This window comes from Brevibacterium sp. K11IcPPYGO002 (assembly GCF_050920635.1).
Lineage (GTDB): Bacteria > Actinomycetota > Actinomycetes > Actinomycetales > Brevibacteriaceae > Brevibacterium.
In genome coordinates this window covers 1,723,096-1,838,438 of the sequence record NZ_CP131929.1, presented here as the reverse complement: position 1 = coordinate 1,838,438, position 115,343 = coordinate 1,723,096, and the positions used below count along the sequence as shown (strand labels likewise).

Genomic DNA, 115,343 nt, shown 5'->3' with positions numbered 1-115,343 from the left:
TCGACATAGGGAACGCGTCCCCTGACCACGGTGATCGCTTCGACGAGCGAGGAGCCGATCACCGCGACGACGATCGTGAAGAAGGCGACCGTGCCGTCGAGCCAGGTCGCATCCTTGATGCGCCAGATGACGATCATGAAGATGAAGGCCTTGAACAGGAATCCGATGCCGAGGAACCCGGCGATCGCGGTCAGTCCCATATTCCGTCCCACGTACATGACGACGAGGGTGATGATGATGAAGACCGCGGCCAGTCCCCCGCCGACGGCTCCGCCGACGAGTCCCGTCATCCCCGAGACCAGCCAGCCGATGCCCATTCCGAGGGCCGCGACGACGAGGACGAGGATGATGCCGCGGATGAGCAGCGTCCTCCACACGCGGGTCCAGGCTGCTTCGACTTCGGTCTCTTGGCGCGGTGTCGGGTCGGTCACGGGATTTCCTCTCTGGCTTTCTGACGCATGCGAAGGGGATAGAAGGTGACGATGAGGGTGACAGCCACCAGTGCGCCGATGACACAGGCGGAGAACAGCCAGCCCTTGAAGAGGAGCAGCACAGATCCGAAGGCGATGAGCGCCGTCCAGGTGTAGAGGATGAGCACCGCACGCGCATGGGAATGTCCCAGACGCAGCATCCGGTGGTGGAGGTGTTTGGCATCGGCGGAGAACGGAGACTGTCCGGCTCGCAGTCGACGCACCACAGCGAGTCCGAGGTCGAGCAGCGGCAGGAACATCACCGCGACCGGCAGGATGATCGGCATGAAGGTGGCGAACGCTCGCTCCTGCCCGATCAGTGCCGGGTCGACCTGACCGGTGACTCGGATCGTCGAAGCGGCCAGCAGCAGGCCGATGAGCATCGACCCGGAGTCGCCCATGAAGATCCGGGCCGGATTGAAGTTGTGCGGCAGGAAGCCGAGACAGGCGCCGACGAGGATCGCGATGATGAGCGAGGCGAGGTTCGCATACGACTCCGGTGAGGCGTCACGAGCCAACCAGTAGGAGTAGATGAAGAAGGCGCTGCCGCCGATGGCGACGACTCCCGCGGCGAGGCCGTCGAGCCCGTCGACGAAGTTCACCGCGTTGATGGTCACGAGGACGACGAGGACTGTGACGATGATCGACATCCGCGGAGAGCCGATGATGACCCCTCCGAAGGGTATGGACAGCAGCGCCACTCCCTTGATCGCCATGAAGCCTGCGGCGAGTGCCTGGCCGGCGAGCTTCGCCATCCAATGCAGGTCCCAGATGTCATCGATGACTCCGAGCAGACACAGCAGGCCGGCGGCTCCGGCGATGCCGACGATCGGTCCCGGTTCGACGAAGATCCGATTGAGGAAGGGCATCTGGGAGGCGAAGATGAGACCGGCCAGCAGCCCGCCGAACATCGCCACTCCGCCCAGCCTCGGCGTCGGAACGGAATGGACGTCGCGAGCACGCAGCGGTGAGAAGATCTTTCCTCGTTCGGCCACCCGTTTGACCATGGGCGTCAGCAGGTACGCCACGAGGGCGGAGACGATGAGGATGAAGAGGTAGGCGCGCACTCAGCCGTCCAGGTCGATGAGCTCGGGGACGATCTCGCGCAGCTCCTCGGCGGTGATCGGCCCACGGCGCAGGATGCGGGGCACGTCACCGCTGAGGTCGATGATGGTCGAGGACATCCCCGATTCCCGCACTCCACCGTCGACATAGATGTCGACGTCGTCGCCGAGCATCTCCTGCGCTTCATCGGCGGTCCGAGCTGCGGGCTGTCCGGAGATATTCGCGCTCGACACGGCCAGCGGTCCGGTGCGGGCGAGCAGAGCCAGGGCCGATTCGTCGTCGGGCATGCGCACGGCCACGGTTCCGTGGGTGTCGCCGAGGTCCCAATCGAGAGAGGGCTGGGCATCGGCGATGATCGTCAGCGGTCCGGGCCAGAACTTCGCCGTCAGCGCCAGCACGGTCTCATCGACCCCATCGACGAGACCGAAGATGGTCTCTGCGCGTGGGACGAGAACCGGAGGTGGCATGTCCCGGCCGCGGCCCTTGGCAGCGAGCAGTGCCGCGACCGCCGAAGCACTGAAGGCATCGGCGGCGATCCCGTAGACGGTATCGGTGGGAATGACGAGCAGGTTGCCCGTGTCGACGACTCGCGCGCACTCGTCGAAGACGAGCTCACGGATTTCGGCTTGGCTGACGTCGAATCGTCTCGACACGAGTTCTCCGTTTCGAATGTTCGGTGTGGTCGCGGTGCAGGGCCGTGCATGACACGGATTCGTCCCCGCGCCTCCTACGCCTGGCGGCGTGCCACGGTATAGCGGTCGCGTCCAGTGTAGTCCTGGAAGGTGGCGGCGTGTCTCAGACTGGCCGTGGCCTCCAGCAGTTCCCGTGCCCCGGCGCCCTGTTCCTCGCTGTGTTCCATGAGAAAGAGCCCACCGGGTCGCAGCAGCTGCTCGGCCTCGCTGATGATGAGCCCCGGTATCTCCAGACCTGTGTCTCCGCCGAAGAGCGCGGCCGCCGGGTCATGGTCGGCCACCTCGGGATCCCGCGGCACCGCTGCATCAGGGACATAGGGTGGGTTCGTCACCACGATGTCGGCACGCCCGCGCAGATCGGGCCGCGCCTGGGTGATCCTCGTCGCGTCTGCGCCGATGAACTCGACTCTCGACTCGCCGAGGCGGCTGTGCTCGAGGTTCGTCAGTGACCAGTCGAGGGCGGCGGATTCGCGTTCGACGCCGAGGACGTCGACGCCATCGAATTCGGTGGCCACGGACAGTGAGATCGCGCCTGACCCGGAGCAGAGATCGATCACGATCGGACGTCGAACCTCCTCGGTCTCGGTCGTCGAGTCAGGCGTGGAGAATTCGGACAGTTCGGCGAGGACGCTGCCGACGAGGAGTTCGGTCTCCGGACGGGGGACGAAGACCCCGGGACCGACCTGCAGCTGCAGGTGACGGAAGTAGGCGATGCCGGTGAGGTGCTGCAGCGGTGTCCGCTGCCGGCGCCGGTCACAGAGTTCGGCGAATCGTGCACTCACGGATCCCGGCACCGGGTCGTCGAAGAGACGGTGGCGGTTCAGCGCTGCCCGGTCGATCTCCCATGCGTGGGCGAGCAGCTCGAGCGCATCGGCGTCGGGACTTGCGATTCCCGCCTCGGTGAAGAGTGTAGTGGCCCCGCGCAGGAGATCGGAGACGATCCTCGGCCTGTCGGTGTCCAGGTCAGTCCCCCAGTGCGTCGAGACGAGCGGCCTTGTCGGCGTCGCGGCAGGACCCGATGACGGGATCGAGTTCGCCTGCCAGCACCTGATCGAGGTTGTAGGCCTTGTATCCGGTGCGATGATCGGTGATCCGGTTCTCCGGAAAGTTATAGGTGCGGATGCGTTCGGAGCGATCGACGGTGCGCACCTGAGACCGACGGATGTCCGCAGCCTCCGCCGCGGCCTCTTCGGCCTGCTTGGCCAGAATCCGGGCCCGAAGCATGCGCATCGCTGCCTCTTTGTTCTGCAGCTGCGACTTCTCGTTCTGACAGCTTGCGGTGATCCCGGTCGGCAGGTGGGTGATGCGCACAGCGGAGTCGGTGGTGTTCACGGACTGGCCGCCGGGGCCGGACGACCGGTAGACGTCGATGCGCAGATCGTGTTCGTCCAGCTGCACCTCTTCGGGCTCGTCGACTTCGGGGAAGACGAGCACGCCGGCTGCGGAGGTGTGGATGCGCCCCTGCGACTCGGTGACCGGGACCCTTTGGACCCGGTGCACTCCGCCTTCGAACTTCACCCAGCCGTAGGCGCCGTCGTTCTTCGCCTTGACTGCCATGGTGACGTCTTTGTATCCGCCGAGATCCGAATGCGTGGCGTCGAGAATCTGGCTCGACCAGCCCCGCGAGTCGATCCACCGCTGATACATCCGCAGCAGATCGCCGGCGAACAGTGCGGATTCGTCTCCGCCTTCGCCGGCTTTGATCTCGATGATCGCGTCTCGGGAGTCGTCAGGGTCGCTGGGAACCAGGAGATCCTTGAGCTCACCCTCGGCCGTGTCCATCTCCGCCGACAGCCGCTTGGCCTCGGAGGCGAAATCGGCGTCGTCCGCGGCCAGTTCCACCGCGGCGGCGTGGTCGGCCTCGAGTTGGGCGAAGTGCCGGGCGGCCGCGGCGACCTTGTCGAGTTCCGCGTACCGCCTGGTCAGCTTCTTGGCCCGGCCGGCGTCAGCGTGGACCGCGGGGTCGGAGAGTTCCTCCTGCACCCGCGCATGCTCATCGAGCAGTGCACTGACGCTGGCCGTGAGGGTGTCGTCGACCATCTCAGCTGTTGTCGGTCGACGACTTCGGCAGCGGAGTCGTCTTCTGCACCTGCATGAGGAACTCGACGTTCGAGCCGGTCTCCTTGAGCTTCGACATGAGCAGCTCGACTGCCTGCTGCTGCTCGAGTCCCGAGAGCAGTCGGCGCAGCTGCCACATGACCTTCGTCTCTTCCGTGGTCATGAGCATCTCTTCGCGGCGCGTGCTCGACGAGTTGACGTCGATGGCCGGGAAGATGCGCTTGTCGGCGAGCTGACGGCTCAGACGCAGCTCCATGTTGCCGGTGCCCTTGAACTCCTCGAAGATGACTTCGTCCATCTTCGAACCGGTCTCGACGAGAGCCGTAGCCAGGATGGTCAGCGAGCCGCCGCCTTCGATGTTGCGTGCGGCACCGAAGAACTTCTTCGGCGGGTAGAGCGCATTGGCGTCGACACCGCCGGAGAGGATCCGACCGGATGCCGGCTGCGCGATGTTGTAGGCACGTCCCAGGCGAGTGATGTTGTCGAGAAGCACGACCACGTCGGAGCCCATCTCGACGAGACGCTTGGCCCGTTCGATGGCGAGCTCGGCGATCGTGGTGTGGTCATCGGCCGGACGGTCGAAGGTCGAGGCGATGACTTCGCCCTTGACCGCGCGCTGCATGTCCGTGACTTCCTCGGGACGTTCGTCGACGAGGACGACCATGAGATGTGCTTCGGGATTGTTCTCGGTGATCGCGTTGGCGATCTGCTGCATGATCGTCGTCTTGCCCGCCTTCGGAGGCGCGACGATGAGTCCGCGCTGTCCCTTGCCGATGGGGGTGATGAGATCGATGAGGCGGGTCGAGTGCAGCTTCGAGGTGGTCTCGAGACGCAGACGCTCCTGCGGGTAGAGCGGAGTCAGCTTCGAGAACTCGACGCGGCTGCGCGCATCGTCGACGGTGAGTCCGTTGACGGAGTCGAGACGGACGAGGGCGTCGAACTTCTCACGCTTGTTGCCCCGCTGTTCGTTCTCACGCGGCTGACGGATCGCGCCGGCGACGGCGTCGCCCTTGCGCAGACCGTTCTTGCGCACCATGGAGGCCGAGAGATAGACGTCGTTCGGCCCCGGCAGGTAGCCGGACGTGCGGAGGAAGGCGTAGTTGTCGTGGACGTCGAGGATGCCGCCGACGGGAATGAGCACATCGTCGTTGCGGATCTCCGGCTCGTCGTTGCCGCGGCCGCGACGCTTCCGGTCCCGACCCCGTCCGCGACGGTTGCCGCCGCGGTCGTCATCGTCGTTGTTGCGGTTGCGACGATCGTTGCGGTCGTTGTTGCCGCCGCGGTCGTTGCGGTTCCCGCGGTCGTTTCCGCCGTCCCGGTCGTTGTTGCCCCGGCCGTTGCCGCCGTTACGGTCGTTGCGGTCGCTGCCGCCTCGATTGTCGTCGGAACGGTCGTTGTTCTTGCTGCGACGTTCGTTGTCGCGTCCTCCGCGGGATTCACGGTCGGAGCGATCCTGGTTCCCGGAACGCTCCTGGTTCCCGGAACGATCCTGGCCGCCGTTGCGGTCGGAGGCGTCCTCGCCGCTGCCGTCGCGCTCTTCGGCGCGGGATTCCGCGGCCTGGGGCTCGGAGCCCCGGGAACGCGAACGGCTCCGGCGCGAGCGCTGACGGTCCTGGTCGCCGTTCGATTCGTCGGAGGATGCTCCCCCGGTCTGCTGCGCACCGGACTCGTTCGCCGACGAGTCGTCGGAGTTCGGTTCGATGATGAGCGCCGGAGCATCCTCGGATGCGGAAGCGGCGGAGCGACGCGAGGAGCGACGGTTCGCCGACTCCTGCTTCTCGGCCTGCTTCTCGGCCTTGGCGGCCGGTTCTGCGGCGGGCTTCTTCTCGGTGGGCTTCTTCTCGGTGGGGGCGGACTTCTGCTCAGCGGATCCGCCCGAGTGGCTGTTAATGGCGTCGATCAGTTCGCTCTTGCGAAGGCGACGGTAACCCTTGATTCCCAGCCCGGCAGCCATTTCCTGGAGCTGAGGCAGCCGCAGCGCTGTGAGGCTGCCGGTGCGCGGGGTGGAATCCTGAGTGGTGGTTTCAGACACGAAGGTCCTTCTCCCTCTTTCGGCCGTGCGGCATGTGCCGTTTGCTCACGGCGACGGAAACACCATTGACGGTGCGTTGTGAAAGAAAACCTGCTAAAGAATGAGCAGGAGATGTTCCAGAATCTATGACATCGGCGACGGATCTGTGAAGAACAGCGGGAAGCCGTGCCCTGTCGGAACACCCACAGTCTACTTGTTCGGAGACGATCTGGCGAATCGTTTCCTCAATTTTCTCGGCTCACCCGATAACCGCCGAGGTCAATCGCGGTGCGCCGAGCGACGATGCCTGCCGGCACGAGGGTGTCGGGCACCGCCTCGGCGAGGACGAGCACCGTCGGCCCGGCTCCGGAGATGACGGCCGGGAATCCCTCGGCACGCAGGGAGTCGACAAGCGCCATCGACTCCGGATAGGCGCTGCGGCGGAATTCCTGATGGAGCTGGTCACGAGTGGCGTCGAAGAGCACCTGTGCGTCGTTGCTCAGTCCGTGGACGAGCAGGCCGGCCCGAGCCGAGTTGTCCGCCGCGATCGCGTGATCGATGCCTGCGGGAATGAGTCCACGGGCGACCTCGGTGTCGAGGCGGGCGGAGGGAACGAGCACGGTGACGTACTCGAGCGTGCGCACGGGCACCTGCCACGACTTGACCGGCGCAGACAGGGAGACGGTGAGACCGCCGTAGATCGCGGGCGCGGCATTGTCCGGATGGCCTTCGATTGCGGTGGCGATCTCGAGGATCCGGTCGCGACTCATCTTCGCTCCGGTCGACCAGGCTCCGAGTTCCGCCGCGAGGCCGATCCCTGCCACGACTGCGGCCGCCGAGGAGCCCATCCCGCGGGAATGAGGGATCCGGTTGACGCACTCGAGCGACAGACGCGGACACAGATCGGCCGCGACGTCGGGGAATTCGGCCTCGAGCACCTCACCGATGATCCGCATGATCAGGTGCGAACGGTCCCGCGGCAGCACCTCGGCGCCCTCCCCCGTCACCTCGACGCAGCGGTCAGCGTCGACCGCTGCGTCTTCGACGGTGAGAGTGAGGGTGTCGACGATGTCGAGCGCCAGCCCGTACGAGTCGTAGCCGGGCCCCAGATTCGCCGAGGTGGCCGGGACCTCGAGTCTCACGCGCACGCTCAGCTGTCCTCGAGTCCCAGCGCGCGTGCGGCGCTGACGGCGTCGACGGAGACCCGCTGGGTCTCGATATCGGATCCGTCTGCGGTGTGCAGGGCCCAGCTGGGGTCCTTGAGACCGTGACCGGTCACGGTCACCGCGATCGTCGCATCAGCAGGGACACGACCGGCGTCGGCCATCTTCAGCAGACCCGCCACCGAGGCGGCCGAACCGGGTTCGACGAAGATGCCCTCTTCGCTGGACAGGATCTTGTGGGCGGCGAGGATCTCGTCGTCGGTGACCGAATCGATGAGACCGCCCGAGTCGTCACGCGCCGTTTCGGCCTGCGTCCAGCTGGCGGGATTGCCGATGCGGATGGCGGTTGCCACCGTGTCCGGTTCGTCGACCGGATGCCCGAGGACCAGCGGTGCGGCACCGGCGGCCTGGAAGCCCCACATCTGCGGAAGCTGCGTGGAGACCCCATGTTCGCGGTATTCGTTGTAGCCCTTCCAGTACGCCGTGATGTTGCCGGCGTTGCCGACGGGCAGAACATGGATGTCGGGGGCGTCGCCGAGGACATCGACGACTTCGAAGGCCGCGGTCTTCTGACCCTCGATGCGATCGGGGTTGACCGAGTTGACGAGGTGGACCGGGTAGGATTCGGACAGCTTGCGGCACAGCGTCAGACAGTCGTCGAAGTTTCCGTCGACTTCGAGCAGAGTCGCTCCATGCGCGATGGCCTGGCTCATCTTCCCAGGCGCGATCTTGCCGGTGGGCACGAGCACAGCACAGGTGAGTCCGGCCTTCGTGGCATAGGCAGCTGCCGAGGCCGAGGTGTTGCCCGTCGACGCGCAGATGACGGCCTTGGCGCCATGGGCGACGGCCTTCGTGATCGCCATCGTCATGCCCCGGTCCTTGAAGGACGCGGTCGGGTTGAGACCTTCGTACTTCACCCATACCTGGGCACCGGTGCGCGCGCTGAGCTTCTCCGCCCGGATCAGCGGGGTCCCGCCTTCGCCGAGGGTGACTGCAGGCGTGTCGGCGGAGATGTCGAGGAGGCTGCGGTATTCCTCGACGACGCCCTGCCACTGGTGTCTGGGGTAGTTCATTGTCACTGTCCTTCTACGCGGATCACGGATTTGACGGTGTGGACGACTGGCAGATCGATGAGGCGATCGACCGTCTTCTGCAGAGTCGAGTCGGTGTTCGAGTGGGTGGCGAGCACGAGCTTCGCGTGCTGGACGCCGTCGTCGTCGATGTCTCCGATCGTCTGTCGCATGAGTTCGATGGATGCCCCTTCGTCGGCGAAGACCTCGGAGACCGCGGCGAGCACACCGGGACGATCGACCACGTCGAGGGTGATGTGGTACCTGGTCGTGATCGCCGAGATCGGCAGGATCGGGTAGTCGTCGTGGAAGGGACGTTCGTACTGTCCGCGTCCGCCGAGCACCTTGCGCCTGGCCACGGACACGAGGTCTCCGAGCACTGCCGACGCCGTCGGCGCTCCGCCGGCTCCCTGCCCGTAGAACATCAGCTCGCCGGCGGCTTCGGCTTCGATGAACACGGCATTGAAAGCACCCCGCACTGATGCCAGGGCGTGGCCCCGGTCGAGCAGTGCCGGGTACACACGTGCAGAGAGACCGGCTCCGGCCGGTGAGGAGGCGACGCGTTCGCACACGGCCAGGAGTTTGATCACGAAGCCCTGGTCCCGGGCTGTCTCGACCATCTCGGCCGTGATGCCTTCAATGCCTTCGACATGGACATCATCGATCGACACCGGGGCGTGGAAGGCCAGGGAGGACAGGATCGCAGCCTTCGCAGCCGCATCGTGTCCGCCGATGTCGGCGGTCGGATCGGCCTCGGCGTATCCGAGCTCCTGTGCGGTGGCCAGCGCGTGGCCGAAGTCCCAGCCTTCGGAGTCCATCTGGTCGAGGATGAAGTTCGTCGTGCCGTTGACGATGCCGATGATGCGTTCGATCCGGTCACCGGCCAGCGAATCGCCGACGGGGCGGATGATCGGAATCGCGCCGGCCACAGCCGCTTCGTGTTCGAGCCGGACGCCGGCGGCATCGGCTGCGGACATGAGTTCGCCGTAGCTGGCGGCCAGCAGCGCCTTGTTCGCGGTCACGACCGACGATCCCTGTCTCAGAGCCGCGGTGATGAGCGAGCGGGCGGGTTCGATCCCGCCCATCAGCTCGACGACGATATCGGCTCCGGCGATGGCCGCCTCGGCGTCGGTCGTCAGCAGCTTCTCATCGATTCCCGGGCGGGACTTCGAGGCATCGCGGACGACGATCGCGCTCAGCTCCAGCGGAGCGCCGATGCGTTCGGCCAGGCCCTCTGCGCGGTTCTGAATCCTCGCGGCGACCTCCGTGCCGACGACTCCGCATCCGAGCATGGCTACCTTCAGTGCCTGCATTTCCTCACCTTTCCGCTCTTGTCTCTCACGCTCATCAGTGTGGCGTTCCTCCCCCGACCATCCCCGGGTCGGTGGCGAACATCTGCGTGTGGTCCTCGGGTGTCACGATCCACTCAACTCTATCGGCCTCGACGCCGAGGACTCCCGGCCGGGGCAGGTGATTGTAGTTGTTGGCCAGCGACCGGCAGTACGCTCCGGTGGTCGGTACTGCGACGAGGTCGCCCGCGGTCACATCGGCGCCCATGTATTCGTCGCGGACGATGATGTCGCCGGATTCGCAGTGCTTGCCGACGACCCGCACGATCGCCGGCTCCGCGGAAGAATTCCGGTTGGCCAGAGTGCATGAGTAATCCGCGTCGTAGAGTGCGGTGCGGATGTTGTCGCTCATGCCCCCGTCGACGGCGACATAGGTGCGGGTGCCGCTGTCGGTGCTCACCTGCTTGACGGTGCCGACCTCGTAGAGCGTGAATACCGCTGGCGAGACGATGGCACGTCCGGGCTCGATGGAGATCCGCGGGACGCTCGTGCCCAGCCCCCGGCATTCCTTGGCCACGACGGAGGCGAGTTCCTCGGCCATCTCCGTGACCGGGATCGGGGTGTCCTGGGAGGTGTAGCGGATGCCGAAGCCGCCGCCGAGGTCGACATCGGGCAGGTCGATGCCGTGTTCGCCCATGATCTCGGCACGGAAGGCGAGCACGCGGGCGGCGGCGACCTGGAATCCGGAGATGTCGAAGATCTGCGAGCCGATATGCGAATGGAGGCCGTCGAGACGCAGGTGGTCGGATTCCGCGACCAGACGCGCGGCCCGGGCAGCGGTGCCGTCAGCGAGAGAGAGCCCGAACTTCTGGTCCTCGTGGGCCGTGGCGATGAAGTCATGGGTGTGCGCTTCGACGCCGACCGTGACCCGCAGCATGACCGGTGCGACGGTTCGTCTGGCCGCAGCGATGGATTCGAGGCGAGCAACCTCATCGAGGCTGTCGACGAAGATCCTGGACACGCCGTAGTCGAGGGCGTATTCGAGTTCGGCCGCGGATTTGTTGTTCCCGTGCAGGCCGACGCGGTCGCCGGGGACACCTGCGGCGCGGGCGATCATCATCTCCCCCAGCGAGCAGGTGTCGAGGCCGAGACCGGCCTCATGCACCCACCGGGCCACGGCCGTGCACAGGAAGGCCTTCCCGGCGTAGAAGACGTCGGCTCCGGCCAGTCCCTTCCCGACGGAGAACGCGTTGGAGAACGTGCTCAGGTAGGCCTCGGCGCGACTGCGGAAGTCAGCGACGTCCATGACGAGGGTGGGGGTGCCGTACTTCTCGGCCAGGTCCGTCACGGTGTGACCGGCGATGGTGAGCACGCCCTCGGCGGTCTTCGTGACATTGTCCGACCACAGACTCGGCAGCAGCGCATTGACGTCGTCGGGATAGGGCAGCCACACCGGGGCCGGGGTCGCGTGCAGTGTCCCTGCGATATGTGCGGGCATCAGATCCTCTCCGGGGCCGAAGCACCCAATTGTCGTAGTCCTGCGGCGAGAACGATGATGACGGCTCTCAGAGCGAGGAGCCTCGAGGTATGGGTGACGGTGATGTCCTCATCGACCGTCGGAGTGGCCGGGCAGCGACGAAGCCACTCCTCGACGGCTGCGCCGAGCTCGAGCAGCGCCGTGAGCAGCGGTTCGGCCTCGCCGAGGCGGCGCGAACGTTCCAGCGCGGACGGCAGCCCCGCCATGATGGTGAGCATCCGGGTCTCGCTCGGCTGCGCAAGCGTCGCCAGGTCGATGTCCGCGGTCGGGATTCCCGCTCTGTGTGCCCGCCGCAGTTCACGGCAGGCCGCGGCATGGCCGCGCTGGAGATCATGCACTGCGACCGGATCGACATCGGTGCCGCGGCCGCCGGCGCGGAGACCCGGTGCGGGCTGCCGGTCGGACGCGGAGACCAGCGTTCGGAACGGCGTCCGGTCCTGTCCCGCTCCGCTGCGGGCGTCGGCTCCCCTGTCTGCGCTGACGATGTCGCAGATCACCCGCGCACGGGCGGCCGCGGTGAGGGTCACGTTGACGAATCCGGGTCCGGCGAAGACGGCGTCAGCCACCTCGGGGTGGGTGCGCAGCTCGGTGCACAGATGTGCCGCGAGTGCGATTCGCTGCTCGGGTTCGGCGGAGGCGCGCAGCGCCACCGGGGTCGTCCAGTCGCCGAGGTCGGGACGGGTCGGGGGCCGAACGTCGATGGCTGCGGCGGATCCCGGTGCCACGAGATCTGCCGGCGCTGTCATCAAGGCGCGCGCGAGTGCAGTCTGCAGGTCTTCCGGGGTCACTCGAACAGAGTACTCGGGGCCGGACGGCGGGGACGAATCCAACGTCATCTTCGCTCTCATGACGAGACGGCTGCCCAGACGGCCTCAGATGGCGCCGGGTCGGCAGGCGGCGTGGCTGACGAAGAATTTGACCACCACTGAGGCCAGCACCACGGCGAATGCCGGCCACATGCTGTCGAAGCTCTGGATGAGAAACGCGAAGATCAGGGGTCCCGTGGCCGCCAGGAGGTAACCGCCGCCCTGGACGAAGCCGGACAGGGAGGCCGCCGCTTCGGCGTCACGGGCGCGCAGAGTGATCAGTGTCAGCGCGAGCGGGAACGTGGAGATGCCGATCCCCAGCAGCACGGTCCACAGGACGGGGGCCGCCGTCGGCAGCAGCCACAGCCCCAGGTAGCCCACGGCCAGGCTGAGGCAGAAGCCGACGACGATGAGATACGCCGATCTCATCCTCTGCGCGAGGGTCGGCAGGACGAAGCCGAGGACGAGCGGGATGGCAGTGACCAGCGCCAGCATCGCTCCGCCGAAGGCAGCATCGAATCCGGAGCGGGTGAGCAGGCTCGGCAGCCAGGTGAAGAGGATGAAGTTGTTGAACGACGTCAGTCCCGTCATCGTCATCAGTGCCCATGCCCGCGGGCTGCGCAGAAGGCGGGAGAGCTCGCTGCCTCCGACGACGGCGGCGGCCACCTCGTCGGCGGGTGCGGGCCTGACGATGGCGATGACGATCCAGGCGATCGCGCCCAGAGCCGCGAATGCGGCCCAGACGAGCAGGGATCCCCTCCATCCGGCACCGGTGGCGAGGGGTACCGCGACCAGCGGCGGGATGAACGTGCCGAATTGGAGCAGCCCGACGTGGACGGTCGACATCAGCGCCACCTTGTCGGGGAAGTACGACTTCACCAGGGGTGGGAGGACGACGTTGCCGATGCCCATCCCCAGCAGGGCGAGCACGCTCAGCGCCAGGAACAGGCCCGGCGATTCGACGAGTGCGCAGATTCCCAGTCCGATCATGACCATGACCATTGCAGCCAGGGTCAGACCGAGCCCGGAGAAGCGGGCGTAGAGCCGCGGTGTGAGGAAACCGCTGAGGCCGTAGAGCAGCGGAGGCAGCATGCCGATGACCGCCAGAAATATCGCGCTCAGTTCGATCTCTTCGCCCATGGCATCGAGCAGCGGTGAGAGCCCGGTGACTCCGGGCCGCAGATTGAAGGCGGCGAAGACGATTCCGAGGACGATCAGAATACGGATGCGCGCGGGGTTCATGAGGTCTTTCCTATCAGACGCCGACATCACAACCGATGGCCGGCCCGCTTCAGAAGTCGAGTTTGAGCCCTTCGACAGGTGAGAGCCGTGACGCCCGCCTGGCCGGTGCCAGAGCGGAGAGGATCCCGGCGATGACCGCCACCCCGAGGATGCCGAGGAAGGACATGACGGAGACGTCGACGATGAGGTCGGTGGAGTAGTCATGAGTGACCAAGCGGGTGCCGACGATGCCCAGGGCGCTGCCGAGGACGAGCCCGAGCAGCGCAGCCACCGATGAGATGAGCACCGCTTCGAGCGCCAGGAGGGTCCGCAGCTGCGAGATGCTCAGGCCCAGCGCGCGCATGAGCGCGTTCTCCCTCTGGCGTTCGATGACGGAGAGACTGACCGTGTTCGAGACGCCGATGAGCGCGATGACCACGGAGACGAAGAGGAGGGCCACGGCACCGGCGAGCATGACGTCGATGAGTTCGGAATAGGTGCCCCGAGCGACGGCGGAGCCGCCGACCTCCTCGCTGGAGACGTCGAGTGCCTCGGCCACGGACTGGCGGATGCGTGCGATCTCGTCGACGTCGACGTCCTCGTCGAGGCGGACGAGCACAGCCGTCGTCGTCGCCGAGATCCCGAGGTCGTTGCCGACCTCGGGAGTGGTGAAGAACGCAAGGCTGGAGAGACCCTCCCTGTGCACGGGCACGCTCATCTCGGTGAGCCCTTTCACCCGCACGGTGGCAGAGCTGTAGTCCTCGGGAACGGTGACCCGTCCGGACACGATGTCGGCCGCCGCGTCGCCGAGCACGGTGTCGGCGCTGTCCGGGTCGAGGACGAAGATCTCCGGACGGGAGCCCTTGAAATCCTCGACCGCCTCGGCGCGGTGGGCGATGACCGCTGTGGACACGCCCGGGATCTCGCGCACCTCGTCGAGCTCATCATCGTCGACGAGGCCGGACAGCGGCACGGAGATGTCGACGGGATAGCGCTGGTCGAGTCCGTGGCTGAGCGTCGCCTTCGTCGACATGCCGCCGACGAGGATCGTCGCCACCAGGGTCACACCGATGATCAGCGCCGTGGCCGTGGCCGCGGTGCGGCGCGGATTGCGCAGCGTGTTCAAGGTCGCCAGCTGCCCGGGCACGCCCCAGGGGCTGAACAGCACCTCCCCCGCCCACGCGACGACCGGCGGGATGATCTTCGCGGAGCTGATGACCAGTCCGGTGACCACGAGGCCCCCGCCCAGCGCACCTCCGAGGATCCAGAACTCGGTGGTCGACACGGCGTAGAGGGAGACGATGGCGAGAAGTGCGCCCAGGCCGATGAGGCCGAAGCCGACGAGGTGGCGGGGTCGGGCGCGAGTTCTCGGCGAGATGGAGACATCGAAGGGCTGGAGTGCTTCGAGCGGTGTCACTGCGATGGCGCTGCGAGCCGGGCGGATGGTGGCCACGATCGTCAGCACGGCACCCACGACGATGCCGCTGATCAGAGCGGAGACGGGGATCGTGAGCGTGTCGTAGGGGAATTCCGCCGGCCAGTACCGCACCGCGGCGGCCATGAGTCCGCGACTGACGAGGATCCCCGCGAGGACACCGAAGATCGATCCGAGCAATCCGACGAAGAGCCCTTCGGCCACGACGGAGGCGTACATCTGCACGCGGGTGGCGCCGAGGCAGCGCAGCAGTGCGAATTCGCGACGACGCCCGGCGACGATGACCGAGAAGGTGTTGGAGACGACGAGGATGGCGACGATGACGGAGATTCCGGCGAATACGAGCAGGAAACCGGTCACGACGACATTGCCGCCGGAGAGCCGATCCGTCTTCGCGCTCACGGCGTCGTCCACGGTGAGCGCCTCGAGACTGCCGTCCAGCTCCGATTCGTCGATGGCCCTCTGCAGCTGTGATCGCACCGTCTCCGGGTCCGCACCGTCTTCAAGGGCGATCTGAATGGCGATGACATCACCCTGCTGGGCGAAGTACTCCTGGTAGCCCGCGGCGGTCGTCAGTGCCCGAGTGGCTCCGGGCAGCGCCGGATCCTGCCTCAGCTCGGCGATGCCGACGACGGAGAAGGTGACGCTGCTCTGGCTCGGCCCCCGATAGACGGGCATGTCATCGTCTCCGCTGTCCACCGGGACGGCGTCGACGGTGAACCGGATCTCATCACCGATGCCGACGTCGAGGTCGCGTGCCGTGCGGGTGTCGAGCACGAGGTCCGTTCTGGCGTCCGGTCGCTGGCCCGAGACCATGTCGAAGGTGTCCAGACGTTCATCGGCAGGCACCGGGGACAGCGCAAAGGAGCTTTCGGAGAATGCAGCGCCTCTGCCGGTCGTCACTGTGCGGGCCGACAGAGACGCAGTGCTCACCCCGTCGACTTCCGACAGGGGTCCCAACAGCGGGGATGCCTCGTCTCCCCCGACGAAGACGTCTCTGTCCGGGATGACGGCGAGGTCGGCGTTCTCGAACGAACGACCGACGGCATGTTCGAGGCTGTCCTGCAGCGAGGAGTTGATGATCAGGGTCGTCGCCACGAATCCTGCGGCCAGGGCGATGCCGAGACCGATTGCGAGGAACCGGGCCCAGTGGATCCGGATCTGCGCGAGAGCGACTGCGATCACAGAGAGCTCAGTTCGCTCAGCGCCGTGACCACGCTCTCCCGCGTCGGCTGTCGGACTTCACCCGTGGCCCGGCCGTCCTTGAGGAGGACGACCCGACCGGCATGGGATGCCGCCACGGGATCGTGGGTGACCATGATGATCGTCTGCCCGTACAGGGTAGTGGCCCGGCCGAGCAGGGACAGGACCTCCGCTCCGGCGTGGGAGTCGAGGTTTCCCGTGGGCTCATCGGCGAAGATGACGTCCGGCCGGGTCAGCAGGGCGCGGGCCACGGCGACTCGCTGCTGCTGACCGCCGGAGAGCTCGTGCGGACGATGCTGGAGGCGATCGCCGAGTTCGAGTCGTTCGACGACTTCGGCTTTCCACTCGCGATCGATCTTCTTCCTGGCCAGTGACACCGGCAGTTCGATGTTCTGTTCTGCGCTCAGCGTCGGGACGAGGTTGAAGGCTTGGAAGATGAAGCCGACGCGGTCGCGACGCAGCTGGGTCAGCTGCCGGTCGTTGAGACGAGTGATGTCTTGGCCGCGCATGATGATCGAGCCCGAATCGACGCGATCGAGACCGGCGAGGACATGCATGAATGTCGACTTTCCCGATCCGGACGGTCCCATGATGGCGGTGAAGCGACCGGATTCGAAGTCGACGCTGATGTCGTCGAGCGCCTCGACCGCCGTATCGCCGCGGCCGAAGCTCTTGCGCAGACTCTGCGCACGGAGGACGATGTCGTCCTCCCCCGTGCTGGTCTCGACGGGCTCATCAGCAGGTTCCGACATCGCATGCCTCACATCACGGTCCGGGTCTCGTCTCCGACTACCTTAGATCCTGTCTGCACCACCGACCGTTCGGACCGCGTATGCAGAACCGCCCACCTCAGCAGTTGAGATGGGCGGTGTTGTGGTGCCCGCGACAGGATTCGAACCTACGACCTTCTGCTCCGGAGGCAGACGCTCTATCCACTGAGCTACGCGGGCAACGGATGCCACTCTATCACCGTTGGGCACCACCTCCCAAAACGACACCGCGTGCAGTCCTACGAGGACTGCACGCGGTGTCGTGGGGCTGTGATCAGCGATATCAGTGCAGATCAGGCGCCCTTCATGGCCTTGCGGCCGGGAACGTATTCCCAGTGCCAGAGTTCATAGGAATTGCGCTTGGCCCAGTCAGGGTTCTCCCACCCGAACTTCTCGGCGTTCGCGACGAGCCATTCGTACTGCTCACCGGTGCCGTTCTGCGTTCCCGCACCGAGGTCGAGGGCCAGGCCCCAACCGTGGTTGGAGGTTCCGGGGCGGGCCGCGAACCCGGGCTTGCGTGCGGCCACGGAGACCTGGGACTCCAGCGACCGGTAGGAATCGGTGACCGCGAGGTCCTTGCCGGTGTCCTTCTTGAAGGCTGCGTTCATCTTCGCAAACGATACGGCGGCATCGGAGCGCAGCTTGTGGTTGCCCACACCGATCTCGCACAGCCACTCGTCGGGCAGTTCGCCGTTGCTCGCGTCGCCCTTCGGCGCGGCTTCGTCGCAGCCGGGCAGAACGGTCTTCGTGATCGCCCTGGACGCGGCGTCGACCTTCGTCTGCTTGGCGCTGGGGGCGCCGATGGTCATCGAAGTCTTGTCGTCCCGGTCGACCTTGATGTCGGCGGAGACCGATTCGGCGTTGATCGCACGCGGCTGGGACTGCGCGGCGGAGTCATCGACCTTGACCTCCTGGCTGCCGCTCATGTTGCCGGCCACCATCACAGCGGCGATGGCGGTGCCGGTCACCGAGACCGTGGCCAGAGCAGAGAAGGTCGTGACCTGGCGACGGCGGACCGAGCGCAGCAGCGAACCGTCGGAACCGCGCCTGCTCAGCTGAGTCGCAGCCAGCGTCGAGGTATGGCCCGCGGGGGTCAGCGGCTGCGCAGCCTCCTTGGCCATCGCAGCACGTCGGGGTGAGCCCGCTGCGGCGCGGGCCTCGGCGGCCATGGCCGCACGACGGGGAGAGAGGGCTGCGGATGCGCTGCTCCGCGACTGCGATGTCACGGAAGGCGAAGAGTTGATCGTCGAAACCTGCGTGGAGGCGTTCTGCTTGCGCAGATCACGTCGGCGGACCGACGGCGCCTCGACGGTCGAGAGCTCACTCGACATAGTGCTCCATACTGTTGGTGAAGATTGTGCGGTGGAGGCCCTCTGCCGGGCACCCGAAAGCTTATGTCACAACACTATAACGACATCGTTACAGAATGTCACCTTCAGTTCATACACAGCGTGTGACCAGGTCATTCGCTGACGATAAGTCATCGCGAACCACTACAGGCGCTCTACTCCAGGTGTCCTGAATCACTGTTTCGTTACGAACCGTTATACAGTCGGTCACGAATGGGACTCCGCGCCGAACGCCTTCTCCGGGACCGTCCGCACCACACGTCGACGGCGGCCTCCGTACTGCCGGAGACCGCCGTCGAGGCGAGTGGTGAAGCGAACCGCTCCGTCGCTGCGGAATGCTCAGCTGCGGAAGTCGGATCGTCCCCGCTGCATCGCGTCCTGGACCTCGCCGACGAGCTCTTCGAGCACGTCCTCGAGGAACAGCAGGCCGAGCACCTGCGCCTGCGCGTCGATGACGCGGGCGACGTGGATTCCCGCCTTCTGCATCTGCGCCAGAGCCTCCTCGACCTCGTCATCGGCCGTGACCGTGAACAGAGGACGGAAGCGCTTGCTCTGCACAGGAGAGTCGAAGGCCTCTTCTGTGTCCGCGTAGAGGACGTCCTTGATGTGGAGGTAGTCCTGCGGATAACCGTCGTCACCGACGACGAAGTACCGAGAGAAGCCGGTCTTTCCGACCAGGGTCACAAGCTCGTTCGGGGTCACCTTGTCCGAGATCGTGATGAGCTCGGACATCGGGACCATGATGTCGGACGCAGTCTTGTCGCTGAACTCGATGGCGCCCTTGAGCAGCCCGGTGTCATCACTGAGCAGTCCCTCGCGCTTCGACTCGGCCACGATCGATTCGACCTGCTCGATCGTGTAGGCCTCATTGACCTCGTCGCGGGCCTCGATCTTGAACAGGTGCAGGACCCCGTTGGCCAGGCCGTTGAGGGGCCGGATGACGAACCCGAAGACTCGGGCCAGGAACACCAGCGGAGTCGCCAGCAGCATCACAGCCTGGCCGGATGCCGCCAGAGCCAAGTTCTTCGGCACCATCTCGCCGATGACCACGTGCAGGTAGGTCACGACTCCGAGTGCCAGAACGAACGAGATCGTCGACGACAGCCCTGCAGGAATGCCCAAGCCTTCGAGCGGACCGGCGAGCAGATGGTGGATGGCCGGTTCGGCCACGTTGCCCAGAAGCAGAGAGCAGACGGTGATCCCGAGCTGGCAGATCGCCAGCATCAATGACACATGCTCCATCGCATAGAGAGCTGTCTTCGCCGCTGCAGAGCCTTCGTCCGCTCGCGGTTCGATCTGTGAGCGTTTGGCCGCGACCACAGCGAATTCCGCGGCGACGAAGAAGGAGTTGCCCAGCAGCAGAAGAACCAGCCAGACCAGTCCGAACCAATCGGCGCTCATCGGGCCTCACCTCCGGTTTCGAATGCTCCTGCGTCGGCGGCGCGCAGCACCACCCGGAGGCGTTCGATGCGTCGACCGTGCATCCTTTCGACAACGATTCGCGCGTCCTCGGTGCGGACCTCGTCACCCGGTTCGGGGATCCGTCCGAGCTCCTTGAGGACGAATCCGGCCAGAGTCTCGTAGTCCGAGTCCTCAGGAATGGTCACACCGATCGTCGACGAGATCTCATCGGGGCGCAGCTGACCGGGCACGATCCAGGAGCCGTCGCGAGCCGGTCGTGCCGCGACGCGCATCCGATCATGCTCATCGGCGACCTCGCCCACGAGTTCTTCGACGACGTCTTCGAGGGTGACGACTCCGGCAGTGCCGCCGAACTCATCGACGACCACGGCCATCTGCAGGCCCGTCGCCCGCAGCTCCAAGAGCAGCGGATCGAGACGCTGAGTCTCCGGAATCTCCCGGACCTCGGTCATCAGCCCTCCTGCATAGGCGTCGTCGCGGTTGCCCGGAGGCACCGCGAAGGCCTGTTTGACATGGACGACGCCGACGATGTGGTCTTTGTCCTCGTCTGCCACGGGGAAGCGGGAGAATCCGGTGTCCCGAGCCTGCTCGATGATCTGTCGGGCCGTGGTGTCCTTGTCCACCGTGGACATGCGTGTGCGCGGGGTCATCACGTCTTCAGCGGTCCGCTCGGAGAAGCTCAGCGTCCTCTCCAGCAGGCCCGCCGTCTGCTCGTCGAGGACGCCCTCTTCGGCGGAGTGACGCACGAGGGAGGTCAGCTCCTCCGGAGAACGACCCACCGACCCCTCTTCCTGCGGCTCGATGCCCATCGACATGAGGATCTTGTTCGCCGTGCCGTTGAGGACCGCGATGACCGGTTTGAAGACGATCGAGAAGACGTACTGCATCGGTGCGGCGATGCGGCCGGTCGCCAGCGGGACGGCGATGGCGAGGTTCTTCGGCACGAGCTCTCCGAAGATCATCGATCCCACGGTGGAGACGATGAGCGCGATGGTCAGCGCCAGCGGTGCCGCGAGTCCGGGACCGACGCCCCAGGCCTCGAACAGCGGCGCCAGCAGCCTGCCCAAGGACGGTTCCATGAGGTAACCGGTGAGCAGGGTGGTGATCGTGATGCCCACCTGCGCCGCCGAGAGCTGGGTGGACAGGTGGGTCATCGAGCGCCGCAGCGTCTTCGCGCCGACGACGCCGTTCTCGACCGCCTGATCGGCCGTATGGCGGTCGAGGGTCAGCAGAGAGAACTCGGCTGCGACGAAGACGCCGGTGCCGAGGATGAGCAGCAGCGCGAGGGCGAGGAGTATCCATTCCATCAGTGACTGTCCCCGCCGTTGACGATCTGCTGAGCAGACCGGAAGAAGTGTGGGACCCTCGCGGGGTGAGGATCGTCATCTGGGGCGCCGGCTTCCCGCCGGCCGGGACTGTCACTGTGCATGAGGAGATCTTACCAACTTCCGGACACAGGTCGGCCCTCTTCGTAACCGGCGGCGCTCTGGACTCCGACCGCGGCCAGACGCGCGAATTCCCGGAGGTCACCGGCCCCGGCGTAGGTGCAGGAGCTGCGCACGCCCGACGTGATTGAGTCGAGCAGGTCCTCGACTCCCGGAGATGCGGGGTCGATGTACATCGTCGACGACGAGATGCCCTCTTCGAACAGCCCCTTCCGCGCCCGAGCGAAGGCCGACTCCGTGCGGGTGCGGTTGGCCACGGCGCGCGCCGAAGCCATTCCGAAGCTCTCCTTGTACTTCCGGCCCTCGCCGTCGACGAGCAGGTCGCCAGGGGATTCGTGGGTGCCGGCGAACCAGGACCCGACCATCACCTGCGAGGCTCCGGCCGCCAGTGCCAGGGCGACGTCGCGGGGGTAGCGGACTCCGCCGTCTGCCCACACATGCGCACCCAACTCGCGAGCCGCCTCGGCGCATTCGAGCACTGCACTGAACTGCGGACGACCGACGGCGGTCATCATCCGGGTTGTGCACATGGCTCCCGGGCCGACCCCGACCTTGATGATGTCGGCACCGGCGGCGACGAGGTCACGGACCCCCTCGGCGGTGACGACGTTGCCGGCCACGATCGGCACCCCGAGCTCGGCATCGGCGATCGCCGACAGCGTGTCGAGCATCTTCACCTGATGGCCGTGTGCGGTGTCGACGACGAGGACATCGGCGCCGGCTTCGACCAGGGCCGCGGCACGTTCGACCGCGGCGCCGTTGACTCCGATGGCCACGGCGATCTTCAGCCGCCCCTGGTCATCGACGTTGGGGGTGTAGATCGAGGAGCGCAGCAGCGACTTCGGAGTGAGGCTGCCGAGCACGGTGTTCTCGTCGTCGACGACAGCGGCGAACTCCGCCCGGGACTCCGTCATCGATTCGAAGAGGGACTCCAGCTGTGCGGAGTCCTCCCAGTCGACTTCGGAGGCGCGGATGACATGGGGTGAGGAGTCCAACAGATCCGACACCGAGGTGAAGCGGTCGACGCCGCGCAGATCCGCGGCATTGATGATGCCTTCGAGCCTGCCCGCGGAGTCGACGACGACGCCGAAGCCGTGCGGACGCTTGGCCAGCACGTGCAGGGCATTGAGGACAGTGTCCTCCGGGGCGAAGCGCAGAGCGGATTCGAAGATCCGGTCACGGCTCTTCACCCAGGCGATGGTCTCCTGCGCAGCGGTCAGCGGAATGTCCTGCGGCAGCACCGCCAGTCCCCCGCGCCGGGCCATCGTCTCCGCCATCCGCCGACCGGACACAGCAGTCATATTCGCTGCGACGAGCGGCGTCGTCGACCCGGTCGGATCGGCTGTCGTGAGGTCGACGTCGAAGCGCGAAGTCAGGGCTGAGGAGTTCGGGACGAGGAACACATCGGAGTAGGTGAGATCGGTGTTCGGGTCATTTGAGATGAAACGCATAACACTATTGTCCCTTAACTGCACATTCGATGGCACATCACGTTAGGCTTGGAGATGTCGTTAAGCAGCAAGTCTTGAATCAGGAAGTAGGCGATCAACGCCGTGTCCGTCAATACTCCGAACCGCACCGTTGAAGACTTCGGGTCGAATGAGTGGCTGGTCGAGGAATTGTATGAGCAGTACAAGTCAGATAAGAATTCGGTCGACCAGTCCTGGTGGCCCTTCTTCGACAAGTACGAGAAGAACGGCGGAGGCGCTCAGTCCGCTGCCGAGCCCGCCGCCAAGCAGGAGGCGAAGCCGGCCGCGAAGAAGTCGGATGCCAAGTCCCCTGCTCCTGCCGCAGCGCCGGCGACATCCCGCGGAGTCACCCCGTCCTCGGCCGAGTCCGAGACGCTGAAGGCCGAGACCAAGTCCGTGCCGCAGGTCACCCCGAAGGAGACTGCACCGAAGCCCGCCCCTGAAGAGACGATCACTCCCCTGCGCGGCCCAGCGAAGCTCATCGCGAAGAACATGGATGAGTCGCTCGAAGTCCCGACCGCCACGTCGGTCAGGGCACTGCCTGCCAAGGCGCTCATCGACAACCGGATCGTCATCAATTCGCACCTCAAGCGGACCCGCGGCGGAAAGGTCTCGTTCACCCACCTCATCGGCTTCGCCGTGATCCGGGCGCTGCAGAACTTCCCCTCGCAGAACGTCTCCTACGATGTCCGCGACGGCAAGCCCGTGATGATCTCCCCCGCTCACATCAACTTCGGCCTCGCCATCGACGTGCCGAAGAAGGACGGGTCTCGCACCCTGCTGGTGCCCAACGTCAAAAAGGCCGAGACGCTGACCTTCCGCCAGTTCGTCGACGCCTACGACGGCCTCGTCGACAAGGCACGCCAGGGCAAGCTCACCGCCGACGACTTCGCCGGCACCACGGTCTCGCTGACCAACCCCGGCGGAATCGGCACCGTCCACTCCGTGCCGCGCCTGACGAAGGGCCAGGGCTGCATCATCGGCGTCGGAGCGCTCGACTACCCCGCCGAATTCCAGGGTGCCAGCCAGCAGACCATCAACTCCCTGGCCGTGTCCAAGGTGCTGACCATGACCTCGACCTACGATCACCGTGTGGTCCAGGGCGCCGGTTCGGGCGAGTTCCTCAAGCTCGTCCACAGCTACCTGCTGGGTGAAGACGGCTTCTACGACGATGTCTTCGAATCCCTGCGCCTGCCCTATGAGCCGGTCCGCTGGGTTCCCGACGTCTCGGCCGAGGACCAGGACGATGTCAACAAGACCGCCCGCGTCATCGAGCTCATCGATGCCTACCGCACGCGCGGACACCTCATGGCCAACATCGATCCCCTGGTCTACCGTCAGCGCTCCCACCCCGACCTCGACATCAATCAGCACGGGCTGACACTGTGGGATCTCGAACGCGAATTCCCCACCGGCGGCTTCGGTGCGAAGCCGATGATGCCCTTCCGCAACATCCTCGGTCTGCTGCGCGAGAGCTACTGCCGGACCACGGGCTTCGAGTACATGCACATCGCCGACCCGGTCCAGCGCCGCTGGTTCCAGTCGAAGATCGAAGTCCCGCATCAGGAGCTCACCCGCTCGGAGCAGGGCCACATCCTCGGTCGCCTCAACGCTGCTGAGGCCTTCGAGACCTTCCTGCAGACGAAGTACATCGGACAGAAGCGCTTCAGCCTCGAAGGCGGAGAGTCCGCGATCGTCCTGCTCGACGAGATCCTCAATCAGTCCGCCGACACCGGCCTCGACGAGGTCGCCATCGGCATGGCTCACCGCGGCCGTCTCAATGTGCTCACGAACATCGCCGGCAAGTCCTATGCGCAGATCTTCCGCGAGTTCGACGGAACCATGTCCCCGGACAGCGTCCAGGGCTCGGGCGATGTGAAGTACCACCTGGGCACCCAGGGTTCGTTCACCTCGCCGGCGGGCAACACCACCGGAGTCTACGTCGCGGCCAACCCCAGCCACCTCGAGACCGTCGATCCGGTCCTCGAAGGAATCGTCCGCGCCAAGCAGGACCTCGTCGACCAGGGTGAGGCGGGCTTCACCGTCCTGCCGGTCCTCGTCCACGGAGATGCCGCATTCGCCGGCCAGGGTGTGGTCACCGAAACGCTCAACCTCTCGGAGCTGCGCGGCTACCGCACCGGCGGAACGGTCCACGTCATCATCAACAACCAGGTCGGGTTCACCACTCCCCCCGCCTCGGCGCGTTCCTCGTTCTACTGCACCGACGTGGCCAAGTCGATCAACGCCCCGATCTTCCACGTCAACGGCGATGACCCCGAGGCCGTCGTCCGGGCCGCACGCCTGGCCTTCGAATACCGCCAGGAATTCAACCGCGACGTCGTCATCGACCTCGTGTGCTACCGCCGTCGCGGCCACAACGAGGGCGACGATCCGTCGATGACCCAGCCGACGATGTACTCGCTCATCGAGAAGAAGGGTTCGGTGCGCAAGCTCTACACCGAATCGCTCGTGGGCAGGAAGTGCATCACCGACGAAGAGGCCGCCGAGGCGCTCAAGGACTACCAGTCGAAGCTGGAATCGGCCTTCGCCGAGACCAAGGAGGCCGAGACCGGGCCTTACGACGGAGAGGCGTTCAACGCTCCCTACGAGCCCAGCGATATCGAGACCTTCAACGATGCCGAGACGGCCATCAGCCCCGAGACGCTCCAGCGCATCGGCGAGGCCTTCACGGAGATCCCCGAGGGCTTCACTGTTCACAAGAAGCTGCGCGCTCTGCTCGAGAAGCGCAAGGAGATGTCGGTCTCGGGCGGAATCGACTGGGGCTTCGCCGAACTGTTGGCCTTCGGCTCACTGCTCATGGACGGTGTGCCGGTGCGCCTGGCCGGCCAGGACTCCCGTCGCGGCACGTTCGTCCAGCGCCACTCCGTGCTCATCGATTCGGTGAACGGCAACGAGTGGACGCCGCTGCAGAACCTCACCGAGGATCAGGCCCGCTTCTGGGTCTACGACTCCCTGCTGAGCGAATATGCGGCCGTCGGCTTCGAATACGGCTACTCCGTCGAACGCAAGGATGCTCTCGTGGCGTGGGAGGCTCAGTTCGGTGACTTCGCACAGGGTGCGCAGACCGTCATCGACGAGTTCATCTCCTCCTCCGAACAGAAGTGGCAGCAGAACTCCGGTGTCGTCATGCTCCTGCCCCACGGCTATGAGGGACAGGGACCTGACCACTCCTCGGGTCGCATCGAGCGTTACCTCCAGCTGTGCGCTGAGAACAATATGACGGTGGCTTACCCGTCTTCGGGCGCCTCGTACTTCCACCTGCTGCGTCGCCACGCCTCGACGACGAACAAGCGTCCGCTCATCGTCTTCACCCCGAAGTCGATGCTGCGCCTCAAGGCTGCGGCGAACTCGCCGGAGGAATTCACCTCGGGCAGGTTCGAGGCCGTCATCGACGATACGGACGTCGATGCCTCGCAGGTCGAGCGCGTCGTCCTCGTCTCCGGCAAGCTCTACTGGGAGCTCAAGGCCAAGCGCGAAAAGGACAACGACCAGAAGATGGCACTCGTCCGCCTCGAGCAGCTCTACCCGCTCGACGAGGCTGCCATCACCGCCGTGCTCGATCGGTTCCCGGCCGGCGCGGAGATCGTCTGGGCTCAGGAAGAACCGGAGAACCAGGGCGCCTGGCCGTTCATGGCACTGCACCTGCCCGAGCTTCTCGGCGGCCGTGAGGTCAAGGTCATCTCCCGTGCGGCCTCGGCGGCCACCTCGACCGGGCTCAAGCACTTCCACGAGGCTCAGCAGAAGGAACTCGTCGACCGGATCTTCAGCCGGTGAGCAGCGACATCACCACAACCATCGCCGTGGTCGGCGGCCCTTTGGTCGCCGGCCACGGCGATGGTCGTGGCCTCGGGTGGGTGGGTCGAGTCACGGCGAGGACTCTGCCGAGCGTGCCGGAGCTCAAGGTGTATCCGCTGGCGGTGCCCACCGAGGATTCGGCCGGTCTCCATGCGCGCACGATCGCCGAGGCGTCTCTGCGTTTCACGCCCGACGGTGACAACCGTCTGGTGCTGGCGCTGGGCTCCGGTGACCTCGACTCGGGTCGTTCGGTGGCCAGGGCTCGCCTCGACGTCGCGAATATCCTCGACGAGGCTCTGGCCCGGAAGGTCTCGACCTTCGTGCTCGGTCCGCCGCCGGAACACGATGGGGATCGCAATCGTCGCATCGCCGAGCTCAACACCAGCTTCTCGGACGTGGCCAAGAGGCGCGGCATCACCTACGTCGACACCTTCACTCCCCTCCTCGGCCATCCTGTATGGCAGCGCGAGGTCGCTTCGTCACGGGACCATCTGCCGGCGCAGGAAGGCTATGGCCTGCTGGCCTGGCTGGTTCTGCATCGCGGCTGGTTCAACTGGCTGGGGGTCCAGGACGTCCTCGGCGACAGCTGAGCCGGCGGACTGTGTGACCTGGCCCGACTTTGCTCTGCTCGGACGATCATGAGACAATTAACCGTCTATCAAAGGAGGGCACAATGAGCAAGCGTGGCCGCAAGCGTCGCGATCGCCGCCGTAAGAAAGCCAACCACGGCAAGCGTCCAAACGCATGATTCGCTGATTCGTTCGGCGAAAGACGAAGGCGGGGAGAGATTCGATTCTCTTCCCGCCTTCGTTGTTCCCGGAGCGCTCAGGCTCTGGTCGAGACTTGAGTCAGGAGTTCTGCTCCAATGCGATCCGCTGGCGGATCTTCTCACGCAGTCCCATCGGGGCTCGGTCGTGGCTGCATGAACGACGCACAAGCTCTTTCAGCAGCGCTTCGATCTCGTACTCGTCGTGACACGACGGGCACTGTTCGAGGTGGATCGAGATCTCACGGATCTCCGTCGTCGTCAGCTCTCCGTCGAGATAATGGTAGATGCGCATCAGAGACTCGGCCCTGACGCTTTCGCAGCATCCCTCGTTGCTCAATTCGCACCTCCCTCATGACTCACGAAACCGCGTTCGGCGGCATAGTCGGCCAGCATCTCCCGCAGCTGTCGGCGCCCGCGGTGGAGCCGCGACATCACTGTGCCGATCGGCGTCTCCATGATCTCGGCGATCTCCTTGTACGGCAGGCCTTCGACATCGGCGTAGTAGACAACCATGCGGAAGTCTTCGGGCAGAGCCGACAGCGCTTCCTTGACGTCTGAGTCGGGAAGGTGGTCGAGGGCTTCGAGTTCGGCCGACCGCCCTCCGGAGGACGAATGGCTGTTCGCCTGCGCGATCTGCCAGTCCTCGATGTCCTCGCTGCCGTGCTCCTGGGGCTGCCGCTGCTTCTTGCGGTAGTTGTTGATGAAGGTGTTCGTCAGGATCCGGTACAGCCAGGCCTTGAGATTGGTGCCCGGTTTGTATTGGTGGAAGGCCGCGTAAGCCTTCGCATAGGCTTCCTGGACGAGATCCTCGGCGTCTGCCGGGTTGCGCGTCATACGCAGGGCGGCAGCGTAGAGCTGGTTGACATATTCCAGAGCATCCCGCTCGAAACGCTCCGACCTCTCGGCGGCGGTTTCGGGGGCATCTTTGACTGATTCGGTCATCGCAGTCAATGGTACGCCCGTTCTCTCCAGGACGGCAGTGGCGCTCATAGACTTCTCCTTCTGCCTGTCGACTTCGCGACGGTCCACCCGTCGAATGGCTTCGCCCTGTACAACATCGGGTCGGCGTCCCACTATTCCCACCTCAGCAGTTATGCTTGCCAGTGAGATGACCGCCACGTAGGAAGGACCACTGTGTCTCCCATTCGCCTGATCGCACGGCCCATGCTGGCCGCCGGCTACATCCTCAACGGCGTCGAGCGACTGCGCAAGCCGGAAGCGGCTGCCGCATCGGTCGGCCCGCTCCTCAACCAGGCCCGCAAGCAGGCCGACGTCCCCGTCGATGCAGTGACTCTCGCACGCGCCACCGGTGTTGCGCAGGTCGCAGCAGGTTCGCTGCTGGCCATCGGGCGATTCCCCCGCCTCAGCGCTTCGATCCTCGTCGGCACCTATCTGCTCGACACCGTCGGTGAACGTCTGTCTGCCGACAAGACGACGTCGAAAGAGGAGAAGAAGGTGCGCAACGAACGCACTCTGCTGCGCACCTCGATGCTCGGCGGCGCTCTGCTCGCCGCAGTCGACACCGCCGGACGACCCGGCCTGTGGTGGCGCACCCAGCACGCGGCCGAAGACCTGTGGTCGAGCGTCGAAGACACCTCGAAGCAGGCCCTGAACGCACTCGGAGTTGACTGACATCTCCACGCACACTCCCCCGGTGACCGGCGACTGGCAGCCGCCGGTCGCCGGTTCCGCCGTCTCTGCCGCTGTCTCCGTTCCCGGTTCCAAGTCTCTGACGAACCGCTATCTCATCCTCGCGGCCCTGGCCCGTTCCGGCTCCGACCTGACAGGATGGCTGCGCAGCCGGGATACGCTGCTGATGGTCGAAGCCCTGCGCCGCCTCGGTGCCGTGATCGACGAAGACGGCGATGAGCTCCACGTCGAGCCGATTCCCTTCGCCGGTTCGGATGCGCACGCGCGCGATGGTGGGCCGGATTCTCCGATCACCATCGACTGCGGTCTCGCCGGAACCGTCATGCGTTTCATCCCTCCGCTCGCGGCGCTGACGGGACGTGACATCGTCCTCGACGGTGACGAGCAGGCCCGGGTGCGGCCGATGTCCGTGACGATCGACTCGCTGCGGGAGCTCGGTGCTTCGATCACCTCCGCCGCCGGCACCCTGCCGATGACGATCCATGCCGACTCGCAGCTGCGCGGCGGCCACCTCGGCATCGATGCCAGCGCTTCGAGCCAGTTCGTCTCCGGTCTGCTGCTCACCGCGCCTGTCATGCCCCTCGGCCTGGAACTGACCAACACTGCTGACACAGTGCCCAGTCGGACGCATGTGGACATGACGATCGAGGTCCTCCGCGATGCCGGCGTCGACATCAGCGAACCCGAACCCGAACGCTGGATCGTCGAACCCGGACTGCCGCGCGGCCTCGACGTCCAGGTCGAACCCGACCTCTCCAATGCCGCCGCCTTCGCCGCTGCAGCCGTCGCCACCGGCGGTTCAGTGACCATCGCCGCATGGCCCGCGCACACGACGCAGGCCGGAGACGGCTTCCGCGAGATCGCCGAAGCCTTCGGTGCGACGGTGCGCCTCGACCGAGACGGACTGCATGTGCAGGGCCCGGAGACTCTCACCGCCGTCGACCTCGACCTGTCGGCGGTCGGCGAGCTCACCCCGGTGGTCTCGGCCCTCGCGGCACTGGCCGAAGGCACGTCGCAGCTGCGCGGGATCGGACATCTGCGCGGACACGAGACCGATCGCCTGGCCGCCCTGACTCGGGAGTACTGTGCCATCGGCGTCGACGTCGTCGAGCACGCCGATTCGCTGACGATCACCGGCACCACGCAGCTGCGCCCAGCACTGTGGCACACCTACCACGACCACCGCATGGTCATGGCCGGCGCCGTCCTCGCCCTGCGCAACGACGGAATGGTCATCGAGAACGCGGGCACTGTGGCAAAGACCCTCCCGGCCTTCACCCAGCTGTGGGAAGCCATGCTCACCGCCGGAGCCTGAGATGGCGAAGATCTTCCGCGATGAGGACTATCGTCCCCGACCGAACCGACGCGGCTCACGCCCCCGGACGAAGAACCGTCCGGATCACAAGGATGCAGTCTCCGGTCTGGTCACTGCCGTCGATCGGGGCAGGTACCGCGTCATCCTCGCTGACGACGACGGGAACTTCCCCTCGGCTCCCCCGTCCCGGAAGAAGGGGAAGCGATCTCGGCGGGTCGCCTCGGTGACGGCCGTGCGCGCCTCCCACCTGCGCAAGCAGGCGATCGTTCCCGGCGACATCGTCCGCCTCGTCGGCGACACCTCGGGGGCCGAGGGAACGCTGGCCAGGCTGGTGGAGGTCACCGAGCGGCAGACCCTGCTGCGCCGCAGCGCCGATGACACCGACCCGACCGAGCGCGTCCTCGTGGCCAATGTCGATGTCATGGGCATCGTCACCGCCACGGTGGACCCGGATCCCTCGTTCGGTCTCATCGATCGCGCGCTCGTCGCGGCCTTCGATGCAGGGATCACTCCCCTGCTCATCGTCACGAAGACCGATCTGCACCCGGCCACGGAACTGAGGCAACGGTTCTCTGCTGCCGGAGTCGACATCGTCGAATCCTCCATCGACCCCGATGCCGCGCCGACCGATGACGCCGTCGCTCGGTCGAGCGCCGAAGATTCGGTTGGGGCCGCGGCCGATCCCCACGCCGAGGTGGCCGAACACCTCCGCGGACGCATCAGCGTCCTCGTCGGCCATTCCGGGGTGGGCAAATCCACCCTGACCAACATCCTCGTGCCCGCCGCCGACCGGGCGACGGGCCATGTCAATGATGTCACCGGACGAGGCAGGCACACCTCGTCGTCGGCCGTGTGCCTGCCGTTGGAACGCGGCGGATGGCTCATCGACACCCCCGGAGTGCGCAGCTTCGGACTGGCCCATGTCGACCGGGAGACCCTGCTCTCCGCGTTCCCGGAACTCGTCGACGCCACGGCCGAATGCCCCCGCGGCTGCACTCACCTCGCCGATTCACCCGGTTGTCGCCTCGATGACTGGGTGGCCGAGGGCAAAGCCGGCCCCGGAGGAGTCTCACGGCTGGAGTCCCTGCGCCGGCTCCTGCCCTCGACTGGATAGGCTGGAGGCATGAACGACCTCGACCTGGCGATCGAACTCGCCGACCTCGCCGATGCCATCAGCCACCCGCACTTCCGGGCACAGGACTTCGCTGTCGAAACCAAACCCGACCTGACTCCGGTCACCGAGTGCGACCGTGCGGTGGAGAAGACGATCATGGACCGCCTCACCGAAGTTCGACCCGCCGACAGCGTACTCGGTGAGGAATTCGGGGCGCACGGGCAGTCATCGCGACGGTGGATCATCGATCCCATCGACGGAACGAAGAACTTCGTGCGCGGAGTGCCCGTGTGGGCCACGCTCATCTCGCTCTACGACGGTGACCAGCCGCTGCTGGGAGTGGTCTCCGCTCCCGCCCTCGGACGCCGGTGGTGGGCGGAAGCGGGCCAGGGTGCCTATGCGACCGAGCTCGGGTCCCCGGCCGAGTGCATCAGCGTGTCTTCGGTCGACTCTCTCGCCGATGCGTCCCTGTCGTATTCGTCGCTGTCGGGCTGGAGGGAACTCGGCATCCTCGATGAGTTCCTCGGCCTCTGCGATTCGCTGTGGCGCACTCGCGGATACGGCGACTTCTACTCCTATATGCTGCTGGCCGAGGGTGCTGTCGACCTCGCCTGCGAACCCGAACTCGCGCTCTACGATATGGGCGCGCTCGTGCCCATCGTCCTCGAGGCCGGAGGCACCTTCACGAACACGGCTGGTGTGCCAGGGCCGTTCGGCGGCAATGCGCTGGCCAGCAATTCTCGCCTCCATGAGGCCGCACTCGATCGGCTCGGGCGTGTCGCCCCGGCTGAGGTGTCGTGATGCCGGACATCATGAGGGCCCCGCTGTGGCATTCGATGGCCGATTCTGCAGGTCTGACGAATCCTGACGGGTCGATCGGTGAGACCATCTACGGCCAGATGACGAAGTTCGCCGCTGAGGTCGGCGCCGTCAATCTCGGGCAGGGCGCTCCGGGCACGGACCCTCCGGAGGCGCTCATCGCCGCCACGGCCGAGGCGATGCGGGCCGGATTCAATCAGTACGCCCCCGGTCAGGGCTTCCCACAGCTGCTCGAGGCGGTGGCCGCTCAGCGCGGTCGTGATTTCGGTCAGCGGGTGGATCCGGGCGAGGTGCTCTACACTGCGGGCGCCACGGAGGGCCTGACCGCTGCGATCCTCGCGCTGTTGCCGCGCGGCGGCTCCCTCGTCGCCTTCGAACCGTTCTACGATTCCTATCCGGCGGCGATCGCTGCCGCCGGTGGAACGCTGCATACGGTGCCGATCCTGCCGGATGGCCATGGCGGGTTCGCCCCTGATTGGGATGTCTTCGATTCCGTCATCGCCGAGGTCGCGCCTGAGATCGTCCTCGTCAACACTCCGCACAACCCCACGGGGTTCATCTTCTCTGCTGCAGATCTCGCCCGGATCGGTCGAGCAGCCGCGGCGGTCGACGCATGGGTGGTCTCCGACGAGGTCTACGAACAGCTCGTCCTCACCGATCAGGGGCATGTTCCTCCCGCCGTTGCCATCGAGGATTCTGCACGGGTCGTCACGGTCTCCTCGGCGGGCAAATCCTGGAACACCACGGGATGGAAGATCGGCTGGGTCATCGCTTCCCCCGAGGTTCGTCAGGCCATCCAGACGGTCAAGCAGTTCCTGTCGTTCACGGCCGGCGGCCCGATGCAGATCGGGATGGCCGACATGCTCACCGGTGATTCGCTGTTCGTCGCCGAGAACCGTGCTTCGCTGCAGGCACGCGCCGAAGTTCTCGTGCCCGCCTGTCGCACCGTGCCGGGTGCCGACGTGTCCATTCCGTGGGCCGGGTATTTCACGGTGGTGGACTTCTCTGCGCTGACGGACCTCGATGCGTTCGAGCTCAACGATCTGCTGGCCAGGGAATACTCCTTGGTCGGGATTCCCGTGCCTGCTCTGTGCAGGCCAGGCAGCCCGGCTTATGAGGCGTATCGGTCATCGATCCGGTATTCCTTCTGCAAGTCCGTCGCAGACGTCGACAAGGGCGCCCAGCTGTTCATCGCCCTCGGCGGGCATCTGCGGGAGCACCCGGAGGCTCTGCGGCAGAGACGATGAGCATCACCCGCTTTCGTGGTCGAGGCAGAATGAGTTCCTGATACGAGGAAGGCACAGGAGTCGCCGCGCCGAAAGACGCCGGAAGGGGCGAACCGCCGACGCGGTTCGCCCCTTCTGTCTCGGGCGGCGGCGCTGCCCGCTGAGTCTTGCTCCGTGTCGGCGCACGCGCCGATCAGCAGCCCAGCTCAGGTCAGATCAGGCCTTCACGAGCTCGAGCTCGAGTTCGATCTTGATCTTGTCGGAGACGAGGAGTTCGCCGCCGCCGAGGACAGCCTCGAAGGACATGCCGAAGTCCTTGCGGTTGACGGTGGCGGTGGCCGAGAGACCGGCGACCTGGTTGCCGTTCGGGTCGGTCGCAACGCCGGCGAACTCGGTGGCGAAGGTGACTTCCTTGGTCACGCCGCGCATCGTCAGTTCACCGACGGTCTCGAACTCATCAGCGGCGCCGGCCTTGATCGCGGTCGACGTGAAGCTCAGCTTCGGGTGTTCTTCGGCCAGGAAGAAGTCGCCGCTCTTGAGGTGACCGTCGCGCTGTTCGTTGCGGGTGTTGATCGAGTCCGCAGAGGCCTCGGCGGAGACGATGCTGTCTTCGAGGGTCTCACCGACATTCACGCTGCCGGCGATCTCTTCGAAGTGGCCGCGGACCTTCGACACGCCTGCGTGGCGAGCAGTGAAGGTGAACTCCGAGTGGATGGGGTCGATGTTCCAGGTTCCGGCGGTGAGTCCCTGAGGCAGAGCAGTCATGATTTCTCCTTTTGGTTGAAATTTGAAGTACGAGAACGACTATAGTTCAACTTTCAATCATATGCAAGCCCCTCGGAATCACCCTCCGGAAGTACTGCAATGCAGCCTCAGGCCTTGCAGGTGAACGGCAAGTGACCATGTGGCGGAGGTCACCTGTCTTCGGTTTGGCCGCCAGGTGACCCCTCGTGTAGAGTTAAGAACACGCCGCGGGGTGGAGCAGTTCGGTAGCTCGCCGGGCTCATAACCCGGAGGTCGGGGGTTCAAATCCCTCCCCCGCCACGATAGCGGCAGAACCCCCAGTCAGTTCTCTGACTGGGGGTTCTTCTCATTCACCGCACGCGTGCCCAGATTCCCCGCCGACCGCTCGACTCAGCATCGACCGCTCACCTCATAACGCGGTACAGCGACGACAACTCGAGCGCTCGGCGATTCGGCAGTCGGGCCCAGCCGATTCTGCTCGTGTGAGAACGACGAACGCCCCTGGGATGTCCCAGGGGCGTTCGTCGCAGAAAGCCCGAACTCGGTCGGCACGGCCTCAAGAAGCCGAACCGGTACTTCTCAGGGTCAGTTGCCCGAGTCGCCGCCTTCGTCAGCCGGCTCCGAGGCGGGAGCGGAGGACCCCTCGCCCGCCGCGTCCTCGGCCAGTGACGGATCAGCGGCCACGGCATCCTCAAGCGCGTTCTTCAGCCGATCCTGAGCCTTTCCGTACTCCGCGAAGTCGCCGTCCTTCAGTGCGGCATCGGAATCCTCCATGGCCTTCTTCGCTTCCTGCAGAGCGTCATTGAGGGCCTTGTCCGGAGAACCGGAGTTCGAATCCGCGTCCTCGCCGCCGGAGGTGGACCCGGATTCGCCGTCTCCGCTGTCCTCGGTGCCGGCATCGCCGGCCGAGGCACCGGAGTCTCCCCCGAACACCTGGTCGAGCGCCTCGTCGAGAGTCGGAGCGAATCCGATGTCCTCGCCGAAGGCCACGAGCACGTGCTGCAGCAGCGGATATGAGGTCTCGCCGGCAGACCGGACATAGACCGGCTGGACATAGAGCAGGCCGCCGCCGATCGGCAGAGTCAGCAGGTTGCCGTTCTCGACTTCGGACTCACCCTGACGCAGCAGGTTGAGGCTGCGCTGCACATCGGGTGCGGTGTTGAAGTTGTTCTGCGCCTGGCCCGGTCCGGGGACTGTCGTGTTGCGCGGAAGCTGCAGCAGTCGCAGCTTGCCGTAGCCTTCGGCGGTCTCACCCTTCTTGTTTCCGGCATCGGCATCGGCCGAGAGGAAGCCGGTGAGGTTGTTCCGCGACTGTCCCTCGGACGAACGAGCAGGAATGTACGAGCTCGTCAGCGAGAACGACGGAGACTGCTGGCCGGGCATCTGCAGGGTCATGTAGAACGGCGGCTGCGTGAGTCCGCTGCTGGCCTTCGTCGTCGGATCCGTCGGCAGAGTCCAGAAGTCCTGACCGGAGTAGAACTCACTGGCGGAGGTGACGTGGTACTTCGTGAGCAGATCGCGCTGGACCTTGAACATGTCCTCCGGATACCGGACGTGGCTCATCAGATCACCGGACATCTCCGAGGAGGACTTGATGAGTCCGGGGAACACCTTCATCCAGGTCTTGAGAACCGGATCGTCCTTGTCCCACTGGTACATGTCGACGGAGCCGTCATAGGCGTCGACGGTGATCTTCACCGAGTTCCTGATGTAGTTGACCTCATCGTCCGGCAGAGTCGCCACTGAATTCGGAGCCGATGCCGTGGTCGAATCCTCGGTGGCCTGCTGAAGCGGCTGCGGTGTCGAATACGGGTAGTCCTCGGCAGTGGTGTAGCCATCGAGGATCCACTTGATCTTCCCGTCCACGACGGCCGGGTACGGATCGCCGTCGACCTTGAGGAAGGGAGCGAGCTTCTCCACGCGTTCACGCGGATGACGGTCGTAGAGGATCTGAGATTCGTCGTTGAGAGCGTCCGAGAGAAGGATCTGCTCGTCCTGGAACTTCAGAGCGTAGGCGAGACGGTTGAACACGTTGCCCACCGACGGTCCGCCGTCTCCGGCGAAGGTGCTGTTCACCTGACCGGAGCCGCTCTTCTCATCGGAGGGATAGTCGAGCTCGCGTGGAGTCGCACCCTTCGGCGCACCGACGATCGAGTAGTCCGGCGACGACTCGCCGAAGTACACACGCGGCTCGTATTCGGGGAAGTCGCCCTTCGGCGGGATGTCCGATTCCATGAACAGCGGTTCGCCGTCCGGGTTGCGCTGGTTGCCGTTGGCCGCGACCACTCCGAAACCGTGGGTGTAGACGATGGCCCGGTTGAACCAGCTCTGGTTGTTCACCGAACTCGGAGCCAGCTCACGCACGGAGATGACGGTATCTCGCATCTCTCCGTCGATGTCGTAGCGGTCGACATCGAGCTTCTGCGGGAACGAATAGTACGGGCGCACCTGCTGCAGCTGGCGGAAGGTGTCGGAGACGAGATTCGGGTCCAGCAGACGGATCGAGGCCGCGGTCTCGGCGTCCTTGCGCAGGTCCCCCTTCTTGCCGCTGGTGCTCGGTTCGTACGGTGTCACATCGATGTCATCGAAGTCGAATGCTTCACGAGTGGCATCGATGTTGTGCTGGATGTACTCCGACTCTTTGCTCTGCTGTGAGGGGTTGACCTGGAACTGCTGGAGCAGCGCCGGGTAGGCGATGATCGAGACGCCGCCGAGCACGATGAGAGTGAGCGTGGCGATGATCGAGATCCGCCAGTTTCCCTTCCACGCGGTGTAGACGAACAGCAGTGCCACCAGGACGGCCGCGATGGCGACGATCGCCATCGCCGGCAGGGCGGCATGGTCGTCGACGTAGGTGACGCCGGGGACGATTCCGCCGGCAGCGGTCATCCTGTCGTAGCGGGAGAGCCACAGCCGACCGGCCTGAACGATGATGAGGACGGCCACGGTGATGCCCAGCTGCCACTGAGCGGCCTTCGTCAGGATGACGCCCTTCTGCTCCCCGGGACGGATTCCGCCGAAGAGGTAGTGGGCGACGAGGGCCGCGATGAGGGCCATGAGCAGAGCCATGCCCAGCTGATTGCCGATGAGTCGCAGCCCGGGCAGGACGAAGACGAAGAACGACTTGTCGAGGCCGAACTGAGCATCCTTCGAACCGAATGACGTCGAGTTGATCCATTCGAGGACCGTGTTCCAGTTCGCCGAGGCGGTGATGCCAGCGAGGACGCCGATGACCGCGGGAATCGCGAGCGTCGCAACCCGACGCAGCGGTTCGATGGCCTCGCGATAACGGTCGAGATTCTCCTGTCGCGGAGTCGTCGGCGCATAGACGGGACGATGCCGGTAGGCCAAGTGCAGGCTGAGCCAGACCGGAACTGCCATGAGGATGAAACCGCCGAGGAACGTCAGCCCGCGGGTGAGCCACATGGTGCGGAAGACCTCCGCAGCGTCGATCTGGCGGAACCACAGCACCTCGGTGTAGACCTGGGTGAAGGCGATGAAGGCGATCAGCAGGATCGCCACAGACACGAGGGTGAGCAGCAGCGGCGAACGTCTTGGCCGATTCGCCGGCATGCGTGCGGAGGTGGGTGAGGACGAGGTGCTCACTACTGCCCTTTCTCATTGTTGTCGGCACCGTCGGCGGGACACTTCGGCAGATCCGAAGCGTTGCCGGCGGCGTACTGCTCCACGGTGGTCTGCGCCTCATCGAGCGTGTCGATGCGCGCCACCGTGATCTTGGATTGGTCTGCGGCGGCCATGACCTCCGCACAGTTGTCGGCCGGTGAGAGGAACAGCGTCGCCCCCTTCGCGGTGGCCGCGGACACCTTCTGCCTGGCACCGCCGATCGGCCCGACCGCGCCGTCGGGGGTGATCTCCCCGGTGCCGGCCACATGCTTGCCGCCGGTCATCGCACCTGGGGTGAGCTCATCGATGATGGCCAGAGCGAACATCGTTCCGGCGGAGGGCCCTCCGACTCCGTCGACATTGAATCTCACGTCGACGGGGAACTCGAAGTCCTGCTTCATCGTGATGCCGATCGCCTTGCGGTCGTCGACCGTTCCGGGAGTCAGACTGATCGTCTTCGTCTTCCCGTCGCGTTCGATGCCGAGCTCGACGGAATCAGATTCCTGTACGGTCCTGCTCATGATCTGCGCAGCTTCGGGGTCGGAGTCCAGCTTCTTTCCGTTGACCGACATGAGTCGGTCTCCCTTGCGCAGCTTGCCCTGCGCCGGAGCATCGGCGACGACCTCATCGACCGACAGATGCACGGTATACGCCTTGCCCATCTGCTCCATCGCGGCTGCGACAGCGACGTCTTGGCTCGAGGACATCTCGACCGCATTCGATTCGGTCACGTCCTCACGCGTGGTGTCCAGCGGGTAATACGCCTCCGTGGGCACCACGGTCTGGTCGTCGCTGATGAGTGCGCCGAGCGCCTGAGAGGCAAAGACGTCACGACCGGGACCGCCGCTGACGGCGACCGTGAGCATGTCGATGCGACCTGCCGTCGGATAGGTCTTGGCTCCCGAGACGCTGATCATCGGATCGCCCTGGTAGTCGCCGAGGGTGTTGAAGACCGGCCCCGGCAGCTGAAGCATATACGGAACCGGAAGGAGCACGGCCAGCGCGATGAAGACGTAGGTCAGGACGCCCGAAGTCGTGGCCAGACGTGGGTTCCGTCGTCGTCTGGTGCCGCGTGTCGGTGCCGGTGACGCCGGCACGGCCCGAGGGGCGTTCTCTGTCATGTAGTCCTTTCGCTGCACCGCCCCACCAGTCTAGTTGAAACCTCAGCATGAGTTTCACAGACTCCTTTCGCCCGGTGCGAACATCCTGCGAAACCTCCCGGAATTGGGAAGCTTCGCACATTCGGAACCGTTAACGTTGATGTCAAACCGATTCTTAGGGGCTGTAGAACAATGACCGATGACAACAACAACGAGCAGAATCCGTTCGAGCAGATCTTCGGAATGCTCTTCGGCGCCAATGGTCCCGGATCCGGTCAGGGAGACGACAAGAACAGCTCGGGCATGCCGCAGGGCTTCTCGATCGATCCGGCGATGATGTCCACGATCATGAGCCAGATGCAGGGGCTCTTCGGCCAGGGCGCCGATCCGCAGGCCCAGGCCGTCTCGATCGCCGAGAAGGCCGTGCCGACCCCCGATCCCTCGATATCCGAAGAAGCCGAGCGGGCGACGACCGATGCGTTCCGTCTGGCTGAACTCTGGCTCGCCGAGGCGACCGACTTCTCCGTCGCCAATCGTTCAGCCCGTCCCCTGCGCCGCACCGATTGGGTCAAGGAGACGATGCCCGGCTGGCAGAAGTTCGTGCTGCCCATCAAGGAGAACATGTCCTCGGCCCTGACCGATACGCTCGAGTCCCAGGTTCCGGCCGAGATGAAGGGCATCCTTGCGGGTGCTTCGTCGATGTTCGGATCGATGAGCGATTCGATGTTCGCCATGCAGATCGGTCAGGCCGTCGGAGCGCTGTCCGAAAGCGTGCTGACCGGCACCGAGGTGGGACTGCCGCTGCTCCCCCACGACACCGCTGTGGTCATCGAGAAGAACGTCGAGTCGTTCGCGTCCGAGATCGACGTCGATGCTTCCGAGGTCCGCATCTACCTTGCGGCTCAGGAGCTCGCCCACCTCGCGCTGTTCGAGCGCGCCCCGTGGCTGAGTGCCCAGGTCGAGACTGCCCTGACCCGTTATGCCCAGGGTCTGAAGGTCGACACTTCGCAGATCGAGGACATGGCGTCGAACATCGACCCGTCGAACATCTCCGACCTCAGCGACAACATCCGCCAGGGACTGTTCAACCCGCCGACGACCGATGACCAGAAGAAGGCCCTGACGTCATTGGAGAATCTCCTCGCCGTCATTGCCGGGTGGGTCGATGTCGTCGTCTATGAGGCCTGCAAGCATCTGCCCGGTCGCGACCAGATCCGCGAGGCTCTGCGCCGTCGCCGGGCGACCGCGGGGCCGGCCGAGAAGACTTTCTCAACCCTTGTGGGCCTCGAGTTCAACCCCCGTCGCCTCCGCGATGCTGCCGCGCTCTTCGCGTACCTCGAGACGCAGGGCGGCGCCGAAGCCCGCGATCGCGTGTTCTCTCATCCGGATCTGCTGCCGACCACGCAGGATCTGGACGACCCACTGGGATATTCCGAACGTCGCCATGCCGAATGGACCAACGAATCGAGCATCGATGAGGCCCTGTCCCGCATCCTTGCCGAGGGACTCGAGGGAACCGGCGGCAATGACGCACAGGCGTCCGAGGGGTCGGAGGATTCGGATTCCGATGCTTCCGAGTCGACCGACGATGATGGTTCCGACGATCCCGACGGTCGCTGAATGATCGACCTCGACACCGCCCGGCAGGAAGTCGATAGTGGGCCTCGGAATTCGTTCGCCGCGGCCTTCACGGAGCTCTTCGACCTGCAGGGCTCCGCGTCCCTGCGCCGTTCCGGCGGTGAGCACCACGTCACAGCCAGCTGCCTGGTCGTCGACCCGACTGCCGAGGCAGTCCTGCTCAACCACCACCGGAAGGCCGGGCTGTGGGGGCAGTTCGGCGGCCATCTCGAGTCCGACGATGCCTCACTCCGTGGTGCTGCGCGCAGGGAAGCGGAAGAGGAGAGCGGTCTGTACCCGCTCGATCGAGTCACGGCCGCACCGATCGATCTGCATGTGCACGACCTGTCGGCCGCATTCGGGGCCTGTACCCGACATTTCGACGTCGTCTATGCGGCCCAGGCGTCGACAGACGATTCGCCACATGTCTCGGACGAGTCCTTCGACGTTGCATGGTTCCCGTTGGGCCGCCTGCCCGAGAACCTCATGCCCGATCTGCCGAAACGACTGCCCGGCCTCTTCCGCTCCGCCGCGGCAGCGCTCATCTCCCGCGGCTGAATCGCTCCCCGTCGCTGAAGCCCTCGAGGTAGAGTTTCGCCTCCGACTGCCGCGGATGCCGATCTGCCAGCTCGTGGAATTCCTTCGAATGCGGGCCGATCTGCAGGTGGACGAGCTCATGGACCACCACGGTCTCCAACACCCAGCGCGGCACCGCCTGCAGTCGATGCGAGACGCGGATGTCACCCGTCGAGGTCGTCGTCGACGCCCATCTGCTGACATTCTGATTTCTCACCCAGCGGATCGACGCCGGCCGCAGTCGGCCGCCGAAATAGCGTCGATTCATCTCATCAGCCAGATCGACGAGGTCGGCATCCGACGAATGGTCGCGAGCGGAGAGGCGATTGAACAGGTCCGTCAGCGACCGGATGTTGTGCTCGACGCTGTAGCGCACGGGAGTGCGCAGAACGTAGGTCTCGATCTCCTTTGAGACGGCGACGGTCTTCTTCCGCCTCGGCGATCGGCGCACTTCGATCTCGCCGCGCGCGATCGCTCGCAACACCTCTTCTTCGCTCCACCGCTGTGCTCTGCTCACTGAACCATCATAGGAAACGTCACTGACACGGTGACAGCGTCGCTGGAATGGCTCTCAACACGGACGAGCTTCCGACCCTCGAGTTTGTGAGTTTCCTGAGTCTGTCGAAATCTCGGGGTCGAATCCCCCGTCCACAGGCGCCTCGGCGATCGCCTGCCCCGCAGAACAGGAGCTGATCCGACCCCGGCGCCTGGTTATCAACAGCTATGCCGGCATTCAAGGCGCCTTTCCTCCACAGACCGCGCGGCGATTCCCACAGCTTATCCACAAGCTGTTGACGTATCTGTGCATGACGATGCATTGACGCGGCGGCGTTTGCGGAATAAATTCTATGCTTGACCCCGGAAAACCCGAGGATGCGTGCGGTAGGGGAAGCCGCACGAGTCCTCGCGAGCGCCTGGGGCACTATGCGGCTGAGGGCACGTCGGGACACGTTTCCCGGCCTGTCCTCAGCCGTTTTTCCACAAGGTTATCCACAACTCGTGCCCTGCCGTGGCTATTCCGTCTCGCGTTCACTACCGTGGAAGTCTCCACGATGCCGAGGCGAAAGGGCCGAGATGTTCAGGATCTTTCCGAGTGTTCCCATCACATGGCGGTCGTCCTCATGCATCCAGTTCGGTGCCGAGGATCCTGTGCTCATCGATGGTCTGCTGCCTGGCGACGCCGGTCTCATCGAAGATCTCCGCCTCGGCATCGGCTCGGCTCAGTTCTATGCGCGCGCTCAAGAGCTCGGGGTCGACCTCAGTCGGGCAAGCTCTCTCATCACGCTGCTCGGTGAGGCGAAGGTGCTCGTCCCCGACGATGCGGACACGGGTTCGGTGCCGAAGGGATCACCGGTGTTCGCCGCTGCGCGTACCTTCGATCTGTCGCCGGATCGCGTCTCACGGGTCCTCGGATCCCGGCCGGTGCTGGTCACCGGTCCACTGCGTTCCCATGTCGACGGTCAGCTGGCCGCACTCGGATTCGCCGTCGCCACGGCCCACCGTGTCGAAGAACTCGACCTCATGACAGCTCCGCTCGTGGTCACGAGTTCGCATCTGGTTCCCGATCTCAATTCCGCTATGTGGCTCAGTGATCGCGAGGTCGATCACTGCCAGGTCGTCCTCGGCGAGCAGTCTGTGGAGATCACGGGACTCATCCGTCCCGGGTCGACGCCGTGCTCGGTCTGCTCCTGCCTGCACAGGAAGGACCGCGATGCCGGTTGGCTCGCTCAGCATCCGCGTCTGCGCGCCCTGCCCGATCGGGAGAGCCTGAGCGATCCCGCAGCCCGGATCCTCGGCGCGGCTCATGTCGTCCAGATGCTTCGTCACGCTCTGCTGCGACCCGAATCGGCACCGATCCGTCGGGTGGTCACCTTGGACATGGGAGAGGTCACAGACACCGGACTGAGCTTCCACGATCGCTGCCAGTGCCGCACACCGGTCCCCGACTTCGGGTCAGTCGCCGAGCAGGCTCAGTAGGGTGGTTCCGTAGAGTTCGAGCTTGGTGGCGCCGATGCCGGGGACTCGAGCAAGTTCGTCGAGATTTCGGGGACGGACCTCCGCGATAACAGACAGCGAGGTGTCCGTGAGCACGAGGTACGGCGGCAGTCCCTGCTCCATCCCGATGCGCACCCTCCACCGGCGCAGACGGTCCAGCAGCTCGAGGTCGATGTCAGCGGGACAGTCGGAGCACCGTCCGACGGCACGATCGATCTGCGAGACCAACGCCCTGTTGCATCCGCGACAGCGGTTGAGCGCCGCCGAGCTCGACGCCGCGCGGCCGTCTCCCAGCGACGGTCCGGTCTGACCGAGTTCGCCGAGGAACCGGGAGGACCTCCGCGGTTTCTGTTTGGAATCGAATCTGGCCAGTGACCAACTCATCCGCAGGTCTGTGCCGGCGCGAGTCAGTGCCACATAGAACAGGCGCCGTTCCTCGGCGATGGCTTTCGGTGTCTGGGCGTAGCTGATCGGCAGCAGACCCTCGCTGAGGCCGACCAGGTGCACGCTGTCCCACTCGAGGCCCTTCGCAGCGTGGAAGGACGCCAGAGTGACCCCTTCGATGTCCGGAGCGAATTGGTGCTCGGCACGGTCCGACAGGTCACTGAGGAAGACCTCCATGGGCACGGGGAGCTCCTGCCCGCGCTGGTGTTCCTCGGCGAGGTCGACGAGGGCTTTGAGCGACTCCCAGCGCTGTCTGCCGGCTCCGGCCGCGGGCGGCTCCCGAGTGAACCCGAGCGAACCGAGAACCTCCATCACGGCCTCGGGCAGACGCTGCCCACTTGAGGTCGCACGTGCGGCTTTGAGCATGAGCACGGCTTCTTTGACCTCTTTGCGTGCGAAGAAGCGTTCTCCGCCACGCAGCACATAGGGAATTCCGGCCGCGGCCAGCGCCTGCTCATAGGCGGGACTCTGACCGTTCGTACGGAAGAGGACCGCAATGTTGCGAGGACGACGTCCGGCTTCGATCTCTGCAGAAATCGATCGCACGACACCGGCGGCCTCGGCTTCGTCGGTGGGATACTCCACCATGCGCGGCTGCCGGCCCATCGGGTTGTCGGTCCGCAGCGTCAGTGCGGTCCGGGAGGTGTGCCGCAGCAGATTGTTCGCCGTGGACACGATGGCCTGGGACGAGCGGTAGTTGCGCACCAGACGAATAGTTCTGGCGTCGGGCATCGCCGTGCTCAGTGTTCCGAGCAGGCTCGCGTCGGCTCCCGCGAAAGTATAGATGGTCTGGGCGGGGTCGCCGACGACACAGAGATTGTCGCGGGGCCCCAACCATCGGGAGAGCACATCGAATTGAAGCGGCGAGACGTCCTGGAACTCATCGACGACGAAGTGCCTGTACTGGTCGCGGATCTCGGCTGCGATCGCCGGGTGCTCTGCCAGGACACCCGAGAGTACGAGGAGCACGTCGTCGAAGTCGAGCAGCCGTCCTCGGGTCTTCGCCTCTCCGTAGGCCTCGAAGATCCGCACCATGTCCTCGACGCCCAGCTGACCAGGGAGTTCGCGGGCCGCCGCCTTCGTCGCATAGTCGTCGACGCCCAACAGGGAAGAAGCTGCGTATTCGATCTCCGAGGCGACGTCTCTGGTCAGTTCCCGACTGGTCTCCATGCCGAGACTCTGCATGACCGAGCCGATGATGCCCGCCTTGTTCTCGATGACCCGCGGAAAGTCTCCTTCGGCGAACCGGTCCCAGAAGAAGCGCAGCTGGCGCAGTGCCGCGGAGTGGAACGTGCGGGCCTGAACCGCGGGGACGCCGAGGCCGCGCAGTCGTGAGCGCATCTCCCCCGCCGCCTTCGCGGTGAAGGTCAGAGCCAGGACGTGGTTGGCCGGAAACACCTCGGACGCGATTCCATAGGCGATCCGGTGAGTCATCGCGCGGGTCTTGCCTGTGCCGGCACCGGCGAGGACGATCACCGGTGAGTCGAAGTGGGTCGCGACTGCGCGCTGTTCGGAATCCAGGGCCTCGAGCAGGGCCGTGGCCGAGGCGTTCATTCGTTGTCCAACCAGCTGTACAGGAGCTGCCCGGCGATGGAGATCGTCGACGGAGCGCGCACTTGACCGTCCGCGATGGCACTGTGCAGCTCCGCTCGAGTGAACCAGCGCAGGGAGGCGATCTCCGCCTGGTCTGCGGCGAAGTCCCGGCGGGGAGCCGCTGCCGAGAACCCGAGCATGAGCGAACACGGAAACGGCCACGGCTGGGAACCCAGATACCGGGGATCGGTGACCTCGAGATGGGCCTCTTCCCAGATCTCCCTGACCACGGCGTGTTCGAGGGTCTCACCGGGTTCGACGAATCCGGCCAAGAGCGAGTACCGGTCGGATTCCCAGGCGGCGTTGTTGCCCAACAGGACGCGTTCGACGCCGTCCTCATCGGTGTTGACGATGACGACGATGACGGCTGGATCGGTGCGGGGGAAGTGTTCGCTTCCGGTCTCCAGGTCCCGGCGGACCCATCCGCCCATGACTGGGCTCGTCGGAGTGCCGGTGCGTGGAGAGAACCGGTGTGCGCGATGCCAGTTTCCGAGACCCACGATCTCGCAGGCCAGGGACACCTGCACATCGTCGAGGGTTTCGGCCAGGTGGCGCAGGGGCAGCCAGATGGGTTCGGAACTGTCGATGCCCTCTCCCGGTGCGGTCAGCTGATCGGTGGCGTCCCGGGCGCGCGAGGCCTCCAGTCGGGCGTCGATATGGCTGCGACCGTCATCGTCCAAGGACACTCCGATATACCGAGTGCCGCGTGGATCACGGCCGAGGTAGACCTCCGTCTGTCCCTCCGGCACCAGTTCCCGATCCGTCAGGAAGAGTCCTCCGCCGGCGACGAGCAGGGTCCCGCGGTGTTCGAAGACGGCTCGGGCTCCCGAGGCCCAGATATCACTGAGATCGCCGTCCTGGCCCCGAGTCAGATGGTCGCGATCGATTCCGTGACGGGCGAGGCTGATCGGCTGCACCGGAGGCAATGGCTTCATATCCTCCACGATATCCCAGCGTCCTGACTCAGCGCCCGCGAGCGCAGGTACCCGACAGGTCGGCGAATGTCGCCTCGACAGACACGCTCGACGGCGAGTCCCGTGTCTCAGCCGAACCCAGGCGGTAGATTGGGGAAGGTGGATACCAAGGCGCTCAAGTTGACTGCGATCGCGGCGACGATGCTCGACGGCTTCGTCCCGACGACATGGACACCCCTGCCGCCGCTCGACGCCGGAGTCAGAGTCCTCCTCGGCGACGACGATCAGCAGCTCGTCGCAGCGGCCCAGACACGACTCGATCGCTCCGCGGACATCGGTTCGGCCGCAGAGGCCGGACGAATCTATGAGACCTTGTATCCGCACGCAGACTTCACCTGGCCGCGCCTGCGGGCCATCACCGAGGTGGACTCCGATTACTTCGACACTGCCACGCCGACGACGGTGACATTGGCCGATCCGCTCCCGGGCGCACCCCTCGGTGATGTTCCCATCGCCGATACGGCACGGGCCAGTTCGTTCGCGCAGGCTCTGGCGACTCTGCATTCGGCCGCGCCCGAGCCCGTCTCCGATGCGGGATTCCCTGTGGAGGATCCCTCGCGGTCGCAGTTCCTCATCCTCGAACGACTCGATCAGGCGGCGAGCACCGGTCGAGTGCCGTCGTCTCTGCTCCAGCATTGGGAGGAGGAGTTCGAAAAGGTCGCACTGTGGCATTTCCTCGCCACACCCATCCACGGCTGTCTCGATGAGACGAGTGTCTACACCGATCAGGAACGGGTGCTCGCTCTTGCTGAGATCGGCCGTCTGCGCGTCGCCGACCCGGCCATCGATCTGGCCGCGGCATCGGCACTGATCGATCCTGCCGCCCTGCCGACCTTCTACGAGGAATACCGCAGCTCCCGGCCCCGCGCCGATGAGCACGTCATCTCCCGTGCCGAGCTGTTGGCCGAATTCGCGGTGCTCGACTGGCTGCTCGAAGCAGTCGACTCCGGGGATGAGACGGCCGTCGAGGACGCCGCAGCGCTCCTCACGTCATTCGATGAAGTCCTGTTCGGCAGCGCATCCGATGGACCCACCTCTGCTCACGGACCTGCCACGGACTCCGCTTCCGGGCCCGTCGACGAAGCAGACGACGCAGCAACTCGCAGTTCGGCATCAGCGACTGCGGCAGCGGGTGCCGATGCCCCTGATGTCGAAGCCGCGATCACGGAGACCGAGTCCGCCGATGTGTTCATTCCACGAGCTCAACCGACGGCCACATCGTCCGAAGATGATTCGGAGTTCGATTCCGAACCGGGCTCGCAGGTGAGGACCGAACCGACTCGGGACTCCGACGACCCGGAAATCGGCGACGACACCGGCAGCAGCCGCTGATCTCAGTCGACGTCGTTGGCTTCGAGCCATTCGACGACGTCGTCCTCATCAGGCAGATCGGTGAACCGCACAACCTCATCACTGCCGACGAAGTAGAACGTTCCCGTCACCTCGGCGATCTCCGGATGGACGCGCAGAATCGCGAACCGGTAGAGCGCGAGCTGCCATTTCATCACCTCGAGCACCGCGGCATCGGGTTTCTTCGAGGTCTTCCAGTCCACGACCTCGGCGTGGTCCCCGGTGATGAAGACAGCATCGATCTTCCCCGGTACCCGGAATCTGCCGAGGACGAGTTCGAAGGACATCTCCACATGATCGGCTCGACGAGTCGCGAACTCGGAGGCTGAGAACGTCGCTTGCAGCCGTTCGACCGTCGCGGCGTCGATCGGTCGCACCGATTCGTCCTCTACGACGTCGATGCTCGACTGACCGAAGTGCTGTTCAACCCAGGAATGGAAGGTCGTTCCGATCTCGGCTGCCCGACTCGGCGGGGTCGGTATCGGGCGCAGGGTCTGCGTCCGGAAGCCCTGCGGGTCTCGTCGCCATGCGACCAGAGCCGTGGCAGACAGGCGGTCGGGCATCGCCGCCGCGGATACGGCTTCGGGGCGGTCACCGATGCGCAGGGCCTGAGCAGCGTAGCGTCCGATCACGCCTGGAACCTCGGCCAAGGACTCCAAGCTGACTTCGGGGCTTGCTTCCACCCAGTCCGCGGCTCGCTGTGCGGCGGCGACCTGCCTCGTGCGCGGTACCGGCCAGGGAGTAGTCTCGATCCGGTCCTCTGCCGATTCGTCTGCAGGTTCCGGAGTCTCCACCTCCTGCCCTGAGGCTTCGATCGCTTCCGTGAGGAAGGGCGACGGGGCATCGGGCACGGTTCGCGAACCCATCAGCTCCGCCCCGAGCCACAGATGCCTCTTCGCACGGGTGAACGCCACATAGGCCAGTCGCCGCTCCTCCCCCACGTGCGCGTCGGCGATCCGAGGCCGAATGAAGTCTCCGATCCACTCGTCCAGCTCCTTCTTCGTCTCGAATTCGGCTTCCCGCAGATCGAAATCGACAAGGTGGGCGCGATCGCCGCGCAGCGGGTACGGCAGCGCAGTGCGGTCCATCCACCCCTCTTTGTCCCGCGGTTCGGTCGGAAAGTCCTTGACCACCAGGGAGGGAACGGCCACGGCGTCGAACTCCAGCCCCTTCGAGGCGTGGACGGTCATGATGTTGATCGCGTCGGCTGCCGTCGTCGGTTCGGCGACGCTCAGCGCATCATGGGATTCCATGAGGCTGAGCCAGGACAGGAAGCCCGAGATCGAGGGCTTGTCATCGGTGGCCGAGTACTGACTGGCAGCGGAGAGGAATGCGTCGACGGAGGCTCGGTGCAGATTGCGCAGCGAGTCGCTGAGTCCCCAGATGTCAGAGTCGATTCCGGTCTCGGACATCGCGGTGCGGATGATCGAGCTGACCGTGCCCGTGCCGGATCGGGTGGCGCGCAGCGCGCGAGCCAGACGGACCAGACGATGCAGCCCCTCGGTGCTCAGACCGGACCGCTGATAGTCGGTGACGAGACCCTTGTCCGCCCCCGTCCGAGCCCCCTGATCGAGGGCTCGCTGCACGTCGATGAGTTCATCGACGCCTTCGACGATCGTCGCCTGGTCGATGGCTTCGGCGACGACCTCCTCGGTGTCCGGCTCGGCTCGCTCCGACGCTCGTCTCTCGGTCTGGCGACGAGTGAAGGTCTGCAGACCCGCGATGTCACCCGCACCGAGGCCGAGCATTCGGCCGCTGATGAGCCTCATGATCTCGTCGCCGGCCATCGGATCGACCGCGGCCGTGAGCACCGCACGCAGATCGGCGACGAAAGGGTCGGTGAGCAGCCCGGAGGACCCGTGCACATGAACCGCGAATCCGGCCGCTTCCAGCGCCGCCGCCACTGGTGCGAAGTGGGCGCGTTTGCGACACAGCACGGCTTTCGACGATCCGGCGGGGACGGTGCCGAACCATTCCGTCAGGGCGCGCAGCCCGGTGGTGAGGAATTCGGGATCGTGGGCACCCGAGCTGATCTCGACGCTGACTTCGCCGTCGCCGGCACCGTCGCGGGCCGACAGCGGAGTCTCATCGCTGTCGTCGAGGCCGGCGGCGATGCGGTTGGCCACCTGGAGGATCGAGCGGTCGTTGCGCCAGCTTGTGTTCAGCGACAGAGACTCGACATCGCGGAAGTCCGCGGAGAACCGGACCATGTTGTCGGCACTGGCGCCTCGCCAACCGTAGATGGCTTGGCGGGGATCGCCGACCGCGGTGACGGCGGTGGAGGCGAAGAGGTCGCGCAGGAGCGTCAGCTGAGCCACCGACGTGTCTTGGAATTCGTCGAGGAGGACGATCTTCCACCGGGCTCTCTCGGCCTCCGCTGCCGCCGGCACCTCGTCGATGATGCGCTGAGCGAAACGCACCTGGTCCGAGAAGTCCATGGCCAGATTGCGTCGCTTCGCACGCATATAGGCGTCGGCCAGTCGAGCCGTTCGGATCTTCGCTTCGAGTTTCGCCCGTCGTCCGTTGGGATCGATGGGCTTTCCTTTGCTCGACACCAGAGCGGCCAGGCACTGTTCGAGATAGTCGGTGACCTCATCGACGTCTCTTCCGTGATCATTCATCTGCCCGGCCAGCGCGATGATGTCGGCGATCATCGTCTCGCGGGAGAAGTCTCCGGGGATCTCCTCCGGTGGAGTCGCATCGATGAGATTCCCGGCGATGGTGTGTGCCGCAGCGTCGTCGAGAAGGACCGTCTCGGGTTCGATGCCGATGCTCACACCGTGTTCGCTGACGATCGATGCGGCATAGGAGTTGTACGTCGACACGGTGGGGTTGTCGAGGCCGGGCAGGGACAGGTCCTGTCCGTGTCCGAGATTGTGCCGCAGACGGGAGAGGAGCACGCGAATGCGCCCGCCGAGTTCTCCGACGGCTTTGCGGGTGAAGGTCAGGCCGAGGATCTCTTCGGCAGAGACGAACTCGTTGGCGACCAGCCACACCACGCGCTGCGAGATGACGGTGGTCTTTCCTGAGCCCGCCCCGGCGGTGACCTTCATCGACTGTGCGGGGTCGGCTTCGATGATCACCTTCTGCTCCGGACTGGGTGGGAAGGCCTGGGCAGGATCGGCTGCCGTGAGTTCGGCGAGCTGCTCGGCGGTGAAGCGCATCAGTTCTCCTCCAACATCTTCGGACCGATCGCGGGGCACGACGAGCGGACGGGACAGGACTGACATTTCTGCGGCTCCACCCGGGCGGGGAAGCTCGCGGCACGCATCCTGCCGGACACGTCGTCGATGAGTTCACGTGCCCAGTCAGGATTCTCATCGACGTCGAGCGCCGACTGCTCCCGGACTGTGCGGGCGGACTTGCGCAGGAACACGAGTTCGGCCCCGAAGGCGTGTGCATCGATCTCCTGGTCCTCACCGATGCGGATGGTGCCGGAGTTGATCGCTTCCTGGTACACACCCAGCTGAGCGTGCCGGTCCATCTCCTTGCCCGGGACGACGTTCCGTCCTGTCTTGAAGTCGACGATGCGCAGCCCGCCCTCGACTTCCTCGACCCGGTCGAGTCGACCGGTGACCTTCCATTCGCGACCGTCGGCGTCGACGCCTGCTGCATAGACCTGTGCTTCGACGCCGACCAGACGACCGGGGGTCGTCTTGATGTAGTCGCCGAGGCGGTCGGCCATGCTCATCGCCACATCGAATTCCCGCTCACGCTCCCACTCGGCATCGAAGTCCAGAGACGCGAACTCCCCTTCCACGAAGCTGCGGATCGCGGAGGTCGGTCCTTCCGGATAGTTCTCGGCTGCGGCGTGGATGATGGTTCCCAGGCTCTGCGCTGTCGACATCGGGCGGTCCCCGCCGTTGCGGGTGAGGAACCAGCGCAGGGAGCAGTCGGTGAATGCTTCGACCTGGGACGGTGAGACGCGGACCGTATCGGAGTCGGTGAACAGCGGCTCGTTCGTGGTGATGTCCTCTGCCTCGCGCCACTGCGACGGTGGCTCGACCACTCCACCGGCATTCGACAGCGCCCGCATCAGGGCGGCCCAAGACTGTGTCTCGGAGTCCGGAGTCTCAGAGTCTCTCTGGTCTTCGGCAGTGCCGAGGGGCGAATCCGCCGATGCCGAACCCGAGGACTCGCCATCGGCTGCTGCGGCCGAATGCAGCAGTTGGGCGCGGGCATGGGCGGCCATCTCCGGCAGCGTCAGCGGCGGAAGCTCATCCTCGTGGGTGATCGCATAGCCGTCACCCGCATCGGTGCCCTCGGCCGAGCCTGCGGCGAGCACGTCGAAGAACGGGGACGGTTCGGTCTCCGCATCGGTGACTGCGGTGACGATCGCTCGCTGCTGGGCCCGGCTGAGCGCGGTGTAGAACAGCTCACCCTCTTCGCGCAGGTTCGTCCTTTTCGCATGTGCGTGGTAGCCGGGATCGCCGGTGACCGTCTCACCCGAGTCGAGCACCGCCGTGAGATCGGTGAGACCGAGGATTCCGCCGCGCAGCTTCGGATTCGGCCAGACGCCGTCGTTGACCTCGGCGATGATCACCAGAGGCACACGCACATGGGCCAGCGACGACGGAGTTCCCACCAGGACGTGATCGGCGAACCCGGCGGTATCGGCCAGGGAGTCCTGGGCGATGTCCTGTTCGGCGACGATGCCGGCGAAGGAGCGCGCAGTGAATCCACCGCGGTCAGCGATCTTCTCGGCCAAGGCGAACAGTCGCAGCACCGAGTCGAGATAGCCGTCGACTGCCGATTCCGGGTCGCGCAGCGTTTCGGTCTGCCATCTTTCCGCGACGCCGGCTGCATCCCAGATGGTCCACAGCGCCTGGTGGGGGTCGCTCGTGCCGACCTCCGCCGCGGCGTGGAGCATTCGTGAGATCGTGGCGAGTCCCTGAGGGGACGATTCATCGATGGGGCTGCGCAGTGCCTGCGCCAGCGAAGCCGTGCTGCTGGGCGCAGGGAACCGCCTGCGGACGGCTCGACGGAAGCGGCGGATCTGCACGGGATCGAGGCGGACGTAGATGCTGCCGGCCAGCGTCAGCGCGAGTTCCGCGATCGACTCGTCATCATCGAAATCCGGAGTGGCCGACAGCAGGTCCAACAGCGGTGCGGTCGCCGGGTCGACGTTGAGCGGCTGCATCAGGGTGGCGATCGAGACCCCTGCGGCTCGCAGCTCGTTGGCGATCACACGTGCGCTCGAGGAATTGCGGCAGATCAAAGCGACATCAGACCACGCGTGGCCCTGTTCGACGAAGTTCGTGATCCGCCGGGCCAGATACCGATGTCCGGAGGCGCTGCCTTCGAACACGTGCGTCTCCACGGGCGCCTCGGCCGCAGTCGCAGGTGAGGTCTCGTCCTCCTCCGGACGCGGGCGCGGCATGTGACCGGTCGACCAGCGAGTGGTGATCCTGGCCCCGAAGCCGTCGATGACCTTCGCCAACGCAGTCTCGACATCCCACTGACGGTCGAGGACGACCGTCTCGAACGCCGCATCGTCCGAGGCTCGGTCGATGATCGACGCGTCCGCACCATGGAATCGCCCGGTCACCGTCTCGGGAGAGCCGAACAGAGCGATCGCACTCCCCCTCGCCCGCAGCTGTTCGAGGATTCCCCAACTGGCGGCGGGGAAGTCCTGAACACCGTCGGCCAGGACCACGGTGGGCACCCGATCGGGAGCAAAGGTCCACGATCGGCCCGCGGTCACCTCGGCGGGTTCACGGAAGATCTCGAAGGCGGCCAGCGCCAGCACGGTCGCGGAGTCGATGCCCCCGTAGCCGGGCATGGACATGATGCCCAGGTATTCATCGAGGATCTCGGCCACGGCCTGCCACCGCGGATCGGGGTTGTCTGCCAGGGCACGGTCGAGGGCTCCGCGACCGAAGTCGAAGACATGCTCGGAAGTCTCGGACGACGCCTCCGGCATACGTATTCCGAAGTCGAATTCCATCACGCGGTTGAGCGCGTCGCGGACCTCGGTGCGGAAGGCAGAGGTCGACCGCACCTCGGCCGTGATCTCCGACGGCCACGCCGGGCCGCGGGAGCGACCGAGTTCGTGACCGGCGAGGAGGTCGGCGAGGAACACATCCTGATCGGCCCCTGAGATGAATTCGAGGTCGTCCCCGGTCCGCGTCGTATGTGCGGCACGGGCGATCCCGTACGCGAATGAGGCCAGGCTGCGGGCCGGAGCCGAGGACAGGACAGCATCGGCGGGCAGCGGGAGACGATTGCGCAGCACATCTGCGTGGTCACGATCGGGAGTGAGCACGAGGACGGATGCCGGCTCGACCGTCGCCACCAGCTGTGCATAGACCGACTCCAGCAGAGTCGTCTTCCCGGTTCCCGGTCGCCCGATGATATTCAGGCAGCCACCGGAGAGCAGAGTGCTGCCCATTCGCTGCGTCATCTCATCCATACTCGTATTCCATCACGGCCGACTGACATGAGAATTCCGAGACCGGAACCGGCGCGTCGTCGAAGTCAGCGCGGATGCCCGGAGCACGGCCCGACTTCGCGTAGCATTGAAGAATGTCGAGTCCACAACAGAGATTGCCCCGTGACCAGCGCCGCGACCAATTGGTGGGTGTCGCACGCTCCGTTTTCGCCACCCGTGGATATCGGACGACTTCGATGGACATGATCGCCGAGGCTGCCGGTGTGTCCAAGCCCGTGCTCTATCAGCACTTCGATTCCAAGCAGGACCTCTACCTGGCTCTCATCGATTCCTCGGCGGCGCACCTCGACTCCCGTCTGGCCGAGGCTCTGGGGTCGACCACCGATCCGCATGAGCAGATCCACGCGACCTACCGTGCCTATTTCGACTTCGTGGTCTCACACCGCGAGGAGTTCGTCATCATCTTCAATTCGGATGTCTACGAGCCGAAGGCCGAGCAGAAGCTGCGCGCGCTGCGTGAGAGTTCGGCGACACGCGTCGTCTCGGCGCTGAAGAACTTCGCCCGCCTCAGCGACGATGAGGCGCAGCTGCTGTGTCGGGCTCTCATCGGCACCGCTGAGGTCGTCGTCAAACAGATCGACTCACAGCGCGGTATCGACGTCGACACGGCCGTCGAACTGCTCACCCAGATGAGTTGGGGCGGTCTGCGGTCGTTCGCCGAACGCTGAGTTCCCACCCGCCCCTCAGCCCTCAGCGGAATCCGCAGGGAAGAAACCCCTGCCTGCGGACGTTAAGCTGAACACAGTCCAATCCGTCATCGGTCACCGAGCATCGGCACAAGGAGCACCATGGAAATCAAGATCGGCGTCAAGCAGACCCAGCGTGAGATCATCGTCGAAACGGATGAGGATGCGAAGGCACTCGTCGCCCGCATCGAAGAGAAGATCCAGTCCGAGGGACTGCTGACCTTCACCGACACGAAGGGCCGTCAGGTCTTCGTTCCCTCCGCTTCGCTCGGCTACCTCGAGATCGGTGCCGAGACGTCGCGTCGCGTGGGCTTCAGCGCCTGAGTTGCACGCCTGAACAGCAGCAGGGCCCCGGTCATCCTGACCGGGGCCCTGCTGCGTCCGCCGTGGAAGCCGGTGTCGGAATGTGGAGTCAGGCGACGAGGCCGAGCGCCGACATCCGCTTCGAATGGTTCGACGTCACCGCCGGGATCAGTTCGACGACGAGATCTTCGTCGAGCCCGAGGAACGGGTCGGTGAGCAGACTGCGGGCCCGGCCCAGGGTCTCAGCGACGAGCTTGCGCCCCCACAGCGCCAATCGTGAGGCCAACTGTGTGTCGACGGCCACTTCGGTGGTCAGACGATTGCGCGCATATTCGCTGGCACGTGTATCATCGAGAATTGCAATAGCCAGGCTGTATCCGGGCTCCGCGAGTTCGTCCACCGCCGTGCGGTAGAAATCATTCATGATTCCGTCGAAGACGAAACCCTTCATGAGGCTTTCGTACCAGTCGCGAGGACGAGTCCTTTCAGCCAGAGTGCTGAAGGTCGGTTCGAAATGCTGACAGAGCTCGATCACATCCTGGCCCATCTGATCGATGTGCTGTGAGAGCTGTTCGAAGTTCGCGAATGACTGAGAGGCCAGCCGCGCCAGGATGACCTTGTCATCCAGATCCGCTGCGGTCGTCGCGTTTGTGGCCATACGTTCGAAACCGGTCAGCTCGCCGAACGCGACAAGCGCGAGCGTTGCAGCATCATTACCGGCCAATGGGACAGAATCGGGCATGGTTCAAGACTACCGGTTCGCACCATGACAAGCGCAGACGCGCTAAAAGGAGTTTGGAATATGGCGGAGACGGAAGCGGATTTCGCGGAACTGGGAGTCGCCGGACCGATCGTGGCCTCGCTGGCCTCGGCAGGAATCACCCACCCCTTCCCCATTCAGGCACTGACGCTGCCCGTGGCACTGTCGGGAGCCGACATCATCGGGCAGGCGAAGACAGGCACCGGGAAGACCTTGGGATTCGGCATCCCCCTGCTCCAGCGCGTCGTCGGCAAGACTGAGGACTCGTCGGTCACCTCCGACCCCGACTCGACTCCCGACAGCGTGGGCGATGCCAAGGAGCCGCGGCTGCCGCAGGCCCTCGTCGTCGTCCCCACCCGTGAGTTGGCCAAGCAGGTCGCGGCCGATCTCGTCACCGCTTCGGTGCAGCGCGATATCGATATCATGACCATCTACGGCGGCATGGACTTCGATCCGCAGATCAACCGGCTGAAGTCCGGCGTCGACGTCGTCGTCGGCACCCCCGGCCGCCTCCTCGACCTCTATGGCCGCAGGATCCTCAAGCTCCACCGCGTCCGCACCGTCGTCCTCGACGAAGCCGATGAGATGCTCGACCTCGGCTTCCTGCCGGATGTGGAGAAGATCATCAACGCGGTGCCCGCGCACCGTCAGACGATGCTGTTCTCCGCCACCATGCCTGGCGCGGTCATCACCCTGGCCCGCCGCTATATGAATCAGCCCACCCATATCCGCGCTCAGGATCATGAGGATCTGTCGCTGACGGGCAAGAACACGACACAGTTCGTCTATCGTGCCCATTCGATGGACAAGTCCGAGCTCGTCGCCCGCATGCTCCAGGCCGAGGGCCGCGGTCGCACGATCATCTTCACCCGCACCAAACGCACCGCCGACAAGCTCGCCGCCGAGCTCGAAGATCGCGGCTTCGCGGTCAAGGCCCTCCACGGGGACCTCGGCCAGTCACAGCGCGAGAAGGCCCTGAAGTCCTTCCGCGAAGGAAAGGTCGACGTGCTCGTGGCCACGGATGTCGCCGCCCGCGGTATCGACATCGACGATGTGACCCATGTCGTGAACTACCAGTGCCCCGAGGATGAGAAGACCTACGTCCATCGCATCGGCCGCACCGGTCGGGCCGGCAATTCCGGTGTCGCCATGACTCTGGTCGACTGGGATGACATGCCCCGCTGGCGACTGATCAACAAGGCCCTCGGACTCGATTTCGACGAACCCGCCGAAACCTACTCGACGTCCCCGCATTTCTTCTCCGACTTCGGAATCCCGAAGGGCACCAAGGGCCGCCTGCCGCGCCAGCACTCCGATGCAGAGGACGAGAAGTCCACCGGAGAACGCAAGGGCCGCGGATCCGACCGTCGCGGATCCGGCCGCAGCCGTTCCGACTCTCGCCGAGGCGGCTCATCCGAACGTCGTGACGCCTCGTCGGCAGCTGGTGAGGACGGCCGCAAACCGCGTCGCCAGCGCAATCGTCGCCGCACCCGCGGCGGCAAGCCGGTCAACCGTGCGCAGGGCGGACAGTCGGGTCAGGGCGGCCCGGCGTCCGCCGACTCCAGCGAGGACTGAACTGTGCGCGGGCGAGACCGAGTCCCCGCACAACCCCGACGAGGGGCCCGACCGCGTGGTCGGGCCCCTCGTCGATGTCGATGCGGCGCCGGTCCTGCTCGTCTTCCAGTCTGTCGGACTTCTCGCGCTCGTGGCCGGTCTGTCGTATGGGCTCAGCCTTGGATGTAGTCGACCCCACCAGGCCGTGACGCGGCGCGTTCGAGCAGCTTTGCGAGCATATGGTCGGAGGTGACGTGCTCGCCGAGACGATTGGGTTTGCCCGTGCCGTGGTAGTCGCTCGAGCCGGTGATGATGAGGTCATGCTCATGCGCCAGCCGCCGCATCGCTTCGCGCTCCTGCGGAGGATTGTCCCGGTGGTCGACCTCGAGTCCGTCGAGGCCTGCGGCGATGAAATCGGTGATCGCCGAATCAGGGACCACCCGGCCGCGCATGGCCGCGCGCGGGTGAGCGAAGACCGAGACTCCCCCGGCTTCGCGAATGAGTCCGATCGCAGTGATCGGGTCGATCGTCGGCAGAGACACATGGTATTTTCCCTGGCTGGACAGAATCGACGAGAACGCTTCGGTGCGAGTTTCGACGACACCGGCTGCCACCAGCGCATCGGCGATATGCGGACGTCCGATCGTGGCGTCTTCGCCGGAGACCGAGAGCACCGCATCCATATCGATCGGATAATCTTCGGCCAATCGTTCGATGATGAGGTGTGTGCGGTCGAGGCGGGCCCGCCTCGTCTCCTGCACGACTTCAGCCAGACCCGTGTCGTACGGGTCGTGCAGGTACGACAGAAGGTGCACGCTGATGCCCTCGTAGCGGCAGGAGATCTCCATTCCCCGCACCAGTCCGAGCCCGTAGACGCGGGCAGCATCTTCGGCAAGGGTCCAACCGGCGGTGGTGTCGTGGTCGGTGAGTCCGACGACGTCGATGCCCTCCATCGAGGCTTCTGAGATGAGTTCGGAAGGAGTCTGGGTCCCGTCCGAGAATGCGGTGTGCACATGGAGATCGATGACCATGGTCACAGTGTATCTGCATCTGTCGTTCCGACTTCCACATGTGCACTCCATGTCACTCCACCCGTCTAGACTGGCCGCATGACAGAGCACAATTCAGAACTCCCAGACTCGACACAGGACCTCGCAGACCGCGTGAACAATCGCTCGCATCGACCGAATTCCACCGCCTTCCGCGACTTCGTCGCCTCCGGTTGGGATCGCACACCTCTCAATGCCGAGGCTCTCGCCGCCGCCGGTTTCACCCCGGCACGCCGGGACGCCGTCTCGGCAGCCTTCCCCGGTGAGCGGCTCGTCGTCCCCGCCGGCGGACTCAAGGTCCGCTCGAACGACACCGACTACCGTTTCCGCGCCCATTCCACGTTCATCCATCTCACCGGCCTGGAGGCCGATTCCGAGCCCGACGCCGTTCTCGTCTTCGAACCCGAGGGCGACGGCCACGACGTGACACTGTACTTCCGTCCTCGAGCCGGCGCCGACACCGAAGAGTTCTTCTCCGATTCCCGCTACGGCGAATATTGGGTCGGACCCCGTGCCGACCTCGAGGCCATGTCCCTCATGACCGGCATCGCCACGGCGAACTCCGCCACCGTCGATGACGCCATCACGAAAGACCTCGGTGCCATCTCCGTCCGCCTCGTCCGTCAGGCCGATGCTCGCATCGACGGAGTCATCGACCTCGCTCGCACCCAGGTCCAAGCCGATCTCGAGACGTCCGAGGCCGGAGATGCGGAACTGGCCCAGATGCTCTCCGAGCTGCGCCTGATCAAGGACGACCACGAGATCGCCCAGCTGCGCGAAGCCGTCGCCATCACCCGAGCCGGATTCGACAATGTGGTGGCATCGCTGCCGACCGCACTCGGACACCGCCGGGGAGAACGAATCGTCGAAACCGCGTTCGAAACCGCTGCCCGCTCCGACGGCAACGGGGTCGGCTATGACACGATCGCCGCCTCGGGCAACAATGCCTGCACACTGCACTGGATCCGCAACGACGGCCAGGTCCGGGACGGTGACCTCATCCTCGTCGACGCCGGAGCCGAAGCGGATTCGCTCTACACAGCGGACATCACACGCACCCTGCCCGTCTCAGGGACATTCAGTCAGGTGCAGGCGAAGATCTACGATGCCGTACTCGAAGCCTCCGACGCCGCCTTCGCCGTGGCCGCCGAACACACCGACCGTCCCGTGAAGTTCCGAGAGGTCCACGAGGCGGCCATGGAGGTCATCGCGACGCGTCTCGAAGAGTTCGGCGTGCTGCCGGTCTCCGCCGCCGTTTCGCTGTCGCCGGAAGGACAGCAGCACCGCCGGTGGATGGTCCACGGCACCAGCCACCACCTCGGCCTCGACGTCCATGACTGCGCGCAGGCGAGAGCGGAGATGTACCTGGACGCCACCATCGAGCCGGGAATGATCTTCACCATCGAACCCGGACTGTACTTCAAGTCCGACGACCTGCTGCTGCCCGAGGAGTTCCGCGGCAATGGTGTCCGCATCGAGGACGACGTGCTCGTCACCGCCGACGGAGTGGAGAATCTCTCCGCCGACTTCCCCCGCACCCGAACCGAGATCGAAGCCTGGGTGCAGGGACGGGACCGGGACCGCTGATGACCCCGGATGCCGCCAGCAGGCCGGGTTCGGACGCATGCTCCGGCCCGGTCCGCGGGCGCGGAATCCTCGAGATCCCCGGCATCCGCCTCGGTCATGCCGGTGAGCTCACCGACACCCGTCTGACCGGGATCACCACTGTGCTGCCCCCACCAGGGTCGACCATCGGCGTCGATGTCCGCGGCGGCGGTCCCGCCACCCGTGAGACCGATGTCATCGCGCCGGGAACACACTCCTACGGTGCCGATGCCATCGTCCTCACCGGCGGATCCGCGTTCGGCTTGGGCGCCGTATCCGGTGTCGTCGACACCCTCGCCGAGGCGGGACTCGGGTTCCCCGCTCCCGGACTGGCCGATACGGTCATTCCGCTCGTTCCCGCGGCCGCGATCTACGATCTCGGCCGCGGGAAAGGTTCCGTGGCGCCGCCGAGACCGGACGAAGGCACCGAGGCGACACGAGCGGCACTGTCCGGACAGACGGGCGAGGTCCGAGGCAGCATCGGGGCAGGCACAGGAGCACGGTCCGGGCTTCAGACCCTGCGGGGTGGACTCGGATCCTTCGCCGTCCGTCTGCCCAGCGGGACCACTGTCGCGGCACTTGTCGCGGCGAATTCGCTGGGGACGATCGGCACACCGTCAGGCGGTCTGTGGTTGGACCCGCTGCTGCGCTCAGTCGGCCTCGATCTGCCCACGGTCCACGGACTTCCCGCTGCACCGCCACCGAGCTCGGCTGCCTCGGCGAAGAACACGACGATCGCGATCATCGCCACCGACGCGCGACTCGATCCGGCCCAGACCACACGGATGGCCTCGGGAGCACACGCCGGCATCTCGCGAGCCGTGCAGCCTTCGCACACTCTCTTCGACGGCGATACGGTCTTCGGCATCGCCACCGGAGCCCAGGATCTGCCCTCCGATCGTGACGCCGCCACCCGAGAGCTCGTGATGATCTCCGCTGCGGCGGCCGATGCGCTGAGCTTGGCGATCCTCGACGCCCATGCTTCGGCGACCCCCGTCGACAGCGCCTGGGGACAGCCGCCGACGCTGAGCGAGATCGCACCGGGCTTCACCTCGAAGTTCACCGCGCTCTGATCACGGAGACGGGGCCCGCCGTTCGGCGGGCCCCGCTCCTCTCAGTTCTCCGCAGCTCGCAGACATCGTCATCCGTCTGCCGCGCTGAGCTGCAGCTCCTTCTTCAGCGCTCAGTCGTTGCGAGCCGACTGAGCCTCGTCGGAGTCGAGACCCGACGGATCCCGGACTTCCTTCTTCTGCTGAGCATCGAAGCCGTCCTGACGCAGCAGCTTCTGCGATTCGGTCTTCGCTGCGGCCTCATCCTCGACCACGGTGAACCGGACCGACTCGGTGAAGTCACGACCGTAGCGATCGGTTCCGGTCACCTCGGCGGTGTGAGTGCCCAGATCGAGGTCCGACGGGATCGCGGTCCGCCACAGATGCGAGCTCGACTGGCCCACATTGCCCGACGTCCGCAGGTTCTGCGAGGCCGTGTACGGGTCGGTGTACTCCCAGCCCTTGGCCAAGGCTTCGCCCTTGCCCGGCTGAGTGTGCTCGGACCGCTTCGGCGCCTTGCCGTCGAAGCTGACCTCCACGCGGGCGTCTGAGGTTCCGGCGAGGAAGCTCGAGGTCAGCCAGGTCTCGCCCTGCTTGAGGTCATCGCGGGTGACGACGCGTTCGGACACCGCCTCCGGGGCATCGCCTTCCCTGTCCGCGTCCTGCCACTCCTGTGCCTTCTGCGCCCAGTCGCGCCACTCGGGCGAATTCACTCCGAGCAGCAGCTGGTGATCATCGGACTCGCCTCGCACGGTGTAGCGTTCGCTGCGCGAAGCACCGTCGTATTCGAGGGTGAGCACGCCCGGCTCCGAAGCATCTTGGGTGAATGCGTACGGCAGTCCGTCGGCATTGAGTCCGCCGGAGTACCAGTCTCCGGAGACGGCGCCGGCCACGATCTGTGTATTCGGCAGTTTCTCGATCCCGGCCGCGGCCCATTCCTTCCGCGTCTGACCTGCCACGAGGTTCTCCTGAGTATGCGTGTGCCCGCCGACAGTCACCGCGTTCGGGTAGTCGGCGATGACGTCGTAGAAGTCCTTCGCATTGTCGACGACGACGTCTTTGTGCGTGAGGATGGGCGCGTGGGTGGCGATGACGACCTGAGCGTTCTTCGGAACGTTCTTCAGATCGTTCTCCAGCCAGGTCAGCTGCTCCTGACTGATCTTCTCCTTGTACTTCTTCCGGTTCGCCTTGCCTTCGTACTCGATGCTGTCGAGCACGACGAAGTGGGTCTTGCCGACGTCATAGGAGAAATACGAGGGACCGAACTGGTCGCGGAAGGTATCGAGGGCGTGCGAATCGTCGACCGCGTCGTAGTCCTGATCGTGGTTGCCCGGTGCCACTCGCACGGGGCCGTTCATCTGCGAGTAGATATCTCGCAGTTCGTCATTGAGGCTGAGGTCGTCACCGACGTTGTCGCCGAGCAGAAGCACACCGCAGGCCCCGTAATCGCTGTGGTCGGCGAGGTCGCCGACGGCACCGTCGCGGGCGTAGCCCATCTCGGTCGTGTCATACGCCTGGGTATCGGAGGCGATCGGGCAGTTCTGGTCGTCCTGCGCCGAGGCCTGCGACTCGATCATCGGAAAGTTCACGGCCTTCGGTGTCTCACCGGTCGGTTCGATGCCTCCGAACTCGAGGTCTCCGGAGCCGTCCGGCAGATGGTTGTAGCTGAACTGTGCGATCTTGTCCTCGTCGACGGGCACCTGCCATCCGGAGGGCTGAGTGATCGAGACGGTCATGTTCTCTCGCACGGGCAGTTCGTAGCGTCCGACTCCGTCCGTGAGGACGACGTCGACTCCATTGCTCACCGCGACGCCGGAGACGCCCTCCTCATCACCGTCGAGCTTCGAGTTCTCATTGACGTCGTCGAAGACCTGACCGGTGAACTTCTGCGGGTCGGCGGCCTTGCCGCGGTCGACCTGGACGTGGCCTTCGTAGAGCTCGGCCGGAGCGTCTGCTGCGATCGCCTCCGTGGGCGAGAGAAACGGGGCGAAGAGCGCGAGCGCGGCGCAGGCTCCCAGGCCTGCGGCAGCGGTGCGCGGGCGGATTCGTCGTGTCTGCATGGATTTCTCCTGTATTCGACTGTGGCGGGTTCTGCCGAGAGATGACCCTAGGGAGGCGGGGCGACAACGAGATGAAGCAGTTAGGACGGCTTGATGAATAGGAGAAGAGTCCGGGTGGAACCCGACACCCAGTGCGTCCACCCGCGGCGAATGTGATCTGGATTCAATTCCTGGAAGCGACCACTGAAATCTCCACCCACCACGTAGTCTGAGACCATGAGTGGTCCACCGAAAAGAGTCTTCGTCGCTCGACTCGTCTCCGCCCCCGTGTTCGACCCACTCGGCGATCAGGTCGGCCGTGTCCGCGACGCCGTCCTCGTCTACCGTGCGACGATGCGGCAGTCCCCCCGCGTCATCGGCCTCGTCGTCGAGGTGCCCGGCCGGCGCCGTGTCTTCGTACCGATGGGCCGGGTCACCGCAATCGATTCCGGTCAGGTCATCACCACCGGTCTGGTGAATATGCGGCGCTTCGAGCAGCGCGAGTCCGAGACTTTGGTGATGAATGATCTGCTCGACCGGCGCCTGCGGCTGCGGGAGGACAACTCACCGGTGCTCATCGAAGACGTCGGCATCGAGCAGCAGGTGAACAAGGACTGGGAGGTCACCCGCCTGTTCGTGCGGCGCGTGCCCGAACGCAGCGCCTTCGCCGCGTTCCGCCGCCGTGGTGAGACCAAGCAGATCGATTGGACGGACGCCGACCATCCGGTGGATTCCGAGGTCGACCAGGAAGCCACCCAGCTCATCGCCGCCTATCAGGACACGAAGCCTGCCGACCTCGCCGATGTGCTCTTCGAGATGAACTCGGCCCGGCGCCTTCAGGTGGCCCGAGCCCTCGATGACGAACGTCTCGCCGATGTGGTCGAGGAGCTGCCGGCCGAAACCCAGATCGAGATCCTCACAGGACTCGACACCGAACGTGCCGTGACCGTGCTCGAAGAAATGGCACCCGATGATGCTGCCGACCTCCTCGGCGAGCTCAGTGATGAACAGGCCGAACGGTTCCTGACGCTGATGGAGCCCGACGAGGCCGAAGATGTGCGGACGCTGCTGGCCTACGATGACGACACCGCGGGCGGCCTGATGACGACCGAGCCCGTGATCCTGACCCCGGAGGCCACGGTCGCGGAGGCGCTGGCCCATGTGCGTCGGGAAGACCTGCCGGCTGCCCTGGCCGCTGCGGTCTTCGTCTGCCGCCAGCCGGTGGAGACCCCGACGGGCAAGTATCTGGGTCTCGTCCACATCCAGGAGATGCTGCGCCATCCGCCGCACGAGGCGGTGGGCATCATGCTCGACACCGAGGTCGAACCGCTGTCGCCGGAGACTCCCCTCGGCGAGGTGGCGAAGCTGCTGGCCGCGTACAATCTGGTGTCGGTGCCGATCACCGATGACAACGATCGCCTCGTCGGTGTGGTCACCGTCGATGACGTCCTCGACGAGCTTCTGCCCGAGGACTGGCGAACCACCGGTCGTGACGATCGCAGCAGGGGGTAGAGATGGCCGTCGATGATTTCGAGATCCCGAGGTCGAGCAAACGCCGACTGCCGAGCTTCACCGTCTCCCCCGAGACCTTCGGCCGCGGAGCCGAAGCCTTTGCCCGGTTCATGGGCACTCCGGCGTTCCTCGTCGGGATGACGGTGTTCTGTGCCGTGTGGCTGCTGTGGAACACCCTGCTGCCCGAGTCGTGGCAGTTCGACCCGAGGTCGCTGAACTTCACTCTGCTGACCCTCATCCTCTCCCTGCAGGCCTCCTACGCAGCTCCGCTGATCCTGCTCGCGGAGAACCGCAGCACCGACCGGGACCGCGTCGAGTTCGAACACGATCGGCAGCGCGCCGAACGCAACCTCGCCGACACCGAGTACCTGGCACGGGAGGTCGCGGCGCTGCGCATCGCCATGCGTGAGGTCGCCACCCGCGACTTCATCCGCTCGGAGCTGAAAGATCTGCTCAAGGAGCTGGAAGAAGAGAAGCAGGACGGCCACCGCGCCGAGGATCTCGACTCCCAAGCCTCGGAACAGCGCCGAGGCGGCCCCCGCGGCGGATGACGAGACGACGACCGAAAGGTAGGGTTGAAGGCCCGGGAGCACGGATCCGGGAAGGAAAGGACGTAGGTATGGCTGATCCCTCTGTGGACGCTGTGATTCAGGCGCTGACCGGGGTCATCGACCCTGAGATCCGCCGCAGCATCGTCGAACTCGATATGGTCGAATCGATCGACATCGACGACGGCAAGGTCACCGTCACCGTTCTCCTCACGATCGCCGGGTGCCCGCTGAAGGACACGATCACCAAGGACACGGAGGCCGCAGTGGCCCGGGTCGACGGGGTCACCGAGGTCGTTGTCGTGCTGGGCACGATGAGCCCCGAGCAGCGCAAGGCGATGAAGGAGAAGCTGCAGGGCTCCGGCACCCGCGACATCCCGTTCAACCGCCCGGAGTCTCTGACCAAGGTCTATGCCGTTGCGTCCGGAAAGGGCGGAGTCGGAAAATCCTCGGTGACGGCGAATCTCGCGGTGTCTCTGGCGGAGAAGGGGCTGCGCGTCGGCGTCGTCGATGCCGATATCTACGGCTTCTCCATCCCCGGCATGCTCGGACTCTCCGGAAAGCCGACCCGAGTCGATGAGATGATCCTGCCGCAGATCTCCCACGGCGTGAAGGTGATGAGCATCGGCATGTTCGTCCCACCGAATCAGGCCGTCGTCTGGCGCGGTCCGATGCTCCATCGCGCCCTGCAGCAGTTCCTCACGGATGTGTTCTGGGGCGACCTCGACGTGCTCCTGCTCGATCTGCCTCCCGGCACAGGAGATATCGCGATCTCCGTGGCACAGCTGCTTCCCGCATCCGAGCTCCTCGTCGTCACCACACCTCAGTCAGCGGCCGCTCAGGTCGCCGAACGCGCTGGATCCATCGCCACACAGACGAAGCAGGCGTTGGCGGGAGTCATCGAGAACATGTCGTGGATGGAGATGCCCGACGGCACTCGAATGGAGGTGTTCGGATCCGGCGGAGGTGCCAGTGTCGCCGAGAACCTCACCGCCACCGTCGAACACGAGGTTCCGCTGCTCGCTCAGATCCCCTTGGACACCCGTCTGCGGGAAGGATCGGATGCCGGCACCCCGGTCGTGCTCGGCAGCCCCGAGTCTCCTGCGGCTCAGGCCTTCGACGCTCTCGCAGAGTCGCTGCGGCGACGCAGTCGGGGCCTGTCCGGCAGATCTCTGGGCCTGAGCCCGGTGTGAGTCGGCGCCGTCGCCTCGGCGCTGTGAGATGACCCCGGGTTCAGGTGGATTCGGGGTCGAACGGCGCCGCAGCCCCGCGATCGCGCAGGGTGACCTGGGCCTGGAACCGTTCGATGGGTGACCGCTCCCGGGTGGGGGCCACCTCGGTGTCGGTCTGAGTCGACGTTGCAGCGCCTGCGGACTCAGTGGGCGACGATTCCTGAGTTGCACGTTCCTGACGTTTGGATTCGCGGATGGCCGCATCCTCTTCGACGAGGGCCTCACGCACGATCCGGCGCGGATCGTACTGACGCGGGTCGAGCTTCTGCCAGTCCACGTCCTTGAAGTCGTCGCCGAAATCGCGTCGGACGCTGTCCTTCGCGCCTTCGGCCATGCGGCGCATCTGTCGCACGAAATCCCGCAGCTTCTGAGCGTATTCGGGCAGGCGTTTGGGTCCGATCACGACCAAGGCCACAACGACCAGAATCACCATTTCGGTGCCGTTGATACCGAACATGATCTCAAGTCTACCGTGGACGGCGGTAGCATCGACTCATGGTCAGCACAGGTTCGACAATCCGATCCCGCCGGGAGGCCCAGTGGACGAGATAGCCGTCGAACGGGTGCTGCGCATCGTCGAACTCGTTCCCGCCGCTCGTGTCGTCGCCTACGGCACGGTCGGTGCCGTCGCCGACTGCTCACCCCGCTACATCGGTCGGGTGATGCGGGAATTCGGGTCGAACGTCACGTGGTGGCGAGTCGTCAACGCGGCCGGGATCCTGCCGCCGGAGATCTTCGCCCGAGCCCGCATCCACTGGGATGCTGAGGGCACTGCGCACTCACATGCGCGCGTCGAACGCGAAGCGTTCCTCGACGTCGACGAACTCGATCGGCTGTGGCGCACCCACGGAATCGAACCCGAATGCGGTTAGACTTGGGAGAACTCAGCACCAGAAGGGAGGGGCCGGTTGGCACGCGAAAATGCAGGTGATCTCACCTTCTCGGAACAGTTCAACGGTCCCGATCCGCTGCTCGACGCCGCTCGCACCCATTCACATGAGTTCGGGATCGCGCCGGTCTCCCAGACCACGGCGAAGACCTTGGCTCTCCTGGCGCGCCTCCTCACACCGGTCGCAGCTGTCGAAGTCGGCACCGGAGTCGGAACATCGACCCTGTCGCTGCTGCGCGGAATGCCCACCGCCGGGATACTGACGTCGATCGACACGAATTCCACGACCCAGAGCGCCGCGCGGGATCTCGTCGACATGGCCGGGATCAGACCTGGTCGGCTGCGTCTGATGAGCGGCCGTGCCGAAGAGGTGCTCAAGCGACTCGCCCCGTCGGCCTATGACATGGTCTTCATCGACGTGGAGCCGGGCAGCCTGGAGAGGATGATCGAGCCCTCTCTGCGGCTGCTCGACGCTCAGGGGCTGTTGGTCATCCACAAGACTCTGCTCAAGGGTGCCGTCGCCGATCCCGTCGATCGCAGTCCTCGCACTCAGGCTGCCCGCAGCTTGCTCAATCGCATCGCAGAACAGGAAGGCCTCGAACGGGTGCTGCTGCCCATCGGCGAAGGGCTGCTGCTTCTGCAGAAGGCCCGGTGAATTCGACAACAGCAGAGACTTACAGGTAAGTCTCTGCTGTTCGTGAGTCTCCGCTCGGCCGTATGCTGCGGCCGTCGGCTCAGAGCCCCAGTGTCTGGGCGAGGGTGTCGTGGAGTCCGGTGGCTTCGTCTCTGCTGAGTTCGATCACCAGGCGGCCTCCGCCTTCGACTGGAAGCCGCATCACCATGCTTCGGCCTTCTTCGGTCACTTCCAGAGGTCCGTCGCCGGTGCGGGGTTTCTGGGCTGCCATATGGGCTCTTCCTTCCGTTGTCATGCAAAGACGGTTCACACCAGGTGGACCGAATGATGTACTTAAGATTATTCCATGATCCGCGCGTTCCCGGTAACTCTTCGCAACTCTTCCACCCTGCGGGCAGTCACGGCGCAGATCGGCTGACGGTCACGGAGGCAGGTCGGCGGGCGGAGTGAAGTGCCACAGATAGGCGACCCACACGATCTGAAGCAGGATATAAGCGACCAGCAGCACGGCCCGATAGCCTCGTGAGCGTACCAGCGCCAGTGTCAGCGCCAACGGGAACAGCGGCAGCAGCAGACGCAGGGTGGAGGTCTGCGGATTGAAGAAGATGAGCAGGTACAGCCCGTAGCCGAGGCAGAACAGCTGCAGCGTCCGACCCATATGCGCTCCCGCCGGTGAGAAGATCAAGGCGAGCATTCCGGCGACGACGATGACGAGCAGCACCGGACCGAGCGGACCGATGAGGCTGATCGACCGGGCCACCCACTGGACGACGAAGCTGGTCTCGCCGGTGTGCCAAGCCGCCTCGGTGTCGGTATAGGCAGTCAGCGATCCGGTCGCCCACCACGCATGGATCGGGTGGATGAGTGCCGCCGCGCAGGAGGACACGCCCAGCGTCCAGGACCGGACCACCTCGCCGGTCGGATACGGATCGCTGCGGCGGCGAAGGAAGCGGTCGATGAGGTGGAAGAGCATGAAGAACGAGAACGCGACGCCGATCGGCCGCGACAGATCCATGAAGACGACGACCGGGATCGCGGTGAGATAGCGGCGCTCGACGACGAGGAAGAGCGCCGTCGCCTGCAGCAGAAGAGTCAGAGATTCGGCATAGCCGGTGGAGAAGATCGCGGCGGGTGGGAAGAACATGACGAGGGCCAGCCCCATCAGCGCCTGACCGCCATCGACGTACTTGCGGAAGAGGTGGAGGATGACGATCGAAGCCAGCCCCGCGGCGATCGTGGACACGATCGGCGAGATGACCTCGTAGCTCAGCCCCGTGAGGTCCGAGACAGTGGCCACGATCGAGGGATGCAGCGGATAGAACGCCCATTGGTTCTCCGCGACAGATCCGGATTCGTCGACCGGCAGAACGCGAGGATACCCTTCGTCGGCGACACGGCCGTACCAGCCGCCGTCCCAGAAGTTGAGGAAGTCATTGAGCGTCGTCGTCACCGGTGACGACGACCAGTTCGCCGGGTCCTGACGTTTGAGGACCGCGGCGAAGATCGACATGCTCACGACGCGGGAGACGAAGTACACGGAAACCGCCTGCAGCCACACGGGCAGGCTCATGAACAGAGCGCTGAGGCGGCTGCAGCGCGAGGAATCGAAGACTTCGGGGGCGAGGGTGATTCCGGGCAGATCTGCGGGGCGACTCATCGTGGTCCGGCAGCCGTTTCCGGTCCGTCAGAGGCAGCTGCGGATTCGAGTTCGATCAGGCGTGCGCGCAGCATCGCCATGGCCTCGTCGACGTCGTCCATCCGGTAGCCGCGCAGGGCGGGCCGAAACCGCACCGATTCCAGGTCCTCGCCGGTGAACTCCGCAGGCAGCCCGGTCCAGCGCTCTTCGGCCTCGTCGATGGTTTCGGAAGAGAAGACGTTGAAGGTCGCTGCGACGACGAATACGAGGACGAAGACCGCGGCCGCGACACCGATGACAATCCACAGAGGCATGCCCCCATTTTCGCATAGGCGCCTGCCCGGAATGCTCAGCGCAGGCCGCGCACGGTGTGTTTCGGTGCCGCTTCACCGGTGATCGCCACGGTCACGTCGATCGCGTCGGCAGTGGCTCTCACGTCGTGTGTGCGGATCAGCGCCGCTCCCTTCTCGATGGCCAGCGCGGTTGCGGCGATCGTCCCGTACAGTCGATCCTGTGGACCGACCTCGCCGATGGACTCTCCCACGAAATCCTTCCGTGAGATCGCCAGCAGCACCGGGTAGCCCGTGGCGGTGAACCGTTCGAGTTCGCGCAGCAGCCGCAGCGAATGGTACGTGTTCTTCCCGAAGTCCGGAGTGGGGTCGATGATGATCCGGTCTTCGCGCACCCCTGCTGTACGGGCCGCCTCGGCGAGCTCGATGACGCCGGAGACGGTGGAGTCGACGACGTCACCGGCCTGCAGACCATAGCGGTTGCGGTGGGCGTCGGTGCGCGGATCCAAACCGCCTGTGTGGGAGCAGACGATGCCGACGTCATTCCGGGCGGCCACCTCGGCGAGCTTCGGGTCGACCCCTGCCCAGGTGTCATTGAGCAGTCCCGCGCCGGCCCTGCAGGCGGCCTCGGCCACTTCATGGCGCCAGGTGTCGACGCTGATGAGCACGTGCGGGTGGGACCCAGCGACGGCTTCGATGGTCGGGCACACGCGGTCGATCTCCTCGGCCACGGAGATCTCCCGTCCGCGGCCGGCGCGCACACCTCCGATATCGACGATCTGGGCACCGGCGGAGGCGGCGGCCCCCACCGCAGCGATCGCCTCGTCGAGGGTGGCGGCAGATTCGTAGAAGGAATCGGTTGTGCGGTTGATCACGGCCATGATAGCCGGGGTTCCGGGCCGGGCCCGGGCCAGCTCGAATCGTTCGGCCTCCGGCTGGCCGGCGGCGTCACCCCTCACGGTCGGCCGTTCGCAGATGACGACACCGCGGAGTCCGTGCCGTGTCCCGGTCCGATCGCGGCAACGACTTCGTCGATGTCGTCGGTGAGGGTGAACATGTTCAGATCCGCTTCGCTGATCGTCCCCGCGGCCAGAAGGGTGTTCTGCATCCAACCGACGAGCCCGCGCCAGTAGTCAGTGCCGACGAGCACGATCGGGAATGACGTGATCTTGCCGGTCTGGACCATGGTGAGGGCTTCGAACAGCTCGTCGAGTGTGCCCAGGCCGCCGGGCATGACGACGAATCCGCGCGAGTACTTGAGGAACATGGTCTTGCGGACGAAGAAGTAGCGGAAGTTCACGCCGAGTTCGACGTGCTCGTTGAGCCCGGTTTCGAAGGGCAGCTCGATGCCCAGCCCGATGGACACTCCCCCGCCCTCACAGGCACCGCGGTTACCGGCTTCCATGATTCCGGGTCCCCCGCCGGTGATGATCGCGTTGCCGTTCTCCGCAATGCGGCGAGCGATCTCTCGGGTGTCCGCATACGCCCGGGTGCCGGCTTTCAGACGGGCGGACCCGAAAATCGACACGGCCGGGCCGATCTCGGCCAGCGAGCCGAATCCTTCGACGAACTCGGCTTGGATGCGCATGACGCGCCACGGGTCCTCATGCACCCAGTCGGTGCCGGACTTCGATTCGAGGAGGCGCTGGTCCGTCGTCGTCTCCGGCACCTGGTCACCGCTCAGCCGCAGTGGGCCCTTGCTGTAGTAACCCGGGTCGCCGGTAGGGTCGTCCGTCGAATCGCCTGCCGGGTCGCCGGTCGAATCGTCTGTCGATCTGGTCATCTCATTCACCGGCCCTGAAGGTAGCTGCGCAGAGTTGCGGTGGCCTGGTCCACCTCGGTGACTCTCACATGCTCATCCGACTTATGGGCGTACAGAGGGTTGCCAGGACCGAAATTCACCGCCGGAACTCCCAGTGCGCTGAATCGGGACACATCGGTCCAGCCGAGCTTCGGGGCCGGGGACAGTCCGAGCGTATCGATGAAGTCCTGGGCGATGGCCCTGTCGAGCCCGGGACGCGCACCCTCGGCGGCATCGGTGACGACGACGTCGAATCCGGTGAAGAACTCGCGTAGGAAGGACTCTGCCTCGGCGGCGGATTTGCTCGGAGCGAAGCGGTAGTTCACGGACACGACGCATTCGTCGGGCACGACATTGCCGGCGACTCCCCCGCGGATGTTCACAGCGGACAGGGATTCGCGGTAGTCGAGGCCGTCGACCGTGACGGTGTCGGTCTCGAATTCGGCGAGCCTGGTGAGCACCTCGGCGGCGGAGTGGACGGCGTTGACGCCCATGAATGCACGTGCCGAGTGGGCGCGGACTCCGGTGGTGGTGACGTCGACGCGGATGGTTCCGTTGCAGCCGCCTTCGACGGAGGCGTTCGAAGGTTCGCCGAGGATCGCGAAGTCACCGGTGAGCCAATCGGGGTGATTGCGGGAGACGCGGCCGAGCCCGTTGAGTGAGGCATCGACCTCTTCGTGGTCGTAGAAGACCCAGCTGACGTCGCGATTCGGTGCGGTCAGCGCGGCCGCCGTGGCCAGCTGCATCGCCACTCCGGCCTTCATGTCGCAGGCGCCCCGACCCCAGATGACCTCATCAGCGGGGTAGTTCTCTCCGGTCATATGGGTGCGCACAGGCGGAAGATTGTCTTCGACGGGAACGGTGTCGAGGTGGCCGGCGACGACGATGCGCTCGGCCAGGCCGAGGTTCGTGCGCGCGATGATCGTGTCTCCGTCGCGGAGGATCTCCAGATCCGGGCCCGGCCCTGCGCTGATCCTCTCCAGCACGTCGACGACGGCATCGGCGAGGACGGTTTCGTTCCCCGACACGGATTCGACGGCGCACAGGCGACCGGTGAGTTCGGCCGGGTCGCCCAGTGCGGCGAACAGGTATTCACCGAGGTCTCCGGTGGGCGCGAATATGGCATCAGTCTCAGCAGATGGATCGACAGTCATGTCTCTTAGCCTAGTACGGCGCCACCGTCTAGGCTTGAGGCATGACTGAACGCATTGTTTCCGCACGCGGACTCGCCACGATCCATTCCGACACCGTCCTCTCCGTCTGGTACCCCGCCTTGAGCACCGGTGATACCCACGACACCGCCGAGGCGGCCGCCACCGCCCGCGCCGCCGACGACGGAATCGACGCGCTCGTGGGCGCCGATGAGGCCCGCGGCACCCGGTCAGAAGTCGTCACCACCACGATCGATCTCGACGCCGGTCCCGCCTCGGCGGCCGATGCCTACCTGCGTCTGCACGCACTGTCCCACCGCGTCGTGACCCCCAACGACGTCAACCTCGACGGCATCTTCGGTCATATCGCCAATGTCGTGTGGACCTCCTTCGGCGCCTGCTCGCCCGAGGGCTTCGAGGCCACTCGCGCCAAACTGCTCGCCCGCGGTCCCGTCGCCGTATACGGACTCGACAAGTTCCCGCGGATGACGGACTTCGTCATCCCCTCCGGTGTGCGCATCGCCGATGCCGACCGTGTCCGTCTCGGCGCCCATCTTGCTCCCGGCACCACCGTCATGCACGAAGGCTTCGTCAACTTCAACGCCGGCACCCTCGGTTCGGCCATGGTCGAGGGCCGCATCTCGCAGGGCGTCGTCGTCGGCGACGGATCGGACATCGGCGGCGGAGCTTCGATCATGGGCACGCTCTCCGGCGGCGGCACTCACCGCATCTCCATCGGCTCGGGCAGCCTCCTCGGAGCGAATGCCGGAGTCGGCATCTCCATCGGCGATGACTGCATCGTCGAAGCCGGTCTCTACATCACTGCAGGCACCCGCGTGACGGTCCCCGGCGAAGGCGATGCCGTGGTCAAGGCCGCCGAGCTCAGCGGGAAGAACAACATCCTCTTCCGCCGCAATTCGGTCACCGGCGCCGTTGAGGCGATCGCCCGCGACTCCAAGGGCATCGAGCTCAACCCCGACCTGCACTGAGTCACACGCCGCACTGCCGCAGAGGGCGCGTTCACATCACGTGGACGCGCCCTCAGCGCATTCACTCCTCGCCGACGCCAGGCATCCCACATGCTTCGCGTCGAGTCACCCTGCTGGCGGCAATACTCCTCGCGAGTGCCATAACGCCCCGTTCCTACAGGGGTTTGCGGAACGAAAGGTGATGGATGCTCAAGCAGCTGTATGAACAGTCGCCAACGGTGAGAGTTGCTGCCGGCGGCAGAAGCAGCGTGCCTTCGACGGTTCTTCGCCACGACGCCTGACATCCGCCACCCGTACTGGCATACCACCGTGTTCCTGCAGGGGGTTGTGGCACGGAGGATGATGGATGCGTCAGTACCTGTAGGACAAGCCTCCTGCGGCGCATATCGGCACTACCGGTGCGGGATGGCGAACGAGGGCCTGCGATGAGGAAATGTTGGCGGCGGGAGGCCTGCCGGACAAATGCACCTGCAGAAAAGGCAGCGCAGAACAGCGCAGCCGCTGCGGGAGGGGGAAGGGCAGCAGCGCGGAACAGCGCAGCCGGTGTGGGATGGCGGGGAGCGGCAGCTCGAGACGGCCAGTGAATTCACGACGGCGCCGGGCAGAAGAGTCTGCTCCGACGCCGTTGCGTCTGTCGGGACTCAGCGTTCGCTGATGTCCTTGTAGTTCCGGTTGTATTCGCCCGTGTAGATCTGGCGGGGACGGCCGATCTTCGTCTCGGGGTCCTTGATCATCTCGCGCCACTGAGCGATCCAGCCGGGCAGACGACCGACCGAGAACAGCACAGTGAACATATTCGTCGGGAATCCGAGGGCCTTGTAGATGAGACCCGTGTAGAAGTCGACGTTCGGGTAGAGCTTGCGCTCGACGAAGTAGTCATCGGCCAGCGCGATCTCTTCGAGCTGCTGAGCCAGCTCGAGCAGCGGGTCGCCGCCGGAACGGGCGAGAACCTCGTCGGCCGTCTTCTTGATGATCTTCGCGCGCGGATCGTAGTTCTTGTACACGCGGTGACCGAAGCCCATGAGACGAACGCCGTCTTCCTTGTTCTTCACGCGCTCCATGAACTTCTTCGGTCCGTCATCGGAAGCCGCGATCTGCTCGAGCATCTCGAGCACAGCGGAGTTCGCGCCGCCGTGCAGCGGTCCGGCCAAGGCGTTGACTCCGGCCGAGATCGACTGGAACACGTTGGCCTGCGATGAGCCGACGAGACGAACCGTCGAGGTCGAGCAGTTCTGCTCGTGATCGGCGTGGAGGATGAACAGCTGATCCATGGCCTTGACTGCCAGCGGATCCGGTTCGTATTCCTCAGCGGGAACGCCGAAGTTCACGCGCAGGAAGTTCTCCACCAGGCTCAGCGAGTTGTCCGGGTGGATGACCGGCAGCCCCATGTTCTTCCGATGCGCAAGAGCTGCGATGGTCGGCATCTTCGCGAGCAGACGGAATGACGACGTGTCGATCTGGTCTTCGTCAAAGACATCGAGGTCATCTTGGTAGAACGTCGACAAAGCCGCGACGGCAGCTGCAACCATAGGCATCGGATGAGCGTCGTACGGGAACGCACGGAAGAAGCGTCGCAGGTCCTCGTGGACGATGGTGTGTCCGCGCAGGCGAGCGTCGAAGGCGTCGTACTGTTCCTGAGTCGGCAGCTCACCATAGATGAGGAGGTAGCAGACTTCGACGAAGTTCGACTGTTCCGCGAGCTGTTCGATCGGGTACCCGCGGTACTGCAGCTCACCGTTGTCACCATCGATGTAGGTGATGGACGACGAGGTGGTTGCAGTGTTGGCAAACCCTGGATCGTATGTGACCGCGCCGGTCTCTTTGAGCAGAGAACCGATACGGTATCCGTTGTTGCCCGCTGTTGCTGACACCTCGGGCAGTGTCAGCTCCGTATCAGCGATCCTGAGGTTCGCCTCCGAAGTCATTCGATCTCCTCACCGTTGACCGACCCCAAGAACTTCCTGAGGTGTTTTGCACAGTTCTTTCAAAGACTACCGACAACTGCGGGAATCAGAAAATCACTGCACGCTTCATATACTGGTCGGTAATACGTCTGACCAGGGAAAATAACAGTTTTTTGGCCTGCATGAAGTCTTAGCGGGAACTTAGCGGACGCTCGGAAACCGGTGGTTTCCGAGAACCGTGCCCCACCCCCGCCATCATTTCGAGGCGGCCCGAAGACGCTCGGCCGCGGCCCGGATCCGTTCGTCGGTGGCGGTCAGCGCAATTCGCACATGGTCGGCAGCCGCGGCTCCGTAGAACTCTCCGGGACCTGCGACGATGCCGAGTTCGGCGAGGTCAGCCAGGGACTCCCAGCAGTTCTTGTCTGCTGTCGACCACAGGTAGAGACCCGCGGTCGAATGATCGATGCGGAATCCGAACTCCTCGAGCCCGGTTCGCAGCTGCTCGCGCCGCGCCCGGTAGGTCTCCTTCTGCGCCAGCACGTGTTCCGTGTCGCGCAGTCCGGCGACCATGGCCTCTTGGATCGGGAAGGGGACGATCATGCCTGCGTGCTTGCGCGAGCGGGTGAGATCCGAGATGAGCTCGGCATCGCCGGCGACGAACGCCGCTCGGTAGCCGGCGAGGTTCGACTGCTTCGACATCGAGTACACACTCAGCACGCCGGCGTTCGACTCCCCCGCGGCCTTGAGCACACTCGGCGCCGGCTCATCGGATTCCCAGTTGAGCAGTCCGTAGCATTCGTCCGACGCCACGACGACTCCGGCGGCGCGAGCACGGCGAACCACCTCGGCGAGGGTGCCGACGTCGAGGACCTCTCCCGTCGGATTGCCCGGGGTGTTGATCCACAGCAGACCGACGCCGTCCAACGAGGCTCCGTCGACGACCTGGGCGGCATCGATGCGGCGGCATTCCACCCCGGCAATGGTCGCCCCCATCTCATAGGTCGGGTACGCGGCGGAGGGGCAGGCGACGGTCAGCCCGCGTTCGCGCAGCCCCAACAGAGTGGGCAGCCAGGCGACGAGCTCTTTCGAGCCGACGGTCGGCAGGATTTCGGCAGCGGGGTCGAGGCTGACCGAATGCCAGTTCTCGTACCACCGAGCGATGGCTTCACGCAGCTGCGCCGTTCCGGCGGTCGTCGGGTAGCCGTGGGCATCCCCTGCCTCCGACAGGGCGCGACGGATCACCTCAGGGGTGGGGTCGACGGGCGTACCGATGGAGAGATCGCAGACTCCGTCGGGATGCTCGGCGGCCCGGTTGCGGTATTCCGTGAGTCGGTCCCAGGGGTAGTCCGGGAGGTTGAGTCCGAATGCGTTCGTCATCGGTCAGTCGTCGTGGTTCTGGGGAGGCAGGGCGGAGATGATCGGGTGGTCCTTGCCGGTGTTGCCGAGCTTCGCGGCGCCGCCGGGCGAACCGAGGTCGTCGAAGAATTCGACGTTGGCCTTGTAGTACTCTTCCCATTCATCGGGCACATCGTCTTCGTAGAAGATGGCTTCGACGGGGCACACGGGTTCGCAGGCACCGCAGTCGACGCATTCGTCGGGGTGGATGTACAGGCTGCGTTCGCCCTCGTAGATGCAGTCGACGGGACATTCGTCGATGCAGGCCTTGTCCTTGAGGTCGACACAGGGCTGGGCAATGATGTACGTCACTGGGCTGACTCCTCGAAAGACTCACAGATGGTGCGCATGTACCTCCCACAATACGCCTCCGCGGGATTCCCGTGCTCACCGGTCCCAGGTGATTCGCATTGCATCTGACATCGCCGCTCCCGCCTGCGCCCGACCGCGGCGTGCGTGTCATAGGGTGGGAGGGCATCAATTTCGCGGAGGAAGGCCAGACGTGGACGATCTGCAGCCCGGCAGACGAGTGGTCGTGCGGTATTCGCTCGACCCCGGTGACACCCATTCGACGTCCGACGCCCTCGGCGTCGTCACAGCCGTCGACGAGGAGGGGCTCGAGATCGATACCAAGCGCGGTCCCCTGCGCATCGCTCGTGCCCAGATCCTCCTCGTCCACGAGGTGCCCCCGGCTCCGACCAAAGCCGGACGCACCCACGAGATCGTCTCCGCCGTGGATCTGCGGCGCATCTCCGCGGCCGCTTGGCTCCCCCGCGATGTGTCCTGGCTGCACGTGGAGAATCTGCGCAACGAAGGCACCGAGGCGGCCGCCGAGGTCAGCCTGCTGCAGAAGGGCTGGCTGCTGCGCCATTCGGAGTCCGCGACCCGCCGAGCCAATTCGTGTCTGCCCATTTCCGACACCGGTCTCGGGTGGGAGCAGGGGCTCGACGCAGTCGAGGAGTGGTATCGGACCCGAGGCGAGCCCGGTCGCGTCCAGATCTATTCCGCCGATGATTCCACCGCGCTTGCTCCAGAATGCGAGGGGCTCGCTCCCCTGCTCTCGGCCCGCGGCTACACCCCCTCAGAGGCCACCCTGCTGCTCACCGGCGCCACGAGCGAGGCAGCCGGCGGCGTGTCTTCCCCCGCCGAGGCGGCCGCTGCCGGTCTGCTCATCGACGTGAACGATGCACCGTCCTCCGAGCACTTCGCGGCGTGGACGTCGCAGCGCAGCCCCGGAGAGGAACCGGGTTCGGCTGAGGCGTTCAAGACACTCATCGAAGCCGATCAGCCGTGTGAGTTCGTCACCGCCTATGCCGAGCATCCCGACGGCTCCCGATCGATGGTAGCGGGATGCAGAGTGGTCGAGCGTAGCAAATGGGGAGTCATCACCAACCTCATCACCCGTCCCGATCTGCGACGTCGCGGTGCCGGGCGTTCGGTGGCCGCAGCTGCGGCGGCGCTGCTCGCTCAGCGCGGGGTTCGGTCCTACCTCGTCGACATCGAGTCGAGCAATGAGGCATCGTTGAACCTCTTCGCCTCTCTCGGCGCGACTGTCCGCCATCGGTCCTGGTACGCCGAAGCCCGCTGACCGGTCAGCCGGCCGGAATCCTGCTGCGAGGGCTCAGCCCTTGCATTCGACCTTGTTCACCGGCCGGTAGACCGTGGTGAATCCGTCCTTCGTGGTCTGACCCGAACTGATGCCCTTCATGGTCCGGGTGATCCGGATCGACCAGCCGCCCTTGGGCGACTGCGGGGTGCACGACGGTCCGCTTTCGGTGATCGAACCCGGTGAGGTGTGGTTGAACCGATCCGAGGCGCTGGCCGACACATCGTACTTCTTGACGCCGAAGACCTTCGCATGGACCTCTCCGTCCTTGAGGTACATATCGAGAACGACCGGGGTCTTCGAGTTGTTCGTGAACTTCATATCGATCGAGGACCAGTCGAGGGTCGACTCGCGGCCCTCCGGATAGCGGGAGATATAGCGCGAATGCGCTTGGTGTTCGTCGAGGTCGAAACCGGCGAAGAACGCGGCATTGAACAGTGTCGTCGACACCTGTGAGACTCCGCCGCCGTAGTCTTCCTTCATCTGACCTTCGGAGATCACGCCGGCAGGTTTGTAGCCGTTCGCCGCTGTGCGCTGGCCCAGAGCTTCGTTGAGGGAGAACTGCTCGCCGGGCTGGAGCACGGTGCCGGAGACCTTCTTCGAGGCCACACGCAGGTTGGTATCGCGGTTGGGTTCGGAGTTGTACCCGGTGGAGAAGTGAGACACAGTGTCGGAGACATCGGCCTTCTTCGCATCCTTCGTGGTGAATTCGGGTTTGACGGAGGCCAGGGTGACGCTCGGTTTGTCTTCCTTGCCGTTGATGGCGTCGGTGACCGCTCCGGTCAGCTCCTTGGCCTTGATGCCGATGCCGTCGCGGGAGGGCACGACCTCGGGCTTGCCGTCCTTGATCTCGAAACTCGCGTCCTCGGCCGGTCGCCCGATGTCCTTGTTCGCAGCCAGCACGGATTTCTGCAGAGCCTCCTGGTCGAAGACGGGCGTGAGCTTCGAGTCCTCGGCTTTGAATGTCAGAGTCTTCGCAATGGTCTTCGGGGACACGGTGAGGTCACCGCCCTTGACCTCGGAGTCCGCATCCTTGCCAGGCTTCGCCGTGATCGTGAGGTCCCTGCTCACTGCGTCTTTCGCGAATCCGTCGGCCATGTCTTCGGCTTCGGCCGTGGTGATGTCGGGTTCGACGCTCGTCGGGCTGACCGGCAGAGCATCCTCGGTGCGCAGCCAATGTTCGTCGACGGCGGTGCGCACGGCGGCGGTGTCGACGGTCTGGCCGTTCTTGCCGTCCTTGACCTTCGGGGTGGTCTTGTCGAACTCGAGTTCGGCGTCTGTCGGTTCGACGGCCAGTGATTCGGTGACCGTCGCCGTTGCCCTGTCGAACTTCTCCTCATCGACCTTGATGACGGGGTCGACGTCGTCATCACCGAAGAGCCGGTGCCAGATGACGGTGGGATCGAGGCTGAAGCCGGTGACGCGATCGACGGTGGCTCCGGCGTCGAAGGTGATTCCGGCCTTCTCCGGGTCGAGCTCCGCGGTCGGCTCGCCGGCTTTCAAGACGATGCCCTTCTCTGCGTCGTCGCGCAGATCATTGCGCAGGGTGTTCTCGGCCTCCGTCGCGGACTTGCCGCCGATGTCGATTCCGGCCACGGTCGTGCCCGGTGCCAGCACACGTCCGCTGAAGAAGCCGATCACCACGTAGATGGCGGCGAGCACGAGAACGGCCAGGAGGATGAAGGGCCAGATCTTCTTCTTCCGGGCGTCGCTGCCGGACGGGTCGGGCCCGCCGGGGGTCGAAGGTCCATCGGACAAGGTGTTGGTCGGCATCATTCTCCCGAGGGTGTCGATATCGACTGTGTCGGTGCGGTTCGGACGAGTCTAGCGAGTGCGATCGCGCCCGCGCACGCTGATGAAGGAGAAGACAGCGGCCAGGACCATCGGTCCGAGCAGCCACACAACGGAACGCAGCAGACCGGTGACGATCATATCGGCACCGGGCAGCCACTTCGGCTGGCCGAAGACGAAGGACAGTACGGCGATGATCACGGCGGCGACCAACATAGGGGCGCTGCTGCGGTACATCGTCTTCAGGTGCCACAGCCCCGCCGCGGCCAGAGCCAGCGCCAACGCGAGTCCCCACGGCACGATGATCGGGGCCTCGCCGAGATCGACGACAGTGACGTTGAGGTGCTGCATGGTGCCGAGGAAGGCGATGAGCAGCCCGAGGACGGCAGCGTGGAGGTAGGCGAAGATTCCGGGCTTCCGCGGCTCGCGACGACGTCGAGCAGGCGCGGCCGCTGCCGCGTTCTCCTGGTTGTCGACCGCGGCGATGTCGAGTCCGGCGAGCACGTGCGGGGTCGGTCCGGCGGTCAGCATCTCGGACGGGATCGGAGCCCCGGCTCCGATCGAGAAGTACTCGCGGTCGCCGATCTTCTGACCGACACCGTTCGACAGGGCGAAGAAGCCGCCGGACACGCTCACCTGGGTGCGATGAGCCTCGAGTGCCGCCCGTTTGGCCGGCAGCACCGAGGCGACGTCCTGGTCGACGACGATCTGACCGACCGGTGGTTTGGCCGGTATCGTCTCGGCGGCAGCGAACCCGGTGTCGGCGAACCCGTCCTGGTTGGGGTCGAACGATCGGCGGGCCACCTCGGTGGGGGTGTCGACATAGAGGAGCCGACCGGTCCGCCATTCGGCGAAGTCGAATGCCGCAGTCGTGGCCTCGTGCACCCGCACGTGGTCGGGGTGACCATAGCCCCCGTTGGCGGCATAGGTGATGATCGCATGCGGTTCGAAGGCATCGATGACGGCAGCGATATGCCGGGCCACGGTCGTGATGTCAGCTGCGCACAGAGCATCGTCGGTCATCGATGACGCCGGTCGGGCACGACCGTCCGGACCCCATTCCATGCCCGAATCCTCGAAGGTGCGCGTGGTCCCGCCGAGGAAGGTGTGCATGCGCACGCCGAGGGCACGCATCGCTTCGGCGATCTCCTGCTCCCGGGCCCGGGCGAGACCGGCCCGGTCGCCCTCGAGCTGCTTCAGCTCTGCGGGGATGACCTCGCCGCCCTCACCGCGGGTGGCGGTGAGCACCATGACCTCGGCATCCTCGGAGACCAATGCGGCGATCGTGCCGCCCGTCGTGATCGTCTCATCGTCGGGATGAGCGTGCACGAGGAGGACGCGTGGCGTAACAGTCATTGGTTCCTGGGTACTCGAGGTCATTCGGTGCTGCCGGATCAAGGATTCCGGCTCAGGCGTTCTGGCGGCGCATCTTCGCGTAGAGTTTGGCGCGTTCCTTCTGATCGAGTTCGACCTTGCGGATGCGGATGGCACCCGGGGTGACCTCGACGCACTCGTCCTCACGAGCGAACTCGAGGCTCTCCTCGAGGGTCAGCTTGCGCGGCGGAGTGAGGTTCTCGAAGCTGTCAGCCGATGCCGAACGCATGTTCGTCAGCTTCTTCTCCTTCGTGATGTTGACGTCCATGTCGTCGGCGCGGGAGTTCTCGCCCACGATCTGGCCCTCATAGACCTCGGAGGTCGGTTCGACGAAGAAGGTGCCGCGGTCCTGCAGGTTGATCATCGCGTACGGGGTCACCGTTCCGGCGCGGTCGGCCACGAGAGAGCCGTTGATCCGGAACTCGATATTGCCGGCCCACGGTCCGTATCCGGCCGAGATCGTGTTCGCGATTCCGGTGCCGCGGGTCTCGGTGAGGAACCGAGTGCGGAAGCCGATGAGGCCGCGGGCGGGAACCTTGAACTCCATCCGCACCCAGCCGGTGCCGTGGTTCGTCATCGTCGACATGACGCCCTTGCGTGCAGCCAGCAGCTGAGTCACGGCGCCGAGGTAGTCCTCCGGCACGTCGACCGTGAGCTCTTCGAAGGGCTCATGGACCTTGCCGTCGACCTGCTTGGTCACGACCTGAGGTTTGCCGACCGTGAGTTCGAATCCTTCACGGCGCATCTGCTCGACGAGGATGGCCAGAGCCAGCTCACCGCGACCCTGGACCTCCCAGGCGTCAGGGCGTTCGGTCGGGACGACCTTGAGTGAGACGTTGCCGACGAGCTCCTGGTCGAGGCGGTCCTTGACCATGCGGGCGGTGACCTTCGTGTTCTTCTCACGGCCGGCCAGCGGGGAGGTGTTGATGCCCACGGTCATCGAGATCGCCGGATCGTCGATGACGATCGCCGGCATCGGCTTCGGATTGTTGATGTCGGTGAGCGTGTCACCGATCATGATGTCGGGAATGCCGGCCACCGCGACGATGTCACCGGCCGAAGCCTCCGTGGCGGGCACTCGGTCGAGGCCCTGGGTCTCGAGCAGTTCGGTGATCTTCACCGAGCTGATCTCGTCACCGCGTGCCCAGGCGACCTGCTGGCCCTTCTTCAGCGTGCCGCCGAAGATGCGCAACAGCGCCAGACGACCGAGGAACGGCGAGGCGTCGAGGTTCGTGACGTGTGCCTGGAGAATGCCGTCGGAGTTGATCTCCGGTGCCGGGATAGTCTCGAGGATCGTCTTGAACAGCGGTTCGAGGTCGGGGTTGTCCGGGACCGCTCCATCGGCGGGCTGTTCGAGGGAGGCGGCACCTGCCTTCGCGGCGGCGAAGACGACAGGAACGTCGAGAACGGAGTCGACATCGAGGTCGGGGACTTCGTCGGCGAGGTCGGAGGCCAGTCCCAGGAGCAGATCCTGGGCTTCCTCGACGACTCCGTCGATGCGGGCATCGGCACGGTCGGTCTTGTTGATCACGAGGATGACGGGCAGCTTCGCGGCCAGCGTCTTGCGCAGGACGAAACGGGTCTGCGGCAGCGGACCCTCCGATGCGTCGACGAGGAGGACGACGCCGTCGACCATGGACAGCCCGCGTTCGACCTCTCCGCCGAAGTCGGCGTGGCCCGGGGTGTCGATGACATTGATGACGATGGGGTCCTCGCCGGCCGAGGGACCGTTGTAGAGGACGGAGGTGTTCTTCGCGAGAATGGTGATGCCCTTCTCACGTTCGAGGTCGCCTGAATCCATGACGCGTTCGGCGAAGTCGCCGTGTTCGCTGAACACACCGGTCTGCCGGAGCATGGCATCGACCAGCGTGGTCTTGCCGTGGTCGACGTGTGCGACGATTGCTACGTTTCGGCGGTTGTCCCGTCGTGTGATGGATTCAGTCATCAAGAACCTTTTTGAGATAGAGAGATCGGTCCAGCCCGGACCCAAAAGACAATTGTACGGCCACCCGCACGCTCTCGCGTGCAGGTGGCCGTCAGCCGGGGCGAACTCAGGCGTTCATCGTGGCCTCGAGGACCGCGTCCCTGGCCTCGCGGCGCTTGCGCTGCTCCGTCGGATCCGGAACCGGAACCGCCGACAGCAGACGCTGTGTGTACGGGTGGACGGGGTTCGCCACGACCTGCGAGGACTTGCCGATCTCGACGAGGTAGCCGTGGCGCATCACCGCGATGCGCTCGGCGATGCGTTCGACCACGGCCAGGTCGTGGCTGATGAACAGACACGCGAAGCCGTATTCCTTCTGCAGACCTTCGAACAGGTCGAGGACCTTCGCCTGCACGGACACGTCGAGCGCCGACGTCGGCTCATCGGCGATGAGCAGCTTCGGTCGCAGAGTCAGAGCACGGGCGATGCCGATGCGCTGGCGCTGACCGCCGGAGAGCTCATGCGGATAGCGGTTGCGCATCGAGGTCGGCAGTTCGACTGCGGTCAGCAGCCCCTCGACCCGCTTGCTCAGCTCCGGGCCCTTCAACCCCTCATGGAGATAGAGCGGCTCACCGATCGACTCCCCGACCGGCAGTCGCGGATTGAGCGAGGAGCCGGGATCCTGGAATACGATTCCGACTTCCTTGCGCAGAGGCCTCATCTGCTTATTGCTCAGGCCTTTGATGCTCGTGCCGTTGACGACCATATCGCCTTCGACCGTGGGCAGCAGCCCCAGAGCCGCGCGCCCGATCGTGGTCTTGCCCGAACCGGACTCTCCCACCAGGCCCACGACTTCGCCCGGGGCGATCATGAGGTTGATGTGGTGAGCGGCACGGAAGGCCTTCTTCCGACCGATCGCGGGATACTCGATCGCGGCGTCACGCAGCTGCAGTGCCGAAGGCTTCGAGAAGTCCGCCTGCGAACCGGGATGGTAATACGTGTCCGTGGAGTCCATCTCGATGTCGGGGCGATCCGGTTCGGTCGCCTGGGCACGCGCCTCGGCCACGGCCATATCGGCAGCCCCGGCCTCGGAGAGACCATCTCCGCCCGCGCCGGCCTCCGGCCGCCCCACCGGGTCATCCGCGTGCGAGACCTGGTCGGAGCTGATATCGGACAGAGAGGCTCTGACATCGCCGACGCTGCCGCCGAATACTTCGCCTTCGGTACCCGCGCCGAGGTGGGGCACAGCCTCGAGGAGCTGCTTCGTATACGGATGCTGCGGATGATAGAAGATCTCCTCCGCGGTGCCCGACTCGACCACCTTGCCGGCGCGCATGACGATGATGCGGTCGGCCATATCAGCGACCACGCCCATATCGTGCGTGATGAGGATGATCCCGGCATCGAGCTTCGACTTCAGCTCACGCATGAGCTTGAGGATCTCGGCCTGCACCGTGACGTCGAGCGCCGTGGTCGGCTCATCGGCGATGAGCAGCTTCGGCTGACAGGCCAGAGCCTGCGCGATCATGATGCGCTGACGCTGACCGCCGGAGAGCTGGTGCGGGAACGAATGGAACCGGTCTTCGGGATCCGGGATCTCGACGAGCCGCATGAGCTCGAGGGCTCGTTCCTTGGCTTCCTTGGGTCCGATCTCGAGGTGGACGCGCAGCGTCTCCACGATCTGGTACCCGGCGGTGTAGACCGGGTTGAGCGCCGTCATCGGCTCCTGGAAGATCACGGAGATGTCGTTGCCGCGCACGGCCTGCATCCTCTCCGGCGGCATCCCGATGAGCTCACGTCCGTTGAGCTTCGCCGAGCCGGTCGCGCGGCCGTTGCTCGGCAGGAGGCCGAGCAGGGACATGCTCGACTGCGACTTGCCCGAACCGGACTCGCCGACGATCGCGAGCACTTCACCGGCGTTGACGGTGTAGTCGAGGTGCTCGGCGGCCATCCACCATTCGTCGCTGACCCAGAACTGGACTCCGAGGTCATTGACCTCGAGGATCGGGGAGCCCTTCTTCGGTTGGGTATCTGCTGTCTTCCCGGCCATCACTTCGCCTCCTTCTGTGCCATGCGCTCGGCCTTCTTCATCTTTCTCCAGCTCGGGATCGTCTTCATCCGCGGGTCGAACGCGTCGCGCAGACCGTCGCCGATGAAGTTCACGCACAGAGCGATGACGATGATGAACAGGCCGGGCCACCAGAACAGCCACGGGCGTGTGGCGAAGGAGGTCTGGTATTCGCTGATGAGCTGACCGAGCGAGATGCCGGGCGGTTTGATGCCGAAGCCGAGGTAGCTCAGGGAGGCTTCGAGGACGATCGCCTGGCTCATGATCAGTGTCGTGTTGACGATGATGACGCCCATGGCATTGGGCAGCATGTGCTTGAACATGATTCGGAAGTCGCTGGCCCCGGCCACACGGGCCGAGTCGACGAATTCGCGTTCGCGCAGGGACATGAAGTCACCGCGGACGAGTCGCGCGAGGCCGACCCAGAGGATGCAGCCCAGCGCCACACCGAGCAGAGGGCCGTTCGCTCCGCCGACGAGCACACCGAGGATCGAGCCGACCACGATGACCGGCAGGATGACGAAGCCGTCGGTGATGCGCATGAGCACCGAATCGACCCAACCGCGGTAGTAACCGGCGACCGCGCCGACAACTGTGCCGATGATCAGGCACACGATGCCGATGATGAACATGACGACCAGGGAGATCTGCGTTCCCTTCATCACCCTGGCGAAGTTGTCACGACCGATCTCATCCTGTCCGAACGGATGGTCGCCGAGCGAGAAGAAGTTCGCCAATGACCACGTGGGGGCACCCCCGGGGTTGACCACGGGCCCGGAGGCCGTATGGCTGAACTTCCACCAGCCCGGCACAGCACCGAAGCCCTGTGCGCTGAAGGCGAAGATCGCCACCAGCACGAGGACGACGATCGAGATCATCGCGCCTTTGTGGCGAAGGAACTTGCGCAGGACGATCCTGCCCTGGGAGAGACCTTCGGTCTCCTTCGACTCGATCGCATTGTCCCCGACTTCGTCGAGGGCGAGAGCGTTCTGTTTGTCGTTGTTGGTACTCATGCGTTCACTCGGATTCTCGGGTCGAGGACGGCGTAGAGGAAGTCCGCGACCAGGTTGGCGATGATGGCGAGCAGACCGGTGATGAGGATGTAGGCCATGACCGGATCAAGCTCCGCGTTGTGCAGCGAGTCGATGAAGAGCTTGCCCATGCCGTTCCAGCCGAAGATCGTCTCCGTGATGACGGCACCGCCGATCATCGTGATGATGTCGACAGGGATGACCGAGGCCAGCGGCAGCAGCGCATTGCGCAGAGCGTGGCGCATGATCACCGTACGTTCGTTGAGGCCTTTGGCGCGTGCCGTGCGGATGTAGTCCTGTCCCATGACCTCGAGCATCGAACCGCGGGTGTAGCGGGTGTAGGAGGCGAAGGAGATGAGGACCAGCGCGATCGACGGGAGCAGCAGGTGAGTGAACGAGTCGAGGTTCGTGATCCAGAAGTCTCCGTCGATGTTCGGCGCCGACGCGCCGATCGTCGCGATCGGACGATTGTTGATGGCCGGGTCGTCGGAATACTCCTGCCAGCCCTGAAACACTTTGTCGGCGAAGATGAGCACGGCCACGATGATGGCGGTGAAGCTCGTTGTGCGTGCGGTGTCCCAGGGATCCGGACCGCGGAACGCCAGACCGATGCCGATCGCGACGGCGATCGCCACGATGAAGAGCCCGAACATCCACAGCCAGTTCATGTCGACGTAGTAGAAGAGGTTCATCAGCGGCCAGTACAGGAGCGCTCCGACGACGACTGTGGTCAGCGAAGCGTAGAGCACCCGGCGGTTCTTCAGCCCCGTCGACAGATACGTCATGACGATGGCTGCGCCGGCGCCGATGACGATCACACCGAGGAGGCCGATCGACGGGTGCTGCATCCAGCCGCTGGCGAGGATGTAGTAGATGGTGGCGAAGGTGATGAGGGCTGCGGCGAGGAAGGTGATGATGCGACGCTTCGCGCTGCCGCCGAGCGCACCCATCCAGATCAGTCCCATGGCCACACAGCCGATGATGATCGGCCACCAGGATTCCAGGGTCGGATCGTTGATGAAGTTGTTGATGTCGATCGCCCCGTACTGCTTGAGCAGCACCGCCACCCAGAAGACGGGCAGCGAGTAGAGGAGGAACGAGACGAAGGTGATGAAGTAGTCGAAGCCCGAGTACTGGCGGATCGCCGAGATCATGCCCACGGCGATGCCGAGGATGATGGCCACGATCGTCGAGGCGGTGATGAGCTTGATCGTGTTGATGATCGCACCCTGGAGCTGGTCGGTGACCTCCTGGCCCGACTTCCAGGCGATGCCGAAGTCACATTGGCCGATGGCGCAGCCGCCGACGCCGGCCAGCCACTTGAAGTAGCGGACGATCGCGGGGGTGTCGAGGTCGAGGAGCCTGCGACGCGACTCGTAGAGGGCCTCGATGTTCGGTGAGGTGCTCGCACGCAGGTCCCAGAAGAAGTCGAGGGCGACGTTGAGGAGCAGGTAGAGGACGAAGGTGACGACGAGGAGCACGAGTGCCGTCGACAGCAATCGTCGGAGGATGAATCTGATCATAATGGGGGTTCCGTTTCAATCTTCCGAAAACGCCGCTGTGGGGATCACACAGTGATCCCCACAGAAGGCTTGGGTGGAGAAGAACCGATCGCGTCAGTCGCGGATCAGTTGACTTCCCACTCCCAGTAGTTCCAGAACATCGTCGGCGACACAGCGGTCGACTTCACGTTCTTGACGCTGTCACGGTAGATCGTCAGTTCGGGGAACTGGAAGATCGGCGCGCCGAAGGCGTCCTCGGTCAGCTGCTTCTCCATGTCGATGAGCAGATCCTGCTGCTCATCCTCCTTGGACACGAGCAGCTTGTCGAGGATCTTGTCCATCTCCTTGTTCGAGTAGCCGCCGTAGTTGTTCTGAGCACCGGTGCGGAAGTTCGCATCGTTCTCGGTCACGCCGGTGCCCTCCGACTGCCAGCCGAACAGCGAGACATCGTAGGTGCCGTCGCCGAGGCGGGTGCCCCAGTTGACGTCGCCGACGTCCTTGATCTTGAAGCCGGCCTTCTCGGCGGATTCCTTGATCAGCTGGAACTCCTGCTGACGACGCGAGTTCGTGTTGTCGTACATGACCCGCACGGTCGGGGAGTCCACTCCGGCCTCCTCGAGAAGCTTCTTCGCAGCCTCGACGTCACCATCGGCAGCGTCGGCAACGCCGTTGACCTCGGTGATCGCGTCATACATCGGCGAGCCGGGCACCTGCGAGTACGAATCACGGGTGACGGCCTTGTCGTTGAGGGGCTTGATGATCTTGTCGACGATGTCCTCACGCGGCATGGCCTTGAGGAAAGCCTGACGGACCTTCTTCGCCTTCTCCTCGTCGCCGCCGTTGGCAGCGGGATCGAAGGGACCCTTGTTGTCGAAGGTGAAGTCGACGTGCTCGTAGGTCGCACCATCGGCGGCATCGACCGTGACACCGTCGATCTTCTCGGCGGCGGAGAGGACGTCGGCGGTCGCCTGCGGCTGAGTCATGTCGACCTCGCCGTTCTCGATGGCCTGGATCATGGCCATCGGATCGCCGTTGTAGCGGACCGTGACGGTCTTGACCTTCGGCTTCACCGGTCCCGTGTACTTGTCATCGAGTTCGAGGGTGACGTACTGCCCCTCTTCGAACTTCGTCATCTTGTACGGACCGTTGTGGACCAGCAGATCCTCGTCCTCCGGCATCGAGGTGAAGTCGAATCCGGTGTTCCAGGTGTTCGAGATCTTCGAGAGCTGCTCGGTGTCCTTGTCCTTGATGGCCTTGAGGATCGCGTCCTTGCCTTCCTGGGCATCGTCGATGCCCAGGGCCTTCTTCGCCACGATGTGGGCGGGCACGCCGACGCCGTCGGCACCGGTGCCGAATTCGGTCTGCCAGTCAGCATAGGGCTTCGAGTATTCGAGCGTGATCTCTTTGCCGTCGTCGGAGATCTCCGGGAACTTCTTCACCAGAGCCGAACCCGCGGTGGAGGAGTCGAAGTAGACGGTCTTCGCGTCGTTCTTCTTCACCGATCCGTCGTCATTGTTGTTGGCTTCGACGGTGTTGAAGTTCGCCGAGGTGCCTGCCCAGGTCAGCGCCAGGTCCGCGGCGTCGACCGGGGTGCCGTCGGACCACTTGGCATCATCGTTGAAGGTGTACTTGACCTTGAGCGGATCTTCGGAGACCTGCTCGACCTTCCCGAGGGCTCCGTCCTGGACTTCGAGGTCGCCGTCGTAGTACCCGAAGTTGTCATTCATCATGTAGGTGAGAATGGCATTCGAGGTCGCATTGCCGTTGGCGGTCAGTGTGTTCATCGACCGGAAGGATTCGTTCCAACCGATGTTGACGGCGGTGTCCTTCGATGCTTCGTCGTCATCGCCTCCGCCAGGGGGTGTGCAGGCGGTGAGCACCATTGCAGCGGCAGCCACAGAGGCACCAGCCGCGAGGAAGCGCTTGTTCACGTTCTCTCCTTGTTGTTCTAGGGCGAGTCACCCTCGTACTTGCACCCCAAGTCCGGAGTGCATTCCGGTCACAGGCAACGGGTCGGCAGGAGCCGAGGCGCATGTGACCGCGTTCATGTTCTTCACATGGAATGCATCAAAGTTAATCCACCGGTGACTGTGACGGAGTCCACATAATGAGCAAATTCGTGAATCGTTACCGTTTCGAGACCAAGGCAACAGACAACTTTTGTTCAGTCTCAATGGATAGGATGATCAGGTGGCTGACAGTGAGATAGATCGCAATGACACCGACCCGACCGTCGTGCGGACGACGAGTTCGACGGCCCTGTTCTTCATCGTCGGCGGCCTCTGCGCCGTCGGCGTCCTCTCCATCCTCTTCGGTGATTTCACGCTGCGCGGTCTCGCCGCCGCGGGCATCCCGCTGGCCGTCGGCTCCTTGGTCTTCGTCTTCTACCGGTATCCCCGTGTCGAGCTGCACCGACAGCAGCTCGTCTTGGTCAATCCCCTGCAGACCGTGACGATCCCGTGGAACCTCGTCGACGGCTTCGAAACCCACTTCGGGCTGAGCGTGCGCACCCATGAGAAGAAGTTCGCCTCATGGCCGCTGGCCGGCAGGGGCAAGAAGTGGGAGAAGGACGAGAACGGTATGCGCCGGCTCGTCGAGGATCCGAGTCCGGCCGTCGATTCCGTGCTCGAACGCTATTCGTCGCTCAGCGACGCAGAGCTGGCCAACCCCGGCGGTCAGCGTGTCATCGAGACGCGATGGAACATCGGCATCATCGCCGTCGGTCTGTCAGCCATCGCCTGGGCGCTCATCGGCTTCGCGGCGCTGCCGAGCTGAGGTCACCAGCCGCGTTCGCGCCACTCCCCCAGCTTCGGGCGCTCGTCGCCCAGGGTCGTCGAGTCCCCATGCCCGGGCAGCACACGAGTCTCGTCCGGAAGCTCATCGAAGACCCGATCCTCGAGGTCGTCCATGAGCGAGGTGAAGTCCTCGGCCGACCAGGTCTTACCGGGCCCGCCCGGGAACAGCGAGTCGCCGGAGAACAGGATCGTCTGGCCCCCGTCGCGCAGCAGCAGAGCGATCGAGCCGGGAGTGTGCCCCCGCAGTGCGATGGCTTGGAGGACGAAACCGCCGAAGTCCCCGACATCGAGGTGATCGACGGAATGCGCGATCTCCACTCCTTCCGCCTCCGTGATGGCGGCCGCATCCGCGGAGCCGGCGATGGTCATCGCTTCCGGATATTCCGCCGAGGTGGCCGGCAGTGCCCGAATATGATCCCAATGCCGGTGGGTGGTGATGATCGCCCGCAGCGTGGGCTCGGCCTCGGTGTCCTGTGCGCTCAAGCCGATGAGCTCGGTGATCGCCTCGGCGTCGTCGGCGGCATCGATGAGCACTTGAGAGCCGGTTTCCTTGGCGGTGAGCAGATAGACGTTGTTGGCCATCTCGGAGACCGCGATAGAGCGGATGACAACGTGTTCGGTCTCGATCGTATTCATTTCCACACTCCTCAATCTGGGCTGATGCTTCCGAGGTTCAGGGACAGGTCACCAGGCTCCGCGGGTGTACTGCGGAGGGTAGGGTCCGGGTTCGACTCCGAGGACGTGGGCGGCACGCTGCGGCCACGAGGGTTCGCGCAGAGCGGCTCGGGCCATGAAGATCGCATCGGCCTGTCCCGTGCCGAGGATGGTCTCGGCCTGCTTCGGATCGGTGATGAGTCCGACGGCACCGGTCGGCACCCCTTCGGCACGAATCGCTGCGGCCAGGGACACCTGGTAGCCGGGACCGATGGGGATCTGCACCGGGTAGTTGCCGCCCGAGGAGACGTCGATGAGGTCGGCCCCGACCTCCGACAGTGCACGACTGACCTCGGCGGCTTCGGCGACGTCGAAGCCGCCCTCGGTCCATTCGCTGGCCGAGAGGCGCACGAACACCGGCACATCGTCACCGACTTCGGCTCGCACGGCCGCATAGACCTGGTGAAGCAGACGGGACCGGCCGGCAAGGTCGCCGCCGTATTCGTCGCTGCGCTGGTTCGACAGCGGCGACAGGAAGGAATGGAGCAGGTAGCCGTGGGCGGCGTGGAGTTCGACGAGGTCGAATCCGGCGTCGATCGAACGGCGGGCCGCAGCTGCGAAGGCGGCGACCACCTCGGCGATGTCGTCCTTCGTCATCTCCGCGGGCTCGGCCAGCTGCGGATAGGCGATGGGGCTGGGACCGAATGTGGGCCATCCGCCCTCCGACTCGGGGACGCTGCCCTTCGGTTCTCCTGAGAAAGGTCGATAGGTGCTGGCTTTGCGGCCGGCATGGGCGAGCTGGATGCCGATGACAGAACCCTGCGAATGGACGAAGTCGACGACGGCCGACCATGATTCGGCTTGGTCGTCGTTCCAGATCCCGGCGTCCTGCGGTGAGATTCGGCCTTCGGGGACGACGGCGGAGGCTTCGGTGAGGATGAGCCCGAATCCGCCCTGCGCCCGAGCGCCGAGGTGGACGAGATGCCAGGGGCCGGGCATTCCGTCCTCGGCTTCGCAGGAGTACTGGCACATCGGGGCCAGCCAGATGCGATTGGGAATCTCGGTGCCGCGCAGTGTCAGCGGTTCGAACAGCTCAGTCATGCCATCAGTCTGCCAGTTCCGCGCGAGCTCAGACAGTGATCCCGAATACCGGAACGGCGAGCAGATACACGGTCGCGGTGATGAGGACGATGCCGATGACATTGAGCCACAGGCCGCCCTTGACCATCTGCGCCACGGTGACGTACCCAGAGCCGAATGCCACCGCATTGGGCGGTGTCGCGACCGGCAGCATGAACGCGCACGTTGCGGCCAGTGCGACGGGAATCGTCAGCAACAGCGGGTCGAGGTCGAGTCCCATCGCCACTCCCCCGACGACGGGAACGAACGTCGCTGCCGTCGCAGTGTTCGACGTCAGCTCGGTGAGGAACAGGATGATGACTGCGAAGATGGCGACGACGAGGATCGTCGGCAGAACGCCGAGACCGCTCGTGGTCTCACCGATCCATTCGGTCAGCCCCGAGTCAGAGAACTGAGCGGAGAGCGCGAGTCCGCCCCCGAAGAGCAGAAGGACTCCCCAGGGCAGCTTCTCCGCGGTGTCCCAGTCGAGGAGCCGCACGCCGCGGTTCGCCCCACCGGGGATGAGGAAGAGCAGTAGGCCAACGGCCATGGCGATGCCTTCGTCTCTGATCGGCGGTTCCTCGAAGATCAGCGGCAGCGAGATCCAGCTGACGGCTGCGAGAACGAACATCGCGAGCACGAGCTTCTCACCTGTGGACATAGGGCCCAGTTTGGCCAGTTCCTCACGGATCAGTTCACGTCCGCCGGGAATCCTGTCGATCTCCGGTTTGAACAGCACCTTGACCAGCAGGAACCAGGCGATGGCCATCATCACCACCGACAGCGGCACACCGACGATCATCCACTGGCCGAAGCCGATGGAGATGTCGTGGTTGTCCTTGAGGTAGCCGATGAGGAAGAGGTTGGGAGGAGTGCCGATGATGGTGCCCAACGACCCGATCGATGCTGAATAGGCGATGCCGAGCATGAGGGCGGTGCCGAAGTTCGACTTCACGACCGCGCCGATGCCTGTGTCATCGCCGCCGTCGCTCGGGTTCTCGGCTGCGCCGTCGGTTGCTCGCCCGTCCTTGCTTGGTGCGCCTGCGTCGCCGCCCAGGGCTGTGCCGATGACCTTCGACACGATCATGAGCACCGACATTCCGATCGGCAGCATCATCACCGCAGTCGCCGTATTCGAGACCCACATCGAGATGAACCCGGTGGCGATCATGAATCCGGCGATCATCGGTCCCGGCCTGTCGCCCATGATGCTCAGCGTCACGAGTGCGATGCGGCGGTGCAGATTCCATCGCTGCATGGCAAGGGCGATGAGGAAGCCGCCGAGGAAGAGGAAGATGATCGGGTTGCCGTAGGAGGCGCCGACAGTCTCCATCTCCACGTCCGTGCCGAGCACGGGGAACGCCACGAGCGGGACGAGAGACGTCGCCGCGATCGGCAGCGCTTCTGTCATCCACCAGGCTGCCATGAGCACCGCGACTGCCGCAGTCAGTTTGGCTCCATGACCGACGTCGGCAGGCATGATCGCATAGATCAGGGTGGAGAAGATGAGGCCGAGCAGGAATCCGGTCCAACGGATTCGGAGGGTGGTGCGGCTGATGCCGGGTTCTTGTTCCCCGGGAGAGCGCAGACCGATCTCGGTGGATGTGAACTCAGCGGAATTCGGGCGCGGGGACATTCTCACTCCTCTTCGAGCAGGTGTGCCTGTGCTTTCGCACAGCCTACTCCAGATGTGATCCCGCTACCGGGAGATTCGACCTTGGCCCGTGTGTGCGGCCGCATCTGTACCCGGAGGCGCGGATGTGCCTAGAGCTGGCCGCAGAACTCCTGGATGTGGTCGACGACGATATCGGGGTGTTCGACCATCAGCAGATGAGCTGCGTCCGGGATCGTGACGAAGTGCGAACCTTCGATCTGGTCGGCCATCTCCGACATCGCCTCCGGCGTGCAGCCGGGATCCTGGGCACCGGCCATGACCAGCGTCGGGGTGGTGATCGATCCGAGCTTCCCGCTCAGATCGTAGGTTGTCAGCGCCGAGGCGGCCGCGATATAGGCCTCATCGTCGACGAGCGCGAGGTCGGACAGGATGAGGTGACCGGTGGCGATGTCCTCGCCGAGGAATCCGGCGGCGAACCACCGATCGGCGGTGTCATCGACGAGGCTCTTGGTTCCGTCGGAGCGGACCTCAGCGATGCGTTCGTCCCAGGATTCCGCGGTGCCGAACTTCTCCGCCGTCGCACAGGCGACGAGTCCGGTGAGTGTTTCGGGATGGTTGAGTGCCAGGGTCAGACCGACGGCTCCGGAGATCGAGACTCCGCAGTAGGTGAAGGACTCCACCCCGAGTTCGGCGAGGGACTCGACGACACCGGAGGCCAACGCTTCGATCGTCAGCGGGGCGGCCGCCTCGGCGAGGGAATCGTCGGCGGGAAGGGTATGTCCGGGAAGGTCGGTGAGGTAGATCTGGAAATCGTCGGCCAGACGCGCGGCCACGGGCGTCCACAAGGGCATTCTGGTGCCCAGAGCGTTGCCGAAGACGAGGACGGGAGAACCGGGATTGTCGTTGAAGGCACGGACGGCGATGCGCATGGAGGCTCCTTGAGAACTTCAGGTGCGAGAGGATTTCGACTGGTGACGACGGGGTCGACGAGCGGGATTCGACGGGGAAGCTGAGTCGGGATCGGTCAGGAGTCTGTCGTTGACAGCCTACCGCCGGAGTACTCGAGATAACAGCTCGGGCACAGCGACTCATAGGTCACGGAATTGCCGTCGATGGCGACCTGATCGCCGTCGAAGATGAACGCTCCGTCGACGAGGCGGCCGTTGAACATGGCCTTGCGACCGCAGCGGCAGATCGTCTTGAGCTCTTCGAGGGTGTGTGCGATCTCGAGCAGACGGGCCGAACCGGGGAACGCCTTCGTCTGGAAGTCAGTGCGGATTCCGTAGCACATCACCGGCACCGAGGAGGCGGTCGCGATGCGCATGAGCGAGTCCACTTGGACGGGGCTGAGGAACTGCGCTTCGTCGATGAGCAGGCACGCGACCGGGATCTTCGGGGCATCGATGGACTCGATGAGGGCATCGTGGTCGACATAGTCGGCATGTTCGGCATAGATCCGTTCGACGTCACCGTCGGCGGGAATGACGAAGTCGACCTCACGGGTGACGCCCAATCGGGACACGATCTGCGATGCGCCCTTGGTGTCGATCAGCGGCTTGGCCAGCAGGACGCGCTGGCCGCGTTCCTCGTAGTTGAAAGCCGCCTGCAGAAGAGCGGTCGACTTGCCGGAATTCATCGCCCCGTACCGGAAGTAGAGTTTGGCCACTGTCGTCCTCTTTCTGTTGTCCGTGCCGACACAGAAGACTACCGGGTGCCACCGGCAGATGTGAGCACCGTCATCGGACTGGGCCGCCTACCGAAATGGCCCAGAAGGTAGGATGGAGGGCGATAAACCCCAAGAAGATGCGGAGTGGTCCTTAACTATGGCTAAAATCATTTACACGCGCACGGATGAAGCGCCGCTTCTGGCGACGTATTCGCTCAAGCCGATCATCGAAGCCTTCGCCACGTCGGCCGGTGTCGAGGTTGAGACCAGGGACATCTCTCTCGCCGCACGCGTGCTGGCCCAGTTCAGCGACCGCCTGCCCGAAGACCAGCAGGTCGGCGACGCGCTCGCGGAGCTGGGTGATCTCGCCAAGACCGCCGATGCCAACATCATCAAACTGCCCAACATCTCGGCATCCGTCCCGCAGCTGAAGGCGACGATCGCCGAGCTGCAGTCACAGGGGTACGATCTGCCCGCTTACCCGGAAGAGCCTTCGACCGACGAGGAGAAGGACGTTCGGGCACGTTACGACAAGGTCAAGGGTTCAGCCGTCAACCCGGTGCTGCGTGAGGGCAACTCCGACCGTCGCGCTCCGCAGGCCGTGAAGAACTTCGCCAAAGCTCACCCGCATTCGATGGGCGAATGGTCGAAGGATTCGAAGACCCGCGTCGCCACCATGGGATCGGGAGACTTCCGCGACAACGAGAAGTCCGTGATCATCGAGGCCGATGACACCCTGTCGATCCGCCTGCGCACCGCCGCGGGAGAGACGACGGTCCTCAAGGAGTCCCTGCCCGTCCTGGCCGGCGAGATCGTCGATTCGACGAAGATGAACGCCGCCGCCCTCGACGAATTCGTCAAGGACCAGATCGCCGCGGCCAAGGCCGACGGCGTCCTCTTCTCCGTCCACCTCAAGGCCACGATGATGAAGGTCTCCGACCCCATCCTCTTCGGCAAGGTCATCGAAGCCTTCTTCCCCGATGTCTTCGCCGAATACGGTGACGTCCTCGCCGAGGCGGGGCTGACCTCCGACAACGGGCTGGCCGCCATCCTCGCCGGACTCGACACCCTGCCTGCCGATGCAGCCGCCGGAGTCAAGGCCGGAATCGAGAAGGGCCTGGCAGACGGCCCCGACCTGGCCATGGTCAACTCGCACAAGGGAATCACGAACCTCCACGTGCCCTCCGACGTCATCGTCGATGCCTCCATGCCCGCGATGATCCGCGTCGGCGGTAAGATGTGGAACAAGGACGACCAGACCCAGGACACCCTGGCCGTCATCCCCGACTCCTCCTACGCCGGCGTCTACCAGACCGTCATCGAGGACTGCCAGGCCAAGGGCGCCTTCGACCCGCGGACCATGGGCACCGTGCCCAATGTCGGTCTCATGGCGCAGAAGGCCGAAGAGTACGGCAGCCACGACAAGACCTTCGAGATCCCGGAGGCCGGAACCGTCGAGGTCGTCAACTCCGCCGGCGATGTGCTCATGAGCCACGAGGTCGCCGCCGGTGACATCTGGCGTGCCTGCCAGACGAAGGACATCCCCGTCCGCGACTGGGTCAAGCTCGCCGTCACCCGGGCCCGCCTGTCCGAGACCCCGGCCGTGTTCTGGCTCGATGAGACCCGCGCCCACGACCGCAACATCAAGGCGAAGGTCGAGGAGTACCTGCGTGACCACGACACAGAGGGCCTGGACATCCGCATCATGAACCCGGTGGAGGCCACTCAGTTCTCCATCGACCGCATCCGTGAGGGCAAGGACACCATCTCGGTGACCGGCAACGTGCTCCGCGACTACAACACTGACCTGTTCCCGATCCTCGAACTCGGCACCTCGGCGAAGATGCTCTCCGTGGTCCCGCTCATCGCGGGCGGCGGACTGTTCGAGACCGGTGCCGGCGGCTCGGCTCCGAAGCACGTCGAGCAGCTCGTCGAAGAGAACCACCTGCGGTGGGACTCCCTCGGTGAGTTCCTCGCCCTGGCAGAGTCCTTCCGCCACGAGTTCAACGTCCATGGAAACGAGCGGGCCGGTGTGCTGGCCGACACCCTCGACGCCGCAACCGGCAAGTTCCTCGAGGAGAACAAGTCGCCGTCGCGCAAGGTCGGCGAGATCGACAACCGCGGCAGCCACTTCTACCTCACCCTCTACTGGGCCCAGCAGCTGGCCGAGCAGACCTCGGACGAAGCCCTGGCCGAGGCCATCGCTCCCGTGGCGAAGGCACTGACCGAGAAGGAGGACGCCATCGTGGCCGAGCTCCTCGAGGTGCAGGGCAGCCCCGTCGATCTGGGAGGCTACTACTACCCGAACGACTTGAAGACCGAAACCGCCATGCGTCCTTCGGCCACGCTCAACGAGATCATCTCGTCGCTGAGCAAGACCGTCTGATCGACTGGACGAGTCATCGGGTGATCATCTGATCGTCCGAGAGGAACGACAGAAAGAGTCCCGGCAGTCATCTGCCGGGACTCGTTCTCTGTTCCTGAACTCTCCTTCTCTGTTCCTGACCTCACCGCCCTATCAGCAGTTATGATGGGGCGCATGAGTACCCAAGACCCGCGTGGCGATTCGCAGACGCCCGAAGAGCTCCTGGCCGAAACCGATTCAGTCCTCGGCAGCGATACTCCCGCGACGGGCGAGACCGCTGCGGTGGATAAGACTCGGGAGATGTCCCCGCACGAGCAGCATGAACAGACGCAGCCTCCGGCGGGACACACCGGTGAGCTGCCGTCGACGAAGGCGGGGTCAGGAATGTCGGCGGGCATGTGGATCTCCCTCATCCTCGGCGCCGTCATCGTCGTCCTGCTGCTCATCTTCATTCTGCAGAACAACGTCCCGGCCGAGTTCAAGTACTTCGGCTGGCAGTTCGAACTGCCCCTGGGCGTGGCCATGCTCTTCGCTGCGATCGGGGGCATCCTCATCGCCGGGATCATCGGTTCGGTGCGGATCTTCATCCTGGGCCGCAAACTGAAGAAGATCAACAAGGCCCTGGGCCGCTGATCGATGGCGCACCACCCCAGCTTCACCGAACTGCGCACAGACCTTCCCGTCACCCTCGTCCTCGCCGATACCTCGGCGGAGGCGGCGTGGGCGCGGGATGACGATTCCGTGCTCACCGAGCAGGAACGCAACTATGCGAAGGAATTCGACGCCGAGGCGGCCGCCACCTGGTCTGCCGGCCGTGTCGTCCTCCGCCACGTCCTCGGAGCGCATCTGGATCAGGATCCCGCTGCGATCGAGATCCGCCTCGATTCAGCGGGCAAACCGCGCCACGACGAGTGCGAGTTCTCGGTCTCGAGGTCTCGTCGCCTCGTCCTCGTCGCCGTCTCCGACGATCCGGTCGGACTCGACATCGAACCGATCCCCGAGCGCGGGGTCGCCCTTGAGGCGATGCAGCTGCTTCACGAACGAGAACGTGCTGAGCTCGACGAGCTTCCCGACGACGACTTCGCCGCCGGCTTCGTCCGCGTGTGGGCGCGGACCGAAGCCTTCCTCAAAGCACTGAGCACCGGCCTGGCTCGCGATCCGGGTCTCGACTACATCGGTGCCGGGCCGCACCCGAACTCACCGCATCCTGATGTCGACATCCACGATCTCGAGGACGGCATTCCGGACGGTCATATCGCGGCCATCGCGTTCAACCGCTGAGCTCGTCACCCTTCGCAACTGGCGGTCAGGGGTTCTGCGGCTATTCTTCGCTGAAGGACGGGCCGTTCTCCCCGGTCGTGAAGACCACGGCGATGCCCAATGAGCCGACACCGACCAAGCCGAAGAGGATCCAGGCACCGGCCGGGTTGCTCGCAGCCGCGAGGATGAGGCCGACGACGACAGCGACGATGAGAAGGGCGTCGAAGACCATCGGGAACTTCAGATAGCGCCTCTCTCCCTTGGTCACGGCATAGGAGATCTGGGTGGCGGCGCTGAGGAAGAGCAGCACCAGAGCGGTGATGACCAGCCAGCGTGGGGCGAGGAAGAAGTCCTCGAGTCCGCCGAGGAAGATGAAGCCGGCCACGGCCAGCAGCAGCTTGATGATGCCGTCGACTGCAAATCCGGAATTCCTCATGACTGAATCCTACTCAAGAGGGTCTTCACCTCTCCCAAGGCCTCCCGCAGCACAGCTGCCTCGACATTCGAATGCGCGATGACCAGACCGTGCCTGACTTCATCGCCGCCGGTCCAGCCGCGGGCCAAAGAGGCGACGAGGATGCCGCGCTCGGCCAGCTCACGCAGCAGTGTCGCGGCCTGTTCCTGAGACGTTTCGATGACGAGCGTGCGACCGTCATGGACCAGACCGGGGATCGGACCGATCTCGGACACGACCTCCTCGGCGGCCCGGAGTCGCCGCCGACCGCGGGAGATGCGGCGGCGCAGCCCACCGGAGCCGAGGTAGGAGGCGATGGCCATCTGCAGAATCGGTGAGAACGCAGGTCCGAGAGCCGCACGCATGCTCATGAGCCGCTCCGAGATCGGTCCGCGAGCGATGACGTACCCGGTCGATACGGCCGAGGTCAGCAGAGCGGAGAAGGTGCCGATGTGGACGACCTGCGCGCTGCTGCCGGTCGATGAGGCGAGATCGAAGAGGGTCGGCAGCACGGTGCGGGTGAACCGTGCCTCACTGTCGTAGTCGTCCTCGATGAGGAGCGCATCACCCCGCGCCGCCCAGTCGAGCAGACGCGCACGCTGGTCGACCGGCATCGGCGTTCCGTGCGGGAACTGATGATTCGGTGTCACGACGGCCGCACCCACATCGGCCGGCGCCGGCGAGGAACCGACCATGTCCAGGGGCACGAGATGCTGGTCGGTCATCGCCTGACGCAGACCGGGGAATCCGGGGTTCTCCACGGCGATGGAGCCGGAGACGCCGACGCTCAGCAGCAGACGCAGACCGTCGCGAGACCCGCTGGTGAGGATGATCTCGTCCGGATCGACGGCCATTCCACGCGTCAGCCGCAGGTAGTCAGCGATCGCCCACCGGGCACGGGGCTGGCCCAAGGGATCGATCGGCCCTGGATCGAGGTCGAGCGATTCCCGCCACGCCCGGCGAAATGCCGGCTCACGCAGAGGATCGTCACCGCCGAATCCCGGACGCAGGTCGACATAGTTGCGCAGACTCCGCCTCGGCGAGTCCGGGATGCTTCTGCGCTGAGGCACAGGTGTCGAAGCGGCCGGCAGCTCGGGATTGATCCGCGTCGCCGAACGCTCGGCGGCGATGAGGAATCCCTCCACGGCGAGCTGCGCATACGCTGTCTCCACGCTGCCGCGGGAGATGCCCAAGTGTGTGGCCAGACGACGGCTCGACGGCACCGTGTCCCCCGGGTGCAGAGTCCCGTCCGAGATGAGACGACGCAGCTCCTGAGTGAGCTGATCCGGCAGCGGAGTCGGCAGTCGCTTGTCGACGTTCACCGGCAGAGCGATGCCCTCGGCCCGGGTGCCGTGCCGCGATTTCGTGACCATCAGTCGATCATAGAACGGGTATGGTCATCTGGCCTAAAATACTGGCATATTTCTGGCTCTCTGACTGAGCCACTCTTCGGATTAGGCTGGTCGGGAACGGCCGTTCACCCCGAAGAAATACGATCCCTCCGACGCTGGGCAGCAGACCGAGATCGCTCGGTCCTGTTCGCTTTCGTCGACCTGGATCGACTCCGCGACAGTGAATGGACTTGCACCACAATGACCGAAACACAGACCCTGCTCAACACCGGACTGGCTCAGATGCTCAAGGGCGGCGTCATCATGGACGTCGTCAACGAAGAGCAGGCACGCATCGCCGAGGCCGCAGGTGCCTCCGCCGTGATGGCACTCGAACGCGTCCCCGCCGACATCCGCGCACAGGGTGGAGTCGCTCGGATGAGCGACCCCGACCTCATCGACTCGATCATCGGCGCCGTATCCATCCCGGTGATGGCCAAGGCCCGCATCGGACACTTCGTCGAGGCCCAGATCCTCGAGACCCTCGGTGTCGACTACATCGACGAATCCGAGGTCCTCTCCCCCGCCGACTATGTCAACCACATCGACAAGTCCGTCTTCACAGTGCCGTTCGTCTGTGGTGCGACCAACCTCGGTGAGGCTCTGCGCCGCATCCAGGAGGGCGCATCGATGATCCGTTCGAAAGGCGAAGCGGGCACCGGCGACGTCTCGGAGGCGATGCGCCACCTGCGCACCATCAACTCCGAGATCCGTGCGCTGGGGGCGAAGAGCGAAGACGAGCTCTACGTCGCGGCCAAGGAGATCGCCGCTCCGTACCAACTGGTCAAGCAGGTCGCCAGCCTCGGCCGTCTGCCCGTCGTGACCTTCGTCGCCGGCGGCATCGCCACACCGGCAGATGCGGCGATGATGATGCAGCTCGGTGCCGACGGCGTCTTCGTCGGCTCCGGCATCTTCAAGTCCGGCAACCCGGAGGCCCGTGCGAAGGCCATCGTCGAGGCGACCACGCACTTCGACGACTCGGACGCAGTGGCCAGGGCCTCACGCGGGCTCGGCGATGCGATGGTCGGCATCAACGTCGCCGACGTCCCCGCACCGCACCGCCTGGCCGAGCGCGGCTGGTGAGAGTCGGCGTCCTCGCCCTCCAGGGAGCCTTCCGTGAGCATCTGCTCATGCTCGGCTCCCTGGGGGTCGACACCCTCAAGGTCACCAAGTCCGAACACCTCGCCGGCCTCGATGCGCTGATTCTGCCCGGCGGAGAGTCCACAGCCATGGTGCGCATCGCCGCCGGCGCGGATCTCTTCGCGAGACTGCGCGAACGCATGTCAGGCGGTCTGCCGGTCTTCGGCACGTGTGCTGGGCTCATTCTCCTGGCCGACCGGCTCAGCGACGATTCGCTGGGCGGATACGACCGCCTCGGCGGCCTGGATGTCACCGTGGCCCGTAACGCCTACGGTCGACAACGCGAGTCCTTCACCGCTCCGCTGGCAGTACGTGGGCTGGACGAACCGGTCGAGGGCACATTCATTCGGGCCCCGCAGATCCTCGAACTCGGGCCCGACACCGAGGTGCTCGCTCGTCATGACGATGTGCCCGTCCTCGTTCGGCAGGGTTCGGTGTGGGGAGCCAGCTTCCATCCTGAGCTGGGCACGGACCTGCGGATCCATGCAGAATTCCTCCACCACCTCGGTGCTGCTGTGTAAAGATTGACTCATGACTGAGCAGGCACTGCAGACACTCAAAGACGGATACACCTTCGATGGGACGACCCTCGACCTGGGGGTCGCCCTCGACGGTGAGGACCCCTCGAAGGAGACTCCGATCTCCATCCCGTTGTCCATGCTCAATCGGCACGGACTGGTCGCCGGGGCCACGGGAACCGGAAAGACCGTGACTCTTCAGGTGCTCGCCGAACAGCTGTCCCGGGCGGGAGTGCCGGTCTTCGCCTCCGATATCAAGGGCGACCTCTCGGGCATCGGCGCTGCCGGTGTCGAATCCGACAAGCTGCGCAAGCGCCTCGATGCCGCCGGTCAGGACTGGCATCCCAAGGACAATCCGACCGAGTTCTACACTCTCGGGGATTCGGGACTGGGCACTCCGCTGCGGGCGACGGTGACCTCGTTCGGTCCGATCCTGCTCGCCAAGGTGCTCGAACTCAACGACACTCAGGAGTCCGTCCTCTCTCTGGTCTTCCACTATGCCGATCAGGCAGGATTGGCGCTGCTCGACCTCTCGGACCTCAAAGCCGTCCTCACCTTCCTCACCTCCGACGAGGGCAAGGCCGATCTCGAAGGCATCGGCGGAGCGTCGAAGGCCACCGTCGGCGTCATCCTGCGCAAGATCTCCGAACTCGCCGCCCAGGGCGGCGACGTGTTCTTCGGAGAACCGGAATTCGACACCGCTGATCTGCTGCGCACCGACGACAACGGCGCCGGAATCGTCTCCGTGCTCGAGCTGCAGAAGCTCAGTCAGTCGCCGGCCCTGTTCTCCACATTCCTCATGTGGCTGCTGGCCGACCTGTTCCAGGACCTGCCGGAGGTCGGAGACCCCGACAAACCCTCCCTCGTGTTCTTCTTCGACGAGGCGCACCTGCTCTTCGCCGACGCGTCGAAGGCCTTCCTCCAATCGGTGACACAGACGGTGCGGCTCATCCGGTCGAAGGGTGTCGGCATCTTCTTCGTCACGCAGACGCCGAAGGATGTGCCCGAGGATGTGCTCGCACAATTGGGTTCGCGCATTCAGCACCAGCTGCGGGCGCACACACCCAACGATGCCAAGGCACTCAAGGCAACTGTGCAGACCTTCCCGAAGTCCGACTACGACCTCGAAGAGCTGCTCACATCACTGGGCATCGGCGAAGCCGTGGTCACCGTCATGGACCCCGACGGCGCTCCGACTCCGGTGGCGCCGACACGGATGCGGGCTCCGGAGTCGAAGATGGGGCCGATGAGCGAAGACGAGATCAAAGCGGCTGTGGCGGCTTCGCCCCAGCACGAGAAGTACGGCACCGCGATCGACAACGAATCTGCCCGCGAAATCCTCGCCAAGCGCCTCGAAGGAGGGTCAGAAGCTCACGCCGAGGAACAGCAGTCCGCGCCGGCGGACAAGATCGACTTCCCGGAGGAGCCCGGTGCCGGCGGCAAGAAGCCGGCGAAGAAGGACGACGAGAACCTGTTCACTCAGGTCGTGAAGTCCTCGGCGTTCAAACAGTTCACAAGGACCGCGGCACGCGAGATCGCGCGCGGAATCTTCGGCACCTCACGCCGTCGGCGCTGAGACCAGCAGTGTCTTCTCACCGGTGCTCACCCGCAGATCCAGGCAGTCGCCGATGAAGTCTCCGTCGAGTTGTGCCGGTACCGGTGATTCGACCGCGACTGTCGTCTCGGTCGTACGACGATAGTTCATGAGCCGGTGGGCGTCCGGCTTGCCCCGCAGGCATGCTGCGGCGATTCCTGCCCAGGCTCGACACCGCCCGATGGGTGAGAGCGGGAACGGACCGACGGTGAGCATGGAGAACGTCTGAGCACCGATCCGCGCCTCGGGGAACACAGCGATGGGTCCTGCAGGCCGGGTCACCTTCGAGACCATCACCGACCACACCTGCCCCGAGGCGGTTCCCTCCCCTGTGCCGGCGGTTCTTTCCCGTGTGCTGGCGGTGTCCCTCATGCTTGCGGTGTCTGCCGTGCTCGCGGTGAAGTCCGCGGCGAAGAGGGCTCGCGCGGCTCCCCAGGCGTAGCCGAGCAGTCCGGGAGCGGAGCGGTGGTGGGCCACGGCCCGGGCGTCTCCCCCGATGCCGGCGAGGCTGATGAACTCGGTGCGATGTCGAGCGCCGTCAGCCGTCTGGAATTCGGCAGTATTGATCGGAACGTTCCGGAGGTTCGGCGGATCGCCGCCACGGATGATCGACGCGATAGTGCCCAAGCACAGGTCGATTGCATGTCGGGAGGATCGGAGGCCGATATGGCGGCTGAGCACGTTCGCGGTCCCGGTGGGGACGAGGAACGTCAGGATGTCAGCCGCGGCGAGCACCGGGGCTGTCGCTCGGATGGTGCCGTCGCCACCGAGGATGATGATGGTGTCGGCTCCCCACGCGATGAGCTGTGCGGCCTGCCACCGACCGGAGCGTTCGACGCTGGTGGTCATGCTTCGGTAGTGTGCGCCGACATTGCGCAGTTCCGGCACGAGCTCGGCATACGCCCACAGGGTCGCCGGGTGTTTGGGGTTGAGGATGATCCCGACGGCGATGCTCTGCGGTCTCGATCCCGGTCGGTCAGCCGCAGCCATCTGACCGGCCAACGGTGTGCGTGTTGTGTGGAGTTCGTCCATCGTCGGTCGTCTCTGCGTTCTCAGACGAAGGCCGGATGGGTTGCACTCACCGAGTCGACAGCCTCCAGGTCAACTTTCTCCCCTGGGAATGTGTCGACAATGACTCGCGGACCGGTCTTGCGGGGTGATCGCTTCCACGTGGCGCGTGCACGTGTGCCGGTCAGAACTGTGTTCTTGAACATTCCGTTGCCTCCGGGCACAACGAGCTTCTCATTCTCAGGGTCGAGAGTGGCGCTGCGATCCTTGTACCCGAGGATGATCTCGTCGAATCCCGGCAGCAACATGGTCTCCTGCGCCGCAGTCTCCCATTCGGCCAGCCGGTCCTCCAGATCCGGTGCGTGCACGTAGTCGGTGCCGTCGATGTCGGAGCTCACAATCTCACCGGCAACGATTCCGGTCTGAATGGCCTTTCTCATCCTCGTCTTCGGCAGCCCCGTCCAGCGCGTCGCGTCGTCGACCGTGACCGGTCCGTGGCTCGTGACGAAGCGTCTCATCCATTCGTGGTCGGCCGCCTCGGTGTCCAACTCCGTGGGGGCAGGCACCCAATCGGCGGTGAGCACGTATTTCATGTCGTCCTTGCCCTCGATCATGGGGGCTTGGACGATGATGTTCTGCAGTGCCAGGGACGTGATGAGGTACCGGGCGTGGCCGTATTCGTCTCCGGCGCCGATGGGAGCGAATGCGTCGAGCAGTTCGTCGCGCGTCAGCGGTCCCCGTTCCCGGATGGCTGCTGTGGCGGATTCGGCTGCAGTATCGAGCATGGCGTCGGTGATGCCGAAGTGCTCACGCCGCTTGGCCGTGGATCTCATGGTCCGTGCCCCGGTGAGGCCGAGGATCCATCCGATGTCCTTGGCCGTGGTCAGGTGGATGGTGCCGCGTTGGGTCCAGGAACGCACGATCTCTCCCGAATCGATGGCGGCTCGGACGGCAGCCACACCGTCAGTGACATCCGGTCCTGAGCGCAGGGCCACGGAGACCAGTGCTCCGCCGAGGGCTTGGGCTTGGACGCAGCCGAGATGCTCGACGACGGCTCCGGCAGGTGAGAGGCCGGTTCCTGTCGGTGACTGGGGCGGAGCTCCGATGAGTCCCTGCGAGATCAGCCGGGCTGCCGAGATCTGATGAGCGTCCATGGTCCAACGGTAGTTCACGCCGGTGACTTGGCGGTTGTGAAAAGACGACAAACCGGGGATGCAGGACGGTGATCGCGAAGTCGAACAGGTCAGCCCATGATGTCGATGAGTCCGGGCACCCGCACGCGCGGCAGGGCGCCTGAGGTGGCGAACTCTCCCCAGATCCGGCGCAGCTCGGGACCGGCGATATCAGTGGTCGCACCGTAGTCGAGGAAGGAATCGTGCCAGATCTCGCCGGGGAAGATCAGCGGCAGGTCTCCGGAGTGGGCGGCGTCGAAGAAGCCGCCGTCCCCGCGGGAGACGATGAGCAGGCGGGCGCCCTGACCGCCGGACATCCGGTGGCGGTCGTAGAATTCGCGTCCGGCCCGAGTATAGACCGCCGACGTGATGCCGGAGATGAGGGATTCGAGCATCGGGGAGGTCAGCGGGCGGTCGTGGAGGCGACGCAGCGCGGGAACGAAGCCGGCGAAGAACGCCATCTCGCGTTCCGTGCGGGTCATGAGCACGTCGAATTTCGGGGCGACTGTGGCCCAGGCTTCGTCTGCCTTCGTTCGTGATGGCAGCGGGTACCGGCCGTAGCGGACTCCGAAGCACATTCCGGCATGCAGGCCTCCGACGAGGGCGGCCTTGTGCACCTCCTCCTGCGCTCTGAGAATGTCATCGATGCTGGCTGCCGGGTCGATCTTCTGGGCGACTTTCCCCATCGCCCAGTTCATTGCGTCCGTGCCGCCGGCCAGTCCCAAGGGAGCTGAGGCCATGAGAACCCGGCGGAAGAGTCCTGCGGTGCCGTCGGCGATCATGAGGTGAGCGCAGGCGTCTGCTCCGGCGCTCTGTCCGGCGACCGTGACATTGTCCGGGTTGCCTCCGAAGGCGGAGATGTTCCTCTGCACCCAGCGCAGGGCGGAGATCTGATCGAGCACTCCGAGGTTGAGGTGTTCGTCTCGCCCGGTTCCGAGGTATCCGAGGACCCCGAGGCGGTAGGTCACGGAGACGACGATGATGTTCTGTTCGGCGGCCAGGGCGTGCGGATCGTAGATCTCCGCGTCTCCGGCACCGGCGACGTAGGCTCCGCCGTGGATCCAGACGAGGACGGGAAGTCCCGCCTCGGTGGTGGAGCCCTTCGGCATGGTCACGCTCACGCGCAGACAGTCTTCGCTGATGGGAAGCCCACCGAGTTGGTCGAAGGTCATTCCGGCGTTCGGGTCGCGGCGCAGCTGCGGGCTGGCCGGGCCAGGTTGACCGCCGTCGATGACGTCCACCGGAGGTTCATCGACGGGAGGGAGGAAACGACCTGCGCGGGCATAGCGGATGCCTCGTGCACGGATCACATCCTCGCTGACGTAGGCGCGCACGCGCCCGCACGGGGCCGCGATGTCCCGTGTCTCCTCCATACGGTCAGCTTACTTGCTGGGTTCGACCGGAGGCTCGGCCGACCAGGGGAAGACGATCCACTGATCGGTGCGCTTCCACACGAAGTCCGGGTCGATGATCGATGCGGACTTCGCATAGATGACGGCCGACTGGGCTTCCGCACCGTGTTTGCGCAGCAGTTCGAGGACGAGAGCCAGGGTGCGGCCGGAGTCGGCGACGTCGTCGACGACGAGCAGCTTCTTACCCTTGATCGCTTCGATGTCGAGCATCGGGGCGAGCAGGATCGGGTCGGGCAGGGTCTCGTGGACGTCGGTGTAGAACTCGACGTTGATGGCGTCGGAGAGCTTGAGCCCGAGGGCGTAGGCCAGTGCTCCGGCAGGCAGCAGTCCACCGCGGGCCACGGCGATGACGATCTCGGGATCGTAGTCGGAATCCGCGATGGTCTGCGCCATTTCCCGCGCCGACCGGCCGAACATGTCCCAGCTGAGAATCTCTTTTTCGTCGAGATCGGTCGAATCGGCGTGGTAGGCCATGGATGCTCCTCGTGTCTGCCCGTTTGTGGTTCGAGCTTCAAGGATACGCCGTCGCCTGTTCAGCGCAGAAATACCTCGAGCCCGGCCATCTCCTGGGCTTGTGAGCCTGTATGAGTCGGCGGGTTCGGGTTGACCCAGTATTCGCCGGTGTGGGCATTGCGTTCGAGCAGCCGATAGTCGATGAGTTCACGCCGCAGCAGGGCGAAGTCCGGGTGGAAATCACTGAGGATGGCGCCCAGCCGTTTCTCGCTGTAGACCCGGTCTGGTTCTATGGCGGCGAGCACTTCGATGAGGACGAGTACGAGGGCACGGCGTTTCGTCGGAATGGCGACGAGGCGGCCGTCGGGCATGAACGTTCTCAGCGTCTTCGCCCGAAATCGTGAGACCTCCGAGTCGATGGTGGCTCCGCGGCCGGTAGTCGACCGGGGCACTGCACTCTGGTTCGCGTTCTGATTCGCGGCGATCAGGGCGGTGCGGGCCGTGGTGAAGTTCTCACCGGTTTCGGTCATACGCGTGCGAACGAGCTTCTTGAAATCCTTGTCCTTGGTCATGGTGTCACTTCCTGTGGCGACCAAGTCTCCCCCAGCACGAAACCTGGTCAGGAAATCACCGTGCCGGTTTCGTCCGAGGATTCTCTCCCCTTCGCCATGCGGTCGGTGTGCTGGGAACACGACCTCGGCTGGGCGTTGGATGCGCCGACCACCAGTATAGGCACAGCCGTCGTCGGATCTCGAAGTGGTTGGGTCAGCTTTCGAGGGCTTCGAGGTACATCCACCGGCCGGCTCTGCGGACGAAGGAGGAGTTCTCTTCGAGAACATGATCGCCGAGGTGGTCCCGGAATCGCGCGCGGAAGTGCACGGTGCCGGTGGCATCGTCGACTCCCCCGCCCGTGGTGGACACGATTTCGAGGCCGAGCCATGTGGTGGCGTCATCGACGCCGACATCGTCGGGTCGGGTCTTGGCGTGCCAGGTGCGGAAGAGGTGGTCTTCGTTGCCGCGGACGAAGGCGGTGTAGCGGGAGCGCATGAGCGCCTCGGCGGTGGTGGGCCACATTTCGCCGTCGAGGGCTGGACGGCAGCAGTCGTCGTAGTCGGTACCCGGAGGCATTCCGGAGCAGGGGCAGGTCATCTGTCGATGATATCGGGCGTGGACAGCAGGGGCAGGCATGCGAAGATGGGGACATGACTTCACTGTTCCTGTCTGGAGACCCGAAGGCCGATGCGCTGTTGGCCGAAGACCGCTTCGCCCTGCTCGTCGGAATGCTGCTTGATCAGCAGGTGACCATGGAGAGTGCCTTCGCGGGTCCGGCCAAGCTCGCTGAACGAATGGGCAAGCTCGACATCGACGAGATCGCAGAGATGAATCCGGATGATTTCCTCGACATCTTCGCGCAGACTCCCGCGGTGCACCGGTTTCCGAAGTCGATGGCCGGACGCGTGCAGAAGCTCGCGGCAGCCATCATCGACGACTACGACGGGAATCCCGAGGCGATCTGGACTGAGGGTGATCCCAGCGGCGCTGAGGTGCTCAAACGTCTGAAGAAGCTGCCCGGTTTCGGTGATCAGAAGGCCAAGATCTTCCTGGCCCTGCTCGGCAAGCAGTTCGAACTTCGGGCCGAGGGCTGGCAGAAGGCCGCTGGTGACTACGGAGACGCAGATGCCCGCCGTTCGATCGCCGATGTCCGCGATGACGTCACTCTGCAAGAGGTGCGTGCCTTCAAGAAGCAGCAGAAGGCTGCGGCCAAGGCGGCAGAGGCTGCAAACGAATAGCGTTGGTCGCCCAGAGTCGCGTACTTCCACGCACTCGGACGTGAGTTATCCACAGATTCGACTTCGCCTGTTCTAAAAAGCGTGCCTGTCGAATAATGTAGGGAATCCGGGTGTCGACCGACCGGGTCGCGCCGCAGTTGCAGACCACAGAGGCGTGGAATGAGAACTGGATCGTCCCGACCGTATCGTCGACCTGCCCAAGTATTCGTTGCCGTATTCTGCGCGCTGAGTTTGGTCTCGGTCGTCGGCTGCTCCGATAATTCCCCGGTAGCCGCACCGACGTCGACTCTGCCCGCTCAGCAGCCGGACGGAGCGTCGACTGGTGACGCCGCCGAGGTGGCCATCCCCGACTACGAAACCGACCTCGACCTCGATCAAAAGGAGAAACAGGCCGTCGAGGGCGCGTTGGTGGCGTTCGTCGGGTACATCGACACGATCAACCGAGTATTTTCCTCCGGCGGAAGAGATCTAAACGACATCGAAAATTACGCCGCCGCCGATTCTCTGGAATCACTCCGCCAGAGCGCCAGCGATCTAGAAAAAGACAGTCAATATATGGCGGGCGAGTACGACTACTACAACATTCGAGTTCAGGATGTTGGCATACCCTCGAACTCGTCAGACAAACACACGGTCAAAATTCTCTTCTGCTCACACGACTCAAAACACGCTGTCGTCGACAAGGGCGAATCGATGCCGAACCAGCCGAAGACGAGTCTTACGATCTTACAAACGGCCAGTAAGCACAGTGGCAAATGGAAGATATCCAACCAGGAGCTCTGGAGCAAAAAGTGCGAGTAACTTTGCACCTGTTTGTCGTGAGTTTGTTTGTAATATCCGCCTGTACGCTCCTTGCTCAACCATCACCTGCCAGTAGCGGTCCTGCTTGCAACTCACTTCAAGAGCGCGAGTGCAGTGTTGTGAAACCTCCGGCACCCCAGCCTCCTCCCGGCGGGGGCGGCTCTGGCAGTGGGGGCGGCTCTGGTGGAGGCGGCAATAACGGGGGTGGCTCCGGAGGCGGAGGCGGCGGAGGAGGCGGAGGAGGCGGTGGACTGCCTGACTGTCCGACAGAAGACGTCGGCTATCTGTGTGTGAGTGAACCGGGCCCCGGCGGTGGAGGCGGTGGCGGAGGCGCTCCGGCTCGGCCCGATCCCCCGACGCACATCCCGGAATCGCAGTTTCAGAACTTCGACATACCGGCTCCTACAATCTATGCCTGGCCGAAGGATTGGGCTGTCGTCGGCAAACCGGCCGCCTTCTGGACGGACACCGATGTCAGCTATATCGACATGACACTGCTGACCTATGCCGTCAAAGTCAAAGTCACCCCAGAGCGCTTCAACTGGGACTTCGGAGACGGCTCGGGCAGGACCACTACTGCGAAGGGTGCGAAGCCACTGCCCGGAGGCACACCCCAGATCGGACACGAATACCAAGAGTCAGGCAAAGTATCGGCTTCGATGACTGCGACGTTCAGCGGAGAATTCTCCGTCGACGGTGGCCCCTGGCTTCCTATCGACGGATTCGCTCACGTCGCCAGCAACGACATCGGCATCGAGGTCTACCGTTATCACCGCTACCTCGTCGACGAAGACTGCTATTCCAATCCCCGCGGGCCAGACTGCGCCCGATCTGCTCGATGATGCCCTAAGAGCGTCGACCGGAATCGATCAGAACACAGCATACGTGTGGGCAGTAAGACCTTCACGACAGTAACCTGAAACAATGGCCACATGGTGTGCCGAATCAACGAGCTCCTGATCGATTCTCATTGGCCGATCGTCATCATCGGCGCGGGTCAAGCCGGGCTGTCCGCAGCACATTATCTCTGGCGCGACGGCCTCGCACCGGGCAAAGACTTCATCATCCTCGATGCCGGAGACGGACCTGGTGGAGCCTGGCGCGAACGGTGGGACTCACTGACCTTGGGCACCACCAACCACATCTCCGACCTGCCTGGATTCCCTCTCGGACGTCCCGACCCGAACATCCCCGCCTCGGAGATCGTCTCCGACTACTATTCCCGCTTCGAACGCGAGCTCGAACTCTGTGTCATCCGCCCGGCTGAAGTGGAGACCGTTCGGTCCGAAGACCCCGGACAGGGACGGTTCACCATCGTTGCCACCATCGACGGCGGACAGGTGACGCTCTCCGCCGATTTTCTCATCAACGCGACCGGCACCTGGACCCAACCCTATGTCCCCTTCGTCCCCGGCATCGCGGAGTTCGAGGGGCACCAGCTGCATACCGTGAACTTCCGAGACGTCGAAGACTTCCGGGGACTGCGCACACTCGTCGTCGGCGGCGGGATCTCCGCCACCCAGTTTCTTCTCGAACTCGCCGAGGTGACCGACACTATCTGGGCCACACGCCGTCCCCCGAACTTCACGTCCAGAGAATTCGACGGCCAGTGGGGCCTCGAAGTCGAACGGGCCGTCCGGGAGCGAACACTGTCCGGTATGGCCCCCGCCAGCGTCGTCCGAACCACCGGACTGCCGATCCGCCGCGAATTCCGAGGCGGCATCGACGCGGGAATTCTGGTCTCTCGCGGCATGTTCGATCGCATCCTTCCGCACGGTGTCCACTTCCCCGGAATCGGCGACTCCGAACTGCCGACCTCGGCGGAGGGTCTCGGTCCTTCAGCCAGCGACCATCTGGCAGTGCCCGAGTCATGGGCTCCCTTCGACGAACCACGAGACGAAGAGGTCGACGTGATCTTCTGGAATACAGGGTTCCGGGCGGCGCTCAAACACCTTGCGCCGCTGCGTCTTCGCACACCGGATGGCGGGATCTCCATGGACACCGAGGTCGCGGTCAAAGACGATCCGCGGCTGTTCCTCGTCGGCTACGGATCGGCCAGTTCTACGGTCGGAGCCACCAGAGCGGGAAGGATTGCGGCCCGGGAACTGCTCAAACGCATGTCCGACGGTCGGCAGGCTCAGCGCAGGTCTGGGGCTTTGAGCACCTGATCGTCGAGGCGAACCGTCGGCAGCATCTGTCGGAACTGGTCCTGCGCCTCGGTGTCATCGGCTTGCGCGAGCATGTCGACGCTGACCTTGAAAAGCCGACCTTCGACGGACATTCCGGCAACGGCACCGAAGATCACGGAATCTTCCTTGTCGACTGCCCGCATATCGTCGGGAGCCAGCGTGCCGTGGAAGACCCAGTACTCTCCCCCGCTGAGTGAACCGGTGGACTCGCTGCCCATGGATGATCCCGAAGTGCTGAACATCCGCTCGCGTGCCTTGTCCACCAATGCTTGTGGTGTCGACTCGTCATCGTCGAGACAGTTGACCGTGATGATCGCTCCGGAATCGGTTTCATAGAGTCGATATCCGTCGTATCCGGACCCGTCAGCCCAGTCAGCGCTCAAGGCCAAGCTGACTTCGACGGGACACTGTCCACCCAGTTCGACAGTGGTCTCACTCATGCCATCGGGAATCGTCGGACCGGTTGCTGTCGGCGAAGGTGACTGCCCGTCACCGATCCCCACGTTTGCCGGCTTGGATCCCGCATCGTCCGAGCTGCTGACCCGGAACGCCGAACATCCGGTGAGAACCAGCCCCAGGGCCAGCGACACCGCTACGAGTGGTCTGTTCATCATCGTCTGCCTTCACTCGATCCGTGGGTCATCCATATCGTACCCAATCGCGTACCCGTCCCCGCTCTCTAGCGCAACTGCGAGCTGCCGCCTAGCCTGGAATCATGACTGAGATCCCGCTTTTCGATGACTCTGATATCAACCGTGTGCTCTGCGTGGTCGCGCACCCCGACGATATGGAATACGGCGGTTCGGCGGCAGTGGCAAAATGGACCGATGAAGGCAAGGAGGTCGCCTATCTCTTGCTCACCCGCGGGGAGGCGGGGATCCGGAATATGCCCCCTGAGGAGGTGGCACCGCTGCGCGCGGATGAGCAGCGTCGGGCGTGCAATATCGTCGGCGTCGACGATCTGGAGATCCTCGACTTCCCGGATGGTCTGCTGGAATCCACGCACGAGTTGCGAAAGGCGATTGCGCGGAAAATTCGTGAGTTCCGACCGAACGCGGTCGTCGTGACAACCTTCGACCTCAAGGTTCAGTGGGGACTCAATCATGTCGACCATCGCCATGCCGGCGTCGCCACCGTCGATGCGATCCGCGATGCCGACAATCCCTGGGTCTTCACCGACCTCAAGGACGAGGGACTCGAAGCGTGGAAGGCGGATCGACTGCTCATCAACGGAGGACAGCCCACACACGCCGTGGCGCTCACGGCCGAGCACGTCAATCGTGGTGTGCGCTCCCTCGAGGCGCACAAGGTCTATTTGAACGCGCTCGGCGACCATCCGGCACCGAAGGACATGATTCCCGGAATCACCACGAGCGGTGGAGAACTCGCCGGCGTCGACTATGCCCTGCCGATCACCGTCATCGACATGTGAGCACGTCGGCATGTGCCGGCTATTGGCATGTGCTGCCTGTTGGCAAACAAGGCAACGACTCGTATCGGCACACGTTGCTGACAGAAAGCGAACCGGGCGGGACTCGCGTGAGTCCCGCCCGGTTCACTATTCGCAGGTCGAAGTTCCGACCTGCGAAGAGGAGATCAGGCTCCCAGAGCCGCGATTGCCGAATCGTAGTCGGGTTCGGTCGTGATCTCGTCGACGAGCTGCGTGTACGTTACGGTGCCCTTCTCATCGAGGACGACGACGGACCGTGCGAGCAGACCGGCGAGCGGGCCATCGACCATGGTCACGCCGAAGTCCTTGCCGAACGAGCTGCGGAATCCCGATGCCGTGACGACGTTCTCAATGCCTTCGGCACCGCAGAAGCGAGCCTGGGCGAATGGAAGGTCGTTGGACACGCAGAGAACGGTGGTGTTCTCCAGACCCGCGGCGAGTTCATTGAATTTGCGTACCGAGGCGGCGCACACGCCCGTATCGAGGCTGGGGAAGATGTTGAGCACGACGCGCTTGCCCGAGT

At 64.8% G+C, this 115,343-nt stretch carries 99 protein-coding genes and 2 tRNA genes (2 of these 101 only partly in view); 37 read left to right on the top strand and 64 right to left on the bottom strand.

Annotation, left to right across the window (positions count from 1 at the left end; genetic code table 11):
- From QYM46_RS08320 to QYM46_RS08230, 19 genes are all read right to left on the bottom strand, one after another.
- On the bottom strand, positions 1-431 hold the 5' portion of the coding sequence (locus tag QYM46_RS08320; RefSeq protein ID WP_432791543.1) for a hypothetical protein. It extends 16 nt beyond the left edge of the window; 431 of the gene's 447 nt are visible here — the first part of the coding sequence; its start codon is at positions 429-431; the stop codon falls past the left edge of the window.
- Positions 428-1,537: an MraY family glycosyltransferase gene (locus QYM46_RS08315; protein ID WP_169252109.1), complete on the bottom strand. Its 1,110-nt coding sequence runs from the start codon at positions 1,535-1,537 to the stop codon at positions 428-430. Before QYM46_RS08315 ends, QYM46_RS08320 begins: the two co-directional genes overlap by 4 nt.
- Positions 1,538-2,188: an L-threonylcarbamoyladenylate synthase gene (locus QYM46_RS08310; RefSeq protein ID WP_169252108.1), complete on the bottom strand. Its 651-nt coding sequence runs from the start codon at positions 2,186-2,188 to the stop codon at positions 1,538-1,540. It abuts the gene before it with no gap.
- A 74-nt stretch (positions 2,189-2,262) separates the two neighbouring features.
- Entirely contained in the window at positions 2,263-3,117 is an 855-nt protein-coding gene (prmC, locus tag QYM46_RS08305) for a peptide chain release factor N(5)-glutamine methyltransferase (RefSeq protein ID WP_432791724.1), read from the bottom strand.
- 73 nt (positions 3,118-3,190) lie between these two features.
- The gene (gene prfA / locus QYM46_RS08300) at positions 3,191-4,267 is read right to left on the bottom strand and encodes a peptide chain release factor 1 (RefSeq protein WP_169252107.1); all 1,077 of its coding nucleotides are present in this window, start codon (positions 4,265-4,267) and stop codon (positions 3,191-3,193) included.
- Between the two features lies 1 nt (position 4,268).
- A complete protein-coding gene (gene rho, locus QYM46_RS08295; RefSeq protein WP_432791542.1) occupies positions 4,269-6,317 on the bottom strand; it encodes a transcription termination factor Rho in 2,049 nt (682 codons plus the stop codon).
- A 224-nt stretch (positions 6,318-6,541) separates the two neighbouring features.
- On the bottom strand, positions 6,542-7,444 hold the full coding sequence (gene thrB, locus QYM46_RS08290; protein WP_169252105.1) for a homoserine kinase: 903 nt from the start codon (positions 7,442-7,444) through the stop codon (positions 6,542-6,544).
- A 2-nt stretch (positions 7,445-7,446) separates the two neighbouring features.
- Positions 7,447-8,532 (bottom strand): threonine synthase, encoded by a 1,086-nt coding sequence (gene thrC / locus QYM46_RS08285; RefSeq protein ID WP_169252104.1) that lies wholly within the window; start codon positions 8,530-8,532, stop codon positions 7,447-7,449.
- A gap of 2 nt (positions 8,533-8,534) precedes the next feature.
- Positions 8,535-9,842, bottom strand: a complete 1,308-nt coding sequence (locus QYM46_RS08280; RefSeq protein WP_432791541.1) for a homoserine dehydrogenase — start codon at positions 9,840-9,842, stop codon at positions 8,535-8,537.
- Positions 9,843-9,876: 34 nt separating this feature from the next.
- Positions 9,877-11,316 carry a diaminopimelate decarboxylase gene (lysA, locus tag QYM46_RS08275; protein ID WP_432791540.1) on the bottom strand — a complete coding sequence of 480 codons (1,440 nt, stop codon included), beginning with the start codon at positions 11,314-11,316 and terminating at the stop codon, positions 9,877-9,879.
- Positions 11,316-12,143 carry a DALR anticodon-binding domain-containing protein gene (locus tag QYM46_RS08270; RefSeq protein WP_432791539.1) on the bottom strand — a complete coding sequence of 276 codons (828 nt, stop codon included), beginning with the start codon at positions 12,141-12,143 and terminating at the stop codon, positions 11,316-11,318. The genes lysA and QYM46_RS08270 overlap by 1 nt, the downstream gene beginning before the upstream one ends.
- 84 nt (positions 12,144-12,227) lie before the next feature.
- Positions 12,228-13,403: an MFS transporter gene (locus QYM46_RS08265; protein ID WP_432791538.1), complete on the bottom strand. Its 1,176-nt coding sequence runs from the start codon at positions 13,401-13,403 to the stop codon at positions 12,228-12,230.
- A 49-nt stretch (positions 13,404-13,452) separates the two neighbouring features.
- Positions 13,453-16,002 carry an ABC transporter permease gene (locus QYM46_RS08260; protein WP_432791537.1) on the bottom strand — a complete coding sequence of 850 codons (2,550 nt, stop codon included), beginning with the start codon at positions 16,000-16,002 and terminating at the stop codon, positions 13,453-13,455.
- The gene (locus QYM46_RS08255; protein WP_169252098.1) at positions 15,999-16,772 is read right to left on the bottom strand and encodes an ABC transporter ATP-binding protein; all 774 of its coding nucleotides are present in this window, start codon (positions 16,770-16,772) and stop codon (positions 15,999-16,001) included. Before QYM46_RS08255 ends, QYM46_RS08260 begins: the two co-directional genes overlap by 4 nt.
- 122 nt (positions 16,773-16,894) lie before the next feature.
- A tRNA-Arg gene (locus QYM46_RS08250) sits at positions 16,895-16,970 on the bottom strand.
- 113 nt (positions 16,971-17,083) lie between these two features.
- Entirely contained in the window at positions 17,084-18,121 is a 1,038-nt protein-coding gene (locus QYM46_RS08245; RefSeq protein WP_432791536.1) for a M15 family metallopeptidase, read from the bottom strand.
- Between the two features lie 357 nt (positions 18,122-18,478).
- On the bottom strand, positions 18,479-19,540 hold the full coding sequence (locus QYM46_RS08240; protein ID WP_432791535.1) for a hemolysin family protein: 1,062 nt from the start codon (positions 19,538-19,540) through the stop codon (positions 18,479-18,481).
- Complete coding sequence (locus QYM46_RS08235) at positions 19,537-20,868, bottom strand: hemolysin family protein (protein WP_169252095.1); 1,332 nt, start codon at positions 20,866-20,868, stop codon at positions 19,537-19,539. Before QYM46_RS08235 ends, QYM46_RS08240 begins: the two co-directional genes overlap by 4 nt.
- A 131-nt stretch (positions 20,869-20,999) precedes the next feature.
- Positions 21,000-22,457, bottom strand: a complete 1,458-nt coding sequence (locus QYM46_RS08230) for a GuaB1 family IMP dehydrogenase-related protein (protein WP_169252094.1) — start codon at positions 22,455-22,457, stop codon at positions 21,000-21,002.
- A 102-nt stretch (positions 22,458-22,559) separates the two neighbouring features.
- On the opposite strand from QYM46_RS08230, the gene QYM46_RS08225 reads away from it, so the two are divergent.
- The 3 genes from QYM46_RS08225 (at position 22,560) to QYM46_RS08215 (ending at position 27,039) form a co-directional block, all read left to right on the top strand.
- Complete coding sequence (locus tag QYM46_RS08225; RefSeq protein ID WP_432791534.1) at positions 22,560-26,270, top strand: multifunctional oxoglutarate decarboxylase/oxoglutarate dehydrogenase thiamine pyrophosphate-binding subunit/dihydrolipoyllysine-residue succinyltransferase subunit; 3,711 nt, start codon at positions 22,560-22,562, stop codon at positions 26,268-26,270.
- Positions 26,267-26,881: a GDSL-type esterase/lipase family protein gene (locus QYM46_RS08220; RefSeq protein ID WP_169252092.1), complete on the top strand. Its 615-nt coding sequence runs from the start codon at positions 26,267-26,269 to the stop codon at positions 26,879-26,881. The genes QYM46_RS08225 and QYM46_RS08220 overlap by 4 nt, the downstream gene beginning before the upstream one ends.
- A gap of 83 nt (positions 26,882-26,964) precedes the next feature.
- Positions 26,965-27,039: a 50S ribosomal protein bL37 gene (locus tag QYM46_RS08215; protein ID WP_098731028.1), complete on the top strand. Its 75-nt coding sequence runs from the start codon at positions 26,965-26,967 to the stop codon at positions 27,037-27,039.
- Positions 27,040-27,139: 100 nt separating this feature from the next.
- Here QYM46_RS08215 and rsrA read toward each other — a convergent pair whose 3' ends face one another.
- Both rsrA and QYM46_RS08205 read right to left on the bottom strand, forming a co-directional pair.
- The gene (gene rsrA, locus QYM46_RS08210; protein WP_025776939.1) at positions 27,140-27,397 is read right to left on the bottom strand and encodes a mycothiol system anti-sigma-R factor; all 258 of its coding nucleotides are present in this window, start codon (positions 27,395-27,397) and stop codon (positions 27,140-27,142) included.
- Complete coding sequence (locus QYM46_RS08205) at positions 27,394-28,050, bottom strand: sigma-70 family RNA polymerase sigma factor (protein WP_348981444.1); 657 nt, start codon at positions 28,048-28,050, stop codon at positions 27,394-27,396. The genes rsrA and QYM46_RS08205 overlap by 4 nt, the downstream gene beginning before the upstream one ends.
- Before the next feature lie 144 nt (positions 28,051-28,194).
- Between QYM46_RS08205 and QYM46_RS08200 the strand changes: the two genes are divergently transcribed.
- From QYM46_RS08200 to QYM46_RS08180, 5 genes are read left to right on the top strand one after another with little or no spacing between them, the layout of a single operon-like run.
- Positions 28,195-28,692: a DoxX family protein gene (locus QYM46_RS08200; RefSeq protein ID WP_169252090.1), complete on the top strand. Its 498-nt coding sequence runs from the start codon at positions 28,195-28,197 to the stop codon at positions 28,690-28,692.
- Positions 28,685-30,025: a 3-phosphoshikimate 1-carboxyvinyltransferase gene (gene aroA / locus QYM46_RS08195; RefSeq protein ID WP_432791533.1), complete on the top strand. Its 1,341-nt coding sequence runs from the start codon at positions 28,685-28,687 to the stop codon at positions 30,023-30,025. Before QYM46_RS08200 ends, aroA begins: the two co-directional genes overlap by 8 nt.
- A gap of 1 nt (position 30,026) precedes the next feature.
- Entirely contained in the window at positions 30,027-31,139 is a 1,113-nt protein-coding gene (gene rsgA / locus QYM46_RS08190; protein ID WP_432791532.1) for a ribosome small subunit-dependent GTPase A, read from the top strand.
- A 9-nt stretch (positions 31,140-31,148) separates the two neighbouring features.
- Positions 31,149-31,940, top strand: a complete 792-nt coding sequence (locus QYM46_RS08185; RefSeq protein ID WP_432791531.1) for an inositol monophosphatase family protein — start codon at positions 31,149-31,151, stop codon at positions 31,938-31,940.
- Positions 31,940-33,205: an aminotransferase class I/II-fold pyridoxal phosphate-dependent enzyme gene (locus tag QYM46_RS08180; protein ID WP_432791530.1), complete on the top strand. Its 1,266-nt coding sequence runs from the start codon at positions 31,940-31,942 to the stop codon at positions 33,203-33,205. The genes QYM46_RS08185 and QYM46_RS08180 overlap by 1 nt, the downstream gene beginning before the upstream one ends.
- 195 nt (positions 33,206-33,400) lie before the next feature.
- On the opposite strand, the gene QYM46_RS08175 is transcribed toward QYM46_RS08180, so the two are convergent.
- Positions 33,401-33,949 (bottom strand): YceI family protein, encoded by a 549-nt coding sequence (locus tag QYM46_RS08175; protein WP_432791529.1) that lies wholly within the window; start codon positions 33,947-33,949, stop codon positions 33,401-33,403.
- A gap of 205 nt (positions 33,950-34,154) precedes the next feature.
- Here QYM46_RS08175 and QYM46_RS08170 point away from each other — a divergent pair.
- A tRNA-Met gene (locus QYM46_RS08170) sits at positions 34,155-34,228 on the top strand.
- 285 nt (positions 34,229-34,513) lie between these two features.
- Here QYM46_RS08170 and QYM46_RS08165 read toward each other — a convergent pair.
- Positions 34,514-37,534, bottom strand: coding sequence for a UPF0182 family membrane protein (locus tag QYM46_RS08165; RefSeq protein WP_248279174.1), 3,021 nt, complete (start codon positions 37,532-37,534; stop codon positions 34,514-34,516).
- The gene (locus QYM46_RS08160) at positions 37,534-38,673 is read right to left on the bottom strand and encodes a YlbL family protein (RefSeq protein WP_432791528.1); all 1,140 of its coding nucleotides are present in this window, start codon (positions 38,671-38,673) and stop codon (positions 37,534-37,536) included. Before QYM46_RS08160 ends, QYM46_RS08165 begins: the two co-directional genes overlap by 1 nt.
- Before the next feature lie 171 nt (positions 38,674-38,844).
- Between QYM46_RS08160 and QYM46_RS08155 the strand changes: the two genes are divergently transcribed.
- Together QYM46_RS08155 and QYM46_RS08150 are read left to right on the top strand one after the other, a co-directional pair.
- Entirely contained in the window at positions 38,845-40,272 is a 1,428-nt protein-coding gene (locus QYM46_RS08155) for a zinc-dependent metalloprotease (protein ID WP_432791527.1), read from the top strand.
- Positions 40,273-40,827 (top strand): NUDIX hydrolase, encoded by a 555-nt coding sequence (locus tag QYM46_RS08150; RefSeq protein ID WP_432791526.1) that lies wholly within the window; start codon positions 40,273-40,275, stop codon positions 40,825-40,827.
- Here the strand turns inward: QYM46_RS08150 and QYM46_RS08145 are convergent.
- On the bottom strand, positions 40,811-41,362 hold the full coding sequence (locus QYM46_RS08145; protein ID WP_248279173.1) for a M48 metallopeptidase family protein: 552 nt from the start codon (positions 41,360-41,362) through the stop codon (positions 40,811-40,813). The two genes, QYM46_RS08150 and QYM46_RS08145, sit on opposite strands and share 17 nt — an antisense overlap.
- A gap of 557 nt (positions 41,363-41,919) precedes the next feature.
- Between QYM46_RS08145 and QYM46_RS08140 the strand changes: the two genes are divergently transcribed.
- The gene (locus tag QYM46_RS08140; RefSeq protein WP_432791525.1) at positions 41,920-42,822 is read left to right on the top strand and encodes a hypothetical protein; all 903 of its coding nucleotides are present in this window, start codon (positions 41,920-41,922) and stop codon (positions 42,820-42,822) included.
- Here QYM46_RS08140 and QYM46_RS08135 read toward each other — a convergent pair.
- Together QYM46_RS08135 and nudC are read right to left on the bottom strand one after the other, a co-directional pair.
- Positions 42,799-44,838 carry an ATP-dependent DNA helicase UvrD2 gene (locus QYM46_RS08135; protein WP_432791524.1) on the bottom strand — a complete coding sequence of 680 codons (2,040 nt, stop codon included), beginning with the start codon at positions 44,836-44,838 and terminating at the stop codon, positions 42,799-42,801. The two genes, QYM46_RS08140 and QYM46_RS08135, sit on opposite strands and share 24 nt — an antisense overlap.
- Positions 44,835-45,812 carry an NAD(+) diphosphatase gene (nudC, locus tag QYM46_RS08130; RefSeq protein WP_169252081.1) on the bottom strand — a complete coding sequence of 326 codons (978 nt, stop codon included), beginning with the start codon at positions 45,810-45,812 and terminating at the stop codon, positions 44,835-44,837. Before nudC ends, QYM46_RS08135 begins: the two co-directional genes overlap by 4 nt.
- Positions 45,813-45,950: 138 nt before the next feature.
- On the opposite strand from nudC, the gene QYM46_RS08125 reads away from it, so the two are divergent.
- Entirely contained in the window at positions 45,951-47,183 is a 1,233-nt protein-coding gene (locus QYM46_RS08125) for an aminoglycoside phosphotransferase (protein ID WP_432791523.1), read from the top strand.
- Positions 47,184-47,185: 2 nt separating this feature from the next.
- Here the strand turns inward: QYM46_RS08125 and QYM46_RS08120 are convergent, their stop codons facing one another.
- Both QYM46_RS08120 and QYM46_RS08115 read right to left on the bottom strand, forming a co-directional pair.
- Complete coding sequence (locus tag QYM46_RS08120) at positions 47,186-50,365, bottom strand: ATP-dependent helicase (protein ID WP_432791522.1); 3,180 nt, start codon at positions 50,363-50,365, stop codon at positions 47,186-47,188.
- Positions 50,365-53,613, bottom strand: coding sequence for a PD-(D/E)XK nuclease family protein (locus QYM46_RS08115; RefSeq protein ID WP_432791521.1), 3,249 nt, complete (start codon positions 53,611-53,613; stop codon positions 50,365-50,367). The genes QYM46_RS08120 and QYM46_RS08115 overlap by 1 nt, the downstream gene beginning before the upstream one ends.
- 113 nt (positions 53,614-53,726) lie before the next feature.
- Between QYM46_RS08115 and QYM46_RS08110 the strand changes: the two genes are divergently transcribed.
- Positions 53,727-54,320, top strand: coding sequence for a TetR/AcrR family transcriptional regulator (locus tag QYM46_RS08110; RefSeq protein ID WP_035319664.1), 594 nt, complete (start codon positions 53,727-53,729; stop codon positions 54,318-54,320).
- Positions 54,321-54,440: 120 nt separating this feature from the next.
- Entirely contained in the window at positions 54,441-54,662 is a 222-nt protein-coding gene (locus QYM46_RS08105; RefSeq protein ID WP_169252078.1) for a DUF3107 domain-containing protein, read from the top strand.
- 88 nt (positions 54,663-54,750) lie between these two features.
- Here the strand turns inward: QYM46_RS08105 and QYM46_RS08100 are convergent, their stop codons facing one another.
- The gene (locus tag QYM46_RS08100; RefSeq protein WP_169252077.1) at positions 54,751-55,383 is read right to left on the bottom strand and encodes a ferritin-like fold-containing protein; all 633 of its coding nucleotides are present in this window, start codon (positions 55,381-55,383) and stop codon (positions 54,751-54,753) included.
- A 60-nt stretch (positions 55,384-55,443) separates the two neighbouring features.
- On the opposite strand from QYM46_RS08100, the gene QYM46_RS08095 reads away from it, so the two are divergent.
- Entirely contained in the window at positions 55,444-56,976 is a 1,533-nt protein-coding gene (locus tag QYM46_RS08095; protein WP_169252076.1) for a DEAD/DEAH box helicase, read from the top strand.
- A 152-nt stretch (positions 56,977-57,128) separates the two neighbouring features.
- On the opposite strand, the gene QYM46_RS08090 is transcribed toward QYM46_RS08095, so the two are convergent.
- Positions 57,129-57,986, bottom strand: coding sequence for a PHP domain-containing protein (locus QYM46_RS08090; protein WP_169252075.1), 858 nt, complete (start codon positions 57,984-57,986; stop codon positions 57,129-57,131).
- Positions 57,987-58,064: 78 nt separating this feature from the next.
- On the opposite strand from QYM46_RS08090, the gene QYM46_RS08085 reads away from it, so the two are divergent.
- Together QYM46_RS08085 and QYM46_RS08080 are read left to right on the top strand one after the other, a co-directional pair.
- The gene (locus QYM46_RS08085; protein ID WP_432791520.1) at positions 58,065-59,591 is read left to right on the top strand and encodes an aminopeptidase P family protein; all 1,527 of its coding nucleotides are present in this window, start codon (positions 58,065-58,067) and stop codon (positions 59,589-59,591) included.
- Positions 59,591-60,682: a P1 family peptidase gene (locus tag QYM46_RS08080; protein WP_169252073.1), complete on the top strand. Its 1,092-nt coding sequence runs from the start codon at positions 59,591-59,593 to the stop codon at positions 60,680-60,682. Before QYM46_RS08085 ends, QYM46_RS08080 begins: the two co-directional genes overlap by 1 nt.
- Positions 60,683-60,792: 110 nt before the next feature.
- On the opposite strand, the gene QYM46_RS08075 is transcribed toward QYM46_RS08080, so the two are convergent.
- The gene (locus QYM46_RS08075) at positions 60,793-62,718 is read right to left on the bottom strand and encodes a calcineurin-like phosphoesterase C-terminal domain-containing protein (protein ID WP_432791519.1); all 1,926 of its coding nucleotides are present in this window, start codon (positions 62,716-62,718) and stop codon (positions 60,793-60,795) included.
- Positions 62,719-62,934: 216 nt separating this feature from the next.
- Here QYM46_RS08075 and QYM46_RS08070 point away from each other — a divergent pair, with 216 nt between their 5' ends.
- The 3 genes from QYM46_RS08070 to QYM46_RS08060 all read left to right on the top strand — a co-directional run bounded on the left by QYM46_RS08070 (position 62,935) and on the right by QYM46_RS08060 (position 65,950).
- Positions 62,935-64,209, top strand: coding sequence for a magnesium transporter MgtE N-terminal domain-containing protein (locus tag QYM46_RS08070; RefSeq protein WP_169252071.1), 1,275 nt, complete (start codon positions 62,935-62,937; stop codon positions 64,207-64,209).
- A gap of 2 nt (positions 64,210-64,211) precedes the next feature.
- Positions 64,212-64,760: a DUF1003 domain-containing protein gene (locus QYM46_RS08065; RefSeq protein ID WP_432791518.1), complete on the top strand. Its 549-nt coding sequence runs from the start codon at positions 64,212-64,214 to the stop codon at positions 64,758-64,760.
- A 68-nt stretch (positions 64,761-64,828) separates the two neighbouring features.
- A complete protein-coding gene (locus QYM46_RS08060; RefSeq protein WP_432791517.1) occupies positions 64,829-65,950 on the top strand; it encodes an Mrp/NBP35 family ATP-binding protein in 1,122 nt (373 codons plus the stop codon).
- A 40-nt stretch (positions 65,951-65,990) separates the two neighbouring features.
- Here QYM46_RS08060 and QYM46_RS08055 read toward each other — a convergent pair whose 3' ends face one another.
- Entirely contained in the window at positions 65,991-66,446 is a 456-nt protein-coding gene (locus tag QYM46_RS08055) for a twin-arginine translocase TatA/TatE family subunit (RefSeq protein ID WP_432791516.1), read from the bottom strand.
- Positions 66,447-66,528: 82 nt separating this feature from the next.
- On the opposite strand from QYM46_RS08055, the gene QYM46_RS08050 reads away from it, so the two are divergent.
- Both QYM46_RS08050 and QYM46_RS08045 read left to right on the top strand, forming a co-directional pair.
- Positions 66,529-66,861 carry an MGMT family protein gene (locus QYM46_RS08050; RefSeq protein ID WP_432791515.1) on the top strand — a complete coding sequence of 111 codons (333 nt, stop codon included), beginning with the start codon at positions 66,529-66,531 and terminating at the stop codon, positions 66,859-66,861.
- A gap of 36 nt (positions 66,862-66,897) precedes the next feature.
- Positions 66,898-67,533 (top strand): O-methyltransferase, encoded by a 636-nt coding sequence (locus QYM46_RS08045; protein WP_432791514.1) that lies wholly within the window; start codon positions 66,898-66,900, stop codon positions 67,531-67,533.
- 79 nt (positions 67,534-67,612) lie between these two features.
- Here the strand turns inward: QYM46_RS08045 and QYM46_RS08040 are convergent, their stop codons facing one another.
- The 6 genes from QYM46_RS08040 to dapE all read right to left on the bottom strand — a co-directional run bounded on the left by QYM46_RS08040 (position 67,613) and on the right by dapE (position 72,393).
- Positions 67,613-67,783: a DUF3117 domain-containing protein gene (locus tag QYM46_RS08040; RefSeq protein WP_064485784.1), complete on the bottom strand. Its 171-nt coding sequence runs from the start codon at positions 67,781-67,783 to the stop codon at positions 67,613-67,615.
- Positions 67,784-67,933: 150 nt separating this feature from the next.
- Positions 67,934-69,169, bottom strand: a complete 1,236-nt coding sequence (locus QYM46_RS08035) for a hypothetical protein (protein ID WP_169252064.1) — start codon at positions 69,167-69,169, stop codon at positions 67,934-67,936.
- Positions 69,166-69,462 carry a DivIVA domain-containing protein gene (locus tag QYM46_RS08030; RefSeq protein ID WP_169252063.1) on the bottom strand — a complete coding sequence of 99 codons (297 nt, stop codon included), beginning with the start codon at positions 69,460-69,462 and terminating at the stop codon, positions 69,166-69,168. Before QYM46_RS08030 ends, QYM46_RS08035 begins: the two co-directional genes overlap by 4 nt.
- A gap of 35 nt (positions 69,463-69,497) precedes the next feature.
- On the bottom strand, positions 69,498-70,319 hold the full coding sequence (folP, locus tag QYM46_RS08025) for a dihydropteroate synthase (RefSeq protein ID WP_432791513.1): 822 nt from the start codon (positions 70,317-70,319) through the stop codon (positions 69,498-69,500).
- A 74-nt stretch (positions 70,320-70,393) separates the two neighbouring features.
- A complete protein-coding gene (locus QYM46_RS08020; RefSeq protein ID WP_169252061.1) occupies positions 70,394-71,221 on the bottom strand; it encodes a TIGR00730 family Rossman fold protein in 828 nt (275 codons plus the stop codon).
- A gap of 5 nt (positions 71,222-71,226) precedes the next feature.
- Positions 71,227-72,393: a succinyl-diaminopimelate desuccinylase gene (dapE, locus tag QYM46_RS08015; RefSeq protein WP_432791512.1), complete on the bottom strand. Its 1,167-nt coding sequence runs from the start codon at positions 72,391-72,393 to the stop codon at positions 71,227-71,229.
- A 41-nt stretch (positions 72,394-72,434) separates the two neighbouring features.
- On the opposite strand from dapE, the gene dapD reads away from it, so the two are divergent.
- A complete protein-coding gene (dapD, locus tag QYM46_RS08010) occupies positions 72,435-73,379 on the top strand; it encodes a 2,3,4,5-tetrahydropyridine-2,6-dicarboxylate N-succinyltransferase (protein ID WP_432791511.1) in 945 nt (314 codons plus the stop codon).
- Between the two features lie 641 nt (positions 73,380-74,020).
- Here dapD and QYM46_RS08005 read toward each other — a convergent pair.
- The 3 genes from QYM46_RS08005 to fdxA form a co-directional block, all read right to left on the bottom strand.
- Positions 74,021-75,304 (bottom strand): citrate synthase, encoded by a 1,284-nt coding sequence (locus QYM46_RS08005; RefSeq protein WP_101544913.1) that lies wholly within the window; start codon positions 75,302-75,304, stop codon positions 74,021-74,023.
- 234 nt (positions 75,305-75,538) lie between these two features.
- A complete protein-coding gene (gene dapC, locus QYM46_RS08000; protein ID WP_432791510.1) occupies positions 75,539-76,660 on the bottom strand; it encodes a succinyldiaminopimelate transaminase in 1,122 nt (373 codons plus the stop codon).
- Positions 76,661-76,663: 3 nt separating this feature from the next.
- The gene (gene fdxA / locus QYM46_RS07995; RefSeq protein WP_025776980.1) at positions 76,664-76,990 is read right to left on the bottom strand and encodes a ferredoxin; all 327 of its coding nucleotides are present in this window, start codon (positions 76,988-76,990) and stop codon (positions 76,664-76,666) included.
- Between the two features lie 190 nt (positions 76,991-77,180).
- Here fdxA and QYM46_RS07990 point away from each other — a divergent pair, with 190 nt between their 5' ends.
- A complete protein-coding gene (locus QYM46_RS07990; RefSeq protein WP_432791509.1) occupies positions 77,181-78,266 on the top strand; it encodes a GNAT family N-acetyltransferase in 1,086 nt (361 codons plus the stop codon).
- 33 nt (positions 78,267-78,299) lie between these two features.
- Here the strand turns inward: QYM46_RS07990 and QYM46_RS07985 are convergent, their stop codons facing one another.
- From QYM46_RS07985 to QYM46_RS07955, 7 genes are all read right to left on the bottom strand, one after another.
- Positions 78,300-80,060, bottom strand: coding sequence for a VanW family protein (locus QYM46_RS07985; protein ID WP_432791508.1), 1,761 nt, complete (start codon positions 80,058-80,060; stop codon positions 78,300-78,302).
- Positions 80,061-80,108: 48 nt separating this feature from the next.
- Entirely contained in the window at positions 80,109-81,431 is a 1,323-nt protein-coding gene (locus tag QYM46_RS07980; protein WP_432791507.1) for a PIG-L family deacetylase, read from the bottom strand.
- Between the two features lie 52 nt (positions 81,432-81,483).
- A complete protein-coding gene (gene typA / locus QYM46_RS07975) occupies positions 81,484-83,394 on the bottom strand; it encodes a translational GTPase TypA (RefSeq protein WP_432791506.1) in 1,911 nt (636 codons plus the stop codon).
- A gap of 106 nt (positions 83,395-83,500) precedes the next feature.
- On the bottom strand, positions 83,501-85,423 hold the full coding sequence (locus tag QYM46_RS07970) for an ABC transporter ATP-binding protein (RefSeq protein ID WP_169252054.1): 1,923 nt from the start codon (positions 85,421-85,423) through the stop codon (positions 83,501-83,503).
- Positions 85,423-86,454: an ABC transporter permease gene (locus QYM46_RS07965; RefSeq protein ID WP_432791505.1), complete on the bottom strand. Its 1,032-nt coding sequence runs from the start codon at positions 86,452-86,454 to the stop codon at positions 85,423-85,425. Before QYM46_RS07965 ends, QYM46_RS07970 begins: the two co-directional genes overlap by 1 nt.
- Positions 86,451-87,995, bottom strand: a complete 1,545-nt coding sequence (locus QYM46_RS07960) for an ABC transporter permease (RefSeq protein ID WP_432791504.1) — start codon at positions 87,993-87,995, stop codon at positions 86,451-86,453. The genes QYM46_RS07965 and QYM46_RS07960 overlap by 4 nt, the downstream gene beginning before the upstream one ends.
- A gap of 104 nt (positions 87,996-88,099) precedes the next feature.
- Positions 88,100-89,905 (bottom strand): ABC transporter family substrate-binding protein, encoded by a 1,806-nt coding sequence (locus QYM46_RS07955; RefSeq protein ID WP_169252052.1) that lies wholly within the window; start codon positions 89,903-89,905, stop codon positions 88,100-88,102.
- 259 nt (positions 89,906-90,164) lie between these two features.
- On the opposite strand from QYM46_RS07955, the gene QYM46_RS07950 reads away from it, so the two are divergent.
- Positions 90,165-90,749, top strand: a complete 585-nt coding sequence (locus QYM46_RS07950; protein WP_432791503.1) for a hypothetical protein — start codon at positions 90,165-90,167, stop codon at positions 90,747-90,749.
- A gap of 2 nt (positions 90,750-90,751) precedes the next feature.
- Here QYM46_RS07950 and QYM46_RS07945 read toward each other — a convergent pair whose 3' ends face one another.
- The 5 genes from QYM46_RS07945 to QYM46_RS07925 form a co-directional block, all read right to left on the bottom strand.
- Positions 90,752-91,405, bottom strand: coding sequence for an MBL fold metallo-hydrolase (locus QYM46_RS07945; RefSeq protein ID WP_432791502.1), 654 nt, complete (start codon positions 91,403-91,405; stop codon positions 90,752-90,754).
- Positions 91,406-91,453: 48 nt separating this feature from the next.
- Complete coding sequence (locus QYM46_RS07940) at positions 91,454-92,524, bottom strand: NADH:flavin oxidoreductase/NADH oxidase (RefSeq protein WP_432791501.1); 1,071 nt, start codon at positions 92,522-92,524, stop codon at positions 91,454-91,456.
- Positions 92,525-92,552: 28 nt separating this feature from the next.
- Positions 92,553-94,178 (bottom strand): SLC13 family permease, encoded by a 1,626-nt coding sequence (locus tag QYM46_RS07935; RefSeq protein ID WP_432791500.1) that lies wholly within the window; start codon positions 94,176-94,178, stop codon positions 92,553-92,555.
- 128 nt (positions 94,179-94,306) lie between these two features.
- Positions 94,307-95,086 carry an alpha/beta fold hydrolase gene (locus QYM46_RS07930; protein ID WP_432791498.1) on the bottom strand — a complete coding sequence of 260 codons (780 nt, stop codon included), beginning with the start codon at positions 95,084-95,086 and terminating at the stop codon, positions 94,307-94,309.
- A gap of 95 nt (positions 95,087-95,181) precedes the next feature.
- The gene (locus tag QYM46_RS07925) at positions 95,182-95,823 is read right to left on the bottom strand and encodes a thymidine kinase (protein ID WP_025776993.1); all 642 of its coding nucleotides are present in this window, start codon (positions 95,821-95,823) and stop codon (positions 95,182-95,184) included.
- 157 nt (positions 95,824-95,980) lie between these two features.
- Here QYM46_RS07925 and QYM46_RS07920 point away from each other — a divergent pair, with 157 nt between their 5' ends.
- The 3 genes from QYM46_RS07920 (at position 95,981) to QYM46_RS07910 (ending at position 99,469) form a co-directional block, all read left to right on the top strand.
- Positions 95,981-98,209, top strand: coding sequence for an NADP-dependent isocitrate dehydrogenase (locus QYM46_RS07920; RefSeq protein ID WP_432791497.1), 2,229 nt, complete (start codon positions 95,981-95,983; stop codon positions 98,207-98,209).
- Between the two features lie 153 nt (positions 98,210-98,362).
- Positions 98,363-98,821, top strand: a complete 459-nt coding sequence (locus QYM46_RS07915; protein WP_432791496.1) for a LapA family protein — start codon at positions 98,363-98,365, stop codon at positions 98,819-98,821.
- 3 nt (positions 98,822-98,824) lie between these two features.
- The gene (locus QYM46_RS07910) at positions 98,825-99,469 is read left to right on the top strand and encodes a 4'-phosphopantetheinyl transferase family protein (protein WP_169252044.1); all 645 of its coding nucleotides are present in this window, start codon (positions 98,825-98,827) and stop codon (positions 99,467-99,469) included.
- A gap of 40 nt (positions 99,470-99,509) precedes the next feature.
- Here the strand turns inward: QYM46_RS07910 and QYM46_RS07905 are convergent, their stop codons facing one another.
- Both QYM46_RS07905 and QYM46_RS07900 read right to left on the bottom strand, forming a co-directional pair.
- Positions 99,510-99,884: a hypothetical protein gene (locus QYM46_RS07905; RefSeq protein WP_169252043.1), complete on the bottom strand. Its 375-nt coding sequence runs from the start codon at positions 99,882-99,884 to the stop codon at positions 99,510-99,512.
- Positions 99,881-101,275, bottom strand: coding sequence for a PLP-dependent aminotransferase family protein (locus QYM46_RS07900; RefSeq protein ID WP_432791495.1), 1,395 nt, complete (start codon positions 101,273-101,275; stop codon positions 99,881-99,883). The genes QYM46_RS07905 and QYM46_RS07900 overlap by 4 nt, the downstream gene beginning before the upstream one ends.
- 219 nt (positions 101,276-101,494) lie before the next feature.
- Between QYM46_RS07900 and pdxS the strand changes: the two genes are divergently transcribed.
- From pdxS to QYM46_RS07885, 3 genes are read left to right on the top strand one after another with little or no spacing between them, the layout of a single operon-like run.
- Positions 101,495-102,376: a pyridoxal 5'-phosphate synthase lyase subunit PdxS gene (gene pdxS, locus QYM46_RS07895; protein ID WP_432791494.1), complete on the top strand. Its 882-nt coding sequence runs from the start codon at positions 101,495-101,497 to the stop codon at positions 102,374-102,376.
- On the top strand, positions 102,373-102,954 hold the full coding sequence (gene pdxT, locus QYM46_RS07890; protein ID WP_432791493.1) for a pyridoxal 5'-phosphate synthase glutaminase subunit PdxT: 582 nt from the start codon (positions 102,373-102,375) through the stop codon (positions 102,952-102,954). The genes pdxS and pdxT overlap by 4 nt, the downstream gene beginning before the upstream one ends.
- Before the next feature lie 10 nt (positions 102,955-102,964).
- On the top strand, positions 102,965-104,527 hold the full coding sequence (locus QYM46_RS07885; RefSeq protein WP_432791492.1) for a helicase HerA-like domain-containing protein: 1,563 nt from the start codon (positions 102,965-102,967) through the stop codon (positions 104,525-104,527).
- Here QYM46_RS07885 and QYM46_RS07880 read toward each other — a convergent pair.
- The 6 genes from QYM46_RS07880 to QYM46_RS07855 form a co-directional block, all read right to left on the bottom strand.
- A complete protein-coding gene (locus QYM46_RS07880) occupies positions 104,510-105,577 on the bottom strand; it encodes a diacylglycerol/lipid kinase family protein (protein WP_432791491.1) in 1,068 nt (355 codons plus the stop codon). The genes QYM46_RS07885 and QYM46_RS07880 overlap by 18 nt on opposite strands.
- A 20-nt stretch (positions 105,578-105,597) precedes the next feature.
- Positions 105,598-106,707 carry a winged helix DNA-binding domain-containing protein gene (locus tag QYM46_RS07875; RefSeq protein WP_432791490.1) on the bottom strand — a complete coding sequence of 370 codons (1,110 nt, stop codon included), beginning with the start codon at positions 106,705-106,707 and terminating at the stop codon, positions 105,598-105,600.
- A gap of 89 nt (positions 106,708-106,796) precedes the next feature.
- Entirely contained in the window at positions 106,797-108,098 is a 1,302-nt protein-coding gene (locus tag QYM46_RS07870) for a carboxylesterase family protein (RefSeq protein ID WP_432791489.1), read from the bottom strand.
- Positions 108,099-108,107: 9 nt separating this feature from the next.
- Entirely contained in the window at positions 108,108-108,611 is a 504-nt protein-coding gene (locus QYM46_RS07865) for a phosphoribosyltransferase (RefSeq protein ID WP_025778180.1), read from the bottom strand.
- Positions 108,612-108,670: 59 nt separating this feature from the next.
- Positions 108,671-109,162: a DUF2087 domain-containing protein gene (locus QYM46_RS07860; protein ID WP_432791488.1), complete on the bottom strand. Its 492-nt coding sequence runs from the start codon at positions 109,160-109,162 to the stop codon at positions 108,671-108,673.
- A 193-nt stretch (positions 109,163-109,355) separates the two neighbouring features.
- Positions 109,356-109,739, bottom strand: a complete 384-nt coding sequence (locus QYM46_RS07855; RefSeq protein WP_432791487.1) for a YchJ family protein — start codon at positions 109,737-109,739, stop codon at positions 109,356-109,358.
- 53 nt (positions 109,740-109,792) lie between these two features.
- On the opposite strand from QYM46_RS07855, the gene QYM46_RS07850 reads away from it, so the two are divergent.
- From QYM46_RS07850 to QYM46_RS07835, 4 genes are all read left to right on the top strand, one after another.
- Positions 109,793-110,380, top strand: a complete 588-nt coding sequence (locus tag QYM46_RS07850) for an HhH-GPD-type base excision DNA repair protein (RefSeq protein WP_432791486.1) — start codon at positions 109,793-109,795, stop codon at positions 110,378-110,380.
- 159 nt (positions 110,381-110,539) lie between these two features.
- Positions 110,540-111,181 (top strand): hypothetical protein, encoded by a 642-nt coding sequence (locus tag QYM46_RS07845; RefSeq protein ID WP_432791485.1) that lies wholly within the window; start codon positions 110,540-110,542, stop codon positions 111,179-111,181.
- 290 nt (positions 111,182-111,471) lie between these two features.
- Entirely contained in the window at positions 111,472-112,023 is a 552-nt protein-coding gene (locus QYM46_RS07840) for a hypothetical protein (RefSeq protein ID WP_432791484.1), read from the top strand.
- A 90-nt stretch (positions 112,024-112,113) separates the two neighbouring features.
- Positions 112,114-113,349, top strand: coding sequence for an NAD(P)-binding domain-containing protein (locus QYM46_RS07835; RefSeq protein ID WP_432791483.1), 1,236 nt, complete (start codon positions 112,114-112,116; stop codon positions 113,347-113,349).
- Here the strand turns inward: QYM46_RS07835 and QYM46_RS07830 are convergent.
- On the bottom strand, positions 113,319-113,810 hold the full coding sequence (locus QYM46_RS07830) for a hypothetical protein (RefSeq protein WP_432791482.1): 492 nt from the start codon (positions 113,808-113,810) through the stop codon (positions 113,319-113,321). The two genes, QYM46_RS07835 and QYM46_RS07830, sit on opposite strands and share 31 nt — an antisense overlap.
- Positions 113,811-114,085: 275 nt before the next feature.
- On the opposite strand from QYM46_RS07830, the gene QYM46_RS07825 reads away from it, so the two are divergent.
- A complete protein-coding gene (locus QYM46_RS07825; RefSeq protein ID WP_432791481.1) occupies positions 114,086-114,802 on the top strand; it encodes a PIG-L deacetylase family protein in 717 nt (238 codons plus the stop codon).
- A gap of 164 nt (positions 114,803-114,966) precedes the next feature.
- Here the strand turns inward: QYM46_RS07825 and tpx are convergent, their stop codons facing one another.
- Positions 114,967-115,343: the 3' portion of a thiol peroxidase gene (gene tpx / locus QYM46_RS07820; RefSeq protein WP_101553863.1), read on the bottom strand. Its footprint extends 124 nt past the window's final position; 377 of the gene's 501 nt are visible here — the last part of the coding sequence; the start codon falls outside the window, past its right edge; the stop codon is at positions 114,967-114,969.

Bases quoted from the DNA above. Each gene is read 5' to 3' on its own strand.
- QYM46_RS08160 (WP_432791528.1), bottom strand. From the start codon at position 38,673: ATGACAGAGAACGCCCCTCGGGCCGTGCCGGCGTCACCGGCACCGACA.
- QYM46_RS08265 (WP_432791538.1), bottom strand. From the start codon at position 13,403: ATGAACCCCGCGCGCATCCGTATTCTGATCGTCCTCGGAATCGTCTTC.
- QYM46_RS07920 (WP_432791497.1), top strand. From the start codon at position 95,981: ATGGCTAAAATCATTTACACGCGCACGGATGAAGCGCCGCTTCTGGCG.
- QYM46_RS07945 (WP_432791502.1), bottom strand. From the start codon at position 91,405: ATGAATACGATCGAGACCGAACACGTTGTCATCCGCTCTATCGCGGTC.
- QYM46_RS08020 (WP_169252061.1), bottom strand. From the start codon at position 71,221: ATGACCAGATCGACAGACGATTCGACCGGCGACCCGGCAGGCGATTCG.
- QYM46_RS08140 (WP_432791525.1), top strand. From the start codon at position 41,920: ATGTTCAGGATCTTTCCGAGTGTTCCCATCACATGGCGGTCGTCCTCA.
- QYM46_RS08105 (WP_169252078.1), top strand. From the start codon at position 54,441: ATGGAAATCAAGATCGGCGTCAAGCAGACCCAGCGTGAGATCATCGTC.
- QYM46_RS07905 (WP_169252043.1), bottom strand. From the start codon at position 99,884: ATGAGGAATTCCGGATTTGCAGTCGACGGCATCATCAAGCTGCTGCTG.
- QYM46_RS07960 (WP_432791504.1), bottom strand. From the start codon at position 87,995: ATGATCAGATTCATCCTCCGACGATTGCTGTCGACGGCACTCGTGCTC.
- QYM46_RS07985 (WP_432791508.1), bottom strand. From the start codon at position 80,060: ATGATGCCGACCAACACCTTGTCCGATGGACCTTCGACCCCCGGCGGG.
- QYM46_RS07910 (WP_169252044.1), top strand. From the start codon at position 98,825: ATGGCGCACCACCCCAGCTTCACCGAACTGCGCACAGACCTTCCCGTC.
- QYM46_RS07845 (WP_432791485.1), top strand. From the start codon at position 110,540: ATGAGAACTGGATCGTCCCGACCGTATCGTCGACCTGCCCAAGTATTC.
- QYM46_RS07885 (WP_432791492.1), top strand. From the start codon at position 102,965: ATGACTGAGCAGGCACTGCAGACACTCAAAGACGGATACACCTTCGAT.
- rsgA (WP_432791532.1), top strand. From the start codon at position 30,027: ATGGCGAAGATCTTCCGCGATGAGGACTATCGTCCCCGACCGAACCGA.
- QYM46_RS08005 (WP_101544913.1), bottom strand. From the start codon at position 75,304: ATGACTTCGGAGGCGAACCTCAGGATCGCTGATACGGAGCTGACACTG.
- QYM46_RS08155 (WP_432791527.1), top strand. From the start codon at position 38,845: ATGACCGATGACAACAACAACGAGCAGAATCCGTTCGAGCAGATCTTC.
- QYM46_RS08080 (WP_169252073.1), top strand. From the start codon at position 59,591: ATGACCCCGGATGCCGCCAGCAGGCCGGGTTCGGACGCATGCTCCGGC.
- QYM46_RS08180 (WP_432791530.1), top strand. From the start codon at position 31,940: ATGCCGGACATCATGAGGGCCCCGCTGTGGCATTCGATGGCCGATTCT.
- QYM46_RS08120 (WP_432791522.1), bottom strand. From the start codon at position 50,365: ATGCGCTTCACCGCCGAGCAGCTCGCCGAACTCACGGCAGCCGATCCT.
- QYM46_RS07935 (WP_432791500.1), bottom strand. From the start codon at position 94,178: ATGTCCCCGCGCCCGAATTCCGCTGAGTTCACATCCACCGAGATCGGT.
- QYM46_RS07855 (WP_432791487.1), bottom strand. From the start codon at position 109,739: ATGACCTGCCCCTGCTCCGGAATGCCTCCGGGTACCGACTACGACGAC.
- QYM46_RS07930 (WP_432791498.1), bottom strand. From the start codon at position 95,086: ATGCGCATCGCCGTCCGTGCCTTCAACGACAATCCCGGTTCTCCCGTC.
- QYM46_RS08060 (WP_432791517.1), top strand. From the start codon at position 64,829: ATGGCTGATCCCTCTGTGGACGCTGTGATTCAGGCGCTGACCGGGGTC.
- typA (WP_432791506.1), bottom strand. From the start codon at position 83,394: ATGACTGAATCCATCACACGACGGGACAACCGCCGAAACGTAGCAATC.
- QYM46_RS07970 (WP_169252054.1), bottom strand. From the start codon at position 85,423: ATGGCCGGGAAGACAGCAGATACCCAACCGAAGAAGGGCTCCCCGATC.
- prfA (WP_169252107.1), bottom strand. From the start codon at position 4,267: ATGGTCGACGACACCCTCACGGCCAGCGTCAGTGCACTGCTCGATGAG.
- QYM46_RS08055 (WP_432791516.1), bottom strand. From the start codon at position 66,446: ATGTTCGGTATCAACGGCACCGAAATGGTGATTCTGGTCGTTGTGGCC.
- dapD (WP_432791511.1), top strand. From the start codon at position 72,435: ATGACTGAACGCATTGTTTCCGCACGCGGACTCGCCACGATCCATTCC.
- QYM46_RS08245 (WP_432791536.1), bottom strand. From the start codon at position 18,121: ATGTCGAGTGAGCTCTCGACCGTCGAGGCGCCGTCGGTCCGCCGACGT.
- lysA (WP_432791540.1), bottom strand. From the start codon at position 11,316: ATGCCCGCACATATCGCAGGGACACTGCACGCGACCCCGGCCCCGGTG.
- QYM46_RS07900 (WP_432791495.1), bottom strand. From the start codon at position 101,275: ATGGTCACGAAATCGCGGCACGGCACCCGGGCCGAGGGCATCGCTCTG.
- QYM46_RS07875 (WP_432791490.1), bottom strand. From the start codon at position 106,707: ATGGACGCTCATCAGATCTCGGCAGCCCGGCTGATCTCGCAGGGACTC.
- QYM46_RS08110 (WP_035319664.1), top strand. From the start codon at position 53,727: ATGTCGAGTCCACAACAGAGATTGCCCCGTGACCAGCGCCGCGACCAA.
- QYM46_RS08185 (WP_432791531.1), top strand. From the start codon at position 31,149: ATGAACGACCTCGACCTGGCGATCGAACTCGCCGACCTCGCCGATGCC.
- QYM46_RS07965 (WP_432791505.1), bottom strand. From the start codon at position 86,454: ATGAGTACCAACAACGACAAACAGAACGCTCTCGCCCTCGACGAAGTC.
- QYM46_RS07860 (WP_432791488.1), bottom strand. From the start codon at position 109,162: ATGACCAAGGACAAGGATTTCAAGAAGCTCGTTCGCACGCGTATGACC.
- QYM46_RS08030 (WP_169252063.1), bottom strand. From the start codon at position 69,462: ATGCCTCTGTGGATTGTCATCGGTGTCGCGGCCGCGGTCTTCGTCCTC.
- QYM46_RS07835 (WP_432791483.1), top strand. From the start codon at position 112,114: ATGGTGTGCCGAATCAACGAGCTCCTGATCGATTCTCATTGGCCGATC.
- QYM46_RS08085 (WP_432791520.1), top strand. From the start codon at position 58,065: ATGACAGAGCACAATTCAGAACTCCCAGACTCGACACAGGACCTCGCA.
- folP (WP_432791513.1), bottom strand. From the start codon at position 70,319: ATGGCCGTGATCAACCGCACAACCGATTCCTTCTACGAATCTGCCGCC.
- QYM46_RS08100 (WP_169252077.1), bottom strand. From the start codon at position 55,383: ATGCCCGATTCTGTCCCATTGGCCGGTAATGATGCTGCAACGCTCGCG.
- nudC (WP_169252081.1), bottom strand. From the start codon at position 45,812: ATGAAGCCATTGCCTCCGGTGCAGCCGATCAGCCTCGCCCGTCACGGA.
- QYM46_RS08035 (WP_169252064.1), bottom strand. From the start codon at position 69,169: ATGAGTCGCCCCGCAGATCTGCCCGGAATCACCCTCGCCCCCGAAGTC.
- QYM46_RS08230 (WP_169252094.1), bottom strand. From the start codon at position 22,457: ATGCGTTTCATCTCAAATGACCCGAACACCGATCTCACCTACTCCGAT.
- QYM46_RS07915 (WP_432791496.1), top strand. From the start codon at position 98,363: ATGAGTACCCAAGACCCGCGTGGCGATTCGCAGACGCCCGAAGAGCTC.
- QYM46_RS08040 (WP_064485784.1), bottom strand. From the start codon at position 67,783: ATGGCAGCCCAGAAACCCCGCACCGGCGACGGACCTCTGGAAGTGACC.
- dapC (WP_432791510.1), bottom strand. From the start codon at position 76,660: ATGACGAACGCATTCGGACTCAACCTCCCGGACTACCCCTGGGACCGA.
- QYM46_RS08240 (WP_432791535.1), bottom strand. From the start codon at position 19,540: ATGAGCGCCGATTGGTTCGGACTGGTCTGGCTGGTTCTTCTGCTGCTG.
- QYM46_RS07865 (WP_025778180.1), bottom strand. From the start codon at position 108,611: ATGGCCTACCACGCCGATTCGACCGATCTCGACGAAAAAGAGATTCTC.
- QYM46_RS08070 (WP_169252071.1), top strand. From the start codon at position 62,935: ATGAGTGGTCCACCGAAAAGAGTCTTCGTCGCTCGACTCGTCTCCGCC.
- QYM46_RS08095 (WP_169252076.1), top strand. From the start codon at position 55,444: ATGGCGGAGACGGAAGCGGATTTCGCGGAACTGGGAGTCGCCGGACCG.
- QYM46_RS08255 (WP_169252098.1), bottom strand. From the start codon at position 16,772: ATGTCGGAACCTGCTGATGAGCCCGTCGAGACCAGCACGGGGGAGGAC.
- QYM46_RS07940 (WP_432791501.1), bottom strand. From the start codon at position 92,524: ATGACTGAGCTGTTCGAACCGCTGACACTGCGCGGCACCGAGATTCCC.
- QYM46_RS08235 (WP_169252095.1), bottom strand. From the start codon at position 20,868: ATGGAATGGATACTCCTCGCCCTCGCGCTGCTGCTCATCCTCGGCACC.
- QYM46_RS08115 (WP_432791521.1), bottom strand. From the start codon at position 53,613: ATGGATGAGATGACGCAGCGAATGGGCAGCACTCTGCTCTCCGGTGGC.
- QYM46_RS08135 (WP_432791524.1), bottom strand. From the start codon at position 44,838: ATGAACGCCTCGGCCACGGCCCTGCTCGAGGCCCTGGATTCCGAACAG.
- QYM46_RS07880 (WP_432791491.1), bottom strand. From the start codon at position 105,577: ATGGACGAACTCCACACAACACGCACACCGTTGGCCGGTCAGATGGCT.
- QYM46_RS08280 (WP_432791541.1), bottom strand. From the start codon at position 9,842: ATGCAGGCACTGAAGGTAGCCATGCTCGGATGCGGAGTCGTCGGCACG.
- thrC (WP_169252104.1), bottom strand. From the start codon at position 8,532: ATGAACTACCCCAGACACCAGTGGCAGGGCGTCGTCGAGGAATACCGC.
- QYM46_RS07980 (WP_432791507.1), bottom strand. From the start codon at position 81,431: ATGACTGTTACGCCACGCGTCCTCCTCGTGCACGCTCATCCCGACGAT.
- QYM46_RS07830 (WP_432791482.1), bottom strand. From the start codon at position 113,810: ATGAGTGAGACCACTGTCGAACTGGGTGGACAGTGTCCCGTCGAAGTC.
- QYM46_RS07825 (WP_432791481.1), top strand. From the start codon at position 114,086: ATGACTGAGATCCCGCTTTTCGATGACTCTGATATCAACCGTGTGCTC.
- QYM46_RS08175 (WP_432791529.1), bottom strand. From the start codon at position 33,949: ATGACTGCTCTGCCTCAGGGACTCACCGCCGGAACCTGGAACATCGAC.
- QYM46_RS08065 (WP_432791518.1), top strand. From the start codon at position 64,212: ATGGCCGTCGATGATTTCGAGATCCCGAGGTCGAGCAAACGCCGACTG.
- QYM46_RS08075 (WP_432791519.1), bottom strand. From the start codon at position 62,718: ATGCAGACACGACGAATCCGCCCGCGCACCGCTGCCGCAGGCCTGGGA.
- QYM46_RS08205 (WP_348981444.1), bottom strand. From the start codon at position 28,050: ATGAGCGCCACTGCCGTCCTGGAGAGAACGGGCGTACCATTGACTGCG.
- pdxS (WP_432791494.1), top strand. From the start codon at position 101,495: ATGACCGAAACACAGACCCTGCTCAACACCGGACTGGCTCAGATGCTC.
- dapE (WP_432791512.1), bottom strand. From the start codon at position 72,393: ATGACTGTCGATCCATCTGCTGAGACTGATGCCATATTCGCGCCCACC.
- QYM46_RS08150 (WP_432791526.1), top strand. From the start codon at position 40,273: ATGATCGACCTCGACACCGCCCGGCAGGAAGTCGATAGTGGGCCTCGG.
- QYM46_RS08090 (WP_169252075.1), bottom strand. From the start codon at position 57,986: ATGGTCATCGATCTCCATGTGCACACCGCATTCTCGGACGGGACCCAG.
- QYM46_RS07870 (WP_432791489.1), bottom strand. From the start codon at position 108,098: ATGGAGGAGACACGGGACATCGCGGCCCCGTGCGGGCGCGTGCGCGCC.
- QYM46_RS07850 (WP_432791486.1), top strand. From the start codon at position 109,793: ATGACTTCACTGTTCCTGTCTGGAGACCCGAAGGCCGATGCGCTGTTG.